The organism is Mesorhizobium sp. L103C131B0 (genome assembly GCF_000502275.1).
Classification (GTDB): Bacteria; Pseudomonadota; Alphaproteobacteria; order Rhizobiales; family Rhizobiaceae; genus Mesorhizobium.
The window spans coordinates 1-110,360 of record NZ_AYXC01000016.1 but is presented as its reverse complement, the minus strand read 5'-3'; the positions used below and the strand labels follow the sequence as shown (position 1 = coordinate 110,360).

The following is a 110,360-nucleotide window of genomic DNA, read 5'->3' as shown; positions in this document are numbered from 1 at the left end:
CATTGTCTTCCTCATCAGTAGGCTCTTCGTCGGCCGCGAAGCTGGCATCATCCCTGCTTCTAACGCGAACATCCCATCCGCCGCCTGTTCGGGCGATATTCGCATCGGGCAGGGCGCCCTTGATCTCTAAACTGAGCTGCATGGCTCGCTCCTGTGGCTATCTGCCAACAGTGAACAAAATCAGAACATTCGAGTCAATCCCTCTTGACGGAGCAGGAATATGTTCCTCATTTTGACGCATGGCGCACGATCCGATCGACACGCTGGGAAAGGCGACCCGGCACAACATGCTTGTGAAGGCAGAGTGCAGCTGCGGCAACGTTCGCTACTGCCGCTCCGCCGACCTGATGATGGTCTTTGGTGGGGGCGTCGATCCGTTCCGGCTGAAGTTCGACTGCAGTCGCTGTAAGCCCCAGATCAAAATCACCTTGCTGGAGGTGCATCCCGAGCATCTGCCGAAGCGCCTGGTAGTTCATAAGCCGATGAAGATCGATGGCAAGGTCGTCTGGCGCACAGAGAGATTTCGAGGATAGGCCATGGCAAGGTCGAAGGGGTCGCAGCAATTATCACAGGCTGAAATTGAGCGCTTTGTGGCGGCAGCGGAAACGCTGCACTTGAGTATCATCAAGCCGTTTTTATCCCCGCATTGCGACCATTACCGGCAGACGCGTGTCCTGCATGAGGTGCTGTTGAAAGCCGTGCGGGAAGTCACCGGCAAGGAAGTGGCCTTTATTCAATGGAACGGGACGGGGCCGTCGAAGGGTCCAAGTCTCTGAAGTTCGCAGCATAGCGCCTGAGGCGCCAGTTGAACGAAACGCCGGCGGAGGCCTGAAACCCTCGCCTCCCAAGAGGAAAGAGCCGTCTTACAGCCTCGTTTCCGTCTCCGGGTACCAAACCACCGGCAAGGACGTTCCCGCCTCCCACGCGCCACCGGAGGTCTGTTTTGAGCCTCTTTGCCAAGAACGATTCCGACGGCTCCGGTTTCGAACCACTCGCCGGTGAGCAGACGCTCTCCGCGCTCTCTATGGCCGTGCATAGGCAGCAGAGGAGCGAACCCATGTCTGATCAAACAGTGCCCTCGTCGCAAGGCGGCGCAATGACAATCGACCAGTTCTGCAAATGGGCCGCGATTGGTCGGACGCTCGCCTACAGAGAGATCAGTGCCGGCCGGCTCCGATCGGTAAAGGTCGGAAAGCGTCGTCTCGTTACCTTCGCCGATGCCGTCTGCTGGTTAGGCGCGCTTCCGTCTTCCCGAGCCGATCTCTGACCTATCGGAGGGATTTTTTCCGCGCTTGTTACCACCGCGCCGAGTGAACCCTATCAACAGTACCTCCCCCGCTTGAGACATACCGAATTGATCACCGATCAGACCATCACGGGATCGAGCCTCAAGAGCCATCTCTCTCTCGCACAATTATCGAACCGGTTTCTCCCCTGAGACACAGGCCGGGCAACCAAGCTACCAAAGGAAAATCCATGGACAACGGAACCGAAACACCCCGAAAGATGAAAGCCCGGCAAGAGCGCGAAAAGGTCCTGTCTTGGGCCTCCACAACTAAGGTAACGTGCTTCGAGCTCAACGATGGCCACCATCTGAAAATAGACGACTTCAACTTCTTCCCATCTAGAGGAACCATCACTCGGGATGGAGGCACAAAGGTAGTCGAGAGGGGCGCAGAGGCATTCATTAAGCTGGTCTCCAGACAAGCCCAAACCTACCCATCGCTGACGGGCCAACGGCGTTTCCGAACCATCGGCTGAGACCCTGTGACAGCTCTTTACCGAACGCAGGCGAAATTATCGTAATCTTTCAGCTGACTACGTGACATACCTCTGCGTTTCCGTTGGCCCTTGTCTGCGTTTTTCAGATTCCAATCGAAATCCGTTCAAAACAGCCGGCCAACGGAGGCCGTACCTGGCCCGCCCATCGACTTGTACCGTTGATAGAACGCGTCGCTCCAGACGTCGGGCATAAGCGACCGCCCTTCGAAGAATGCCTGGTCGTGGATATCTGCTTTCCTCGCTTTACGAGAGATCGACCTAGAGGCGCCAACTCGTTTGCCGTGGATGTCGCCCTGCACCTCCGCTTTCAGTCCGAGGTACTCGGCGAAGCTCCTCGGCGGATTCCCTTCTCCGCCTGGAATAACGAGATCTTGGCGAAGGCCTTTTATCAGATAGCGGAATCGCCACCACTGCCTAACGATGGTTGCGTCCGAACGCATCTCCATATGGGGCTGCGTGTGAAGTAGATGGGCTGCAGCCCGCGCAAGCGAGACAACGGTTGTGCGAGCCCACGCCCTTAACTCTTCATGATGCGCAGCGGGAACGTAGTTTTGCATTTGGACATGTAGGCTAGCGCCAGCCGGCCGTTCCCAACTGTAAACGTAGACAGCCGCAATGTCTCGCTCCAGGCACCAGTTGCGGTATCGGCCTAGCCAGAGGCGGAACGTTTCGAAAATGTCTTCGTGCTTGACGATGCCGAGATAGCCGAAGTTGATCGTGATCTCGACGTTCATGATCCAGCCGTTCGCATTAGCGAAACAGACAGCTTTGTAGAGATCCAGAAACTGATCATAGGTGATGAAATTACGCTGTACTCGGACCCTCTTTCGTTGGCGCTCGCATCTGGCATCGTCGTAAAGCAGCGCGTCGTCTGAATCTCCCCAGATGGCTCGCTGTAACTGACTATGAAAATCGCGGCCATAACTCTCGCCGTAGGCTGAGATGCCAGCTTCACGGTGGCTGCGAGCTCGCTCTTCGCCAGTGAGTTCACTGTCGATTTCTGATGCGTCATTCATTGCAATTCCCGCAATTAGACGTGCGGATGGCCCACACCGATAGATATACCTCCGGCGCGGCTTGGAGATAACCGTGGCCTAACAGATCGGCCGGTGTGGATAAATTCGGGGGTTCCGCGAATCCTTCTCGCCATGTGGCGTGAAGGAGACGAAATGCTCAGCTACCAAAAGCCCGATCTACCCATTCCTCCTCGTGAAGTTCTTGAGCGCTTCGACGTTCAAGAGCCGCTCGATACCCGGTTCCAATCCTGTGCGCGCTTGCTTCAAGCCGTCTGGCGCGGCCGTAAGGGTTTCGCCGTCGGCAACTATTCGCGGGGGAAAGAAAATGTCCGTACCCTCGGGAGCCGTCTCGATTCTTCAGCCGCTCGGGCCGGCGTGAATTATCTGCGCCCCGACATCGCCAAACTCGTGCGGCGAGAATTGGCTTATCGGGAGCGCGGCGCCCTTATTGATGAGGCGAGAGCGTGGGAAAACCTGCTCAGCAGCTCAGCCCTCGTGTTCAATCTCTTTGGGCCGATGAAGCTGGATCTTGTCCTTGCCAAGAAGGTCTTGAAGGCCGCGTTCGGCATCGATGCCAAGCAGGTGGATGCCGTCCACTTCGAGACATCCCCAGGTCGAGGAGATGATGCCTATATCGGCGATCACACGGCTTTGGACGTGCTGATTGCTTACACCGGCAAAGACGCCAAATCGGGTTTTATCGGCATCGAGGTGAAATACTCCGAAAGTCGTCCGGGCACCGCGACACCCGTCCAGGAAAGGCACCTTGAGGTGGCGAGGCGCTCGAAGCTCTTTGTCGACCCGGACGACAATGCTCTGCATCGGGCGCCTCTGAGGCAATTCTTCGCCGAGCACACCCTCTGCTATTCGATGGTGCATGAGCGGCGCCACTTCGATCGTGGCGCCTTCGTGATTGTGTCGCCTACGCTCAATCACGAAATGGCGGCGACGATCGAGACATACCGGCGTTACCTTGATCCGGCAGGCGCCAATTTCCTTCCCTTCGGCGTCGTTAACCTGGAGAGCATCGTGGCCGCCATCAGCGACGCCGGCGAGACCGATCTCGCCCGTAAACTGGATGAGCGGTATCTCGACCTCAGCCCGGTCTACGATCTGATCGACGACTGGGAGCCTGACTTCAACGTCTAAAGTCTCGAATTGGAGTGGCCGGCGACGATGCCGGCTGCTCTGGTTCCAGACTGATGCGAAGTGGGGAACAAAGTGGGGACGCCCATCCGTCCGTCAGGAATATCTTTGAACATCAGATGTTTATCGGAGGAATGTGGCGGAGAGGGAGGGATTCGAACCCCCGATGGGCTTGCACCCATGCCGCATTTCGAGTGCGGTGCATTCGACCACTCTGCCACCTCTCCGCGGTCATGGTCGGCCGTTGCCGGCGCGGCGCACTAGATAACGGCTGGGCGGGCAGGTTACAAGGCCAAATCCGCGGGGAAATTCAGCTTCCTGTGCGGGCTTTGCCGGGAGGGCTGCGCCGCGGCCACGTCGGCAGATAGGCCAACCGGTCTCGACCAGAGGGATCGGGCGCGGCAAGGAGGCCGCATGGCCAAGGAATCCGGCCGTTTGCCTTGACTCGTACCGAACCTTCGGTTAGGGGAAGCGCGCAATCGGCGTGGAGGGTTCTTCCACGCCGCTTGTTTTTCGAACCCGCAGACTGACAAAAAGACGGCCGAACCGCGTGACGCGGCTCATCGAGGCCGACCGAACAGCGAAAGGCAAAAAATGTTCGCAGTCATTAAAACGGGCGGTAAGCAGTATCGCGTTGCCGCCAACGATCTCCTGAAGATCGAAAAGCTAGAAGCCAATGTCGGCGATATCGTCGAAATCGGCAGCGTCCTCGCCCATGGCGAAGGCGAAAATGTCACCTTCGGCGCCCCGTTCGTCGATGGCGCTCTGGTCACGGCGGAAGTCGTCGAGCAGGGCAAGAACCGCACCGTCATCGCTTTCAAGAAGCGCCGCCGGCAGAATTCGCGCCGCAAGATCGGCCACCGCCAGCTTCTGACCACCGTGCGGATCGCCGAGATCCTGCTGGGTGGCGCCAAGCCTTCCAAGAAGGCCTCAGCCAAGGTGGAAGCCAATGAAGTCAAGGCTGACGTAGCGCCCGAGGCGAAGGCTGAGGCCGCGCCGAAGGAAGCCAAGGCGAAGAAGGAAGCCAAAGCCGAGGCTGCTCCGAAGGATGAAGCCAAGACGGAGACCGCCGTCGCCGCGCCGCTGTTCAAGGCGCCGAAGGGCGAGCCGGACGATTTGGCCGTGATCAAGGGCATCGGCCCGGTTGCCGCCGGCCAGCTGCACGAGCAGGGCATCACCACCTTCGCCCAGCTTGCCAAGCTGTCGGACAAGGACGTGGCCAAGATCGACGCGCACATGCCCTTCAGCACCGACCAGATCAACGACTGGCGCGAGCAGGCCAAGGAACTGGCGAAGAAGTAAAACGAACCGGCGACAAGGTTGCCGGATCGGACTTGAAACGGAACGCGAACGCGTTCATAAGACCATTCAAGCGCCCTAGGGCGCATCGGAGTTAGTTAGATGGCACACAAGAAAGCTGGCGGCTCGTCGCGCAACGGTCGCGACTCGCATTCCAAGCGTCTGGGCGTGAAGAAGTTCGGCGGCGAAGCCGTCATCCCGGGCAACATCATCATCCGTCAACGCGGCACCACCTGGCATCCCGGCGTCAATGTCGGCATGGGCACGGACCACACCCTTTTTGCGCTCGAGACCGGCGCAGTCACCTTCAACAAAAAAGCCAACGGCCGAACCTACGTATCGGTCAACCCGATTACAAAAGCCGCGGAGTAGCCGGTTCCGCACTATAAAACCGGCGCCCATCTCGGGAACCGGTGTCTGGCCAAACCAGTGAATGGAGCCAGGAAAAGGATCAGGGGAGATGGGTTTTCCATCTCCCCTTTTTTCTTGCCTGGAGGACGTCGAATGGTTGCCGAAGCGGAAGACACCGAAGACGAAAGTTACGCGATAGACTGCCCGGTGCTGGCCACGGAGCGGCTGGTGATGCGCGCCCCGTGTGAAGCCGACATCGCGCAACTGGTCGAGCTTGCCGACAACCGTCAGGTCGCCGAGATGCTGGCCCGCATGCCGCACCCCTATGGCGAGGCCGAGGCACGCGCCTTCCTGGCCATGACCCGGTCGCGCCGGGCCGGCATCGCCTACGCCCTGACGCTCGCCGGCACCGACATTTTCGTCGGCTGCGCCGGCCTCAACATGACCGATCGCGGGCTGGAACTCGGCTACTGGATCGGCGAGCCCTATTGGAAGCGCGGCTATGCGACGGAGGCCGCGCACGCGTTGGTCGACCTCGCCTTCCAACGGACGTCGATCCAGGTGCTGCAGGCTTCGACGCGGGTGATCAATCCGGCCTCGCGCCGGGTCATCCACAAATGCGGCTTCCAGTATGCCGGCCAGGGCATGCTGAACTCGATCGTCGCCGGCCAGGTGCCGGTCGAGCGGTACCGGCTGGACAGAAAGACCTGGATCAGTCTTCGAAACTGGGTGCATTTCTAGGTGTTTTGATATTCAGGTGAGGCCGGCCTGCAAACGCGGGTTTTATGCGCTTCCGGTGCACGTACTTAAGTACACTCCGCTCCGGTTCTCGAAAACCAGTGTTTTCGGCTCGGCCTGACCTGAATCTCAACACACCTAGGCGCGTGCCTCCAAACGACAGGTTTGGAAACGTTGGTTGTGGATCGGGCTCAACTCAGCCCATCTCGACCCAAATCGGGAGATGGTCCGAACCGACCGCTTGCGGGTCGACCCACAGGCGCTTCAGCGATCCGGCGAGCGAGGCCGAGGCAAAGATGTAGTCGATGCGCTTGTGGCGGCTTGTGTCTTCGGGTCGCGTGGGATCGACCCAGGTGACGACGTCTGGTGTGTTCAGGCGCTGGGCGACGTCGACGGCGAGATCGGCGGTCAAGGGCATGCCGAATTCATGGTCCGGGCGGCCGACGAGTTCGACATATTCGGGCGAGCCGGGCAGCATGTTGAAGTCGCCCATGACGATGAAGGCTTCGGGATAGGGCAGGTCCGGCAGGCCGATCTCGGGAATGCCGGAGAGGCCGCCGCCCTCGAAGGCATAGTTCAACAGGCGCTGGCGCAGGAACCGGACTTGGCTGGCGCGTTCAACCGGACTGCGATGGTCGAGATGCGTGGAATAGAAGCGGATGAAGCCGAGCGGGGTCTCGACCAACGCCTCGAGTGCGCCGCGCTGGAAGTTCATCGCCTCAAGGCTGCGGCTCCGCGGCAAAAGCAGATTGCGCGACAGATGGATCGGCGTCTTCGACAGCACCATGTTGCCGAGCTGGAAAGTGGTGGTGATGGCGCGGCCGGCCTCCAGGCGCGAGCCGACATTGACCTCGAAATTGCTGCCGTAGGCGGCAAAATATTCGGGCAGCGCGTCGCCGATCTCGGCGACCATGTCGCGGTTGCCGTTCCTCGGATTGTTGCGGGTCACTTCCTGCAGCGCGATCACGTCGGCGCCGCGAACCGCCTCGGTGATGCGGCCGAGATCGTAGCGGCCATCCAGACCGATACCGTACTGGATGTTGTAGCTTACAACCTTCATTCCCGCGCCCCTCAAGCTCCGTCCGCGAACACTGCTACCGCGTCCCCGACAAAAGGGCATCCGGCGCTTTAGTCGCAAAACGGCCTCGCCCTTGGCCGCGCCTTGGTTTAGAGCAAGGCGCAAGATCTAGAGCAAAGCCGCAAGGCCAACAGAAACTGCGTAGTCCAATGAAATTTCTCGATCAAGCCAAGGTTTATATCCGCTCCGGCGACGGTGGCGCCGGCTCTGTGTCGTTCCGGCGCGAAAAATTCATCGAGTTCGGCGGCCCGGATGGCGGCGACGGCGGCCGCGGCGGCGATGTCTGGCTGGAAGCGGTCAACGGTCTCAACACGCTGATCGACTATCGCTATCAGCAGCATTTCAAGGCCAAGACTGGTGTCCACGGGATGGGCCGCAACATGACCGGCGCCAAGGGCGCCGATGTGACGCTCAAGGTGCCGGCCGGAACCCAGGTGTTTGCCGAGGACAATGAGACGCTGATCTGCGACCTGACCGTGGTCGGCCAGCGCTTCCTGCTGGCCAAGGGCGGCAATGGCGGTTTCGGCAACCAGCATTTCAAGACCTCGACCAACCAGGCGCCTCGCCGCGCCAATCCCGGCCAGCCCGGCGAAGAGATGAATGTCTGGCTGCGGCTGAAGCTGATTGCCGACGCCGGCCTGGTCGGGCTGCCCAATGCAGGCAAGTCGACTTTTCTGGCAACCGTCACCGCGGCCAAGCCGAAGATCGCAGACTACCCCTTCACCACGCTGCATCCCGGCCTCGGCGTTGCCCGCATCGATGCGCGCGAATTCGTCATCGCCGACATTCCGGGCCTCATCGAGGGCGCGCATGAGGGTGTCGGCATCGGCGACCGCTTCCTCGGCCATGTCGAGCGCACGCGTGTACTTCTGCACCTGGTCTCGGCGCAGGAGGAAAACCCGGGCAAAGCCTACAAGACCGTGCGCGCCGAGCTCGACGCCTATGGCAATGGGCTGATCGAGAAGGTCGAAATCGTCGCGCTCAGCCAGGTGGATATCCTCGACGCCGATGAGCGCAAGAAGAAGGTTGCGTCCCTCAAACGCGCTGCCGGCCGCGCGCCGATGCTGCTGTCGGCGGCCACCGGCGAGGGCGTCGAAGCGGTGCTGCGCGCGCTGATGGCAGTTGTCGGCGAAGCGCGCGACAGGGCTGCCGCTCCCGTCGAGACCCGCTGGGACCGATAGCGATGACGGCGCAGTCGCTGACAAAATACCGGCGCATCACGGTCAAGATCGGTTCGGCCTTGCTGGTCGACCGCACCAGCGGCCTGAAGCGCGACTGGCTGGCTTCGCTTGCCGAGGATATTGCGGTGCTGGCCAATGGCGGCGCCGAGATCCTGGTCGTGTCGTCCGGCGCCATTGCGCTCGGCCGCACCATTCTCGGTCTCGGAAAACGGGCGCTGAAGCTCGAGGAGAGCCAGGCGGCGGCCGCCGTCGGGCAAATTGCGCTCGCCGGCGCATGGTCGGATGCGCTGGGCAAGGGTGCGCTGAAATCGGGCCAGATCCTGCTGACGCTCGGCGACACCGAGGAGCGCCGACGCTATCTGAATGCCCGCGCGACGATCTCGACGCTGCTCAAGATGAAGGCGGTGCCGGTCATCAATGAGAACGACACGGTAGCGACCTCCGAAATCCGCTATGGCGACAATGACCGGCTGGCGGCACGCGTGGCGACGATGATGGGCGCCGACCTGCTGGTGCTGCTCTCCGACATTGACGGGCTCTATACGGCGCCGCCGGCGCGCGATCCCGATGCAAAATTCATTCCGGTGGTCGACCGCATCACGCCCGATATCGAGGCGATGGCGGGGGCGGCCGCTTCCGAACTGTCGCGCGGCGGCATGCGCACCAAGCTCGACGCCGGCAAGATCGCCACCGCCGCCGGCACCGCCATGATCATCACCTCGGGCACCAGGCTGTCGCCACTGATGGCGATCGAGCGTGGCGAGCGCGCCACCTTCTTCAGGCCGAGCGCCAATCCGGTGAAAGGCTACAAGAGCTGGATCGCCGGCCAGCTCGAACCGGCCGGGCGGCTCACCGTCGACGCCGGCGCCATCGGTGCGCTGCTGTCCGGCAAATCGCTGCTGCCGGCGGGCGTCAGGCTGGTCAGCGGCAATTTCTCGCGCGGCGACACGGTGGCGATCCTGTCGCCCGGAGGGCGCGAGATCGCGCGCGGGCTGGTTGCCTATGATGCCGCCGATGCCGTAAGGATCGCAGGCCTGAAGTCCGCCGAGATCGAAACCGTGCTCGGCTACGAGGCGCGCTCGGCGATGATTCACCGCGACGATCTGGTGGTGAGCGATCCGGGTGACCAGATACGGCCTGCCGGCCAGCTATGGGCCGGGGGCGACGTAAGCGGAGGATGAGCCATGCTGAAACTGCATGAACAATCCGGGGATGACACCGTCGCGCTGATGGCTGATATCGGCCGCCGCGCCCGCGCGGCCGCCCGACCGTTGGCCATTGCGACCGCCGCCTGCAAGAATGCCGCGCTTCTCGCCATGGCCGACGCGATCATCGCGCGCCAGCAGGAGATTCTCGACGCCAACGCCATCGATGTCTCTAACGGACACGAATCCGGGCTGTCCGGCTCCTTCATGGACCGGCTGAAGCTCGATCCGGCGCGCATCCGCGCCATGGCGGACGGCATCCGTGAAATCGCCGGGCTAAGGGATCCGGTCGGCGATGTGATCGCGGCCTGGGATCGCCCCAACGGCCTGCAGATCGAGCGCGTGCGCACGCCGCTCGGCGTTGTCGGCGTCATTTATGAAAGCCGGCCGAATGTGACGGCGGATGCCGGCGCGCTCTGCCTCAAGGCCGGCAATCCGGTGATCCTGCGGGGCGGTTCGGACTCGCTCAATTCATCCGCTGCCATCCATGCCTGCCTGGTCGAGGGGCTGAAGGCCGCTGGTTTGCCTGAGGATGCCATCCAGCTGGTGCCGACCACCGATCGCGCCGCCGTCGGTGAGATGCTGAAAGGGCTTTCCGGCAATCTCGACGTCATCATTCCGCGGGGCGGCAAGAGCCTGGTCGGGCGCGTCCAGAGCGAGGCGCGGGTGCCGGTCTTTGCCCATCTTGAAGGCATCTGCCATCTCTACATCGACCGCTCGGCCGATCTCGACATGGCGGTCAGGATCGCCGTCAACGCCAAGATGCGGCGCACCGGTGTCTGTGGCGCTGCAGAGACTTTGCTGGTCGACCGCGCGGTGGCCTCCACGCATCTGGTGCCGATCCTCGACGCGCTGCGCGCCGCCGGCTGCGAGGTCCATGCCGATCAGGAAGTGATGAAGCTGTTCTTCGACGCCAAGCCGGCGACCGATGCCGACTGGGTGACCGAATATCTCGACGCCGTCATCGCGGTAAAACTGGTCGACGGGATTGCCGGCGCCATCGACCATATCGAGACGTTCTCCTCACACCACACAGAGGCGATCATCGCCGAGGATACCAAAGCGGTCGAGCGGTTCTTCAACGAGATCGACTCGGCGATCCTTTTGCACAATGCCTCGACGCAGTTCGCAGATGGCGGCGAATTCGGCATGGGAGCCGAGATCGGCATCGCCACCGGCAAGATGCATGCGCGCGGTCCGGTCGGCGTCGAACAGCTGACCTCGTTCAAATACCGCGTGCGCGGGTCGGGACAGGTGAGGCCTTGAGCGCTGGCCTTACCCTCCCCCTTGTGGGGAGGGTGGCGAGCGCAGCGAGCCGGGTGGGGGTACGACGCTGAATTCTGCAATCCCCCCACCCCGCTCCGCTTCGCGGATCGACCCTCCCCACAAGGGGGAGGGTGGGGCGCCTCTTTCCTCGCACTACCTCCGTATGCCGCATGCCGAGAAAGGCCTCGCCGTCGGTCTGTTCGGCGGATCGTTCAACCCGCCGCATGCCGGCCATGCGCTGGTGGCGGAAATTGCCTTGCGGCGCCTCGCGCTCGACCAATTGTGGTGGATAGTGACGCCTGGCAATCCGCTGAAGAGCACCAGGGAACTGGCGCCGCTGAGCGACCGGCTGCTCCAGTCGGAACAGATCGCCAAGAACCCGAAGATCAAGGTCACCGCCTTCGAGGCGGCGTATCATATTCGCTTCACCGCCGACACGCTGGCGCTGGTCAAGGCACGCAATCCCGGCGTCGACTTCGTCTGGATCATGGGCGCCGACTCACTCCGCGATTTCCACCGTTGGCAGCGCTGGCGCCAGATCGTCATGACCTTCCCCATCGCGGTCATCGACCGCCCGGGCGCGACGCTGTCCTTCCTGTCCTCGGTCGTGGCCAAGACCTTCGACTATGCCCGCGTCGACGAGGGTGACGCGCCCCGGCTCGCCCGCATGAAGGCGCCGGCCTGGACTTTTATTCACGGCCCGCGTTCGTCGCTGTCATCGAGTGCTATTCGCCAGCAAGCCAAGGGGTAACTCCGTAAGACCAGATCGCCGATGTCGCTTTTACGGCGGCCTTTCGCGATTGGCTGGGCGATGCTGCGCCGGATATGGCCACTTCAGTGAACCAGACCGACATCGGCCCCAATCATGGCGCCCCGCCGGCGCCCGTGATCGCCATTGCCAGCGTAATCGTGTCGATGGCGCTGATCGCGGTCGGCAACGGGTTGATGTTCGCCTATATCCCGGTCCGGCTTGGCGTCGAGCGCTTCGATCCGACCTGGGCCGGGCTGATCATCACCGGCCTGTCTGCCGGCGGACTTGCCGGCTGTATCCTGACCGGGCCGCTGGTGCGCCGCGTCGGGCACGCCCGCGCCTTCATGGTGCTGTCGGCGCTGATAGCGCTGTCGAATGCTGCCATTGGCGCCGGCACCTACCCGCTGCTGTGGATCGCGGCGCGCGCGCTTTACGGTTTTGCAATATGCGGCCTGTTCATCGTCGCCCAGAGCTGGCTCAACGATGCCGTCGCAAACGCCATTCGCGGCCGGGTGATGGCGGTGTTTTACGTCGCCTATGTCGCCGGACTTGGCGTCGGCTATGCCCTGCTGGCGGCGGTCGACATCGCGACGGCGCAGGCGCCGCTGATCGGCATTGCCTTCACCGCAGTGTCGATCCTGCCGGTCGGCATGACGCGGTTGGCTCAACCGCCGCCACCTCGCGCAGCCTCCGTGGCGCTTGGCCGCGCCTGGCGGATCTCGCCGGTCGGCGTGGCCGGCATGCTGGCCGTCGGCGGTCTGTCGATGGCGATCGCCGGGTTCGCACCGATCCATGCCACGGCCAAAGGCTATAGCCAGGCCGATGTGGCGCTGCTTTTGTCGGCGATGCCCGTCGGCACGCTGATCCTGCAGATACCGCTCGGCTGGATTTCCGACCGTACCGATCGCCGTTACGTGCTGGCCGGCGCTGCGGCACTGGCCATCGTCGCCGGTATTCTGGCCATCGGCTTCGACGGCGGCGCGCTGATGGTGCTCGTGGTGATCTACATCGTCTGGGACGGCGCCTCGGAATCGATCTATTCGCTGGCCAGCGCGCATGCCGCCGACCGCGCCGGCAAGGACGACATGGTGGCGCTGTCGAGTTCGTTGCTGTTTGCCTGGTCGCTGTCGGGGTTCATCGTGCCGGGTATCGTGACGGCCCTGTCGGCTGTCTATGGCACGCAGGCCTTCATTTATGTGGCCATCGTCATCGCCACTGTCTTCTGCCTGTTCGTGCTGTGGCGAGTGGCCACCACGCGCGCCGTCCCCGCTACGGAGACCAGCAGTTTCGCGCCGATGTCGGCGCAGGCGCCGCTGCCGGTGGAGCTCGCCTACGCCCCGGAAGATAAGCGCTGAACGGTTTCACAGCTCCTACTGCCTGGTGGCGGCAGTTTCCTGTCGAGCCTCCGGCGGAGGTGCGGGAACCGAAATGGCTTCGGCGTCGAACGCCTGCTTGACGCGTTTGGTGAGATCGATCTGGGTGGCGAAGAAATCCGCCGCCGTGGTCCAGTAGCGCAAGGTGATGGCGACGCTGGCATCGCCCACCGTGGCGACGAAGGCGATCGGCGCCGGCTCTCGCTTGACGCGGCGCTCGCCGCCGGCAACGCCCAGCATGGTTTTCTGCGCCAGGTCGATGTCGTTCCAGGAGCCGATGCTCAGCGTGATATCGCCGCGGCGCACACCATTACGGGTAAAATTGCGCACCGGCTGGTTCCATAGCGTCGAATTGGGCGCCAGCACATAGACGCCGTCTGTCGTGCGGAGCTTGGTGGCGAACAGGCCGATTTCCTCGACGGTGCCGGAAATGGCGCCGACCTCGACATATTCGCCGATGCGGAATGGCCTGAGCGCCAGAAGCATGATGCCTGCGGCGATGTTCTGCAGCGTGCCTTGCAGCGCCAGGCCGATTGCCAGCCCGATGGCNGATGGCGCCGATGGCGGCGATGATCGAGGCCGTCTGAACGCCGAACTGGCCGAGCACCATGATGATGACCAGGATCAGGATGGCGTAGCGCACGATCTTCGAGAAGAAATGGCGCAGCGTCGCGTCGAAACCATGGATATGGCCGAGGCCGGCTGAGATCGATCGTTCTGCGAGCCCGGCGACGAGATAGCCGACGACCAGCAGGATGATGGCGCCGATGGCGGAGAAGGAATAGGAAACGATCAGCGTGCTGAGTTGCGCAAGGCCAGCCTGCACGGTGAGCAGCGTGTTCTGGGGGTCGATTGGCATCAGGAAAATCCGTTTGGGGGTGTGTCGATAACCTCTGCCGCGGCCATGGGTTCCGATTTTTCTCAAGGCTCCGGAACCGGAAGTCGTGCACTGCGTTCGCGCTGGCAGGGCCTCCCGTCTTGAAACTGCAAGGGAACTCTGCCTATCTATAGGGTGTCACCTGATTTCGTGGGTGATTTGGTTGTTCTTGCTGCGAAAGGAAATACACTGAGAACAGCATTGCGGAAGAAGGCTGACATCATGCCTTCGCCGGCCAGGATCAGCGTAGATGACGCCGTGTCCCGTGCCATCAAGACAGTCCTTGCCAGTCTGGAAGACTCCAAGGCCGAAAATATTGTCTCAATCGACATTCAGCGGAAATCGAGCCTCGGCGACTATATGGTCATCGCGTCGGGCCGGTCGCACCGTCATGTCTCGGCTGTCGCCGACCACCTCCTCAAGGCGCTCAAGGATGCCGGTCTCGGCACGGCGCGCGTCGAGGGGCTGTCCGGCGCCGACTGGGTCCTGATCGATTCAGGCGACATCATCGTCCATGTCTTCCGCCCAGAAGTCCGCGAATTCTACAATCTTGAAAAGATGTGGCAGGCGCCGGACCTCGAGGAAGAGACCTTGCACTGAGCTCCGTCTCATGTCGTAACCATCCTGGGTGCGACATGGATTGAAAGCTCGCCGAGGCAGGGATGAAGATAGCAGTTCATGCCGTGGGCCGGATGAAGGCCGGCCCCGAGAGAGAACTCGCCGACCGCTATTTCGAGCGTTTCGCCAAGAGCGGCCCGGCGATCGGGTTCGAATTCTCTGGTGTCGCCGAGATCGCCGAGGGACGAGCCCAGAATGCCAATGAGCGCCGCCGCGAGGAAGGCCAGAAGCTGCAGGCACAGCTGCAGCCGGGCACGGCGCTGTTCCTGCTCGACGAACGCGGCAAAAACCTGTCCTCAGACGATTTCGCCAGCCGTATCGGCCAGCTGCGCGATGGCGGACGCAAGGCGTTGGTCATCGCCATTGGCGGCGCCGACGGGCACGACCAGTCGATTCGCGACCAGGCTGAGCTGATGGTCTCGTTCGGCGCGGCGACCTGGCCGCACCAACTGGTGCGTGTCATGCTGGGCGAGCAGCTCTATCGGGCGGCAACGATTCTTTCGGGACATCCCTACCACCGTTCGTAAATCAGTGGGTCGAGGGTCAATCGTCCGGTTTTCCGCCCCAATGCGCGGCTGTTTTGTGCTAGGCTTCGGTTCGATCATGGTTGATGGTTCGTTAACGAAGCCACGCATAGAGTCGGGCTTCAATGGCTGACAACGGGAAATCACGAACGGGCTTCCGGCACGCGCGCTGCGGCATCGCTGCAGCGGTGGTTTTGCTGTCGCTCGGGCTTGCGCGGGCCGAAAATACGCTGGACGTGGCGCCCGACCCCGATCTGAGCCGTGCCGAATATGAGAAGGTGTCGGCCGAGATCACGCTGTCGTCCGAACGGCTGGCCAAGCTCGCCGCCGACATTGCTTCGGTCAAGAAGGACCATGCCTCGATCACCGCGGCGCTTATCCAGTCGGCGATGACCGAGCAGAAGCTCGGCCAGGACATCGAGGATATCGGCGCCAGGCTCGAAGGACTGAAGGGCGAGGAACAGAAGATCCGTGTCTCGCTGGCGGCGCGGCGCGACGTGCTGGCCGAGGTGCTGGGCGCGCTGCAGCGCATGGGGCTCAATCCGCCGCCGGCGATCCTGGTCAAGCCGGAAGACGCGCTGTCGTCGGTGCGCAGCGCCATCCTGCTCGGCGCAGTGGTGCCGGAACTGCGCCAGCAGACCGACAAATTGCTGGCCGACCTCAGGGAACAGACCCGGGTGACGGCCTCGATCGAGGCCGAGCGGACGCGGCTGACGGCGGCGGTCGGCGAGCAGACGGCGGAAAAGAAACGCCTCTCCATGCTGCTCGAAGCCAAGCAGAAGCTCGAGGCGGACACCTGGACGGCGATGGCCGCTGAAAAGCAGCGGTCCCAGGCGCTTGCGGCCAAGGCCGGCAGCCTGAAAGAGCTGATCGCTTCGCTTGAAGCCGACAAGAGCCGCAAGGCGGCGGATGCCGTCAAGGCAGGCGAACAGAAAGCGGCCGACAGCGATAAGCCGGACGCCGATAACGCCGATGCAGGCACAACCGCGTCGACGGAGCTGGCTTCGCTGCCCGTGCCGGAAGGCAACCGCCTCACCGCCGCTGCGCCGTTTTCGGCACTTCAGGGACAAGTCTCGCTGCCGGTCACCGGCAAGATCAAGCTGCGTTTCGGGGCCGATGACGGTAACGGCGCGGTGATGCTTGGCGACATGGTTGCGACACAATCGGGAGCCATCGTCACGGCACCGGCGGACGGAAATGTGCTTTATGCGGGGCCTTTTCGCTCCTATGGTCAACTCTTGATCCTCAATGCGGGAGACGGCTATCATGTCGTCCTGGCGGGGATGAGCAGAATCAGCGTCGCGTCTGGCCAGTCGGTGCTCGCAGGAGAGCCGGTCGGCGCGATGGNAAACTGCGCGACGGCGTCAAGTGGCATGACGGCAAGCCGTTCACCTCGGCCTCGAAGAATGGAAATGCCACGCCGGAACTCTACGTCGAGTTCCGCAAGGATGGAAAACCCGTCGATCCGACCCCATGGTGGGCGGACCGCTTCTCTGGAAGGACGTGAAATGATGCGGAAACTGTCGCTTCTTATTGCCGGTGCGCTGATGGGCGCGTCAGCGATGAGCCTGGTCTATGGCGCGCCCGGCTCGACGGCGAACGCTGCAGGCTCCGAGACCTACAAGCAACTGGCGATCTTCGGCGACATCTTCGAGCGCGTGCGGGCGCAGTATGTGACGCCGCCGGACGACAAGTCGCTGGTCGAAAACGCCATCAACGGCATGCTCACCTCGCTCGACCCGCACTCCTCCTACATGAACGCCGAGCAGGCGCAGGACATGCGCGTGCAGACCAAGGGTGAGTTCGGCGGCCTCGGCATCGAGGTCACCATGGAGAACGACCTGGTCAAGGTGATCACGCCGATCGACGACACCCCGGCTGCCAAGGCAGGCGTGCTGGCCGGCGACTATATCGCCAAGATCGACGGCCAAGAGGTTCGCGGCCTGACGCTCAACGATGCAGTCGAAAAGATGCGCGGCCTGGTCAACACGCCGATCAAGCTGACCATCCTGCGCCAGGGCGCCGACAAGCCGATCGAGCTGACGGTGGTGCGCGATATCATCAAGGTCAAGGCGGTCAAGTTCCGGGTCGAGAACGACATCGGCTACATGAAGATCACCTCCTTCACCGAAAAGACCTATGACGACCTCGAGAATGCCATCGACACCATCAAGAAGCAGGTGCCGAACGACAAGCTCAAGGGCTATGTGCTCGATCTGCGCCTCAACCCGGGCGGCCTGCTCGACCAGGCGGTGAGCGTGTCCGACGCCTTCCTCGACCGTGGCGAGATCGTCTCGACCCGCGGCCGCGACCCGAAGGACGTCACACGCTTCGACGCCAAGGCAGGCGACGACATCGGCGCCAAGCCGCTGATCGTGCTCGTCAATGGCGGTTCGGCCAGCGCCTCCGAGATCGTCGCCGGCGCGCTGCAGGACCTGCGCCGCGCCACAGTGGTCGGCACGCAGTCGTTCGGCAAGGGCTCGGTGCAGACCATCATCCCGCTTGGCGAGAACGGCGCGCTGCGCCTGACGACGGCGCTCTATTACACGCCGTCCGGCAAGTCGATCCAGGGCAAGGGTATCACACCCGATATCAAGGTCGACCAGCCGCTGCCGCCCGAACTGCAGGGCAGGGACCTGACGCGCGGCGAATCGGACCTCAAGGGCCATATCAAGGGCGCCGACGAGAGCGATACCGGCTCGGGCTCGGCTGCCTATGTGCCGCCGGATCCGAAGGACGATCTGCAGCTGATCTATGCCGAACAGCTGCTGCGCGGCCAGAAGACCGATCCGGCATTCCCGCCGAATCCGGAAAAGGCAGTGCTCAACCAGTAAAATCGACTGGTAGCTCTGGCTGCCCAATCGAAGCGATGCAATGCTGCCGGGACCGTGAGGTTCCGGCAGTTTGATTCGGGGGCAGCTGGGCGCTGCGCCTCAAAAGGCGCAGGGGACGCGCCTTCAGTTTTGGATCTGCGCATGGCGAAAAGATTTCGCTGATCACGCGCCCGGGGATGCGGCTTGGCTGACGTCGGCAAGGACATCGAACGCCCGCTCGGACAGACCGTCCGACCGCGTGCTGCGTCGCGCGGGATCAGCGCTGGCGCCGTCGCGGCGACGCTGGTCGTGCTGGCCGCGGTCGGCATCTCCGGCGCGATCGCGCTGCGCGAGAAGCCGTTCCGCAAACCGGAAGCAATCGCGGTCTCGACGCCAAAGGTGACGGCGGCGGCCGAGCCCGCGGCCGCAGCGCCCACTGCTCAAGCGACGGCGGCAGCGCCGAAGGCGGAAACGCCCAAGGCCAGCGGTCCGCAGATCATCCATGTGCAAACCCAGGAGGGTGACGGCCCGCCCAATGCAGCCATTGTCATCCACGACCCGTCGACGATCGGCCAGAACCTGAAGATCGCGCATGTCCCCGACAGGGCGCTGATCGAGGCCAGCGACACCGGCCCACTCCCGGTTCGCGCCGCTGACGGCCGGCGGCCGTTCGATGTCTATGCGCGGCCGTGGTCGGGTTCGCGCGGCGCTCGCGTGGCAATCGTCATCGGCGGGCTTGCCGTGTCGCAGACCGGCACGCAGGCGGCGATCGCCAAGCTGCCGGCCGAAGTGACGCTGGCTTTTGCGCCGCAAGGCAACAGCATTGGCCGGTGGATGCAGGCGGCACGGCAGAGCGGGCATGAGGTGGTCATGCAGGTGCCGCTCGAACCGTTCGACTATCCCAATGTCAATCCCGGCCGCAACACGCTGACAGTGGCGGCAAGCCAGGACGACAATCTGAAGAATCTGCGCTGGGCGCTGTCGCGGACCACCAACTATACCGGCGTCATGAACTATATGGGGGCGCGCTTTTCGGCCGACGCGACAGCGATGGGGCCGTTCATGGCCGAGCTTGGCAAGCGCGGCCTTGCCTATATCGATGACGGCTCGTCCGCACGGAGCTTGGCGTCCGATCTCGCCTTGAAGGACGGTGTGCCGTTCGTCGCCGGCGATACGGCAATCGACGCCGTGCAGGACCGCGGCGCCATCCTGAAAAAGCTCGACGCGCTGGAAGCGACCGCGCGTGCGAAAGGCTCCGCCGTCGGCATCGGCTCGGCTTTCGACCTCACCGTCGACACCGTGGCGTTCTGGGCGGTCGAAGCGAAAAAGCGCGGCATCGAGATCGTGCCGATCTCGGCGGTGGCCATCGACCCGGAAAAGGGCTGACCGGCGCTTGTGGCGATTTTCAACGATGCCGAGAAAAGAGCTCTCTCTGGGCCTGATTGATTGAACCATCATCCCAGTCGACCTCGCGCTTTGATTGCGGGATGTGTCTCCGCCGATATTCGTTGTTGTAGAACAGGGTGCCGTGGATTCCGAGCACATCGCGTTTCAGGATGGGACGACCCCAAAGCGGCGCCAGCACGCGACCTGCCTCGTCTTCACCAAGCCGCTCAAATAAATCTTCGGCCAGTTCCATGTCTCTTCCATCCGGGAAGATGGCGGCGTACTCCTCCTCTGTTGCCTCGAACACGCTGAAGGTTGCGTTCAAGGCGCCGTCGATGATTTGAATATTTTTCATGGAATTACTCTGCCATTCGACCGCAACGGCGGCAACGGGGCCGGGTGGCAGTGACTGGAACGAACCCACGTTTTCCGCTTCCGGGGCAAGCCTACTTTGAGTACGCTCCGCTCCGGTTCTCGAAATCATTCGCCACTGCCTCGCCGGAGCGAATCTCAGAACGGCTTTAAACTCCGATGGCTAAAAAGATCGATCCCGAGACGCTGCCATACCGCCCCTGTGTCGGGCTGATGATCCTCAATGGCGACGGGCTGGTCTGGGTTGGGCACCGCATCGCCGAACCGGACAGCGAATTTGCCGGGACCACGCAGCTCTGGCAGATGCCGCAAGGCGGCATCGACGAGGGCGAGGAGCCGCTGCAGGCGGCCGGGCGCGAGCTCTATGAAGAGACCGGCATGCGCTCGGTCACGCTGCTGGCCGAGGCGCCGCATTGGATCAACTACGACCTGCCGCCCGATCTGGTCGGCATCGCCCTCAAGGGCCGCTATCGCGGCCAGACGCAGAAATGGTTCGCCTACCGCTTTCACGGCGAGACCAGAGAGATCCAGATCAATCCGCCGCCGGGCGGCCACACCGCCGAATTCGATGAATGGGCATGGCGGCCGATGCAGGACCTGCCCGATCTGATAGTGCCGTTCAAACGCAAGGTCTATGAGGATGTGGTGGCGGCGTTCCGTCATCTTGCCTAGCTGGATGTGACGGTTCGCACGGCACCTGATTCGTGCTTTATTGATCGGGACACCCGCAGCCACGAGACCCATATGAACGACGCCGGGCAATGGCCTCTTAGCGCAGCGTCTGGGCTGCCCCTCACCCGCCTGCCGGCTTTCGTCACTCGAAAAGCCAAGCAGTTGGCTTTTCGTCCGCTTTACGCCGACCGCTCCTCAACTCCCCGTATAGGGCCGGGGAGAAATATCCGGCAGGACAATGAGGGGCAGCGCCGACTTCAGCGGGTCTGCGATGCATAAAGCCAAAGATACGATCAGCGAAGCGGCGGCCGGCGCCATTCTCACCATCGATCTCGGCGCTATCCGAGAGAATTACCGGCGGCTCAAGGCAAAGCTCGGCGGCGTGCGTTGCGCCGGCGTCGTCAAGGCCGACGGTTACGGGCTCGGCGCGCGGCAAGTGGCGGCGGCACTGGTTGCCGAAGGCTGCGACAGCTTCTTTGTCGCGCATCTCACCGAGGGTGTCGCGCTGCGCGACGCACTCGGACCGAAGCTGGAAATCCATGTGCTGAACGGGCTGCCGCCGGGCTCGGAACCCGAAGCGGTGGCTGCCGACCTTGTTCCCGTCATCAACAGTGGCGGACAATTGAAGGCGTGGAGCAAAGCCGGCCAGAAGGCCGGCCGCAAGCTCAAGGCCGCCATCCAGGTCGACAGCGGCATGTCGCGGCTGGGCATGGCGCCGGCAGAGGTCGAGGCGCTTACGGCCGATGCTTTCGCCGGCGTCGATGTCGTTCTCGTCATGAGCCATCTGGCCCGTGCGGACGAACCGACCAATGCGGCCAATGACGCGCAACTCAGGGAGTTCGAACGGCTGCGCAAAATGCTGCCCAAGGCGCCGGCGTCGCTGGACAATTCCTCCGGCATCTTTCTTGGGCCGCGCTATCAGTACGACCTCGCGCGTCCGGGCGCTGCGCTCTACGGCATCAATCCGACGCCTGATGAGGCGAACCCGATGCTGCCGGTGGTGCGGCTCGAGGCAAAGATCATCCAGACACGCGGCATCGATAAGGGCGCGGGCGTCGGCTACGGACATGCGTTTCTGGCCAGCGGTCCCTTGCGCGCGGCCACGATCTCGCTCGGCTATGCCGATGGCTGGCACCGGCGCGCGGCTTCGGCTGCCTGGCTCGACGGCGTGCGACTGCCCTTTGTCGGGCGGGTGTCGATGGATTCGATCATACTCGACATCTCGGCCCTGCCGGCCGGCCGGCTGCGCGAGGGCGACCTTGTCGAACTCCTAGGCCCCTCGCAGAGCGTCGATGACGCCGCCGGTCATGCCGGCACGATCGGTTATGAAATCCTGACCAGTCTCGGCCCCCGCTTCCACCGCCGCTATATCAACGAATAGAGCCGCGACACGCCGCCCCTTGGCGGACGCCGCAGAATCCGGCAGACAGGAGGCGGCGGCCCTCTGACGGAAGTCGTCGTGGAGAGTGATGCGATGAAGATCTTCGTGTTGGGCGGCGGCGTTATCGGGGTCACCACTGCCTATTATCTCGCTGAGGCCGGCCACGAGGTGACGGTGTTCGACCGCCAGAAAGGGCCGGCGCTGGAAACCAGCTTCGCCAATGCCGGCGAGATCTCGCCGGGCTATGCTTCGCCCTGGGCCGGCCCCGGCATTCCGCTGAAGGCAATCAAGTGGCTGTTGATGAAGCACGGCCCGCTGGTGGTGCGGCCGGCCTTCGATCCGTATATGTGGACATGGCTCATCAAGATGCTGCGCAATTGCACCGCGGATCGCTATGCCATCAACAAGGCGCGCATGGTGCCGCTCGCCGAATACAGCCGCGACACGCTGAAGGCGCTGCGCGAGGCGACCGGCATCGCTTATGATGAGCGGACCAAGGGCACGCTGCAGCTGTTTCGCACGCAAAAGCAGCTCGACGGCACCGGCGGCGATGTAGAGGTGCTGAAGAAATATGGCGTTCCCTACGAGTTGCTCGATCCCGAAGGCTGCATTGGCGCCGAACCTGCGCTGGCCGGCGTGCGGGAAAAGTTTGTCGGCGGGCTGAGATTGCCCGGCGACGAAACTGGCGACTGCAAGATGTTCACCGATCGGCTGGCCGAGCTCTGCGTGGCGCGCGGCGTCACGTTCGAGTACGGTACGCAGATCCGGCGCTTCTCCAAGAACCGCAATCGCATCGTCAGCGTCGGCACCGACCAGCGCTCGCGCGCGGCCGACGCTTATGTGCTGGCGCTGGGCAGCTATTCGGCGCGCTTCATGCGCCTGCTCAGGCGCCCGATCCCGGTCTATCCGGTCAAGGGCTATTCGATCACCGTTCCGATCAAGGACGCGGCCGCCGCCCCGGTGTCGACGGTAATGGACGAAACCTACAAGGTGGCGATCACCAGGCTCGGCGACCGCATCCGCGTCGGCGGCACGGCGGAGATTTCCGGCTTCGATCTCAGGCTGCATGAATCGCGCCGGCGCACCCTCGAACATTCGGTCGGCGATCTGTTCCCGGATGGCGGCGACCTCAAGGCGGCGTCCTTCTGGTGCGGGCTGCGGCCGATGACGCCGGACGGGCCGCCGCTGGTCGGCCGCACCGAGTTCTCCAACCTCTATCTCAACACCGGGCACGGCACGCTTGGCTGGACCATGGCCTGCGGCTCGGCCAAGGTGCTGTCCGACATCATCTCCAGCAAGGTGCCTGATATCGATGTGCGGGAGCTGGGGCCGGAGCGGTATTTGAGGTAGGGGTGCTTTTTAAAGCTGGCGGCCAGCACCCCTCTGTCCTACCGGACAGAGGGGTGTAAAGGATCGCTACAGAACGGCATTCCTTCAGCCTCGCCAGCCNACCCCTCTGTCCTACCGGACAGAGGGGTGTAAAGGATCGCTACAGAACGGCATTCCTTCAGCCTCGCCAGCCCCTCAAAACGCCTCCTTCACCCAACCCTTCGAGAACAGCCATCGGTAGGCCCACGGTATCGTCACCTTGGTCGATACCGGGTTCGAATGGGCGACATAGTCGTCATAGACCGGCTGCATCCTGGCGTAGAAGGCAGGGTCGAGCACCGTCATGCCGTTCTCCAGATCGTGGAAGAAACTGCGGTTGTTGAGATTGACCGACGAGATCGTCACCAGCCTTTCGTCGATCATCATTATCTTGGAGTGCAGCACGACATCGGGCGCCTTGAATTCGCGGATGTTGATGCGGTCGCCATATTTCTCGACGAACAGCTTGTTGAGCGCGGTCAGCAGCTTGCCGCCAATATCGCCCTTGAGGTCGATGCGGCCGACAATGTCGATCCTGACGCCGCGCGCCAGCGCCCGCTCGATGGCCAGGCTGAGCTTCGGCGTCAGATTAAGGTAGGGATTGACGATCTCGATATGGTGCCGGGCAGTGTCGATCAGCTCGACGAAATAGGTCTCGAGCGCATGGTTGTCCTCGTAGGGCACGGAAATGAAATGGCGCACCGTGCCCGGCGGGCGCCGGCTGTCGGAGCGCACCGGAATGGAGAAGGGTCTTGCGATGTTGGTGTCGGCGTCGCGCAGCCACAATGTCGAGAGATGCGCGGCCAGCGTCTCGACCGTGGCCGGGTCGGCAAACTCGATGTCGAAATCGCTCCAGTTCGAATAGTAGTTGAGCGAGAGGCCGTCGGTCTTGCCGTATTGCTCGAGGTTCGGATAGCGCGACAGGTCGATCGGCTTGTGGAACAGGAAGCCGTCATGAATGTTGCGGCCGCCGATGATGACGCGCGAGCGGGCGGGATCCTCGGCAAGTGTCGCCAGCATCTTGACGTGATGGGTCTTGTGCAGCTGTGACAGTTGCTCGTCGACCGGCGCGCCGTGGTCGGCCCGCCAGCGATATTCCTGCAACTCGACATTGGGATAATCGGCCGCCAGCCGGTGCAGCAGCGCGTCGTCCTTGTCGCGCTCCAGCACGTCTGTGACCATGATGCGCACTTTGGTGCCGAGGCCTGCGTGATGGCGGATCAGCCGCTCGATGACGCGGCCGGAAAAATCGGCCTTGAACTCCAGCGACGACAGATAGACCAGCTTGAGTTTCGGCGCGCGCGAGAAATCGAGCGGCAGTTCGGGGTCGGCCTTGTCGAAGGCGCTGTCGGGTAAAGGCGCGCCGAGCAGCGCTTCGACCTTGGCGTTAAAGCCGTCGCGCGACTTGCGTAACAGGCGCGGTGACCCGAGCGGCAGCGAACAGCTCTGCGACAGCCAGCGGCCGGCGTAAAAGACGCTGGCAAGCTTATCCAGGCGGGATGGATCGGGCACTGGACAACGCTCGTAGCGGCTGTCGAGCGCGGCTATCGCCGGATAGGCAACCTCTTCGCGCAGGATGGTGAGCGGGGCGCCTGCCGGCGCCAGACTGGAGCTGAGCTTGAGGCTGCAACGGTTCAAACCATCGCTGGGGAACAGGCTGGCGGTTTGCCCGGCCGACAGGCGGAGGCGGAAGGCGGCATCGCTCGCCACGCTGCGCGAGCCACCGCCGGCGCGAATCGCCAGCGCCCCGTCGCAGGCGCCAGATATCTCAACCGGCTGCTTTCCCGCCTGGCGCATCACGATCTCGATCGAGCGCGCCTGCAGGCCGGAAAAGCTGAACGTCTTTGGCGCGGAGGGCCGCGCGGCGGCGTTGACATAGAGCGTCTGCCGCGACACGCGCCAACGGCCGTTGAAATGGCCTTCGCCGGTGCCCCTACCTGCCGGCATCTGTTCGGCGCTAACCGGCTTCGCCAGCTGTTCCAGCGTCCGGTAGGTGGCCTGGAAATCGCGGTTGGCGATGGCGTGGCGGTCATGGCCGAACGGACCGGTGCCGTTCGCCCTGTCGATGGCGCCGATCTGGTTGTGGGCGAGCAGCGCCAGGAACTGCCTTTCATAGTCGCTGGCACCGGCATCGCCGAAAAACGCTGCTGCTGCAGTCTGCGGTCCGGGCGTGCCGGCCGATACCGACGGCCGGCCGCAATCCTTCGCATCAGGGAAGAAATCGCAGCTGTGCCGGATCGGGGCGGCGCAACCGACAAGGGCCGCCAGCCCCAGCCCGGCCAGAGCCAGGCAGATGGCGCGGTTCATCCCGTGGCCCCGTTCATCGTCTTCAGCTCAGCCGGGTCGCGCGGCGGCATAAAGCCTTGCGGAAAGACCTTGCAGACGGGAAGTGCGAAAGTGGCGATCAAAAGCTCGGCCTCGCCGCGCACCTTTTTCGGCGCTGTCTTGTCATCACGGATCGCCTTTGCCGAGGCGACGAGCGCGCCGTCGCAGTCGCAATGATTATGGCGCGCGATGTAGCAGGCGTCATGGATTTGGCAGGCGCTGTCGAGGCGATTGACAGGGCGAGCCGAGAGGTCGCCGGTGCGGGTGCCGGGACCGCAGTAATTGCCGAAGACGAAAGGCGACGGGCGGGCCATTGCGATGCGGACCGGCTTGGGCAGTTCGGCTTCCGGAACTGCGGTCCATGGATTGGCGCAGGCGGAAAGCGCGACAAGCGGCAAGATGGCGAGCACCGCTCGCATTTTGATCCGCACCAGCTTTGCAAAAAAGTGTCCCACCCGGCGCAGCCAATCCTTAATGATAGGCGACATCGCGCTTGTTGCCACACTGGCCGATTTTGTGGCGAAGGCAAGGCGGCGCGGCCATCAGACAAACAGCCCGCGCTCTCTCTCGACCGCCTTGGTGATGAAGTTGGCGACGATCTGCACGCGGCGCAGCGGCCGGACCGATTCATGATAGACCAGCCAGTAGGCGCGGCGGATCGGCGTCACGATGTTGACGGGGATCAGCTCCGGCATCGAGCGGGCGACAAAGGTGTGCAAGATGCCGATGCCGGCGCCCGACCGCACCGCTTCGGCCTGGCCCAGCGCTGAGGAGATGGCGAAGCTGGTGCGCCAGTCCGGGCTGAACTCCGCCGCATAGTCGAGCGACGGGCTGACGATCAGGTCTGGGACATAGCCGATCAGCGTATGCTGGCCGAGTTCGGCAGCGGTCTCGGGTAAGCCGTGCGCCTGCGCATAGTCCCGCGAGGCAAACAGGCCGAGGGTGTAGTCGACCAGCTTTCCCGCCACCAGCCTGCCTTCGCTCGGCCGCTCGACGGTGATGGCGATGTCGGCCTCGCGCCGCGACAGCGAGAAGGAACGCGGCACCGGCACCAGCTGGATGGTGAGTTCGCGGTGCAGCGCGGTCAGCGCGCCAAGACGCGTGGCGAGGAATGCGACGCCAAACCCGTCGGGCGCGCCGATGCGCACGGTGCCTGAGATATCGTCGCCTTCGCCCGACACGGCGGAGCGCGCGGCGATCATGTCGGCTTCCATGCGCTCGGCAATGTCGAGAAAGCGCTGGCCGGCCGGCGTCAGCTCGCTGCCGGTGGTAAGCCGGCGAAACAGTTTTGTCCGTAACGCATCCTCAAGCGCTGCGATGCGGCGCGAGACGGTGGCGTGATTGAGTTCCAGCCGCTTGGCGGCGCCAAGGATCTGCCCGGCGCGGGCCACGGCGAGGAAGATGCGGACGTCATCCCAGTTCATGGGGGTGGTCCGGGCTAGCGGCGAACGCGGCGTTCCCGCCCACCCCCCTCTGGCCTGCCGGCCATCTCCCCCGCAAGGAGGGAGATTGGCAGCTCCGCCACCTGCGTCTCTTTTGCTGCGTTGAAGATTTGCGAAGGCGGCGGCCACATCTGATCTCCCCCCTTGCGGGGGAGATGTCCGGCAGGACAGAGGGGGGTGTGACGGAGCGCAACCTTCGGGCCTTTCAGCAATCTGTAATTTGCGGCAATTAATGCACACTCGTCCTTCGTTGTCTATTTCTTGCACAACGGTTGCGTTTCCCCTCGCGTTGCCTTCGCGCCTGCAAAGGCGTTGAATGCTTCATCACAAACTCAGGGAGAGAAACCATGATCGAATACGGTCATTTCATCGGCGGCAAGCATGTCGCCGGGACCAGCGGGCGCAAGCAGGACGTCATGCAGCCCATGGACGGCTCGGTGCGCGGCACGGTGGCGCTGGCGTCGCCGGCGGAACTGCGTGCGGCTGTGCTGAACGCCAAGGAAGCACAGATCAAATGGGCTGCGACCAACCCGCAGCGGCGTGTGCGCGTGCTGATGAAGTTTCTTGAACTGGTTGCTCGCGACTATGACGAACTGGCCGATCTCCTGGCGCGCGAGCACGGCAAGACCATCGCCGACGCCAAGGGCGACATCCAGCGCGGCCTCGAAGTGGTCGAAGTCTGCATCGGTGCGCCTCACATGATGAAGGGCGAGTTCACCGACGGCGCCGGCCCCGGCATCGATGTCTATTCGATGCGCCAGCCGCTTGGCGTCGTTGCCGGCATCACCCCGTTCAATTTCCCGGCGATGATCCCGTTGTGGAAGATTGCCCCGGCGCTGGCCTGCGGCAACGCCTTTATCCTGAAGCCTTCCGAGCGTGACCCTGGCGTGCCGATGCGCATCGCCGAACTGTTCCTCGAGGCTGGCCTGCCGGCTGGCGTTCTCAACATCGTCAATGGCGACAAGGATGTCGTCGACGCCATCCTCGACGATCCTGATATCAAGGCTATCGGCTTTGTCGGCTCGACGCCGATCGCGCATTACATCTACTCGCGCGGCACGGCCGCGGGAAAACGCGTGCAGTGCTTCGGCGGCGCCAAGAACCACATGATCATCATGCCCGATGCCGACATGGACCAGACCGTCGACGCGCTGATCGGCGCGGGCTACGGCTCGGCCGGCGAGCGCTGCATGGCGATCTCGGTTGCCGTTCCCGTCGGCAACGACACCGCCAACCGGCTGATGGAAAAGCTGATCCCGCGTGTCGAAAGCCTCAAGGTCGGCCCGTCGACGGATTCGTCCGCCGATTTCGGCCCGCTGGTGACGGCGCAGGCATTGGAACGCGTCAAGGGTTATGTCGACACCGGCGTCAAGGAAGGCGCCAAGCTGGTCGTCGATGGCCGCGGCTTCTCCATGCAGGGCTACGAGGATGGCTACTATATGGGCGGCTGCCTGTTCGACAATGTGACCGCCGACATGCGCATCTACAAGGAAGAGATTTTTGGCCCGGTGCTGTCGGTGGTGCGTGCGCCGACCTATGAGAGCGCCATCAAGCTAGCCAACGATCATGAGATGGGCAATGGCGTCGCCATCTTCACCCGTGACGGTGATGCTGCTCGTGATTTTGCTTCGCGCGTCCAGGTCGGCATGGTCGGCATCAACGTGCCGATCCCGGTTCCGATCGCTTACTACACGTTCGGCGGCTGGAAGGCGTCGTCCTTCGGCGACCTCAACCAGCACGGCCCGGACGCGTTCCGCTTCTACACCAAGACCAAGACGGTGACCTCGCGCTGGCCCTCCGGCGTCAAGGACGGTGCCGAGTTCGTCATCCCGACGATGAACTGACCGGACGATTTCGAAGATCGGCAAGAAGGCCTGGGTTCAACGTCCTGGGCCTTTCTTTGTACGAAACCGACATTGGCCATCACGTTAAAGCGATGGAACCAAGAGCCTGTCATCTGCCTTAAATTGCATTCCTGCCGTGGTGCAGGCCATCAAAATAGCGCCGGTTGCAGCCGGGGTTCTCGTCTGGCGCAAGGAGGTGTCAGATGACACGACGTCTTGTGGCGGCGATGTTCTTTGCGGTGTTCGCGATGTCCGGCATCGCCCAGGCCAAAGCCGATCAATGCGCGGCGCGGACCGACCTGGTCAAGGCGCTCGGCGAGAAGTTCCACGAAAGCCAAGCCGCACGTGGCCTGGTGAACCCGAATGTGGTGCTTGAGATCTTCGTCTCCGACCAGGGCACCTGGACCATCCTGGCCACCGACACACGCGGCCAAAGCTGCATCATCACGGCTGGCGAAGGCTGGGACGGGGCGGCTATGGCAGCAGTCTTGCCGGGCACCTGATAAAGACCGGTCGGAAGTCTGGAGCAGAGACGGAGTTCAGCGTGTGGCGGCCACTTCGGCATGGCCGCGCAGCAGTGCCATAAGGCGTTTGGCGTCCTTGGCGGCAGCCTCTTCGTCACCGGCCAGGATCGAGCGGATTAGCGCGACGTGGTGTTCGGCCGATTCGGCCAGTCCTGTGTCGGCCTTGTAGCGGAACCAGAAGCGGCGGCTGTGGGTCTGCAGGGGCGCGGCCAGACGGGCCGCAAACGGGTTGTCGGCGGCCATCGCCAAGGCCTCGTCGAGCGCCTTGTCGGCCTGGATGAAGGCCAGCACATTGCCCGAGATGACGGCCTTCTGCATGGCAAGGGCTGCCTCATGAAACAGGTCGGCGGCCTCACGGGTGACGAAGCGGGCGGCCGAGCGCGCCAGCACCACCTCGACACCGCGCCTGGCATCCAGCACGCGCAGCCAGTCGCCGGGATGCAGCGGGGCAATGGCGATGCCGGCGCGTGGCCTGACATCCAGCAGTCCTTCCCAGGCGAGGCGCTGGATCGCTTCGCGCACCGGCGTGCGTCCTAGCGCCAGCTTTTCGATCAGCGCGCCTTCCGTCACGAAGCTCGCCGGCGCCAGTTCCAGCGTCACGATCATATGCTCGAGTACATGGTAGGCCTTGGCGGCGGCCGGCTCGGGGTATGCTGTCTCACTGAATATCAAAGGTGGGCTCCTGATATATCTTCCATATATCACAACGGATTCCGCATTGACAGCCGGTTTTCCAACAGATATACGCCTGATATATCAGATGGAGAGACGATCATGTGGACCGGAGTTTTCCCCGCCGTCACGACCAAATTCACCGAAGACGACCGCCTCGACCATGCCGAAATGGAGCGCTGCTTTGCGTTGCAGATGGAGGCAGGCTGCGACGGTATCATCGTCTGCGGTTCGCTCGGCGAAGGGCCGATGCTGTCGCATGACGAGAAGATCGAGGTGCTGAAGACTGCCCAGAAAGTTGCCGGCAGCAAGCCGGTTCTGCTGACGGTCAACGAGGCAGGCACCCGGGAGGCGGCGAGCATCGCAAAGCGCGCGAGCCGGGAAGGCGCCAACGGGCTGATGGTGGTGCCGAGCCCGATCTATCACACCAACCCGGAAGAGACGGTCGCCGCCTTGCGCGCCGTCGCTCAGGCCGGCGACCTGCCGGTGATGATCTACTCCAACCGCCTCGCCTACCGCGTCGACGTTACCGTCGGCCAGATGGAAGAACTGGCCGCCGACAAGCGCTTCGTCGCCATCAAGGAGTCCTCCGACGACATCCGCCGCTCGACAGAGATCATCAACCGCTTCGGCGACCGCTACGATCTGTTCACCGGCGTCGACAATCTCGCCTTCGAGGCGCTGTCGGTGGGCGCCATCGGCTGGGTGGCGGGTCTGGTCGTCGCCTTCCCGCGCGAGACAGTCGCCATCTACCAGTTGATGAAGCAGGGCCGCCGCGAGGAGGCGCTTTCGATCTATCGCTGGTTCCGGCCGCTGCTCGATCTCGATGTCTCGACCTATCTGGTCCAAAACATCAAGCTTGCCGAAGTGCTCGCGATCGACACAAATGACCGCGTGCGCATGCCGCGCCAGCCGCTGTCGGGCGAGCGCCGCAAAGCGATCGAGAAGATCGTCAAGGACGCGCTGGCGGTACGGCCGAAGCTGCCGCAGTTCTGAAGGCTTTCTTCTCCCCGTGCACGTGCACGGGGAGAAGATGGCGGCAGCCAGATGAGGGGCAGCGCCGACGTGCAAGGAAATTCCAGGGACACAGAGGAGGGCCGCCGCCCCTCATCCGCCCTTAGGGCCCCTTCTCCCCGTGAACGGGGAGAGAGGGTAGATATCGCCATTGTCGGTGGCGGCATTGTCGGCATCTGCGCGGCGGCCATGCTGGCCGAGGCCGGGCGCAGCGTCACGGTCTTCGACCGCACCGGCATCTGCAAGGAGACGAGCTCCGGCAATGCCGCCGCCTTCGCCTTCTCCGACGTGCTGCCGCTGGCGCATAAGGGCATGATGCGGCACTTGCCGAAATGGCTTGCCGATCCGCTCGGGCCACTCAGCATCCCGCCGGCCTACTTGCCGAAGCTGTTGCCTTGGCTGTTGCGCTTCTGGCGCGCTGGCGCACCAGAAAAATATGAGGCGAGCCTTGCTGCTCAGGCAGGCATGATGAAGCTCGCCGAGGCTGAATGGATGGGCCTGCTCGACCGTTCCGGCACGCGGCTGATGCTGCGCGAGGACGGCTCGCTGGAGCTTTATGAAAGCGAGGCCGAATTTCAGGCCGGGCTGCCGGGCTGGGCGGCGCGCGAGCGCTTCGGCATCGGCTTTCGCCATGTCGAAGGCGACGAACTGGCGCGGCTGCAGCCGGGACTGTCGCCGCGCTTCATCAAGGGCACCTTCGTGCCGGGCTGGAAGACCGTCGCCGATCCGAAACTGCTCGGCAAGGGGGTGTGGGCCTATGCCGAAAGGCTGGGCGCGCGTTTCGAAAAGGCGCGCATAGAGCGCGTCGCCGCCAATCCTGATGGCGCGACGCTGACGCTGACGGACGGCACGACCAGGCAGGCAAGACATCTTGTCGTGGCCGCCGGGGCATGGTCGCATCTGCTGACGAAGGCGCTTGGCGACACCATCCCGCTCGAAACCGAGCGCGGCTACAACACGACACTGCCGAAGACCGCTTTCGACGTGCAGCGGATGCTGATCTTTTCCGGCCATGGCTTCGTCATCACGCCACTCGAGACGGGCTTGCGCGTCGGCGGCGCCGTCGAGTTGGGCGGTCTCGACCGGCCGCCGAATTTTGCGCGCTCGAAGGCCATGCTGGAAAAAGCCAGACAGTTCCTTCCGGGGCTGGACGCGTCAGGCGGCCGCGAGTGGATGGGCTATCGCCCGTCGCTGCCGGATTCGCTGCCGGTGATCGGCACGGCGCGAACCGCGCCCAACGTTGTCTACGCCTTCGGCCATGGCCATCTCGGCCTGACCCAGGCGGCGGCCACCGGCCGCTTGATCCGCAATCTTGTTCTCGGGCAAACTTCGCCGATCGATCTTGCTCCCTTCAGCCCGCAACGGTTTTGAGTTCGAGGAAATCATGGCCAAAAAATCCTTCTTTTGCATCGACGGCCATACCTGCGGCAATCCGGTGCGGCTGGTCGCCGGCGGCGGCCCTTTGCTTCAGGGGTCGACGATGATGGAGCGGCGGGCGCATTTCCTGGCGGAGTATGACTGGATCCGCACCGGGCTGATGTTCGAGCCGCGCGGCCACGATGTCATGTCGGGCTCGATCCTCTATCCGCCGACGCGCGAGGATTGCGACATAGCCATCCTGTTCATCGAGACGTCGGGCTGCCTGCCGATGTGCGGCCACGGCACGATCGGCACGGTGACGATGGCCATCGAACATGGGCTGATCAAGCCGAAGACACCCGGCGTGCTCCGGCTCGACACACCGGCCGGGCTGGTTATCGCCGAATACAAACAAGTCGGCGACTATGTCGAGGAGGTGCGCATCACGAATGTGCCGTCCTTCCTTTATGCCGAGGGACTGACGGTCGACTGCCCGCAGCTTGGCGAGATCACTGTCGATGTCGCCTATGGCGGCAATTTCTACGCAATCGTCGAGCCGCAGGCGAATTTTCGCGACATCGCTGATTATTCCGCCAGCGATTTCATCGCCTGGAGCCCCGTGGTGCGGCAGCGGCTCAACGAGAAGTACTCGTTCGTGCATCCGGAAAACCCCGGCATCAACCGGCTGTCCCACATGCAGTGGACGGGCAAGCCGACGGTAGCGGGCGCGGATGCGCGCAACGCCGTCTTCTATGGCGACAAGGCCATCGACCGTTCACCTTGCGGCACCGGCACCTCGGCGCGCATGGCGCAGCTTCATGCCAAGGGAAAGCTCAAGGCCGGCGACAGCTTCGTCCATGAATCGATCATCGGTTCGCTGTTCGAGGGCAAGGTCGAAAAGGACGTCACCGTCGCCGGCAAGCCGGCCATCATTCCCTCGATCGGCGGCTGGGCGCGGATGACCGGCCTGAACACCATCTTCATCGACGACCGCGATCCGTTCGCGCACGGTTTTGTGGTTAAGTGATACGGTAGGCTGCCGATCATCCACCGAGACCCAAGACTTGGACCCAGAGCGGGACCTCTTGGCGAAACCAGTCAGCGAAAGGTTAGCGCGTTGGGCGAGGCATCCACCGCCATAGTCGGGAAGTAACCCATGTTGCAGCTGGTCAGTACGGAATGTGGCTAAAAAACGAAGCCCGCCAACAACGCAAAGATTCGTCTCATCACCTAATTTTGACCGGGATTTCTTCGAAATGAGGTCGCTGGTCCAGCTGAATCGTCAAAGACATTGCGTTATGCCAATGATAGGGTCCGCGATAGTCCAGGGGTCGGGAGCAAAAAAACGGGCAATCGGAAGGCGTGCCGGCAAAACACGCTCGACGTTTGAAAAATCACGTTGCAATCCGGGCTCGAAACTTTACGACTAGGGGAAATACGAAAAGGAATGCGTCTGCATGGGCGACATTCCAGGGGAGCCATGTACACATGCAGTACTTTGTCCAGCAGCTTATCAATGGGCTGACGCTGGGATCGATCTATGGGCTGATCGCAATCGGCTACACGATGGTCTACGGCATCATCGGCATGATCAACTTCGCCCACGGCGACATTTTCATGGTCGGGGCATTCGCCGCCCTCGTCGTCTTCCTCATCCTCGGCTCCTTGTTCTATTCGGTGCCGGTCGTCCTGGCGCTGCTGATCATGATGATCGTGGCGATGCTGCTCACCAGCCTCTACAACTGGACGATCGAGAAGGTGGCGTACCGGCCGCTGCGCGGTTCGTTCCGGCTGGCGCCGCTGATCACCGCCATAGGCATGTCGATCGCGCTGTCGAACTTCATCCAGGTGACGCAGGGCCCGCGCAACAAGCCGATCCCGCCGATGGTCAGCCAGGTCTACAACATCAACGGCATCAGCGTGTCGCTGAAGCAGATCATCATCGTCGTCGTCACCGCCCTGCTGCTGGCGCTGTTCTGGTACCTGGTCAACAGGACTTCCCTCGGCCGGGCGCAAAGGGCGTGCGAGCAGGACCGCAAGATGGCGGCGCTGCTCGGTGTCGATGTCGACCGTACGATCTCGATCACCTTTATCATGGGTGCAGCGCTTGCGGCCGTCGCGGGCACGTTGTTCCTGATGTATTACGGCGTCATCGCCTTTTCCGACGGCTTTGTGCCGGGGGTCAAGGCCTTCACCGCGGCCGTTCTCGGCGGCATCGGGTCTCTGCCGGGCGCGGTGCTTGGCGGGCTTTTGATCGGCTTCATCGAGAGCATGTGGTCGGCGTATTTCTCGATCGACTACAAGGACGTCGCGGCGTTCTCGATCCTGGCGATCGTGCTGATCTTCCTGCCTTCCGGCATTTTGGGCCGGCCAGAAGTCGAAAAGGTCTGAGACAATGGCGGTTTCCGTATCCTCGGAGCGCGACACCGTCGCGTCCCCCGTGCAGCGTGCATTGCGCGAAGCGTTCTATGCCGGCGCCATCTCGCTGGGGTTGTTCATTCTCTTCATCGGCCTGAAGACCGACCAGAACATCAGCAACCAGTTGATCCTGGTGCAGCGCTGGTTGCTGCTCATCACCGTGGTCGTGCTGACCATGCTTGGCCGCTTCTTCTACATTGCCTATGGCCTGCCGTTCATGGCCAATCAGAAGATCACCAATGTCGCCACCGGCCTGTTGCCGGCGAGCGTCGCGTCGCGCTTCTTCCTGCTTCCGGCCTTCATCGTCGCCGTGGTGTTGGCGGTTGTCCTAGTTGCGTTCGGCAGCGCCCTGCCGGCGTTGGTGGGACCCGATCTGGCCGGCTACCTTCAGTTCCTGCGCGCATTGGCCGTCATTTACGCGCTCGCTTGCGTGATCTTCTATTTCCGCTCCTTCATCCACGCCAATTTCACCAAGCTCGGCATTGCGGCGCTGGTGCTATACCCGATCCTCGTCGTCGTTGTGCTGTCGATCTACGCGTGGTCGATAACCGGCGGCCTGCAGGGCTCGTTGAAGTGGGTCGACAATTTCGGCATCCAGATCCTGATCTATGTGATGCTGGCCTGGGGGCTGAACATCGTCGTCGGCCTCGCCGGCCTGCTCGATCTCGGCTACGTCGCCTTTTACGCGGTCGGCGCCTATGCCTATGCGTTGCTGGGCTCGCAATACGGCCTGTCGTTCTGGATCCTGCTGCCGGCCGCCGGCGCCATGGCCGCCTTCTGGGGCGTTATGCTCGGCTTTCCGGTGCTCAGGCTTCGTGGCGATTACCTGGCGATCGTGACCCTGGCCTTCGGCGAGATCATCCGCCTGGTGCTGATCAACTGGCGTGAAGTCACCAACGGCTCGGCCGGCATCTCCGGCATCCCGAAGGTCACCTTCTTCGGCCTGATGACGTTCAATTCGACGGACCCGAACTACATCGGCAAGGTGCTGCACATTGCCCAGTCGAGCGCCTACTACAAGATCTTCCTCTACTATCTGATTCTCGGGCTGGCGCTGCTGACCGCCTTCGTCACCATCAGGCTCAGGCGCATGCCTGTCGGCCGCGCCTGGGAGGCGCTGCGCGAGGACGAGATTGCCTGCCGCTCGCTTGGCATCAACACCACCACCACCAAGCTCACCGCCTTTGCCACCGGCGCCATGTTCGGCGGTTTTGCCGGCGCCTTCTTCGCCGCACGGCAAGGCTTCGTCAGCCCTGAATCCTTCGTCTTCCTGGAATCGGCGATCATCCTGGCCATCGTGGTGCTCGGCGGCATGGGCTCGCTGGTCGGCATCGCGGTCGCCGCGCTGGTGATGATCGGCGGCACCGAGGCGCTGCGCGAACTCGATTTCCTGAAAAGTGTCTTCGGAAAAGATTTCACCCCGGAGCTTTACCGCATGCTTTTGTTCGGCATGGCGATGGTCATCGTCATGCTGTGGAAGCCGCGCGGCTTTGTCGGCAGCCGTGAACCGACGGCCTTCCTCAGTGAACGAAAAGCGGTCTCCTCCTCCTTCACCAAGGAAGGGCACGGCTGATGAGCGCGACCTCCATTCAGAAGACCAATCCGGGTATGAAAGACGCCATCCTCCAGGTCGAGCATCTTTCGATGAAGTTCGGCGGCCTGATCGCCATCGGCGACCTGTCGTTCCAGGCCAAGCGCGGCGAGATCACCGCGCTGATCGGACCCAATGGCGCCGGCAAGACCACCGTCTTCAATTGCATCACCGGCTTCTACAAGCCGTCGGAAGGCATGATTACGCTCAACCGGGCCGACGGCTCGAGCTTCCTGCTCGAACGGCTGCCCAATCATGAGATCCCGGCGCGCGCCAAGGTGGCGCGCACCTTCCAGAACATCCGCCTGTTCTCGGGCATGACGCTGCTGGAGAATCTGCTGGTTGCGCAGCACAACAAGCTGATGAAGGCATCCGGCTATACGATCCTGGGCCTATTCGGGATCGGCGGCTACCGCAGGGCCTCGGCTGAATCGGTGGAGCTTGCCAAGCACTGGCTGGAGAAGGCCGACCTTGTCGATCGCGCCGACGATCCGGCCGGCGACCTGCCCTATGGCGCGCAGCGGCGCCTCGAGATTGCGCGCGCCATGTGCACAGGGCCCGAACTTCTGTGCCTCGACGAGCCTGCGGCCGGTCTCAATCCGAAGGAGTCGGCTGCGCTGAATTCGCTGCTGATGGACATCAAGAGCAGTACCTCGATCCTGCTGATCGAACATGACATGTCGGTGGTCATGCAGATTTCCGACCATGTCGTGGTGCTTGAATATGGCCGCAAGATTTCCGACGGCAGCCCGCAATCGGTGCGTACCGACCCGCGCGTCATCGCCGCTTATCTCGGCGTCGACGACGAGGAGGTCGAGACGGTGCTGACCGAGGTCGGCGATGAAGACGTCATCGAGCAGCTGGACATCGGGCCGGATTCGGCTCACGGACCAGGCACATCGTCTTCCTATCTCGCCGGCCCGGTAAGCGACACGATCGGCCACAGCCAGGGCGAGCGGGTCACAGTGTCGAAGGGAGCTTCAAAAGCCACCCAATACGATACAAGAGCCAACTCCGCGCCAAGAGCACCGTCCGAGCGTCTGACAGCCAAGTCCAAGCCGGCGGCCACCAAATCCCCGACAGGCAAGCCGCGCGGAGGGCGTAAGTGATGGCCGAGACAACGCTGCTCGACATCAAGGGCGTCGAGACCTACTACGGCAACATCAAGGCGCTGAACGGCGTCGATGTCCACGTCAACCAGGGCGAGATCGTCGCGCTGATCGGTGCGAACGGTGCCGGCAAGTCGACGCTGATGATGACCATCTTCGGTGCGCCGCGCGCTCGTGCCGGCTCAATCACTTTCGCCGGCACCGACATCACCCAGATGCCGACGCACGAGATCGCCCGCATGCGCATTGCGCAGTCGCCGGAAGGCAGGCGCATTTTCCCGCGCATGACGGTGATGGAAAACCTGCAGATGGGCGCCGGTCTCGACAATCTCAAGCACTATGACGAAGATGCCGAGAAGGTGTTCGCGCTGTTCCCGCGCCTCAAGGAGCGCATTGCCCAGCGCGGCGGCACGCTGTCGGGCGGTGAGCAGCAGATGCTGTCGATCGGACGTGCGCTGATGGCGCGGCCGAAGCTGCTGTTGCTCGACGAGCCGTCGCTGGGTCTGGCGCCGCTGATCGTCAAGCAGATCTTCGATGCCATCCGCGAGCTGAACCGCACGCAAGGGCTGACCGTGTTCCTGGTCGAGCAGAACGCCTTCGGTGCGCTCAAGCTCGCCACGCGCGGCTATGTCATGGTCAACGGCAACGTGACCATGAGCGGCACAGGCAAGGAATTGCTCGCCAATCCGGAAGTGCGGGCGGCCTATCTCGAAGGCGGCCATCACTGATTTTGGAGCGGAATGTATGCATACGGTATTCCGCTCCAACTTGTTTGTTTGTCGCATGACCTTTGTCCGAAAAGTCTGCAACTTTTCGGGATCATGCTAGGGAGTCTTCATCATGCAAGGCATTCTTCACGAGGAACCTTCCATCTGGCAGTTCTTCTTCGTCACCTGTCTGCTCGGCGGCTGGGCGGCATGGATGACCGGCAAGGCCAGCGCCCAGACATGGCGCAGCCTGCCGGCGCTGTTCGCCTATCTGCTGGGTCTCGGCATCGGCATCAGGTTCATCCATCATGCCTTGTTCGGCGGCACGATGTTTTCGCTGCAATACTATGTCGTGGACACAATCGTGCTCATGATATTGGGGTTTGTCGGCTATCAATACACGCGTACGAACCAGATGGTGACGCAGTATAATTGGCTTTACGAACGGGCTTCGATCTTAAGCTGGAAACCGAAAGGTTGACGTTCATCATTAACGCCGTTCCGGGGATGAATCGGCGTGACAAGGGCCTGAAAATCGGCAAAGTACGCTTTCTGCGATAAGGGTGGGCATCGCATGAAAGTTTCATCCACGCCCACCTCGTAAATGGGAGCGTTTAAATGAAGAAATCACTTTTGTCCGCCGTTGCCCTGACCGCGCTTGTCGCGTTCGGTGGCAATGCATGGGCTGACGTTATCGTCGGCGTCGCAGGTCCGATCACCGGTCCGAATGCGGCCTTCGGTGCGCAGCTGCAGAAGGGTGCGGAAGCGGCCGTTGCCGACATCAACGCAGCAGGCGGCATGAACGGCGAGCAGATCAAGCTCGAAGTCGGCGACGACGTCTCGGATCCGAAGCAGGGCATTTCGGTCGGCAACAAGTTCGTCGGCGACGGCGTGAAATTCGTGATCGGCCACTTCAACTCGGGCGTCTCGATCCCGGTTTCGCAGGAAGTCTACGTCGACAACAACATCGTCGAAGTGACGCCTGCGGCGACCAACCCGAAATTCACCGAGCGCGGCCTGTGGAACGTGTTCCGCACCTGCGGACGCGATGACCAGCAGGGCGGCATCGCCGGCGGCTATATCGCGACCAACTTCAAGGACGCCAAGGTTGCCGTCATCCACGACAAGACCCCCTATGGTCAGGGCCTTGCCGACGAGACCAAGAAGGCGATGAACGCAGCCGGCCTGACGGAAGTCATGTACGAAGGCGTCAATGTCGGCGACAAGGACTTCTCGGCGCTGATTGCCAAGATGAAGGACGCCGGTGTTACCCTGATCTATTGGGGCGGCCTGCATACCGAAGCCGGCCTGATCATCCGCCAGTCGGCGGACCAGGGCCTCAAGGCTACCCTGATGTCGGGCGACGGCATCGTCACCGACGAGCTGGCTGCGATCGCCGGCGATGCGGTTATCGGCACGCTCAACACCTTCGGTCCCGATCCGCGCCTGATCCCCGAGAACAAGGCACTGGTCGAGAAGTTCCGCGCTCAGGGCTTCGAGCCGGAAGCCTACACTCTCTACTCCTACGCCGCCATGCAGGTGATCGCCGAGGCTGCTGCCGTGGCCAAGTCGAACGACCCCGTGGAAGTGGCCAAGGCGCTGCACGAGAAGGGCCCGTTCAAGACCGTTCTGGGCGATCTCGCCTATGACGCGAAGGGCGATCCGAAGCTCCCGGGCTACATCATGTACGAATGGAAGAAGGGTCCGGACGGCAAGATCTCCTGGTTCCCGAAGTCGTAATTCGAAACGCAGCTCTATGGAATGCCCGGCGCTCGCGCCGGGCATTTTTGTTGGTGACAGGGCGGCAGCGAGGGTGGCTGGACAAGCCGTTAGCCGGGGTCGAATTTGTGCGGGCACGACAATTAGCGTCACCTCGCGGCGCCAATCGCACGCAGCTTTTCGAGCCGTGGTGCTAGAATCGCATTTAAATCGGTTTAATCTCTCCTCGATTTTGGTTGCACTGCAGCATTTTCGCGTTAATCATGCCTCCGCCCCATCCCTCCCTGTCCGGAGCCTCCTTCCTTGGCCATCACGAAGATCCTCGTCGCCAACAGGTCCGAAATTGCCATCCGCGTCTTTCGCGCGGCAAACGAGCTCGGCCTCAAAACCGTGGCGATCTGGGCCGAGGAGGACAAATATTCACTTCATCGGTTCAAGGCCGATGAAAGCTACCAGGTCGGGCGCGGGCCGCATCTGGCCAGGGACATGGGGCCGATCGAAAGCTATCTGTCGATCGAGGAAGTGATCCGGGTCGCCAGGCTGTCCGGCGCCGACGCCATCCACCCGGGCTATGGCCTCCTGTCGGAAAGCCCTGAATTCGCAGATGCCTGCGCCGAGGCCGGCATCACCTTCATCGGACCGAAGCCCGACACGATGCGCCGGCTCGGCAACAAGGTCGCCGCGCGCAATCTGGCCATCGAGGTTGGCGTGCCGGTGGTGCCGGCAACCGAACCGCTGCCGGACGACATGGAAGCAGTCAAGCAGCTCGCCAAGACAGTCGGCTATCCGGTGATGCTCAAGGCATCATGGGGCGGCGGCGGGCGCGGCATGCGCGCCATCCGCGCGGAAGCCGACCTCGCCCGCGAGGTGATGGAAGGCAAGCGCGAGGCCAAGGCCGCCTTCGGCAAGGACGAGGTCTATCTCGAAAAGCTGATCGAGCGCGCTCGCCATGTCGAGGTCCAGGTGCTCGGCGACACGCATGGCAACGCTGTACATCTGTTCGAGCGCGACTGCTCGATCCAGCGCCGCAACCAGAAGGTCGTCGAACGGGCGCCGGCGCCCTATCTCAGCGAGGCATTGCGCCAGGAGCTTTGCGGCTATGCGCTCAAGATCGCGCGCGAGACCAGCTATATCGGCGCCGGTACGGTGGAATTCCTGCAGGACGCCGACACCGGCAAATTCTACTTCATCGAGGTCAATCCGCGCATCCAGGTCGAGCACACCGTCACCGAGCAGGTGACCGGCATCGACATCGTCAAGGCGCAGATCCACATACTGGACGGCTTTGCCATCGGCACGAAAGAGTCGGGCGTGCCGGCGCAGGCCGATATCAGGTTGAACGGTCACGCGCTGCAGTGCCGCATAACGACCGAGGATCCGGAGCATAGTTTCATTCCGGACTACGGCCGCATCACCGCTTATCGCGAAGCCGCCGGTTTCGGCATCCGCCTCGACGGCGGCACCGCCTATTCGGGCGCGGTCATCACCCGCTTCTACGATCCGCTGCTGGAGAAGGTGACTGCCTGGGCCCCGACACCGGCCGAGGCGATCGCCCGCATGAACCGGGCCTTGCGCGAGTTCCGCATCCGCGGCGTGGCGACCAACCTCACCTTCCTCGAGGCAATCATCAACCACCCGCGCTTCGCCGACAATTCCTACACGACCAGGTTCATCGACACGACGCCGGAGCTGTTCGCGCAGGTGAAGCGGCAGGATCGAGCCACCAAGCTGCTCAACTATCTGGCCGACGTCAGCGTCAACGGCCATCCCGAAACCCGCGGCCGTCCGATGCCCAAGGCCGATGCGGCAGCGCCCGTCGTGCCCTATCTCAACGGCAATGTGCCTGATGGCAGCAAGCAGAAGCTCGACACGCTGGGGCCGGAGAAATTCGCTGCCTGGATGCGTGAGCAAAAAGAGGTGCTGGTCACCGACACGACGATGCGCGACGGCCACCAGTCGCTGCTCGCCACCCGCATGCGTACGCATGACATTGCCGGCATTGCCGGCACCTATGCGCGGGCGCTGCCGCGGCTGCTGTCGCTGGAATGCTGGGGCGGCGCCACTTTCGACGTCGCCATGCGCTTCCTGACCGAGGATCCGTGGGAGCGGCTGAGCAAAGTGCGCGAAGCGGCCCCCAACCTTTTGCTGCAGATGCTTCTGCGCGGCGCCAACGGCGTCGGCTACACCAACTATCCCGACAATGTGGTGCAACATTTCGTCAGCCAGGCGGCGGCCGGCGGCGTCGACCTGTTCCGCGTCTTCGACTGCCTGAACTGGGTCGAGAACATGCGTGTCGCCATGGACGCGGTGGGCGCCGAGGGCAAGCTGGTCGAAGCGGCGATCTGCTACACCGGCGACATCCTCGATCCGGCGCGCGCCAAATACGACCTTAAGTACTATGTCGGGCTGGCGAAGGAATTGCAGGCCGCCGGCGCCCATATCATCGCCGTCAAGGACATGGCCGGGCTTTTGAAGCCGGCTGCCGCCCGCGTGCTGTTCAAGGCGCTGCGCGAGGCGACCGACCTGCCGATCCATTTCCACACCCACGACACGTCAGGCCTGTCGGCGGCGACGGTGCTGGCCGGCGTGGAAAGTGGCGTCGACGCCATCGACGCGGCGATGGATTCCTTCTCCGGCAACACCTCGCAGCCTTGCCTGGGCTCGATCGTCGAGGCGCTGAAGGGAACCGAGCGCGATCCCGGCCTCGATCCGCAATGGATCCGCAACATCTCCTTCTACTGGGAAGCGGTGCGCAACCAGTATGCGGCCTTCGAAAGCGATCTCAAGGGGCCAGCCTCGGAAGTCTATCTGCACGAAATGCCGGGCGGCCAGTTCACCAACCTCAAGGAGCAGGCGCGTTCGCTCGGGCTGGAAACGCGTTGGCACGAGGTGGCACAAGCCTATCACGACGTCAATTTGATGTTCGGTGACATCGTCAAGGTGACGCCGTCGTCCAAGGTGGTCGGCGACATGGCGCTGATGATGGTGAGCCAGGATCTGACCGTTGCCGACGTCGAAAACCCGGCCAAGGACATCGCCTTCCCGGACTCGGTCGTCTCGATGCTGCGCGGCGATCTCGGCCAGTCGCCCGGCGGCTGGCCTGCGAAGCTGCAGAAGAAGGCACTGAAGGAAAGCAAGCCGATCACCGTGCGGCCGGGCTCGCTGCTCAAGCCAGCCGACCTCAAGGCCAGCCGCAAGGAGATCGAGCAGAAGCTGGAGCGCAAGCTCTCGGAGTACGAATTCGCCTCCTGGCTGATGTATCCGAAAGTGTTTACCGACTTCGCCGCCGCGCAGGAAACCTACGGGCCGGTCAGTGTGCTGCCAACGCCGACCTATTTCTACGGCATGAAGTCCGAAGACGAGATCTTCCTGGACATCGAAAAAGGCAAGACGCTTGTGGTGCGCTGCCTTGCGATCGGCGACGTCGATGAGAAGGGCATGGTCACCGTGTTCTTCGAGCTCAACGGCCAGCCGCGCCGTGTCCGGGTGCCGGACAGGGCGCATGGCGCCTCGGCGGCCAAGGCTCGGCGCAAGGCCGAGCCCGGCAACGAGGCGCATGTCGGCGCGCCGATGCCGGGCGTGGTCTCCGCCCTTTCGGTTGCCGCCGGCCAAGCGGTCAAGGCCGGCGACGTGCTGTTGTCGATCGAAGCCATGAAGATGGAGACGGCCCTGCATGCCGAGCGCGACGGCACAGTGGCCGAAGTGCTGGTCAAGGCCGGCGATCAGATCGATGCGAAGGATCTGTTGATCGCGTTTGGCTGACGCGCGGATCCATCACACTGGGGACGGCTGGCAGCAGCCGTTCACGAAGCGCCGATAATGGCTTGACCCGCCGCGCCTGCTCGGGCATCGAACCCGCTCCCAATTTACCGCGCCAGAATCGCGGTGGTTAAAAAGTAGCGGAGAAAAAACATGGCCGACGACATCACAGATACCAGCCAGACTGTTGCCGCCGGCCAGTTGCGCGCCTTCATCGAGCGCATCGAGCGGCTCGAGGAAGAAAAGAAGACCATCGCCGACGACATCAAGGAAGTGTTCGCCGAGGCCAAGGGCACCGGCTTCGACACCAAGGCGATGCGGTCGATCATCCGGCTGCGCAAGAAGGACCAGGCCGAGCGCCAGGAAGAGGAAACCATCCTCGATCTCTACAAGGCCGCGCTCGGCATGGTGTAAGGCTGTGTGGAAATTCTACTCCGGTTGATATCGCCGGAGCGAATTTCGAAACAGTCTCGGGCCAAGGAATGATGCTGGAACGGGCATCGAACCATGAGCGAATTCGACTTCGGCGCCCGCCGCGCCTCTGAATTCCGCCAACGCAGCTTCTGGGCGCTGTTCGCCGAACGGCATCCGGAGGAACGCGCTTCCATGGCGCGGCGCGGACCCTGGTTCTGGCAGCGCGGGCTGCCCGACTTCGCTCTGGTCCTGTCCATGTATGTCGCGCCGGCGCAAAGCCAAGTTGGCGTCTTTTTCGGCCGTAACGAGAAGTTCGGCGCGACCGGGGTCTGGTCGCGGCTGAAGCCGTTCCAACCGGCAATCGAAGACAGGCTGAAGCTCAGGCCGGAGCAGAGCTGCGAGGCCCTCGGCATCAATTCGATGTGGCGGGTGAACTGCTATGCCGAGGACAACTGGCCGGCCATGGCCGACTGGCTGGTGACGGAATGCTCGCGCTTCGAGCGCGCCGTCACCGACGTGCTGAGAGAGGGATAGCTATTAGGTGTTGGTGCAAAGCATCGGATCCTTCTTCGGCTCGCGCTGGCAAGGCGCGGTTCCGGTCGAGCGGTTGTTCTGGCGCGATCTAGTCCTTGTCGGCACGGCGATCAACATCACCTCGTCGGTGGCCGCGCTCATTCTGCTCGGCTTGAAGCTGCCGCTCGCCGTCGTCCTGGCGGTGCATTTCGCGCCCGTGCCCTACAACATCTTTCTGACCTTTGCCGTCTGGCGAACCACGGAAAAATCCAGTGGCGCCAAGGCTTCGTTGATGACGCTCGGGGCTACGCTTTGGCTGATCCTGGTGGTGGTTGTCTGAGAAGATTGACACGAAAAAGGGCGGCCGAAGCCGCCCTTTGAAGATGGTGGTCAAGCCGCGGTTTAAGCCGTCGGCTCGAATTTCAGCGCCACGCCGTTGATGCAATAGCGCAGGCCGGTCGGCGGCGGGCCGTCCTCGAAGACATGGCCGAGATGGCTGCCGCAGCGGGCGCAGTGGCATTCGGTGCGGACCATGCCGTAGCTGCGGTCGACGGTGTTTTCGACCGAACCGGGCACCGGATCATTGAAGCTCGGCCAGCCGGTGCCGCTCTCGAACTTGAGCTTGGATTCGAACAGCGGCTGGTCGCAGCCGACGCAGGAAAAGGTGCCGGCGCGCTTTTCGTAGAGCAGGGCGCAGCTTCCGGGCCGTTCGGTGCCATGGCCGCGCATGACCGCATATTGCTCGGGCGTCAGGCGGGCGCGCCATTCGGCGTCGGTGCGGGTGACAGGGTAGGTGTGGGTGTCCATTTGATCTCCTCAGCCTTGGCGGCTTGTTGTTGGTTGCAAGCTATATTCGCTTAGAGATAGGCGTTTGTTACGTGTTTTGCTCGCATTTTCAGCCGAGCTCCTACCCAATCGCCTGAAGATAGCGGGCGATCGACGCATGAAATGCCGTTCCTGCGCCGCCGATGATGTTCTGCTGCCACCACGCGCCGTAGATGTCGTCGAATTCGAAAGGCTCAAGCGCCGCCGCGATGCGTCGCACGGCCGGCGCATTGAGCGGAATGTAGTTCGGATAGCTGTACATGAAGCTGACATGGCGACGCGTCGGCGTCACCTGCAATATGTCGCCGGACAGCAGGGCGTTACCGTCATCGCGTTTCCAATGCAGCACCTGGCCGCCGGCAAAATGGCCACCGCAACGCACGAGTGTCAGCGACGGGTTTATGGCCAGCGTCTCGCCCGCCCAGCTGACGATGGCGTTGTGCGGCCGCATGATCCACTGGCGGTCGTCGGCATGGAGATAGATCGGCACGCCGCCAAACGCCTCGCTCCACTCGACCATCACCGAATAATAGTGGCAGTGCGAAATGGCGATCGCGGCCAGGCCGCCGCGACGGTTGATTTCGGCTACCGCCTCGTCGCTCACCATCGAGATGCAATCCCACAGCACATTGCCGTGCGGCGTCTGCGCCAGCAGCGCCCGCTGGCCGATAGCAAAGCGCGGCTCGATGCCGAAAGCGAGAACGCCGGCATCGTCCTTCATCACAAGCCTATGCCCGGCAGAGAGTTCTTCCCCAGTGGTCCAGGCCTGGCCTTCCCAGCGCACATATTGCCGCTCGTCCTCGCAGATCGGGCAATTTTCTGGAGGGGTCTGCGTTGCCGCGAACTGGACGCCGCATTGCGGGCAAAGAAAGCAGGTCATCGGTTTTCCTCTCATATCAACGCTTGCGTGAGAGCTGCTTCGTCGCGGCTTCCAACCCGGCCAGCGTCAGTGGGAACATGCGGCCGCCGAAGAGATCGCGGATCATCGCGATCGAATGGGTGAAGCCCCAGTTTTTCTGATTTTCGGGGTTCAGCCAGACCGCATTCGGCCATTGCTGGATGAGGCGGTCAAGCCAGACACTGCCGGCTTCCGGGTTCCAATGCTCGACCGAACCGCCGGGATGCGCGATCTCGTAAGGGCTCATCGAGGCATCGCCGACGACGATCACCTTGTAGTCGGGGCCGTATTTGTGAAGCAGATCGAAGGTCGGGATGGTCTCGGCATGCCTGCGCCGGTTGTCCTTCCAGACGCCCTCGTAAAGGCAGTTGTGGAAGTAAAAATATTCGAGCTGGCGGAATTCGGCGCGGGCGGCCGAAAACAGCTCCTCGACGCTTTTGATGTGGTCGTCCATCGAGCCGCCGACATCGAAGAACATCAAGAGCTTCACGGCGTTGCGCCGTTCGGGGCGCGTCTGCACATCGAGATAGCCGTGCTCGGCGGTGGCATGGATGGTGCCGGGCAGGTCGAACTCTTCCTCCGCACCCTCGCGCACCCAGCGACGCAGGCGCTTCAGCGCCACCTTGATGTTGCGGGTGCCGAGCTCGACGGCGTCGTCGAAGTTTTTGAACTCGCGCTTGTCCCAGACTTTCACCGCACGGCGATTGCGGCTTTCATGCTGGCCGATGCGCACGCCTTCGGGATTGTAGCCATAGGCGCCGAAAGGCGAAGTGCCGCCGGTGCCGATCCATTTCGAGCCGCCCTGGTGGCGGCCTTTCTGCTCCTCCAGCCGCTGCTTCAGTGTCTCCATCAGCTTGTCGAAACCGCCGAGCGCCTCGATCAGTTTCTTCTCTTCCTCGGTCAGGTGCTTTTCGGCGAGCCGGCGCAGCCATTCCTCAGGGATGTTGGCGACACCGACGGCATCGGGGCCGGTGAGCGCCTCGATCCCCTTGAAGACATGCGCAAACACCTGGTCGAAGCGGTCGATATGGCGCTCGTCCTTCACAAGCGCGGCGCGGGCGAGGTAGTAAAAACCCTGGACGTCATAGTCGACCAGCCCGGCTTCCAGACCTTCCAGCAGCGACAGATATTCCCTGAGCGAAACGGGAATCCGCGCGGCCTTCAGTTCGAGGAAGAAGGGGAGGAACATGGTTGGCCGTTATCTATGCCGAACGGTCACGGCGGAGTCGCCACGGGCACTGTCGATTTCGCCGGATTGCAGAAGATTTGCCACAGTACGTGGGTTGGGCATGGGCAAGTGCTTTGCGATGCGGGCTTCCGCCCATTCCCGCATAGCCGACGCGGCATCGGCTATCGCTTCAGCCGGGTTTGCGCCGGCCCCGTGGCAGCCGGCGAGATCGGGCATCCGCACTCCCCAAACGCCGTCACTGCCATCCAGGATTCCGACATAGCGGATCATTCGGCTCCTTCCGCGTTATTTCGATCGCGCTCGCATCATAGCAGATCATACTCGATAAACCCTGTCCGCCGCGCGACATGGTCGTAGAGCTTGCGCGCTGTGGCGTTGGTTTCGTGGGTCATCCAATAGACGTTCTTGACGCCGATCTTGCCGGCTTCCTGCTTGACCGCTTCAATGAGGGCCGCACCGATGCCCTTGCCGCGCACATCAGGGTCGGCGAACAGGTCCTGCAGGTAGCAGTTGTTTTTCTCCGACCAGCCGGAGCGGTGATAGAGATAATGGGTCAGGCCGACCGCCTTGCCGTCGAGCGTGGCGATAAACCCCTTCGGTTCGAATTCACCTTCCGTGAACAGTCGTTCCCAGGTGATGTCGTAGACCTCGTCCGGCAGCTTGGTCTCGTAGAAGGTGAGGTAGGCAGTCCACAGCCGCCGCCAGTCGGCATGGTCGGCCAGCGCCAGCGGGCGGACGGTGATCTCGGTCATTTCGGTTCCTCCAAAGCCTTATCGGATTCCGGCGGAATCAGATCGGAAACACCATCGCCTAATCCACCGGCGAATTGTACTCGCGAAATGCGGTCGCCAGCATCTGCAGCGCGTCACGCGCGCGCGGCGCCAGATTGTGCGAATGCAGCACCACTTCGGAAGGGTCAAGCGATGGAAGACCAAGTTTGCGGCCAACCTCGATCAGGCCGGGCGGAGCGACGCAGTGAGCCAGCGCCGAAACGGCAAAGCCAGCCGATATCGCAATGTTGACGGCCGCGCCGCCGCCGCCGACGAAGGCCTCCTCCCAGGCGATGCCTGCTTTGTCCAGCGCCTCGACCGCCCGCACACGATCCGGACAGTTGCACACGGTGCTTAAGAGCGCGAGGCGCAACGGCGTTCCGCGCTGCCACTCGAAGGAAGGTGCTGCGAACCAGCCATAGTGGTTGCGCGACAAGGTCCGGCCAGGACGGCTGTCGCCTTCGCGGTGCACGATGACTGCATCGAGCTCGCCGTGATCGAAAGCTTCCTTGAGCACCGTGCTGGTATCGATCCTCAAACTGAGCGTCAGCGATGGATCGTGCGCATGGAGCTGGGCAATCAGAATGGACAGCGCCGGACCGGCGGCATGATCGACAAAGCCGAGCGCAAGCCGGCACGGTGCTGACGCAAACTCCGCCATGGCGCGCTCGTGCGCGGCAAGGAAGTCGCGCGCGGCGGGGAGGAAGACGGCGCCTCGTGCCGACAGGCTGACGCGGCGCGGCGTTCTTTCAATCAATCGCGCGCCGAGCTTTTCCTCAAGACGGCGCAGCTTGACGCTGATTGTCGCCTGGGTGCTGCCCAGCGCCGTGGCCGCCTGGGTGAAGCTCTGCAGATCGGCCACCATCACAAAGGTTCGTACGGCGTCCACATCAAGACTGGTCATCGCAGCACTCCATTGGGCCAATCATTCCGTTTTGTCATTTCTGATATAGCCGAGCATAGCCTTTTTTCATGGTCGAGTCTCCTCTATCTCAAACCGGTCGCGGTTTGAAGAGCGCCTCATGCTCGGATGAAAAGAGATCGATATGCCAATTCAACGAAACACCATAGCGCTCACCGGCGTGTGCCTGGCGTCGCTGCTGTTCGGGCTCGAAATCTCCAGCGTGCCGGTGATCCTGCCGAAACTGGAAAGCGTGCTCGCCGCCAATTTCAGGGATTTGCAATGGATCATGAACGCCTACACCATTGCCTGCACCACGGTGCTGATGGCGACAGGGACATTGGCCGACCGTTTCGGCCGCAAGAGCGTGATGGTGATCACCACCGTCGCCTTCGGCCTCGCCTCGCTGCTGTGCGGCCTGGCGCCGAGTGCGGCGCTGCTGATCGCCGCCCGCTTCCTGCAAGGTCTCGCCGGCGGCGCGATGCTGACCTGCAGCGTCGCCGTGCTGTCGCATCAGTTCCAGGATGGCCGTGAACGCGGCAAGGCTTTTGTTGCCTGGAGCGTCGTCTCAGGCATCGGGCTTGGTTTCGGTCCCGCCATTGGCGGCCTGATCGTGGCGCTGTCGAACTGGCAGTGGGTGTTCCTCATCCACGTGCCGCTGGCGCTCCTGGCGCTCGCCTTTATCGGCGCCGGTGTCACGCAATCGCGCGATCACAACGCCCAGAAGCTCGACTGGGCCGGCATGCTGACGCTGTCGGCGGCGGTGTTCGGCTTCTCCTATCTGATTACGCAGGGTGCGGATCTCGGGACCAGCGCCCGCATCGGCGTGATATCAGCCTCCGTGGCTGCGTTCATCGCTTTCCTTGTCGCCGAGAGGGTCAATCCCTATCCGATGTTCGATTTCTCCGTGTTCCGCATCCGCCAGTTTTCCGGCGCGATCATGGGCGCCATCGGCATGAATTTCAGCTACTGGCCGTTCATCATCTATCTGCCGATCTATTATTCCGGCGTTCTCGGCTACGACAGCACGACGACCGGCCTGCTATTGCTCGTCTACACGCTGCCCTTCATGGTGATGCCGCCGATCGCCGAGCGCATTCGCGCGCGCTATCAGGCACGAATTGCCATCCCGCTCGGTCTGCTGACGCTAGGGATCGGTTTCATCGCCATGTGGATCGGCTCCAGGCTCGAGGGCGCCACCTGGCTGACCATGCTGCCGGGCACGCTGATTGCCGGCATTGGCATCGGTCTCACCAATTCGCCGACCACCAATACCACGACCGGCGCGGTATCGCCGGATCGTGCCGGCATGGCGTCCGGCATCGACATCAGCGCACGCCTGATCACGCTCGCTATCAACATCGCGGTGCTCGGCCTGCTGCTGACGCAAGGTATCGTTTCCCACCTGCGGGCCACACTCGGCGCGGCTTTGGAGCCGGATGAGTTGCGGGCACTGGCGGAAAGGGTCGCCACCGGCAATCTGGAGGGCCTTGCGCAGGGGACGCCGAAGCTCGCAGCCCTCGACCCATCCGGCGCCATCGTGCATGCCGCCCTGGTCAACGGTTTCGGCTGGGTCATGCTCTATTGCGGGATCGGCGTTCTCGCCCTGTCGGTCATCGGCTTCGCCATCTTCGGGCCGAAGCGCGTCGCGCCGCAGGAGAGAGGGTTTGCTCCCGCGGAGTAAGCGGCCAAAGCCGCCCGTAGCTGTCAGCCAACCCTCGATCCTCACCCCTGCCGCCTGGCCATGAAAGCAAGGCGCTCAAACAGATGCACGTCCTGCTCGTTCTTGAGCAGCGCGCCGTGCAGTTTCGGCAGCGCGTTCTTGGGGTCGGCGCGCAGATCCTCGGGTGCGATGTCGTCGGCGACCAGCAGGCGGATCCAGTCGAGCGCCTCGGAGGTCGACGGCTTCTTCTTCAACCCCTGCACATCGCGGATCTCGTAGAACTGGGTCAGGGCAGCACGCACCAAATTCTGCTTTATGCCGGGATAGTGCACGTCGACGATTTTGTGCAGCGTGTCGACATCGGGAAAGCGGATGTAGTGGAAGAAGCACCGGCGCAGGAAGGCGTCGGGCAGTTCCTTCTCATTGTTGGAAGTGATGATGACGATGGGGCGCACAGCGGCGCGGATCGTTTCGCCGGTTTCGTAGACGAAGAACTCCATCCGATCGAGTTCCTGCAGCAGGTCGTTGGGGAATTCGATGTCGGCCTTGTCGATCTCGTCGATCAACAGCACGACCTTCTTACCGGCCGCGAAGGCGTGCCAGAGCTTGCCGCGCTTGATGTAGTTTTTGATGTCGTTGAACCTGGCATCGCCGAGCTGGCTGTCGCGCAGCCGCGAGACGGCATCATATTCATACAGTCCCTGCTGCGCACGGGTGGTCGACTTGACGTGCCATTCGATCAGGTCGAGGCCGAGCGCCGATGCCACCTGGCGGGCAAGCTCGGTCTTGCCGGTGCCCGGCTCGCCCTTGACCAGCAATGGCCGCTCCAGCGCGATCGCGGCGTTCACCGCCACCATCAGATCCTTGTCGGCGACATAGGCCGCCGTGCCTTCGAAACGCATACTTGCTCCTCGGTTGGTCAGCGCGAGCGTAAGGACGCTGCTTGACCTGTGCAAGGGCGAGCCGGCTGCGACCAAAGCGTGTGAGATCGAAATGGAAACATCGGCTCATGTCACTAGCGCTTGACCGACCAGCCGCCTATATTGGGCTTGGCGGTCTGCGCTTCCCGGCAGGAGAACATTTTCCCCGGGGCCTTAACGATCCTTAGGGAGCTGTCCCTGGGAAGACCCGTGGGTTTTCTCATACGGCGCCCACCTACTTTGTAGGTTCCCGGGATCGCTCTCTCCACCGGTTGTGTGGATCGTCACTTACCTGTATCCGCCCAGTTTGGCGGATGATGTGGTAGAAAACGTCGCTCATGAAACGTCACCCAGATCCGACCTTTTCTATCGTCCGCGGATGACATCTCCCAAAGCCCTGAAAAAGCAGCTGCGCCTCGAGGCACTCGGCCGCCGCGATGCGCTCGATCCGCTGTGGCGGGTGGAGATCGCGCTTGAGATGGCCGAGACGGCGCGCGACCACCTCGCCATCGAGCCGGGTCAGATCGTTTCAGCTTTCTGGCCGATGCGATCGGAGGTCGACATCAGGCCACTGATGTTCGCCTTGCGCGAGAAGGGGGCCAGGCTTTGCCTGCCGGCCATCCTCGACAAGACCACCATCGTCTTTCGCGAACTGGTGCGCGGCGCGCCGATGGTCGAGATGGGTTTTGGCACGGTCGGTCCGCATGCGGAGGCCGAGGTTCTCGATCCCGCGGTGATGCTGGTGCCGCTCGCGGCCTTCGACAGCCGCGGTCATCGCATCGGGTATGGCGCCGGCTATTACGACCGCGCCATCGCCAGGCTGATCGACAAGGGCCAGCCGCCACGACTGATCGGCATTGCTTTCAATTGCCAGGAGGTGGGTCTGGTGCCGGATGAGGCGCACGACGTCATCATCCCGGAAATACTGACCGAGAGCGGTTTGCGCCGCTTCGATATCGCTTAAAAGACCGCGATCCCGCTTAACGCGTTTCCAAGACGTGCCGGATAGTATTCCGGCAACACAGTCCGAGCCGATGGCGGCCATCATGTTTGTCTTCGCACGCTTCCTGCTGATGCCGTTCGTCCTCATAGCGGTGACGCTGTTCGCGATGGCATTGCACATTTCCGGAACGGCCCTGCACCACCAGTTCGCCTGGCATCAGACGGTTGCCACAGTGACGGATGTCAGTTCCTACAGCGAAGCCCAGGGTAATGGCCTCACCACGAAAGGCATCAACGTCGCTGTCACCTATGTCGCGAACGATGCACCGATGACGTGGTCCGGCAAGGGAAAGGACATCGGCCTCTACACGGCGTCCAAAGGCGACGCGGTGAAGTTGTATTACAACCCTGCCAATCCATCGATCCTCGATACCGCGGCGATGAAGGGCTGGCGCGGCGGACTGTTGCTCCTGGCCGCTACTGGTGGGTTCACTGTTTTTTACGTGTGGTTCTTCTGGCTGCGCGGACGCACCGCACCGCCGGCGTCACCGATGATGCCTTCGGCAGTTCGCGTTGCGGGCGCGAGCGCCAAGCCGCCTCAACAGCAGACTTTCGGCCGGCGTTAGCGCCAATCGCCCGGGTAGCGCTTGCCTAGCGTCCGTGCCTCTGGATAGAAGTGGGCATGAGACTTCTCTTCCTCGGCGACATGGTGGGCAAATCGGGACGTACGGCGGTGTGGGAACAACTGCCCGGCCTGATCTCGGATTTCAAACTCGACTTCGTCATCGTCAATGGCGAGAACGCCGCCGGCGGCTTCGGCATCACCGAAGACATTTTTCGCGACACCATCGCCGCCGGTGCCGATGTCGTCACCACCGGCAACCATGTCTGGGACCAGCGCGACGCACTGATCTTCGCGCCGCGCGAGGAGCGCTTTTTGCGCCCGTCCAACTTCCCCAAGGGAACGCCGGGGCGCGGTTCCGGCGTCTATATCGCCAAAAACGGCGCGCGCGTGCTGGTCGCCAACATCATGGGCCGGGTGTTCATGCATCCCGAGCTCGACGATCCGTTCCAGGCTGGGGAGCGCGAGCTGGCCGCCTGTCCGCTGGGCGAGCAGGCCGATGCCGTGGTCATCGACTTCCATGCCGAAGCGACCTCGGAGAAAATGTGCTTCGCGCATTTCGTCGACGGCCGCGCCAGCCTCGTCATCGGCACCCATACGCACCAGCCGACGGCCGACCACCAGATCCTCAACGGCGGCACCGGCTACATGTCCGATGCCGGCATGTGCGGCGACTATGATTCCTCGCTCGGCATGGACAAGGAAGAGCCGCTCAACCGCTTCCTGTCGAAAGTGCCGAAAGGCCGCTTCGAGGCGGCGACCGGACCGGCGACATTGTGCGGCGTCGGCGTCGACATTTCCGACCGGACGGGCCTGGCCGAAAAGATCGCGCCGTTTCGCCGCGGGCCTCGGCTTGAAGAAACCGCGCCATCCTTCTGGTCGTGACATTGATATGGTGGAATATAGTACCTAACTGGCGACGAAACTGCTCTAGATCGTAGAGGGGACGACCTCCATGCAGCTCGTTGACTTCCTGGCGCCGCATTTTCAATTCGTTTCCGATCCAACCGCGTGGGTCGCGTTGCTGACGCTGATCGTGCTCGAGGTCGTGCTCGGCATCGATAATCTGATCTTCATCTCGATCCTGACCAACAAATTGCCGGAAGCGCAGCGCGCCCGCGCCCGGCGTCTCGGCATCTCGGCGGCGCTGATCATGCGGCTGGTGCTGCTCGCAACCATCTCCATCATCGTGCAGCTGACGACGCCGGTGTTCACAGCGTTCGGCCATGGCTTTTCCTGGCGCGACCTGATCCTGATTGCCGGCGGCCTGTTCCTGGTCTGGAAGGCGACCAAGGAAATCCACCACACCGTCGATCCCGACGACCACAAGGATACGATGATGGGCGAGACGCTGCAGATCTCGCTTGCCGGCGCCATCTTCCAGATCCTGCTGCTCGATCTCGTCTTTTCGATCGATTCGATCATCACCGCCGTCGGCATGACCGACGAGATTGCCATCATGTACATCGCCGTGATCGTGGCGGTGAGCGTGATGATGCTGGCGGCCGGGCCGCTGGCCAACTTCATCGCCAAGAACCCGAGCATCGTCATGCTGGCGCTGGGCTTCCTGCTGATGATCGGCATGACGCTGATCGCCGACGGCATGGGCTATCATGTGCCGAAGGGCTACATCTACGCCGCGATGGGCTTTTCCGCCCTGGTCGAGGGCCTCAACATGCTGGCGCGGCGAAGGAAGAAATCCAGCGGTGGGCATTGAGGCTGGGCGATCGGGGCGATCCTAGCGCCCCGGCACGCCCTTCGGATAACGGTCGCCGATCAGGCCAAGCGACAGGCCCTGTTCAGCCATGCTTTGGCACCAGCCAACACCAGTGCGAAGCCGTCGGTCGAGCCGATCGCTTGCTTGACCTGCTCGTCGGCGGTGCCGGCGAAGCCGAAATTGCTGACCTCAAGAAAGGTCGCACCGTCAGGCGTTTCGGCGCCGGGCATCTCCGTGAATGTCCAGACCACAGTGGTCGGTGGATCGCTCCATTGCATGACGATCTTCTTGTTCTCGACGATCTCGCTGACATTGACCATCGCCGAGGCGCCGTACATGCGCCACTCCCAGCGAACCTCTTTGCCGCTATCCAGCCGGCCGCTACTGTGGGTAAACAAGAATTTCGTGGTGATGGCCGGGTTGACGATCGCCTCGAAGACCTCGTCGACCGGCCGCTTAATCAGCATGCCGGCTTCGGCAGTCGGCGTTTTGTGAATTTCCATCGATGCTCCTTCTTGTCCGGTTTGCGCTCACCAGGCGTCAGGCTCGCGCACCATGTGAACGATGCTGGTCGGGTTGGCGATCCAGAAGCCGCGAAAGCCTTCGCCCAGGGGCTCGACCGCGTCGCAACGGACGACGCCGGCCTTGGCGAGATGATCCGCAATGGCTGCAGAATCGTCGGTGAAAAGCTCAAGCCAGACTTCGGCCTGGCTCAGCATCGGCGCCTCGTCGATCCACAGACGGTTTGGGCCAAGCTCGAAGCCGATGGCTGGCGTCTTGGCGGTGAATGGCTTCAAGCCGACGACATCACGATAGAAGGCGATCGTCGCCTCGTACTGGTGCGGCGGCACCTTCATGGCGATGTTGATGCCACCGGTGATCTTCGCGGTCATTGCGGGCTCCGTTGCGCGGTTCATCTGTTTGTCTCGTTGGCCGGCTCGCCCCTCATCTCGCCGCGGTAGTAGCCGTCGCGCAGGTTGATGCCGTATTCGACATAGGCCTTCATGCAAGCCAGCATCTGCGACCAGCCCTCGCAATTGAGGTAGGATTTCTGCAGGCCGACCACGCCTTCCGGCCAGCCGGATTCAGCAATGGTCACAAGGGTGCCGCCATCGTCCAGCGGCTCGAAGTTCATCTCGATGCGTGTCTTGTAGGCCGGCCTGTCGTCGGCATCTGTGGCATCCCAGCGCAGCACGATGCGGCTGTCCTTGACCACTTCATCGACCTCGACCGGCACTTTTCCCCACCAGACGACACCGATGCCGGCTTCCAGCGGGGCGCTGGCGCCGCCGATGGTGGTGAAATAGCCACTCAGCTTTTTGGGATTGACGACGGCGTCGAAGACTTCGGCGACCGGTTTGCCGATGCGCCCGGAAACTCTGAATCCAAGAGACATATCCACAGCTCCTTCCTTGATTGGCTCGACGATATGTTATAGAAACATAACATGTCAAGCCAAACCGCAGACGATCACGTTTTCAAGGCGTTGGCGCATCCGCGCCGTCGCGAATTGCTGGATCGGCTGAAGGATGCGCCGCAGACGACCGGCATGTTGTGCGAGGCGTTTCCCGACATCGATCGCTGCACCGTCATGCTGCATCTCAAGGTGCTGGAAGAAGCCGAACTGGTGGTGGCAAAGCGCGAAGGGCGCGAGCGCTGGAACCATCTCAACGCGATGCCGATCAAGCACATCCACGACCGCTGGATCAGCCAGTATGCCGGCCATGCGCTCAGCATTATCGACCGGCTGAAATCCGGTCTGGAGGGCTGAACCGGCGCGGCTGGACGAATTGAGCCGATTTATCTATAAGCCGGCCATTCCGACAGAGAACGCCGTGCATCCATCGCGTTGCACCTTGGACGGCTCTGAAAATTTGAATTCGAGTATCCGGGAGACGAGGTGAGACCACCTCGCTTCGGGATGCTCTAGCCGAAGACGACAGGGGTGCCATGGCTGGCCATTCACAGTTCAAGAACATCATGCACCGCAAGGGCCGCCAGGACGCGGTGCGGTCGAAAATGTTTTCCAAGCTGGCGCGCGAAATCACCGTCGCCGCCAAGAGCGGGACGCCCGACCCATCGATGAACCCGCGCCTGCGCCTGGCCATCCAGAACGCCAAGGCGGTGTCTATGCCGAAGGACAACATCCAGCGCGCCATCAACAAGGCTTCGATGGGCGATGCCGAAAGCTACGAAGCGGTGCGCTATGAGGGTTACGGCCCGGGCGGCGTGGCGCTGATCGTCGAGGCGCTGACCGACAACCGCAACCGCTCGGCCTCGAATGTGCGCGCCGCCTTCACCAAAGCCGGCGGTGCGCTTGGTGAAACCGGCTCGGTGTCGTTCATGTGGAACCGCGCCGGCGAGATTTACTATCCGGCCTCCGCCGGCAGCGCCGACAAGGTGATGGACGCGGCGATCGAGGCCGGCGCCGATGACGTCGAGTCCGACGAGGAAGGCCACACCATCTACTGTGCGTTCGAGAGTATGGGCGAAGTGTCTAAGGCGCTGGAAGCCTCGCTTGGCGAGGCCGAATCGGTGAAGCCGATCTGGCAGCCGCAGAACAATGTCCCGGTCGACGAAGAGCGGGCGCAATCGCTGATGAAACTGGTGGCAACGCTCGAGGACGATGACGACGTGCAGAGCGTCTACGCCAATTTCGAGGTCGACGACGAGACCATGGCCAAGCTCAGCGCGGCATGAGTTTCTGACCGTCACACGGAAGTGTAGGCGAAGGCCGTAGCCAAGGACTCCCCACCCAACGTATAGATCAGTCAGTGATCGACGGGAGGGGAGATGACCGGCGAAGGGATTCCACTTGCCGGTGCGATGGCTTGGCCTCGCCGCGGTGGCTTCTGGCGTCGGTTCCTTGCTTCGTTTATCGACTACCTTGTCGTGCTGATACCTCTCTATTTTCTGGTGGCTGGCTTGTTCGCGCTGACCGACGGTGCGGTGAAAGGTCACTTCTGGCTCTTCCTAAGAATATGCAGCTCGGCCAAGGTGCACGGCGGTCCGTCGCTTGGACGGTACGATTGGCAGGTGTGCAAGTCGTCTCTCTTCGGCTTTCCAGTAGCCGATTGGGCAGTTGGCACTGCGAAGGAAACCCAGTCTGCGAAGCCCGAGACGGTTTCAATCGATCTTAATTCGAAGGGGAATTTTCGACCTACGGCGTTGGATCTGAGTTTCCCTCCAAGTACCCGCTCTGGCGATCTATCTTCTTCTTATGGAGATGGCCTCGGGCCGATCAGTCGGTAAGCGGGCTTTGGTGCTCGTCGTTTATGACGAGAATGAATGGCAGAGAAGAGGCTTGCCCTTGCGAAAGGCGTTTCGTCGACAGGTGATCAAGTTTCTCGGCACTTTCCCCGTCGTACTGACAGGGGCATGGTTTGCCTTTCAGACCTGGGGGAGCTTTCCGCGACCTGCGCCGAGCAATGCCTGGTTGGAATTCGTGCCCGCCTTGGTCGCGATCGGCTTGTCTTTGGTCTGGAAGGTCTGGATCGGAATAACGATAGCGTTGGGCAATGAGCCGATCCATGATCGGGTTGCCGGCACAACCGTTCGCACCCGCGAGACACATGAATGAGCCTCCCTGATAAACCTCGGATCGTCATCACCTATTGCACGCAGTGCCAGTGGCTGCTGCGGGCCGGCTGGATGGCGCAGGAACTGCTATCCACCTTCGGCACGGATCTCGGTGAAGTGACGCTGGTGCCGGGCACAGGCGGCATCTTCACCGTTTCCTGCAACGATGTGCTGGTCTGGGACCGCAAGCGCGACGGCGGCTTTCCCGATGCAGCCAAGCTCAAGCAGCTGGTGCGCGACGTCATCGATCCGGACCGCGATCTAGGCCATTCCGACCGCAAGGGTCACACGCAAAACGACCCCTCTTGAGGCGAGGTCCTTGCGTTTGCGAAGTGCCATTTTTCATAGCAATGCGAAGATGAAACAGGCCATCGACACGATGGCGGTGATGGTGCGGACGTGGTTCCACATCACCCATTGGTTCAGATGGTTCTCCCACACGGCTGCGCCATTGGCGCTGGCCGGGTCGACGGCGGCGAGCGCATCGTTGAGCGGCACATTGAAGACCATGGTCACGATCGGGTTGCCGATCAAATAGATCACGGCGCCGGCAAGCAGCCAGTATGAGCCGGACTGGCTCCACCCCATGAGAACGGCGGCGATAAGCACCAGACAGAGCAGGCCGGTGCCGAACAGCGCCGTCATGAAGGTGGGCGTGATCACCGTGATGTTGATCGAATTCATCGCTGCGATGCCTTGGGGGACCGGCAGCCGGGCAAGCGCCGCCATGATAAAGTTGGAAAAGGCGAAGAACACGCCGCCGACGACGCCCGAGCCGATGGCGGCGATGATGGTGAGGGTGGGAAGAAGCTTGATCATCTCAGTTGCTCCAGATGCCGGTTGCAGCGGTTTCATTTGCGTAGGCGGAAAAGTCTTTCGGCGCGCGGCCGAGCACACGCTGGACGCCGTCGGTCAGCGTCTCGTTGCTGCCGTCAAGCACTTCGGTGAACAGCTCGTTGAGCAGCCAGGCGATTTCGGGCGGCAGTTCGTATGCCGCCGTCGCGGCGGTGAATTCGTCATGCGAGATCTTGATATAGCGGATGTCGCGGCCGGTCGCCTTGGCGATCTCGGCAACCGCGTCGGCGAAGCTTAGCAGCCGCGGCCCGGTCAACTCATAGAGCTGGCCGACATGACCCGGTTCGGTCAGCGCAACGAAGGCAGCATCGGCGATGTCGTCGGCATCGACGAAGGGCTCGCCAACAGGGCCGACAGGCAAGGCCACTTCGCCTTGCAGCAGGGACTCGACGAGAAAACCTTCGCTGAAATTCTGCGAAAACCAGGCGCAACGCAGGATCGTCCAGTCAGCGCCCGAGGCTTTGACCATCTCTTCGGCGCGCTGGGCTTCGGTCTCGCCGCGGCCGGAGAGCAGCACCCATGCGGGTGACGCCATTTGCCACCGCAAGCCTGGCGAAGGCGCCGACGGTCTCGGCGGCGCCCGGCACGGCGATGTCGGGATAGTAACTGATGTAGACGGCGCCCACGCCCTGCATGGCAGGCTCCCAGGTCTCCGGAACCTCCCAGTCGAAGCGGGGGCTGCCGGAACGCGAGCCGATGCGCACGGGAATGCCCTGTGAGGTCAGCCGCTCGGCGAGGCGACGGCCGGTCTTGCCAGTGCCACCGAGGATCAGGACTGGTTTGGTGTCGGTCATGGTGGTTTTCCTCTGTTCATAAACATGAGTAGTCCTCACATTTGCAAAACGTGATAAACCCTCGTATTTTGGGAGTCAAGCCGTCTGTTGGCAGATTTTGTCGAGACCGGAGGCCGTCATGGAAGACACAGCAACGCCCGCATCTGCCCAGGAGCAGGTCGCATCGCCGCGACGGGCGCCCACCCAGCAGCGCAGCCGCGAGCGGGTCGAGCGCATGCTGGCCGCAGCCTCGGCGCTGATTGCCGAGCAAGGCAGCGACGCCATGCGCATGGGCGAGGTGGCGGAACGGGCCGCGGTGTCGATCGGCTCGCTCTACCAGTTCTTTCCCGACAAGCGGGCGATCGTCTGGGCGCTGGCCGAGCGCTACACCGCCGAAAGCCAGGCCTGCATCTCCTCGGCGCTCAAGGATGTCGTCGACGCCGAGGGCCTGCGGCAGGCGTTTTCGGAGCTGGTGGATATCTACTATCAGCTGTTTCTGGCCGAGCCGGTGATGCGCGACATCTGGTCGGGCACCCAGGCCGACAAGGCGCTGCGCCAGCTCGAACTTGCCGACAGCCGGGCGAATGCCGAATTCCTGACCACGGTGCTGAAGCGGCTGCATCCCGGCGCCGATCCGGTGGCGCTGGAGACAACGGCCTTCCTCGTCTGGCAGATGGGCGAGGCTGCCGTGCGGCTGGCGATCTCGGTCGATCGGCAGGAGGGCGACAGGCTGGTCGCCGCCTACAAGCGCATGGCGCTGCGGGAATTGGTGGACGGGTAGGCTCGCACCACTCTGGGAAGGGTAGCTTCGAAGCAGCAGGGTGGAGGCGTCGGACCGCACCCGACCCTTGGGCCGACCTCCCCACAAGCGGGAGGTCGGCGCGTTAGCTTGAAGCGACTGACTTTGACGGCAACAAAAAACCCGCCACAAAGGCGGGTTCTTTATTCAGCGATACAGGTAAACTTTAGAGGCCGAACCCTTCGAAGCGCTTCTTGAACTTCGACAGGCGGCCGCCGCGGTCGAGCAGGGTTTGCTGGCCGCCGGTCCAGGCCGGGTGCGTGGTCGGGTCGATATCGAGGTTCATCGTATCGCCTTCCTTGCCCCAGGTCGAACGGGTCGAGTATTCTGTGCCATCGGTCATGACGACCTTGATGGTGTGGTAGTCGGGATGGATATCGGCCTTCATTGTCGTGCTTCCTGGCTTGTGGCGCTACAGACGGGCCCGTGGCCTGCGTCGATGCGCCCCTTTTTAAAACTCGAAGCCGCAGCTATTGAAAAGCCACGGCTTCTAAAACGGTCGGCGAGCCTATACATCAGCCGGAATTGAATCACAAGGCCACGGCAGGCGCATATTGAACGCGCCCACCTGGAAGCGGCCAGAGGAAACGGTCATGGCGGACATCAGCGGCGAGCAAGACGGGCGCAGGCGCTCGCTCGGGCCGCTCAGGCGCCTGTATCCCTATATATTCCGCTACCGCAAACTGGTCATAGGCGCCCTCATTTCGCTCGCCATCGCCGCGGCGACGACGCTGGCGCTGCCGCTGGCCGTGCGGCGCATGATCGACCACGGTTTCAGTGCTTCCGGCACCGTCTTCATCGCCGAATATTTCGCCGCTTTGGTTGCGATGGCAGCCATTCTGGCGGCGGCGTCGGCCGGACGCTACTACTTCGTCATCACGCTCGGCGAGCGGGTCGTCGCCGACATCCGCAGCGACGTGTTTTCGCATGTCACGACGCTTTCGCCGTCCTTCTTCGACACCGCGCAATCGGGCGAGATCGTCTCGCGGCTTGCCGCCGACACCACGCAGGTGAAATCCGCCGTCGGCGCCACCGCCTCGGTGGCGCTGCGCAACGTCATCCTCGGCCTTGGCGCGGTGGCGATGATGGTCGTCACCAGCCCGAAACTGTCGGGCCTGGTGATCGCGGCCATTCCGCTCATCGTGCTGCCGCTGGTCGCGTTCGGCCGTTCGGTGAGGCGCCGGTCACGGCAGGCGCAGGACACGCTGGCGCAAGCGACCGCCTATGCCAGCGAGCAGATCGGCGCGGTGCGTACGTTGCAGGCGTTCACCAACGAGACGCTGGTCACCGGGCGGTTCTCGGCCGCGGTGGAAGCCGCCTTCCAGGCGGCGCGCTCGTCGATCTTCTCCCGCTCGCTGCTCACCTTCTTTGCCATCTTCATGATCTTTTCCTCGGTCGTGGCGGTGTTGTGGTTCGGCTCGCGTGACGTGCTTGCCGGCACGATGTCGCCCGGCACGCTCGGCCAGTTCCTGCTTTACTCCGTGTTTGCCGCAGGCGCGCTGGGCGCACTGTCGGAAGTCTGGGGCGAGCTTGCCCAGGCGGCGGGTGCGGCCGAAAGGCTGACCGAGATACTCGACGAGACGCCGGCGATTCAACCGCCGGCCAATCCGCTGCCGCTGCCCGCCAAGGCGACAGGCGCGATCAGTTTCGACGACGTCTCCTTCTCCTACCCGGCAAGGCCGGACCGTGCCGCCGTCCACGGCTTGAGTTTTCAGGTCAAGCCCGGCGAGACGGTGGCGATCGTCGGCCCGTCGGGCGCCGGAAAGAGCACCGTCTTTTCGCTGATCCTGCGCTTCTACGATCCCGAAACTGGCCGCATCGCCATTGACGGCGTCGACGTGCGCGAAGCCGATCCGGCTGAAGTGCGGGAGCGCATTGCGATCGTGCCGCAGGATGTCACCATCTTTGCGGCAAGCGCGCGCGACAATATCGGCTTTGGCCGGCCGGGCGCGACGAATGCCGAGATCGAGGCCGCCGCCAGGGACGCGCTGGCCGACGAGTTCATCCTCAGGCTCGACAAGGGCTACGACAGCCAGGTCGGCGAGCGCGGTGTGACCTTGTCCGGCGGCCAGCGCCAGCGCGTGGCGATCGCCCGCGCCATCCTGCGCGACGCGCCGATCCTGCTGCTCGACGAGGCCACGTCGGCGCTCGACGCCGAAAGCGAAACGCTGGTGCAGACGGCGCTGGAACGGCTGATGCAGGGCCGCACCACCATCGTCATCGCCCACCGGCTGGCGACCGTGCTGAAGGCCGACCGCATCCTGGTCATGGATGGCGGCCGCATCGTCGAGGAAGGCACGCACCAGAGCCTGGTCGCCAAGGGCGGAATCTATGCAAGGCTGGCCAAGCTGCAGTTCGAAACCGGAGCAAGCGCCTTCAGGGGTGCCGCGGAGTAGCAACCCGCAATCAGGCGGGACCATACCGCTTGCGGAGATGCTCGGTGAAATACGCGGCGTTGAGCTTTTCCCCGGTGGCGCGCTCAAGCAGTTCGGGCGTCGACCAGCGGGATCCCTGCGACCAGATATTGTCGCGGCGCCAGTCATTGATGGCGGCGAAATTGCCCTTGGCGAGGTCGCTGTCGGCTGAAGGATGGTCGCGCGTCAGCGCAGCCCATTGCTGCGCCGCCATCATAGCGCCCAGCGTATAGGACGGGAAATAGCCGAAGGCGGCGCCTGGCCAATGCACGTCCTGCATCGGTCCGTCGGCTGGGTTGTCGATGGTCGAAAGGCCAAGATACTCCCGCATCTTGGCGTCCCAGGCTTCGGGCAGGTCGGCCGCCTGCAGCCGCCCCGAGACCACCTCCTGCTCCAACTCGTAGCGCAGGATGACATGCAGCGGGTAGGTGACCTCGTCGGCGTCGACTCGGATCAGGCCGCGCTCGACCCGGTGCACATGCGGCAGGATGTCGTCGAGCGACCAGGCTTCGCCGAGATGCTTTTCGACCACGGGCAGCGCCCAGCGCCAGAATTCGGGGTTGCGGCCGACCTGTTTCTCGACGAACAGACTCTGGCTTTCATGCACCGCCATGCCGCGCGCCTTGCCGAGCGGCCAGTGCGCCCAGGCCTTCGGCAGGTTCTGCTCGTAGAGCGCGTGGCCGGTCTCGTGCAGCACGCCCATCAAAGCCGACAGGAAATCGGACGTTTTGTAGCGGGTGGTGATGCGAACGTCGCTCGGCACCCCGCCGCAGAAGGGATGGTGCGATACCGACAGAGAACCATGGGTGAGGTCGAAGCCGACCGAAGCCATCATGGCGAGACCAAGCTCGCGCTGTTTGTCGATCGCATAGCTGCCGGAGAGCGGCTTCAGCGGGCGCTTGGCCAGTCGCGCTTCCTGTACGGCCAGCGCTTCCGGCACGAAGCCCTTCAGGAATGTCTTCAGCTCGGTGAAGACCGGCGTGATGTCGGCGGCGCGGTTGCCAGGATCGTATTGCTCCATCAGTGCGTCGTAGGGATCGAGGCCGAGCGCGTCGGCGCGCAGGGCGGCTTCCTCGCGCACCAGCGCGATGACACCTTCGAGCGCCGGCAGGAATCCGGCCCAGTCATTCTTGCCGCGCAGGTCGCGCCAGAGCTGCTCGGAGCGCATACGCGCCACCGTCTGGCGCTCGACGAATTCGACCGGCAGGCAGGTCAGGTTGGTGTATTGCCGGCGCAACTCCCGGACCGCGGCTTGCTGCTCCTCGTTGAGCGCTTCAGCTTCTGCAGCGGCGAGCCAGTCGGCGATCTCCGGCGCCGTTGCCCTGATATGCAGCATGCCGGCAAGGGAAGCCATCGCTTCGGCGCGCTTCTCGCCGCCGCCGACGGCCATGTGGGTCGCCTCGTCGGCGCCGAGGATAGCGAGCGCATGTTCCAGCGCTTCGAGCTTGTGGCCGAGATCATCGAGCTTCTGAAAAGACATGGCAGGTTCCGCGTTTTGGACCGCGGGAAAAGATACCAACGCGCCAGGATTGGCAACCCTCAAAGGTGGCTATGCAGCTTGCGCCGATGAGCTTGTGCGTGGAATGCTGGCTGGCGGTGGAACACCGCCATGCAGGGGAGACTAAGATGATCGGCAATATCCTGGTCGGGCTGGTGGCCCTGATCCACCTCTACATCGTCTATCTGGAGATGGTGGCGTGGGACACACCGCGCGGGCACAGGGCGTTCAACCTCAAGCCGGACTTCGCCAGCGCATCGAAGGTGCTCGCCGCCAATCAGGGGCTCTACAACGCCTTCCTTGCCGCCGGGCTGATCTGGGGCCTCTATCTCGGCGCGGCGGGATTCCAGATCAAGGTGTTCTTCCTGCTTTGCATCGCCGTCGCCGGGCTCTATGGCGCGGCGACTGCCAGCCGGAAGATCCTGTATGTTCAGACCGTGCCGGCGGTGCTGGCCCTCGCTGCGCTGTGGCTGGGCTGGTGACAAAAAAGACGCCCTCGGAACCAGATCCCGCGGGCGTCAGACAGTCCCTTCCTCATTCCTGGAGATATCAGAACGGACCTCAGCCGTTCGGATAATTCCCGCCGTCGGAGCCATCACCGATCATGAAGCCGCTGCCGGTGTCGGACATCAGCCTCTGATCGACATTGTCGAGGCGGCGCAGCAGATCGTGATATTGCGCGGCCGGGATCCGGCCATGGTCCGAAGCGGCGACCCCTTCGGCGGCCTGGCCGATATGCGCCGCACGCAGATGCAGCCACTGCGCTTCCGAGGTCGAGATGCCCTTCGTCTCGCGCGCATCCGTGATGCCCTGTTCGACGCCCCGCACCTGCTCGATCAGGCCGGTCACACGCGGACCGGTCATGTCGGTCGGGTCGCTGGCGTCGAGGGCGCCCTTGTGATGTCCGGCGGCATAGGCGCCGGCGAGTGGAACAGTGATCAGAAGTGTCGTGAGGGTTGCGGTCCTGAGAGTCTTCAAAGAGCGCATGATGTGCGTCTCCTCCTGCTATGGAAGGGGCAAGCGCTTTCGCTCCGCCTTCCGGAAGCGGGCCGTCCGGTTCCGTCGCGTCGCGATGGGAGGCATCGCCGGCGGTTCTCGGCCCTGCGCGTCAAAGTAGGAGCCCGGAAACGCGAAGTGTAATTAAAGAAAGATAATGTTTTCAGGCCTTGCCGACCTGGCGTTGCGCCCTAGAGTTGAGCCGGCAAACAATTTCGCGGGACTGAAAATCACCGTTCGGTGAGCTTCAGTTCAATGCGTCGGTTCTTGTTGCGGGCGTCTTCGGTGTCGGCGGGGTCGAGCGGCTGGAATTCGCCGAAGCCGGCCGCAACCAGCCGGTTGGCGGGCACGCCGTTCTCGATCAGGAACTTGACCACCGAGGTCGAACGCGCCGTCGACAATTCCCAATTGTCGCGATAGCGGCCGGCGCCGGACAGCGGCTTGTTGTCGGTGTGGCCGTCGACGCGCAGCACCCAGTTGATCTCGGGCGGGATTTCCTTTTGCAACTCGATGATGGCATCGGCGAGCTTCTTCATCTCGACTTTGCCGGCATCGTTGATCACTTCCGACCCGGTCGGGAACAGAACTTCCGACTGGAAGACGAAGCGGTCGCCGACGATGCGGATGTTCTCGCGGTCGGCGAGGATTTCGCGCAGGCGGCCGAAGAAGTCGGAGCGATAGCGGTTCAGCTCCTGCACGCGCTGCGCCAGCGCGACGTTGAGCCGACGGCCGAGATCGGCGATCTTGGTGTTGGAATCGCGGTCGCGCGTTTCAGAGACGTTGAGGGCATCCTCGAGCGCGCCGATCTGCTTGCGCAGCGCCGCGATCTGCTGGTTGAGGATCTCGACCTGGCTCAGCGCCTGCTGGCTGATCTGGCGCTGGCTGTCGAGTTCGCCGCCGAGTTCCGCGGCGCGCTGGGTGGCGGCGTCGCCGGCGCCGGCACCTTGCGCCAGCAGCTGCTCGAGCCGGCTCTTCTCAGCTTCGGCGGCCGAAAGCGACGCCTGCAGATTGGCCAGCGAATCGTCCTTGTCCTGCGCGCTCGAGCGCTCCAGCGCCAGCAACTGCGTCAGTTCGTTGATCTGCGAGTTGAGGCGCGTGAGCGCCGTATCCTTGCCGGAGAGTTCGCGTCCGAGCAGGAACTGCGCCAGCACGAAAACGGTGAGCAGGAACATGATGGCGAGCAGCAGCGTCGACAGCGCGTCGACGAAGCCCGGCCAATAGTCGATCCGGCGATCGGTGCGCCGGCCCCTGGCGAGAGCCATGCTAGTGGACCCCGGGTTTCTTCAGCGCGTCGGCGATCTTTTCCAGCGTGTTGCGCATCGCCTTCTGCTCGTCCGACTGGGCCTCGACCCAGTCGCGCATGATCTGCTGCTCGGAGCGCATGTTCTTGACCAGGCCGGAAATGCCGTCGGCGAGATTGGCCATGGCGGTGGCGACGCGCGGATTGGAGCCGCCGCCGCTTTCCTGCATGCTGCGCAGCCGTTCCGACAGGACCCGGATCTCGTCGGAGGATTCAGTCTTGGCCGGGTCGGCGACGGCGATGTCGGAGGAGAGATCGGTGACCGAGGACAGCCAGTTTTCAAGCTCGGTATAGAAGCGGGTCTGGGCGCGGCCGGCCTGCAGGTCGAGGAAGCCTAGCACCAGCGACCCGGAAAGGCCGAACAGCGAGGACGAAAAGGCCGTACCCATGCCGGCCAGCGGCGCCGACAGCCCCTGCTTCAGCGAATCGAGCACGGCGGCGGCGTCGCCGGTGCCGGGATCGAGCGATTCGATGGTTTCGCGGATCGAGCCGATGGTGTTGAGCAGGCCCCAGAAGGTGCCGAGCAAACCGAGGAACACCAGCAGGCCGACAAGATAGCGCGACGTGTCGCGGCTTTCGTCGAGGCGGGTGGCGATCGAATCCAGCATGGTGCGCATCGAAGACGTCGAGAAGGCCACCGTCGAGGAGCGGCCGATCATCGCCTTCATCGGCGCCAGCAGCACCGGCTCGGTGGTTTCGGAACCGGCGCGGAAGGAATTGACCCAGCGCACTTCGCGAAACAGTCGTCCGACCTGGGCGAAGGCGAGCAGGATGCCGACCACAAGGACGCCGACGATCAGGCCGTTGAGGCCGGGATTGCTCCCGAAAGCGGTCGAGATCTGGCGGGTGAGGATGGCGGCGATGAAGGCGACGATGACCAGGAAGATGACCATGGTCAGGAGGAAGACCTGCGGGCTCGATAGTTTGTGCGGATCGTACATCAGGACATCAGAACGCCTGCCCACGCCGAAGGATCTGAGAAAAGCCATCCGTGCCCCGTTTCCGATGCTCTATTTGCCTTGACGCAATTCCGAACGGGAAGCCGCTCATACTTCCCTGGAACTGCTCCAGTGCCGCCGATCACGTAATTCGCGACTCTAAACGGAATTGTGACCAAATTGAATGGCGCTTGGCAATATTGCCCGACTGTCGGGCCGCACCACGCCGTTCAGAGGCGGTTGACGACCAGGCAGTCGACCATGGCGGCAAGATGCAGCCCGGCGCCGGTGACGACAAAGCCGTGCCAGAGGGCATTGTGAAAGCGCAGGCGTTTCCAGGCGAAGAAGATGACGCCGCAGGAGTACACGATGCCGCCGGCGACAATCAGCGCGATCGAGGTCGTCGGCAACGTCGCCACCAGCGGCTTGACCAGGACGACGCCGCTCCAGCCGGTGGCGAGATAGAAGACAATGGCCAGACGATCGAAGCGGCCGGGCAGGAACACTTTCATGGCAATGCCGGTCAAAGCAGCGGTCCAGACAAGGACAATCATCGGCAGCGCCAGCGGCGAGCCGTCGAGCTGGGCCAGAAAGGGCGTGTAGGTCGCGGCGATCAGGAGATAGATCGCCGCATGATCGAAGCGCCGCAAGATCCACTTCGCCGGCGACGTCACCGGCCACAGATTGTAGGTCAGCGAAATCGACAGCACAGTCAGCAGCGACACCACGAAGAAGGCGGCGGCGATGTATTCGCCGGGACCGGCATGGAAGGCGGCCAGCGCCAGCAACGCCGAGCCGGCGGCTATCGCCAGCACGATGCCGACCGCGTGGACGATGCCATCGGCGATCATCTCCGCACGCGAATAGTGCCAACGCCCGACAAAAGGGATTTCAATTGGCTGGTCTGGCTGCGCTTCTCGCGAGGATAGTGAAGGTATGCTCGTCATAAAAGATCCTGCGTCACCCTTATCTGGGCGGCCGCCGGGCAGTATTTCAAGCTTTGATTGCGGTTTTGCGACTGCGGCGCTTCAGCGCGCCGCGCCGGCATGCCAAGTGATCAGCGCGCCGAAAGCGGCTTCTTCACCGCCTTGAGCAGCGCGCGCTGGATGACCTCGTTGCCAGCGACGAGCGAACCCGCCTCGAGCATATCCTGGCCGCCATCCATGTCGGAGACGAAGCCACCGGCCTCGCGGATCAGCAGCAGGCCGGCGGCAATGTCCCAGGCCGACAGGCCGGTTTCCCAAAAGCCGTCCATGCGGCCTGCGGCGACATAAGCGAGATCGAGCGCGGCGGAACCCAGGCGGCGCACGCCCGAGACCTCGGCCATCACATTGCGCAACTCGACGAGGAAATTGCCGTGCTGGCCGCGGCCGAGATGCGGCACGCCGCAGCCGATGACGCAGTCGGTGAGCTTGCTGCGGCCGGCAACGCGCAGCCGGCGATCGTTCATGAAGGCGCCGCCGCCGCGCTCGGCGGTGTAGAGCTCATCCATTGCCGGATTGTAGATGACGGCGGCGACCAACTGGCCCTGTCGCTCCAGCGCGATCGAGATGGAAAAGATCGGAATGCCGTGCAGGAAATTGGTGGTGCCGTCGAGCGGGTCGACGATCCAACGGTGCTGGTCGTCGTCCCCTGCGATCATGCCGCGCTCTTCCATAAGGAAGGCATAGCCCGGCCGTGCCTTCGACAGTTCGGCAAACAGGATGTCCTCGGCCTTGCGGTCGGCTTGGCTGACATAGTCGCCCGGTCCCTTCATCGACACCTGCAGGTTCTGCACCTCGCCGAAATCGCGCGACAGCGAGCGGCCGGCCTTCATGGCGGCCTGGACCATGACATTGAGAAGTGCGGAGCGTGCCATCGTATCTGTTCCTGCCTACGCGTCAGTCTGCGCGGCGCATGTAGGTGAGTTCGTTGGTGTCGACGACGATGCGTTCGCCGGCGCCGATGAATGGCGGCACCAGCACGCGGATGCCGTTTTCCAGCACCGCCGGCTTGTACGAGGACGCGGCCGTCTGGCCCTTCACCACCGGGTCGGCCTCGGTGATGGTCAGCGTCACCTGGTCGGGCAGCGAAATGCCGATCGGCCTGTCCTCATAGAGCTGGACCGTCACCATCATGCCGTCCTGCAGGAAGGCGGCGCGGTCGCCGACGAAATCCTTCGCCAGCTCGAGCTGCTCGTAGCTCTGCGTGTCCATGAACACCAGCGCGTCGTCCTGGGCGTAGAGGAAGGAAAAATCCTTCAGATCGAGCCGGATCTGCTCGACGGTCTCGGCCGAGCGGAAGCGCTCGTTGAGCTTGGTGCCGTTGATCAGGTTCTTCAGTTCGACCTGGTTGTAGGCACCGCCCTTGCCGGGCTTGACGGTGTTGGTCCTGACCGCCACCCAAAGGCCGCCATCGTGCTCGATGACATAGCCGGGACGGATTTCGTTGCCATTGATCTTGGCCATGATGAGATTGATCCGGGATGCTACCAACGGCTTGGCCGTTGGTATGGGGATGGTCGCTGGACAAGCGATTTCGGGCCCCCAAGACCACAAATCGGCAGGAGAGGCAAGGGATGCCAGATCGCCCGACAGCGGCTGGTAGCCTCAAACCTGGGCTGCAATGACTTTGCCGACGGCCTCGACTATGGCATCCGCAGCCTCAGTCAGCCGGTTGAGATGAGGCGAACGAAGTGCGGCGACCTGCAAGGAAAGGTCGACATCTTCCGTGTTGACCAGCATGAGGCCGTCGGGAAGTCCGCGCCTTGCAAGACGCAACGGCACTAGCCCAAGGCCGTGCCCCCGACGGACCCATTCCATCTGCAAGGCCGGATCCTGTATCTCCGCCGCGATCTCGAAATAACGCCTTCCGCCGACCAGAACGGACATGAGTTTCTGGCGCGCGTCGCAAGGGGCCGGACTAAGCACCCACGGCATGGGTGTCCGGCCACCGTCTTCCGGATCGGGGACGGTGGACGCAGCTATGACGCCAAGACGTTCAGTGCCAAGCGCTTCCGGACCTGGCTTATCCGACGATCGCAGAACAATCGTCACATCGAGCTCGCCGCGTTCGAATTGATCGATCAGTTCGGCGCTCCAGCCGGTCTTGAGCCGTAGCGACACTTTCGGGAACGCCGCCGCGGCGTTGGCGATGGCCCCGGCGATGTCGCGGTCCGAGAGGCCATGGGCGAGACCCAGGCGGAACAGTCCTTCCGGCTCGGTCTTTCCGGCGAAGGATTTCAGCGCTTCTACGGAAGCGATGATATCGCGGCCGCGCGCCAGCACTTCCAGCCCCGTCGGCGTCAGTCGCGGCGGCTTTTGCCGGCGGTCGAGCAGCGTCGTGCCAAGCATGTCCTCCAGCCGCTGGATTTGCCGGGTCACAGCCGGCTGGGTCAGCGGCAGGCGCCGGGCGACCTTCTGGATCGAGCCCTCCTCGGCAAACAGGGCGAGCGTGCGCAATTCCTCAAGCATAGCCAGAACCATGTCTCGTAGGCATAATCATTGTAAACATTATGAATTTGAAATCCATCGCCTGGCAAGCAATTTTCCTTTCAAACGAAAGGAGGACGACAATGAAGGCAATCGAACTGCAGAGCCCAGGCGGCATCGACAATCTCAAGATGGTCGAACGGCCAATGCCGGAACCCGGCCGCCAGGAGATGATCGTCAAGGTCAGGGCCACGGCGCTCAACTACCGCGATGTCGAGATCGCGCGCGGCAGCTATCACACGACATTCCCCTTGCCGCTGGTGCCGCTTTCCGACGGCGTCGGCGAGGTCGTTGCGCTTGGCTCCGAGGTCAGCCGCTTCAAGGTCGGCGACCGGGTCTGCGGCACGTTCTGGCAGCGATGGGTCGGCGGCAGCTTCGCCATGGCCGAACCCTCATACCAGCGCGGTGGCCCCATCGATGGGCTGCTAAGCGAATTCGCCCGGCTGGACGAACAGGCGGCGGTCATCGCCCCGGCGCAGCTCAGCGATGTCGAGGCGGCGACGTTGCCTTGCGCCGCGGTCACTGCCTGGCATGCGTTGTTCACCGAGGGCAAGCTCAAGCCAGGCGAAACCGTGCTCAGCCTCGGCACCGGCGGCGTGTCGCTGTTTGCCGTGCAGTTGGCAAGGGCGGCCGGCGCGCGCGTCATTGTTACGTCGAGCAGCGATGAGAAGCTTGCCCGGGCGAAGGGGCTTGGCGCGCATGATGGCGTCAACTACCGCGACAATCCGGATTGGTCGTCGGCCGTGCTGGCGCTGACCGATGGCCGCGGCGCGGACCACATCATCGAAGTCGGTGGTCCCCAAAGTTTCGCGCAGTCGCTCAAGGCGTCGGCGCGCGGCGCCCAGATCAACGTCATCGGCTATCTCGGCGGCAGCGAAGGGGTGATTAATCCGCTCGACATCTTCCGCCGCCAGGTGAAAGCACGCGGCATACCGGTCGGCTCGCGCGAGTCCTTCGAAGCGATGAACCGGGCGCTCGCCGTCAATCGGCTGCGGCCGGTGATCGACCGGGTCTTCCCATGGGCAGAGGCAGCGCAGGCCTTTCGCCATCTCGAACACGGCTCTCCCTTCGGCAAGGTCGTGCTGGATCATACACAGTGACGTTGCGTGTCAGGGCAGGCGGTTGGCCTTCTGCAAGGCTTGCTTTGTCTGATCGTCGGTCAGCCCTTGCAGGAAATCGTCCATCTCCGGATCGATAAGGCCGGCGCGGCGGGCGACCACATACCATGCCCCGGCCAGGATCAGGTCGGGGTCGGTTCCGATGCCGCCCATATAGAGCTTTGCCAACCGGTTCTGGGCAGCGACATTGCCGCCTTCAGCTGCCTGCTTCATCCAGTTGAAGCCGGATTTCAGGTCGCGAACACCGCCCCGGCCCTCGATCATCCAGGCGGCAAGATCGATCTGCGCGGTGTCGTAGTTCTGCCTGGCAGCCTGTGCCAGCAAGCTGCGGGCCTTTGCATCGTCGCGGGTCTTGCCGCCGACGCCATTGGCATAGACCTGCGCCATCGCATACTGGGCGTCGGCAAGCCCTGTCGCCGCGGCACGCTCATAATAAGGCACAGCCCTGGCGATGCCGGCATCGCCCGGATCCTGCTGCACGAGCAATTGCGCGAAGTTGAACTGCGCCAGCCGGTTGCCGGCCTCGGCGGCGGCCTGCATCAGCGCATAAGCTCCCTTCTCGTCCTTCTTGACGTAGCGGCCGTCGAGCAGCATCAGCGCATACTGGAACTGCGATTCAGGAATCCCCTGCTCGGCGGCCTGCGCATACCATTTGGCGGCTTCCGCTGGGTTGAGCGGCACGCCCAACCCGCGCGACAGGATCTCGGCCACCAGCGTTTGCGCCGCCGGGTCGCCATTCTGAGCCCGCACCAACGCCAGATTGTAGGCCGTCTTGTAAAGGCCGCGCTGGAAAGCGCCATAGGCGGGGTCCGCCGGCTTGGCGCCGAAACGTTCGGGGTTGATCGCGTCGGCCGACGGCAGCGGCGCGGTTGTCGCCGGCTGCGGCAGCGGGGTGTCGATCGGCTTGTCGATATGGACGCCGGAATCCGTGGCACCGGCTTTTGGGGCACCCGCATCGGGGGCGACCGCATCCGGCACGCTGAGGGCGGGTGCGCTGGTGTCCGGCCTCGGCTGCGGCAGCGGAACGGTCTCCGCCGCGATCGCTGCCCCGCTCATCAACGCCGCAACGAGAACCGCGAGAGGAAGTCCATGTCGGCGCACGTCAGCCCTCGAAGCGCGGCGCGGTTTGGTCGAGCAGCGCATTGGCGGCGGCAATCGCCGCCTTCGGATCGGCGCCTTCGGCAAAGACGGCGCTGGACAGCGCCACGAACTCGGCGCCAGTGGCGGCCACCGCTTCTACCGAGGCGATGGCGGAACCGGCCATGACAATGCAAGGGATCTCAATCACGTCCGCCCACCATTGCCCGAGCGACAGGTTGCGCGGATGCGGTTCCGGCTTGTTGTCGTAGCCGAAGCGGCCGAAGAAGATGTAGTCGGGTCTGGTTTCGCCGAGTTCCAGCGCGTCGTCGCGCGTCTTGGCGCCACCGGCGCCGACCATCATCTTGCCCTGGAAGTGTTCGATGGTCTCGGCGAGCGCGTCCTTGGAAACCTCGACATGAATGCCGTCGGCCTGGACACGGCCGGCAATGCGGGTATCGCCGGCGATGATGACGGCGATGCCGGCCGCTTGCGCCGCCGGTACGATCTGTTCTGCAAAGGCCTGGAAGGCAGCCTCGTCCATGCCGTTCTCAGGCAGGATCAGCGAAGCGATATCACCGCCGTCGAAGGCAGCCGCAATGCGCTGCGCCGGAGCGTCCTTGGGTGCGATCAGCACGATGCGGCAGCGGTTGGGGGGTGTTGCGTCGTTCATTGGCTTTCGATCCCGGGTTTCGCCTATGCCGGGCGAAGATGGTTGCATTGCGGCATAGAACAAAGCGCCCGCCTTGAACAGGCGGGCGGGGATCGATGCGCTGGCTTTGGTTTACGATCGCCGGCGAGCCGACGCTCTGCGGCTCATTTGACGGCTTGCGGGCTTTCGGCCGGCGATTTGGCCCTCCACAAAGTCCAGCCGAGATTCATGCCGGCGGCGGCGATCAGGATGGCGGCTGCGCCGACGAGCTGGGCCGGATGCAGCCGGTGGCCGAAGGCCATGACATCGACCAGGATCGCAACGACAGGATAGATGAAGGACAGCGACCCCTGCAGATGCGTCGGCAGTTTTTGGATGGCGGCGTACATCAATATGTACACCAGGCCGGTGTGAACGACGCCAAGCGTGGCCAGCATGGCCCAGCTCCAGGCATCGGGGGGCAAATGCGAGAGGTTGGCGAAGGGCGCCAGCATGACGACGCCGACGCAGACCTGGATCAGCGCGATCAGATGCGGCGGGGTGCCCTTGAGCTTCTTGGCGACGATTGCCGCGACAGCCCAGAAGAAGGCCGCTCCGAGCGCCATGACGATGCCGACGACATAATCTGTGCCGGTTATGCCGGAACCGACACCCGCATCGGGCCCTGTCTGCACGATCAGCAGCATGCCGGCGAAGGCGATGCCGAGCCAGGTCAGCTTGGCCAGGGTCAGCCGCTCGCCGAAGAACAGCGCGCCGAAGCCGACCAGCATGAAGGGCTGCGTGTTGTAGACCGCCGTGGCAATCGAGATCGAGGCGCGGGAGAAGGCGCTGAACAGCAACAGCCAGTTGATGACAATGGCCGCGCCGCCAAGAGCGGCGATGGCAACAATGCGCAGCGTCAGCCTGCCGCGCAGCAGCCCGAGTGCCGCGCAGGTGATCAGCAGCGCCACCGCGCCGAAGGCGCAGCGCCAGAACACCACGTCCATGACGGGCTGGCCCGACATGACGACAAACCAGCCGATCGTGCCGACGATCGTCATCGCCGCCGTCATCTCGATCGTGCCGCGTACCGTGTTGTCCATGACAATACCTCTATCTGTTGAGGCCATAATCTCATGCCGCCTTGAGGGTTTATATGCCCTATGAAAGGTGATAAGGGTACAACACCTTATTTAATAAGGCGCGCGCTGCCCTTTTGCGAGGAGATGAAAATGCTGGACGAGTTGGACAGAAAGCTTCTCGACATCCTGATCCTGGATTCGCGGACTTCGTTGAAGGATCTGGCGCAGCAGGTCGGGCTGTCGTCGCCGAGCGTCTCGGAACGGCTGCGGCGGCTCGAGGAACGCGGCGTCATCCGCGCCTTCACCATCGAGATCGACCCGGAGGCGCTGGGGTTTCCGCTGCAGGCGATCGTGCGGGTGCGGCCACTGCCGGGCAAGCTGCATATTGTCCAGAAGCTGATCGAGGAGATCCCGGAATTCGGCGAATGCGACAAGGTCACCGGCGACGACTGTTTCGTGGCCCGGCTCTACGTACGCTCCATCGGCGAGCTCGACAAGCTTCTCGACCGCATCGCCGACAAGGCGGAGACCAGCACCGCCATCATCAAGGCGCAGCCGATCCGGCGCCGTCCGCCGCCACTGAATTAAGCTCCAGCTTGTAGCCGATGTGGCTGGCCTTGAAGCCGAGCCGGTCATAGAAGCGATGCGCGTCCTGGCGGCTCTTGTTGGTGGTCAGCTGGACAATCTTGCAGCCGCGTTCGCGGCACTGTTCGACCGCCCATTCCAGCAAACGCTGCCCCAGCCTTTCGCCGCGCCGGTCCGCGGCGACGCGCACAGCCTCGATCTGGCCGCGCAAGGCGCCCTGCAGCGACAGCCCGGCGAGATAGCTGATCTGCAACGTGCCGATGACGCGGCCGCTATCCGTCATCACGGCAAGAAACTGGTTGGGGTCGGCGTCGATGGCGGCAAAGGCGTCGCGATAGGCCTTGGCGAGTGGTTCGGTCGCATCCTCGCGGCTGCGGCCAAGCGGATCGTCGGCGAGCATGACTACGATGGCAGACAGGTCGGCCGCTTCGGCGCGGCGGATGTGGGGTTCGCTCATTGTCAAAAACCTGGGGGTCAAAAACCTGGGGCCAAAACCTGATGCAGCGGGGACGGCGCCCTTATGCATCGGCGATGATCTTGCCGCAAATCCGGAACCGTCGCTTTACGCACAGTTGATCGACACGGCCGGCATTTTCCCGGTCGCGGCGCAAGGGTTTCTGGGCTATTGCAGGGCAATCGTCTTCCCTCCAGCATTTCCAGCTCATGTCAGGTCTGCTCGCCGATCCGTGGTTTTATGCCGCCGCCATTCCGGCGGTGATACTTGTCGGGCTGTCGAAAGGCGGCTTCGGCGGCGCTGTCGGCTTCGTTGGCGTGCCTTTGATGGCGGTGGCCATGCCGCCGGTGCAGGCGGCGGCTATCCTGCTGCCGATCCTGTGCCTGATGGACATCGTTTCGGTGTGGACGTGGTGGGGTGTGTATGACAGAAAGATGCTGGTCGACATGATGCCGGGCGCGATGATCGGCATTGGGCTCGGCTGGCTGACGGCAGCGCTCGTAACCGAAGAGATGGTGCGGCTGATCGTCGGCGCTGTCGCGCTGATCTTCGTGCTGCGCTGGCTCTATCTCCAGTTCCGCCACGGTTCCGACCATGCGGCGGCGGCCAACCGCATCGCCGCCGCCTTTTGGGGCACCGTCGCCGGCTTCACCAGCTTCGTCGCCCATGTCGGCGGGCCCCCCTTCCAGGTCTATGCGCTGCCGATCCGGCTCGATCCGAAGGTGCTGTCGGGGACATCGGCGATCTTCTTTGCCGCCACCAACGCGCTGAAGCTGATCCCCTACTTCGCGCTTGGCCAGTTCGACACCGCCAACCTGACGGCGTCGGCCGTGCTGATGCCGCTGGCGCCGCTGGCCACCATCGCCGGCGCCTGGCTGGTGCGGCGCATGCGGCCGGAGATTTTTTATCCCTTCACCTACGCGACCGTGGCCGTGGTCGCGGTCAAGCTGCTTTGGGACGGGATCGCCGGCCTGCTCTAAATCCCGCTCAGGCCGCTGCCGGTTTGGTTCGCGGGGCGCTCGCAAAGGTCAGCGATGCACCACCCATGACCACGACCGCCATTGCGCCGAGAGTGGCGATGTCGTGCGCGGTCGGCTTCAGCACCATGTCGGCGACGACGACGATCATGATGACGAAATCGAACTTGACGATCCGTATCATGCGGCGCCCAAACGATATGGCAGCCGGGGTCATGCCGTCCGCGGCAAGCATTGTGGCAAGCTTTTCGAACGAAGGCTTCAGCACGAGGATACCGGTCAGAAACGCGGCGGCGTAGCCGCAAAGGCCGATGACGACCCAAAGGTCGGAGAAGCCGGTCCATAGCGAAGTCAGCACCAGACCAGAAGCCAGGGTCGCGATAGACGCCGGCACGAACAGACGCAAGCCGAGTTTGTCCGTCGTTCTCAGCATGACCATCAGCGTCTCGTCGTCGCCGGCGCGATCGGCGAGTATCGAAACCAGCAGCATGGCGAAACCGCCGCCGAGCCAGAGGATCGCTGCCATGACATGCAGGAATTTGAAGAGAGAATACCAGTCCATTGCCGCTCCTTGTGCATCGTTCCGGGGGTAAACGCTGCTTTCGCGCGTCTGCTTCCGAAGGAGGGCGGATTATCTCCGTACATGTATCCAGAAGATGCCGCGTGGGTGCCGGCTTGTTGCGGTGGCGCCGTCGCCGGATTTTACCGCCAGCCCGCACAATACCCGGCATTTGCCGGATAGACGCCGTGTCGGCATTGGCTGGTTCGCGGCATGATCCTGAAACCTGCGGGGACTAAGACCGACGCTCCATTTTGGCCGCGCGCGGTCGGACCAAGTCTGCAGCAACCAACGAGGGTATCCCATGCAAGGCGTAGCACGAAATTTCTTCACCCCTGGCCGTCATCTATTCCCTGTGCGGCATGGCGCTCGGCCTGCATATGGCGATCTCCAATGACCATGGGCAGATGCCGACCCACGCGCACACCATGGTGGCGGGCTGGCTGATGTCGGCGGTGTTTGCTTTCTTCTACCACCTGTTTCCAGCGGTCGGGCAAAAGACGATTGCGGTCGTGCATTTCTGGCTGACGGCAATCTGCGGCATCGCACTGATGATCGGGCTTTACCTTGAACTTGCCGGCCATCCGGAGATCGAGCCGGTGCTGGCTTCCTCCTCGATGGGCTTTTATGCGGCAATGCTGCTGTTCGCCTTCATTTCCTTGCCGGCTGTGTGGAAGAAGGCATGAACAAGCCGACGATCAGGCTTAGGGGGCCGTTGTGCTGATACGGCACAGAAGGGCAGCGGTCGATCAAGAAATGTCCGCGCCGTTAAGGGTTCATTAAGCTTTACAGGTGTTTACTATGTCCATCCAGTGATCTGGATTCTTACCGAGTGGTTGGAGCCACTTCGTTTGACGCCTCCCTGTTAAACTCCTGAGAGCCGCCTTATCCGCGGCTCTTTTTTTGTCTGCTTCTGGTCCGCTTGGCGCCCCTGCGCAGGCGTTAACCGTTTGTTAAACATGTGCTTGCCTTCACCGGCGGCGAAGCGCATTTTCAAGCTTCAGTCATCTAGGGTGCCGGCGTTACGGCGATGAAGCCGAATCAGCCGACGGGGCAGTGCAGGGGCGTATCGATGAACGAGCCTTCGAAGGGCAGCGCGAAAACCATCAAGCTGGCGGAACGCCGGGTTTTCTCCCAATCCTTCAAACCGCTCTACCAGGAAGGAATGGGCCTGGTTGAGCAAGCAGCGGAATATCTCGACGGCAAGGGCCGGGCCGAGGCCAAGAAGCTGTCCAGACTGGCGGCGACGCTCTATGCGGCCGAATCGATGCGGCTGACCACAAGGCTGATGCAGGTCGCCTCCTGGCTGCTTTTGCAGCGGGCGGCAAACTCCGGCGAGATGACCCGCGACCAGGTCGCTTCGGAAAAATCCAAGGTGCGTCTCGACACCGCCTCGGCGCATGACGAAGCGGTCGGCTGGGGCGAACTGCCGAAGGATTTCCTCGACCTCGTCACCCGCTCGCTGCGCCTGCAGGCGCTGGTGCGCCGCATGGACGAAGAGATCTATGGCGGCGCGTTTGCCGAGACGCCGGTAACAAGCCGCCGCGCCAATCCGGTTTCCGACCAGATCACGCTGCTGAATACGGCTTTCGCTCGAGGTTAAACGCTTCCCGTTTCCGGTTTGTTCACATTTCCCTGACATCGCTGTGCGCCGGAGGTAGACTTCGCGCATGAGGGAAGCGATTCGCATCATCGGTATCGATCCGGGGCTGAGGCGCACCGGATGGGGCATCGTCGAGAGCCTCGGCAACTCGCTGCGCTTTATCAGCTCCGGCACTGTACGCTCCGACGACAAGGCGGCGCTGGCGACACGGCTCTGCCAATTGCATGACGGGCTGGCCGAGATCCTGCACGCGGCCATGCCGCAGGAGGCGGCCGTCGAGCAAACCTTCGTCAACAAGGATGCGGTGGCGACACTGAAGCTCGGCCAGGCGCGCGGCATAGCCATGCTGGTGCCGGCGCGCGCCGGCCTTGTCGTCGCCGAATATGCCCCCAATGCCGTCAAGAAGGCGGTGACCGGCGTTGGCCATGGCGACAAGAAGCAGATCCACATGATGGTAAAGGTGCTGTTGCCGAAAGCCGTTTTCGACACCGAACATGCCGCAGACGCGTTGGCTATTGCCATCTGCCACGCGCATCACCGGCAAAGCGTCGCCTACAGGATGGCGCTGGCCGGTTAGGCGTGTTCTTGACTTGTTCACGGTAAGGCAGTAAGTAATACCTGAGAGGTATTACCATGCGTGTCACCACCAAAGGGCAGGTCACGATACCCAAGCAGATAAGGGACCATCTGGGCATCGGGCCTGGTTCCGAGGTGGAATTTGTCGCCACCGACGATGGCGCCCGTCTTGTGGCCGTCACCGAAAATCTGTCTGAAGAGGAGGCAGCCCGCAGGTTCAGCGAGGTGCTTGACCGGATGGAGGGATCCCTGGATCTGGGTGGCATGACTGCCGACGAATATATGGAATGGTTGAGGGGGCCGCGTGAAGATCTCGACGTTGATTGACACCAATGTCCTCATCGACGTCTGGGGCCCGGCCGGACCCAATACAAAATGGTCGGCGTCGGCGATTGTTTCCTGCCGCCGCGACGGCGCATTGGTGGTCAACACGATTGTCTGGTCCGAACTGGCACCGCTGATCGCGACGGAGACGGCGCTTCGAAAGGCAGTCGAAACGCTCGAGATCGGTCGCGAGCCTCTGCCTTGGGACGCGGCTTTTCTTGCCGGTGTTACGCATTCGCGCTACCGCCGGGCGGGCGGCGTGCGGGAGCGTACCTTGCCCGATTTCTTCATTGGCGCCCATGCGACCGTTGCCGGGCACCGCCTCTTGACCCGCGACGCTGCTCGCTACCGCAGCTATTTCCCGGAGCTCGACATCATCTCTCCGGAAACACACCCATGAAAGCCCCTTCTTCCATGAAAGATCTGGCATGATCGGCAAATTGAAAGGCACGCTGGACGAGATCGACGAGGATTTCTGCCTCGTCGATGTGCACGGCGTCGGTTATGTCGCCTATTGCTCGGCGCGCACGCTGGCCGCGCTGCCTTCGCCCGGCGAGGCGGTGGTGCTGTTCATCGAGACCTATGTGCGCGAGGACATGATCCGGCTCTACGGTTTCCAGTCGGTGCTTGAGCGCGAATGGTTCCGGCTGTTGATGAGCAATGTGCAAGGCGTCGGCGCCAAGGTGGCGCTGGCCATCCTGTCGACGCTGGCGCCGGCAGACCTCGCCAATGCGATCGCGCTGCGCGACATCGCCATGGTCAGCCGCGCGCCCGGCGTCGGCAAGAAGGTGGCCGAGCGCATCGTCACCGAGTTGAAGAACAAGGCGCCGGCCTATGCCGGAACCGCCTCCGGCACCATCGGCCTTAAGCAGGAGCTCGGCGAAGGCGTGGCGCCGGCGCCGATTACCGACGCCGTCTCGGCGCTGGTCAATCTCGGCTATTCGCGCGACACAGCAGCCAATGCTGTCGCGGCGGCGCTGAAGACGGCCGGCGAGGACGCCGATGCCTCGAAGCTCATTCGTTTCGGGCTGAAGGAACTGGCGCGGTGAGTGATTGCTTGTCCGGTCCTTTGCCCTGTGCGAGGAAGGCCGCATGAGCCTTTCACCCCGCCTCATTGCCCCGGAAAAGCGCGGCGAGGATGCTGAGCAGACCTTGCGGCCGCAGACGCTCGCCGATTTCGTCGGCCAGGCCGCAGTGCGGGCCAATCTCAAAGTCTTCATCGAGGCCGCCAAGGGCCGCAGCGAGGCGCTTGACCATGTGCTGTTCGTCGGGCCGCCGGGGCTTGGCAAGACAACGCTGGCGCAGATCATGGCGCGCGAGCTCGGCGTCAATTTCCGCTCGACCTCCGGCCCGGTGATCGCCAAGGCCGGCGATCTCGCCGCACTTCTCACCAATCTCGAAGACCGCGATGTGCTGTTCATCGACGAGATCCACCGGCTCAATCCGGCGGTCGAGGAAATCCTCTATCCGGCGATGGAGGATTTCCAGCTCGACCTGATCATCGGCGAAGGTCCGGCGGCACGCTCGGTCAAGATCGATCTTGCCCGCTTCACGCTCGTCGCCGCCACCACCAGGCTCGGCCTTTTGACCAACCCGCTGCGCGACCGTTTCGGCATTCCGGTGCGGCTCAATTTCTATTCTGTCGAGGAACTGGAGCAGATCGTGCGGCGCGGCGCCCGCATCCTGCAAATGCCGCTTGGCGACGATGGCGCGCTGGAGATCGCACGTCGCGCCCGCGGCACGCCGCGCATCGCCGGCCGGCTGCTGCGCCGGGTGCGCGACTTCGCCTCCGTTGCCGGCGACGGTCACGTCGACAAGCAGGTTGCCGACGAAGCCCTGACGCGGCTGGAGGTCGACGCGCTCGGCCTCGACGCGCTCGACCGCCGCTATCTCTCGATGATCGCGCGCAATTTCGGTGGTGGGCCGGTCGGCATCGAAACCATCGCCGCCGGCCTGTCCGAGCCGCGCGACGCCATCGAGGACATTATCGAGCCCTATCTGATCCAGCAGGGTTTCATCCAACGCACGCCACGCGGCCGCGTGCTGACCGCCAATGCCTGGCGCCATCTCGGCCTCGACGCACCGAAGGATCTGGCGCAGCAGCAGATCAACCTGTTCCAGGAAGAGTAACGGAGATTTGTCCTCCGGAACGGGCTGTCTGCGCAGAATTTCCTCAAGCCTGCCAGCGTGAAGGCGCATTCCTGGATGCTATCGGGCGTCGTAGTGTCGGCGCGAACTGCTCCGATCAAGGTCGGAGCCAGAAAAGTGATCACCAGACGCGGGTTCCTGAAATTCGCCGGAGGTTCGTTCCTCTCGCTGGCTTCGCTCAGTGCCTATGCGGTCGGCATCGAGCCGATGCTGTTGACGCATGTGAAGCGCTACCGGCTGACGCCGCCGCATTGGCCTGCAGATCTCAAGCTGCGCGTCGTAGCACTTGCCGATATTCACGCCTGCCGTCCCTGGATGACGCCTGAGCGGATCGCTTCGCTCGTCGAGGATGCAAACGCGCTGCAGCCCGACCTGATCGTACTGCTCGGCGACTACATCTCAGGCATGTCCCTGCTGATGCACCGGATGGAAGCCCATGAATGGGCGACGGCCTTGTCCGGACTGAAGGCGCCACTCGGCGTCCTGTCGATCCTCGGCAATCACGACTGGTGGCACGATCCTTTCGCGCAGCAGGCCGGAGCGGGGACTGTGGCGCGCAAGGCATTGGAGGAATCCGGCATCTCGGTTCTGGAGAACGACGCCGTGCGCCTGCAAAAGGATGGATACGGCTTCTGGATCGCCGGGCTCGCCGACCAGCTGGCACTGTTACCGAACAAGGCCGCAGGCCGCGACAAATTTGAAGGCCTGGACGATCTCGGCGGCACGCTGGCCAAGATCACCGACCAGGCACCGATCATCCTGCTTGCGCATGAGCCTGACATTTTCCCGAAAGTGCCGTGGCGGGTTTCGCTGACGCTGTCGGGCCACACACATGGCGGGCAGGTCAGGCTGTTCGGCTATTCACCGGTGGTGCCGTCCCGCTTCGGCAACCGCTTTGCCTATGGCCATGTCGTCGAGAATGACCGCAATTTGATCGTGTCAGGCGGACTCGGCTTCAGCATCGCGCCGGTGCGCTTTGGCATGCGGCCGGAGATCCTGCAGATCGACCTCGGTTAGGGCATGCCGGTATTCAGGTGATGCCGGCCTGCAAATGAGGTGTTCCTGCGCTTCCGGTAGTCACGGACCAAAGTCCGCTCCGTTCCGGTTTTCGGACCCCTCATTTTCGACTCGGCCTGACCTGAATCTCGACATGCCCTAGGGCTAATGGAGCGAGCGGATCGCATCCATCACGGCGGGTTCGGCCTTTTCGCCGTTGAAAGCGTCGACGATGCCGAAGGCGCCGCCAAAACTCCACACCGACCATGAGAAGCCATGCGCCTCGGCGCGCGCGATCATGTCCTTGACATAGGCCGCGCGGTATTTGGGCGGCATCACATAGGGATTGCCATATTCCTGGCGGATCATGCCGAACTCGCCCAGCGTGATGTTTTCCGGCTTGATGGCGTTGGCCTTCGCCCAGGCCTCGACCTTTTCGAACGGCGCATCCATGACGCCGAGCAGCTTTTCGTCCGTGTCCATGCTGGCGACTTGTTCATCGAGATAGGCGAGCAGGCCGTTCCGTCTGGTCCGTGGCGCCTCGGCTTTTATCTTGGCGCGGATCGCATCCAGCGTCGCATCGAGCTCGGCGCGCGGCACCGCGGTCAGCGGATAGGGCAGGCCGGTAACATAGAGAATGAAATCGCCGGCCCAGGTCGCGCCCTGATGCGTCAGCAGGAACGGGTCGTAGGAGTGGAAGGTCCAGATGATGTTGTCGTCGGGGATCGACTTTGGGTCGATCCTGACCAGCGAAGCCGCACTGGAATAACAGGCGCCGGTCAGGATCAGCGTCAGCCTGGTGGCCGAGGCGCGCGCGGCCGCCAACAGCTTTTGCTGACGCTCCGGCCACAGGCTGGCGCCATCGCTGTCGCAGTCGACGATCGGCTCGTTCATCGGCTCGAAGGCGACCTGCGCCGGGTCCTCGGAGGCCAGCGTGCGCGCCATTTTGCGGACGACCTCGACATAGGCGTCGAAGGTTGCGGGATCGTCCATCACCTGGCCCATGCCGATCTCGCGGCCGCCGCCGGCGGGAATCAGGTGCATGTCGACGATCACTTTCAGACCGGCCCGGTTGATCATGCGCGCCGAGTCTCGCACGCTGGCATAGAGGTCGTCGCGCAGCGCCAGCGTCTGGTCCGACATAAACGGCGAGGGGTCGACCGGCATGCGCAGAAAGTCGAAACCGGCGGCCTTCAGCGCCTTGAGGTCACCCTCGTCGAGGAACTTGCGCCATTCCGGATAGGGCAGGATGGCTTGTCGGTCGTTCCATTTGTCTTCCCCGACCCAGGTCGTCCACTGGTCGAGGTTGAGGCCGCGCTTCATCGAAAAGGTCGCGGCCTGACCGGGAAGCGCAGACGCCGCCAGCACCAGCAGCGCTGCCATCAAGGTCTTGATCATCGCCGTCAACAGTGCCATCCGGTTTGCTGCGCTGGTGATTTTGGCAAGACAGGTGCCCCGCCGGGGGCAAAAAGGAAAGCGCGATGGACGATCATGGTGAATCGGCGGCGCTTGCTGCCGGGCTTTCCGGAGCCTTGACGGAATTCGGCCATCGGCTGATGGCGCGAGTCTATTATGCCGACACCGATTTTTCCGGCGTCGTCTACCATGCGCGCTATCTCGAATTCTTCGAGCGCGGGCGCTCGGACTATCTCAGGCTGGCGGGCGTCCACCACACAGAACTTCACGAAGGCAAGCACGGCGAACGGATCGTCTGGGTGGTGCGGCGCATGGAGATCGACTTCCGCTCGCCTGCCCGCATGGACGACATCCTGACCATCGACACATCAACGCAGGATATTTCCGGCGCCCGCATCGTCATGGCGCAGCAATTGAAACGCGGGACAGAGGTTCTGGTCGAAGCAAAGGTCGAGGCGGCGATCATTGGCGAGAACGGCCGGCCGAAGCGCTTTCCGAAAGAATGGATCGCGGCCTTTCTACCAGGAGCAAGCTGATATCCAGGCCTGCCGGCCGGCAACGGGCGGCCAATCGGCAGCGCATTCGATTGTGGATGGATGGTCCGCGTCGTCCCTTGGCGCGGCAATGCGCCGCGCCATATTTCCTAACCCATCCTTAACCATAACGGTTCATGAAGAGATCGGTGAAGATTGGAAGAATCCGCGCGCCTTCCTTTCACCAATATTTGCCCTGAAAAGGCCGCCAACGGTGCATTTTGGGGTTGATCCGGAAGCCAAGCGCGAACGGACCACAAGGGATGCCCATGGGCCAGCCGCCAGCGATGCCCGGAAAATCTTAAGGACTGAAGCATGGAAACTACCGCACTCGCCGATCCGGCAGCGCAATTGTCGATTTGGGCGCTGTTCACACAGGCCAGCTGGGTGGTCAAGCTGGTCATGATCGGTCTGCTCTGCGCCTCGGTCTGGACCTGGGCGATCATCGTCGACAAGCTGGTCAGCTATGCCCGCATGCGTCTGTCGCTCAATCGCTTCGAACAGGTGTTCTGGTCGGGGCAGTCGCTGGAAGAGCTCTATCGCACGCTTGCCGACCGCAAGACCACGGGCATGGGTGCGATCTTCGTCGCCGCCATGCGCGAATGGAAGAAGAGCTTCGAGAAGGGGGCCAAATCGCCGCTCGGCCTGCAGACCCGCATCGACAAGGCGATGGACCTGGCGTTGACGCGCGAGATGGAGAAGCTGGAGGGCCGTCTCGGCTTTCTCGCCACCACTGGTTCGGCCGCACCCTTCATCGGCCTGTTCGGCACCGTCATCGGCATCATGACCTCGTTCCAGGCGATTGCCGGTTCGAAGAACACCAGTCTCGCGGTTGTTGCACCCGGCATTGCCGAAGCGCTGCTGGCGACGGCCATCGGTCTTCTCGCCGCCATACCGGCGGTTATCGCCTACAACAAGCTGTCATCCGACGCGAACAAGATCGCCGTGCGGATGGAAGGGTTCTCGGACGAGTTCTCCGCCATACTCTCGCGCCAAATCGATGAAAAAGTAGCGCCTAAGGGCTGAGGTAAGAAGATGGGTATGTCGGTTGGCATGGCAGGACGCGGCGGACGCGGACACAGGCGGCGCGGCCGCCACCATGCATTGATGTCGGAAATCAACGTCACGCCGATGGTCGACGTGATGCTGGTGCTATTGATCATCTTCATGGTCGCCGCACCTATGTTGACGGTCGGCGTGCCGGTCGACCTGCCGGAGACTAAGGCCAAGGCTATGAACGCCGACACCCAGCCGATCACCGTTTCGATCGACGCGGCCGGCAAGATTTTCCTGCAGGAGACCGAAATCCCAAGGGAAGAGCTGGTCGCCAAACTGCAGGCGATTTCCAAGACCGGCTACGAAGAGCGCATCTTCATCCGCGGCGACAAGGCGACCAACTATGGCGCCGCGATGGAGGTCATGGCCCTCATCCAGGCCGCCGGCTACAAGAATATCGGCCTGATTTCACTGCAGCAACAGGATCAGTAGACGCACGATGAAGACCGGCCTCACCACATCGGTGATACTGCATACGGTGGCACTGGCTTTCGGCCTGTTCACCCTGTCGGCGCCGGCCGCGCTGCCGTCCACGGATGTCGAGTCGATAGCGGTCGACATCGTTCCCATGGAAGCCATTGCGCAGACGCTGCAGGGCGACAAGAAGGCGGTGATGCATGAAAAGCCGGCGCCGATGCCGACCAAGCGTCCCGACATCGTGCCAGATGCACAGAAGATCGGCGAGAACAGCGTTGATACCGACAAGCCGGTGACGGACGAGCCCAAGCCGAAGCCGGTGGAGAAAACAGCGACGGCTGCTCCGGCGCCGACGCCGACCGAAAAGCCGAAGACCGAGGACACGCCGAAGCCGAAGGAAGCGCCGAAGCCGACACCTGCGACGGAGGTGGCGCCGGAGCCGCAGCCGAAGGAAGAGGTCAAGCCCGAGCCGGTGAAGCAGGTTGAACCGAAGCCGACCCCGGTGAAGGAGCCTGCACCAACACCGCAGCCGGACACGACCGCCGCCATAGAGCCGAAGCCACGCGTGAAGCCCGATGCGGTCGCCGAAGCCATATCGGATCAGCAGCCTCTGGAAGAAGCGCAGCTTCCGACTTCCGCTCCTGCTCCCGAAGCACGGCCGAAGCCGCAGCCGGCGCAGGCCGAAAGCGCGAAGGCTCCGGACCGCAAGGACACCGACAAGCCGGTCAAGGAAGCGTCGTCGAAGCCGAAGTCGGATGACAAGCAGTTCAATGAGGCTGACATCAAGGCTTTGCTCGACAAGCAGAAGCCATCCGGCGGCGGCGCCAAGCGCTCGACCCAGCAGGCATCGCTAGGCGGCGACAAGGATCAAGGCCAGAAGCTGTCGAAGTCCGAGCAAGGGGCATTGGAAGAACAGCTCGGTGGCTGCTGGACCCTCCCGGTTGGGCTTGAGGGTTCTGAGGATTTCACCGTGGTGATCCGTTTCAGCCTGGATGCCTCCGGCAAGCTGGAGGGCCGTCCGACCGTCGAGAAGTCCAGCGGCAACCCCCAATTCGACAGCAGCGCGGTTCGCGCTGTGCAGAAATGCGATGTCGCCGGCCTGCAGGTGCCCGCCGGAAAGCATGACATTTGGTCCGACGTTCGCGTCAACTTCGATCCCAGAGCGATGCTTGGCCTGTAGCCTGAGCACCCAGAAATCAGCAAGAGAAGCGAGAAGACATGAAATCCATCCTCAAGCCGCTCCTGATGGTCGCCGCGATGGCGATGGGCATGAACGCCGTCGTCACCTTGCCTGCTCGAGCAACCCTCGAGCTCAACGTCAACAAAGGCAATGTCGAACCGATGCCGATCGCCATCCCAGATTTCCAGGGAGGGCTCGGCGCGCAGATTTCCGAGATCGTCACCGCCGACCTGAAGCGCTCCGGTCTCTTCGCACCGATAGACAAGAACGCCTTCATCGAGAAGATCGCCAATCCGGATGCGCAGCCCCGTTTCGACGACTGGAAGGTGATCAATGCGCAGGCGCTGGTCACCGGCAGCGTGAGCAAGGAGGCGGACGGCCGAATCCGCGCCCAGTACCGACTATGGGATATTTTTGGCAACCAGCAGATAGCCGGGGAGCAGTTTTTCGCCAACGACGCAAATCAACGCCGTGTCGCCCACATCATCGCCGATGCGATCTATGAGAAGCTCACCGGCGAGAAGGGCTATTTCGACACACGCGTCGTCTTCATCGACGAATCCGGCGCCAAGAATGCGCGTAAGAAGCGGCTCGCCATCATGGACCAGGACGGCGCCAATGTGCGCTATCTCTCCGATGGCCGCTCGATCGTGCTGACGCCGCGTTTCTCGCCGAATCGGCAGGAAATCACTTACATGTCGTATGAAAGCGGCCAGCCGCGGGTCTATCTGCTGCAGATCGAGACCGGACAGCGCGAACTGGTCGGCAACTTTCCCGGCATGACCTTTGCGCCGCGCTTCTCGCCCGACGGCCAGAAGGTGATCATGAGCCTGCTGCGCGATGACGGCAATTCCAACATCTTCGCCATGGACCTGCGAAGCCGCTCGACCACCCGGCTGACCAACTCGACCGCCATCGACACCTCGCCCTCTTATTCGCCCGACGGCAGCAAGGTGGTATTCACTTCCGATCGTGGCGGCCGTGCGCAGATTTATGTGATGGGCGCCGACGGCTCGGGCCAGACCCGCATTTCGTTCGGCGACGGCGTCTATTCGACGCCGGTATGGTCGCCGCGCGGCGACCTCGTCGCCTTCACCAAGCAGACCGGCGGCGAATTCCAGATCGGCGTCATGAAGACCGACGGTTCGGGCGAGCGCATCCTTTCCTCGGGCTTCCAGCAGGAGGGACCGACCTGGGCGCCCAACGGCCGCGTGCTGATGTTCTTCCGCGACTCCGCCGGCGGCCCAAAACTGGTTTCCGTCGATCTCACCGGCCGCAACGAACAGTCGATCCCGACCGCGAATTTCGCGTCGGATCCCGCCTGGTCGCCGCTGCTGGAGTAGGTTCGGCCGAATTGCCACACCTGCTAAAAAGGGGCCCGTTTGGCCCCTTTTCCATTCATTAGTCGCGTTTCGGCCGCATTTCCGCCTAGGGTCCGCGCCAACTGTGACCGTGGATTTGAAGGTCGTGGACGGACGATCGAAACCAAACATTAACCGTATTTCTTGAATGCCGGTTAACCCAAACGTGGTTACTGGGTGATCAACGAAATCACTCGAAATACGATCACTCGAATACGAAGGAGAGGCGGCATGGGCCGTATCGCAGCACTTACCAGAAACCCGGCGATGATCGCCCTGATCGCAATGCTCGCCATCACCGGTTGCGCCTCGAAGAAAACCCCGAACAGCGCTGAAGAGCTCGGCCTCAACGGCGCGGGTGCGGCAACGCCCGGCTCGGCGAAGGACTTCACCGTCAACATTGGCGACCGCATCTTCTTCGACACGGACTCGACCGCGATCCGCGCCGATGCGCAGACGACGCTGTCGCGCCAGGCGCAGTGGCTCAACCAGTACAAGCAGTACGCCATCGTCGTCGAAGGCCATGCCGACGAACGCGGCACGCGTGAATACAATCTGGCTCTCGGCGCCCGCCGCGCCGCCGCCACCCGCGACTTCCTGGTCGCCAGGGGCGTTTCGGCGAGCCGCCTGAAGACCATTTCCTACGGCAAGGAACGTCCGGTCGCGGTCTGCGACGACATCTCCTGCTGGTCGCAGAATCGCCGCGCCGTCACCACGCTCTCCGGCGCCGGCTCCTGATGAGTAAGACGGCGGCCTTAGTCGCATAATTGCAACACTTCCATGCGAAAGGCGGCCTTGTGGCCGCCTTTTTCAGTTTCGGTCCCGGAAACAAACCCGGAAACAAAATTTGGCCGAAGTCTCGCCTCCTGCTAAGAGCCGAGGGCGTCGTGCCGGTCCCACTGTGATCGGAAGGCGCGAACAGGCTCACGATATTCACGGCGAGAGGCACATGCATTTCAGATCGGTCTTGAGCGGCACGCTTGCGCTGCTGCTCGTATCAGGCTTCGCGGCTTCCGCGAGCGGCACCGGACAACCCGCGGATAGCGGCTTTTCCTTCCATCTGCCGACGCTCGGCATTTTCGGCAAGAAGGAGAAGCCGGAGCAGCAACAGATCGCGCAGCAGCAGGACGGCACCGCCGCCGCGGGGCTGGAAGATCAGCTCCGGCAGATGAACGGCAAGCTCGAGGAACTCAACTTCCAGATCCTGCAGATGCAGGAGCAGATGCGCAAGCAGCAGGAAGACAACGAGTTCCGCTTCCAGCAGTTGGAAGGCGGCTCCAGCGGGCAGCCGCCGGCCCAGAAGAAATCGGAGGCCGCGCCGCAGGACGGTGGCGCGGGCACCGGCGTCGCCGAGGCCCCGGCAGACCAGGCGCCGGCCGATGCCGGCGCGCAGCCGGATGGCGGCCAGAGCGTCGGCGAGGTCATCGTCGAATCGCAGACCGGCGATCCCGGCAAGGTGATCAACGGCACGCCGCCCAAGACCTTCGGCACCATTACCGTCGACAAGAACGGCAATGTAATCGACGCCGGCGGCAACACGCAGGCAGCGGCGCCGGCGGAAGGTGCGGCTCCCGCCGCCGAGGCGCCGGCTGCCGGGGCTAAGACCGGCAAGTCGGACGGCACGGTGGTGGCGGCGCTGCCTGCCACCAACAACCCGGAAGAGATCTACCGCAACTCCTACCAGTTCATCCTGTCGGGCGACTACAGCACCGCCGAGCAGGGTTTTCGCGACCACATCGCCCGCTTCCCGAAGGACGCCAAGGCGGCGGACGCGCATTACTGGCTTGGCGAATCGCTGCTTGGCCAGCAGAAGTATCATGACGCTGCCGAGGTTTTCCTCTCCGCCAGCAAGGACTATCCGAAGGCCAAGAAGGCGCCTGACATGCTCCTGAAGCTTGGCGTGTCGCTGGTCGGCCTCAAGCAGAAGGATGTCGCCTGCGCCACCTTCGGCGAGATCGGCAAGCGCTATCCCGATATTTCGGCCGCGCTCAAGGAACGCGTCAAGCAGGAGAGGGCGCTGGCGGCGTGCTAGTCTTTGCCGTGTTGTCCCAGAACCGGGACCACTTTTGCGCGACATGCATTGATGCTCGATACCGAGCCTGACCTTTCGAATTTTTCGCAGATCGACTTTACCAACGGCGCGCTTGCGGCCGTGTCCGGCGGCAGCGACTCGACCGCCCTCCTTCTTCTCCTCAAGGCTCACCTCGACCGCAGCGCCCCGACAGCCCGGCTGCTGGCGGTGACGATCGACCACGGCCTGCGTCCGGAAGCAGCAGTCGAAGCGCGCAGCGTGGCAAAGCTTTGTGCCGAGCGCGGCATCGCGCACCGGACGCTCAACTGGTCCGGCGCCAAGCCGTCGGCCGGCCTGCCCGCGGCGGCGCGCGAGGCGCGCTACCGGTTGCTGGCCGAGGCAGCGCAGGCGCAAGGCATCGGTGTGATCGTGACCGGCCACACCGCCGACGACCAGGCCGAGACCGTCCTGATGCGAGTCGCGCGGAATGACGGGCGAGAGCTTGCAGGCCGAGGTCTCGCCGGCATGGCGCCGGCCACCCTCTATGACTGGCGGATCTGGATCGCGCGGCCGCTGCTCGGCGTACGGCGCGCGGCGTTGCGCGCCTTCCTGCAGCGCGAACATGTCGGCTGGGCGGAGGATCCGACCAACATCGACACGAATTTCGAACGCCCGCGCATCCGGGCCGTGCTCGGCGAAGACCGGAGCGGGCAGCGTTTTGCCGAGGCAATCGGCCTGGCTGGGCGGGCTGCCGGCGATCGCGAGGAACTCGGTCGCCGCGCCGCCGCCCTGATCGGTGAATTTGCCAGCCGGCCGGCGAGGGGTCTCATCCGTCTCGATCTCGGTTTGGCGGAAGCGGATGACACGCAAGCCGCGGTCTATGCGCTGCGTGTTCTGCTGGCGGTGACGGGCGGCACCGCCTTGTTGCCGGACCAGGCGCGCAGCGAAGCGCTGTTCGAGCAAATGCGGGCCGGTCGGCTTTGCGCCACATTGTCGCGGGCGGTCGTCGATATCAGGCGAAACGGCATCTTCCTGCGCCGTGAATCGCGCGACCTGCCGCGTCCCGCGCCGGTAGCTGGCACTCTGCTTTGGGACGGTCGCCGGCGGATCACGCCACACATCGAAGCCGGGGCGATCACATTGGACGACAGTCCGGGTGCATGGTTGATCGCGCCGCTTGGCGCCGCTGCCGCCGCCAAAACGCCGATTGCCGGGGATGGCGCGCCGCCAAGCCTTGTGCGCGCCGCCCTGGCTGCGGAACCGGCGCTGTGGCGCGGCGGCGAATGCCGTGGTTTTGCAGGGGATGTAGCGGCGGCGGCGGCAATCGCGGTCAGCCCCGCCGCTGCCCCCTTTGCCCGTTTCCTGCCTTGCTTCGATCTGGTGTTGGCGCAGCCCGTCGCCGAGTTGATCGGCGCACCGCCTGTTCCGGCTTGCCCTTTGGCCGCCACAGTGCCGGTTGATCATGGCGCGAAAGCTTAACCCAGACGTGCTGTTATGCTTGGCAAGGGGGGGCGCTCTCCCTATGTTAGGCGCAAGTTTCCTCTCATGACGCGTGTCCCAGCGGGCACCAACGGGACAATTGATGAATCCGAATTATCGCAATCTCGCGCTCTGGGCGATCATAGCGGTCCTGCTCATTGCTCTCTTCAATCTGTTCCAGACGCCGCAGACTCGCGGGGCCTCGACCGACGTTCCCTATTCGCAGTTCCTGCAAGAGGTCGCGGCCGGCCGGGTCAAGACGGTGGTCATCGCCGGCGCCCGCATCACGGGCACCTACGCCGACAACGCCAATGGCTTCCAGACCTATTCGCCTGGCGATCCGCAGCTGGTCTCGCGGCTGCAGGACAAGAACGTCACCATCAATGCGCGGCCTGAGTCGGACGGTTCCAACTCGCTGTTCAGCTATCTGATCTCCTACCTGCCGATGATCCTGATCCTTGGCGTGTGGATATTCTTCATGCGCCAGATGCAGTCCGGCTCCGGCCGCGCCATGGGTTTCGGCAAGTCGAAGGCCAAGCTTCTCACTGAGGCGCATGGCCGCGTCACCTTCCAGGATGTCGCCGGCGTCGACGAGGCCAAGGAAGATCTGGAAGAGATCGTCGAGTTCCTGCGCGATCCGCAGAAGTTCCAGCGCCTCGGCGGCAAGATCCCGCGCGGCGTGCTTCTGGTCGGACCTCCCGGCACCGGCAAGACGCTGCTCGCCCGCTCCGTCGCCGGCGAGGCCAATGTGCCGTTCTTTACCATTTCGGGTTCCGACTTCGTCGAGATGTTCGTCGGCGTCGGCGCAAGCCGTGTCCGCGACATGTTCGACCAGGCCAAGAAGAATGCTCCCTGCATCATCTTCATCGACGAAATCGACGCTGTCGGCCGCCATCGCGGCGCCGGCCTCGGCGGTGGCAATGATGAGCGCGAACAGACGCTGAACCAGCTGCTGGTCGAGATGGACGGCTTCGAGTCCAACGAGAGCATCATCCTGATCGCCGCCACCAACCGGCCCGACGTGCTCGACCCGGCGCTGCTGCGTCCGGGCCGTTTCGACCGCCAGGTGGTGGTGCCGAACCCCGACATCGTCGGCCGCGAGAAGATCCTCAAGGTGCATGTGCGCAACGTGCCGCTGGCGCCGAATGTCGACCTCAAGGTGATCGCACGCGGCACGCCGGGCTTCTCGGGCGCCGACCTGATGAACCTGGTCAATGAATCCGCTCTGATGGCGGCGCGCCGCAACAAGCGACTTGTCACCATGGCCGAGTTCGAGGACGCCAAAGACAAGATCATGATGGGCGCCGAGCGCCGCTCGTCGGCCATGACCCAGGCCGAAAAGGAACTCACGGCCTATCACGAGGCCGGCCACGCCATCCTGGCGCTCAACGTGCCGTCGGCCGATCCGCTGCACAAGGCGACCATCATCCCGCGCGGTCGCGCGCTCGGCATGGTCATGCAGCTGCCGGAAGGCGATCGCTATTCGATGAGCTACAAATACATGATCTCGCGGCTTGCCATCATGATGGGCGGCCGCGTCGCAGAGGAGTTCAAGTTCGGCAAGGAGAACATCACCTCCGGCGCCTCTTCGGACATCGAGCAGGCGACAAAGCTGGCGCGCGCCATGGTCACGCGCTGGGGCTTCTCCGACAAGCTCGGCCATGTCGCCTATGGCGACAACCAGGAAGAGGTTTTCCTCGGCCATTCGGTGGCGCGCACGCAGAACGTCTCGGAAGAGACCGCGCAGATCATCGACGCCGAAGTGCGCCGGCTGATCGACGAGGCCTATGTCACGGCCAAGTCCATTCTGACCAAGAAGAAGAAGGAATGGATCGCTCTGGCGCAGGGCCTGCTCGAATACGAGACGCTTTCGGGCGAAGAGATCAAGCAGCTGATCGCCGGGCAGAAGCCCGCGCGAGATTTGGGGGATGACACCCCCACAAGCCGCGGCTCGGCTGTGCCGAAGTCCGGCCGCCGCAAGAAGGGTCCCGAGCCCGAAGGCGGCATGGAGCCTCAGCCGTCGAGCTGAGCTGACATCACTTGATGCAAGAAAACGCCGCGGCTCAATCCGCGGCGTTTTGCTATTCAGGGTCTCTCAAATAGCATGCGGGACGGATGCATTTGCTTTGCCGGGGCGCACACCGTCAGTCCGGCCAGCATGTTGCTTGCCCCATCTGGCCAGCGGGATCAGGGCATTGTCCAGCTCGATGCCGAATTCGGTAATCGAGTATTCGACCCTCGGCGGCACCTCGGGAAAGATTTCGCGATGGACGATGCCGTCGGCCTCCATTTCGCGCAGCTGTTGGATCAGCATCTTTTCGCTGATGTCAGGCACCAGCCGCTTCAGCTCACCGAATCGTGCCGGCGCCTTGTGAATCTGCCAGAGCAGTAGCGCCTTCCATTTGCCGCTGATGACCTCCAGCGCCGGCCCCAATCCGCAACTATCTGGCTGTTTCTTTCCCATGTTTCATCCAATTCTGAGCAATCGGTGGGTAGCTTACATTTTTGTCGGTACTTGAGAAAAACCAAGCCGGTCCATAGCTTCAAACCAGCTCGCCGGCATCGGCGAACACCACAACATCATATCGGTACCTCGCTTCGACCTGCAAAGGCCGTCGGCGGCCGGATTTTGTCAAAAAGGGATGGATCATGACACGATACGCAAACAAGAAGGCCGTTGTCATCGGCGGGACGCACGGCATGGGGCTCGCCGTTGCCGAAGCCCTGATCGAAAGCGGCGCCGAGGTCCTGGTCACCGGCCGCGACCAGCGCAACATCGAGGCCGCGCGAGTCAAGCTGTTTTCGCGAGCTCATGTCGTGCGGTCCGATATCTCAGACATGGCCGATATCGTCACGCTCGGTGCCGAAGTGGGGCAGAAGCTTGGCCAGATCGACTTCCTTCACGTCAATGCCGGGGTGGCCAATCTCGAACCCGTCGAGCGGGTCACCGAGGACAGTTACGATCGCACCTTCGACATCAACACCAAAGGCGCTTTCTTCACCGCGCAGCGCCTGCTGCCCCTCATCAGGGATGGTGGCGCCATAGTCTTCACCTCGTCGATCGCCGACGAATCCGGCACTGGCGGCATGAGCGTCTATTCCGGATCGAAGGCGGCACTGCGCGCCTTCGCCAAGGTCCTGGCCGCCGAGCTTCTGCCGCGCCGGATCCGCGTGAATGTGGTCAGCCCTGGTTTCATCGATACGCCGACGATGGGTGTGGCCGACGCGTCGGCCGAGGAGCGGGCCGCCTTCATGGCGATCGGCGACGCGGTCACGCCGATGAGGCGCCACGGCACGATGGAGGAGGTGGCGCGCGCAGTGCTGTTCCTGGCGTTCGACGCGACCTTCACCACGGGCGCGCGGCTGACCGTGGACGGTGGCCTTGGCCAGGACCTGAGCCCGACACCGGCGTAACCGCGCAACCAAACCAAGGAGAAGCAGAATGAGCGACATAACAGTGATCGGTCTCGGCGCCATGGGCACGGCGCTTGCCGAAGCCTTTCTGAACCAGGGACATGCGGTGACGGTGTGGAACCGTTCTCCGGCAAGGGCTGAGGCTTTGGCAGCCAAGGGCGCCATTGTGGCCAAGAGTGTCGAGGAAGCCGTCAGATCGAGTCCACTGATCGTGGCGTGCCTGCTTGTCTATGACACCGTTCGTGAGGTGCTCGGCCCAAGCCGAGAGGCGCTGTCGGGCCGCACATTGGTCAATCTCACCAACGGCACGCCCGAGCAGGCGCGGGCGATGTCGGGCTGGGCGGTGAGCCAAGGCGCCAGCTATATCGACGGCGGCATCATGGCGGTGCCGCCGATGATCGGCGGGCCGCACGCACTGATTCTCTACAGCGGTTCGCGCCAGGCGTTCGATGCCTGTTCGGGGCAGCTCGGAGCGCTCGGCACCAGCAAATTCCTCGGTGAGGATGCTGGCCTCGCGCCGCTCTATGATATCTCGCTTCTGACCGGCATGTACGGCATGTTCGCGGGCGTTCTGCAGGCGTTGGCATTGACGGGCGCAGCAGGAATCCCGGCCGGCGAGTTCATGCCGCTGCTGGCCTCCTGGCTTCAGTCGATGCAAGGCCTGCTGCCGAAGTGGGCCGAACAGATCGACAGTGGCGATCACACCAGCAATGTCGTTTCCAATCTGGGCATGCAGGCTGATGCCTACGTCAATCTCATCGATGCCAGCAGGTCGGCTGATGTCAGCACCGAACTCGTCCTGCCGATGCAAAGCCTGATGAAGCGCGGGGTGGCTGCCGGCCAGGCCAATGCCGATCTTACAAGCCTGGTCGCACTGCTCCAGCTCTCGAAACAAGGCGCTTGACGGGGCAAGACCCGAGAGAAGGCCCGCCAACCTTGCGGTTGGGGGCCTTCGATCTTCAAACGCTGCTGGTCGATCAGCTCTTCAGCTTGGCGTTGCAGAGGCTGTAATAGCCGCCGCCCTTCTGGATCCAGCGAAGGCCGTTCAACGTACCCGCGTCCTTGTTGCCGTGGTAGCCCTGCAGGCAGGTCTTCATCCGCGCCTTCGAGGGCTTCTCGGTCTTGAATTCGGCGGCGAGGGTGGTCGGGAATGTCACGCCCGTCGGTGCTACAGCGGGGGCGATCCCCGCGCTGGCTTCCTTCTCCGGCTGCGGCTGGGTTTTGACCGCATCCGTACTGGCACTCTCCGCAGCTGACGTCGCGCATTTCTCGGTGCGGAAAGCGGTCCAATCCATGCCGTTCAGAGTGCCGCCTTCCTTGGCTGTGCGATAGGCCTCGCCGCATTCCTTCATCGTCAGTGCGCTTGCAGGGGCGACGCTCCAAGCAATCCATACCGTCACAGCGAATGCCGCCAATTTCAATCTGGACATAAGACCCTCCTGGTTGACAAAAGTTCGATGTCTTTTTGTATACCATTTGTTCTACATATGTTCAATTGGAATCTTGCGAACCACCGATATGTCTGGCGGTGGGCAGTGTGGGCGATAGATGATGCCGACAGCTTCCGCGGTATGTAGACGCGAGCAACTCCGGGTGTGTTCGAGCGCAACAAAAAGGCCCGCGCATGCTGCGATGCGCGGGCCTCTGTCTGGAGAATATGGCTACGCGATCAGCTCTTCAGCTTGGCATTGCAGAGGCTGTAGAAGCCGCCGCCCTTCTGGATCCAGCGCAGGCCATTCAGCGTGTTGGCATCCTTATTGGCGTAGTAGAGTTCGAGGCAGGTGTGCATGCGGCCCTTGGCCGGCGTCTCGCCGGCGTATTTCTTCGAGATCGCGGCCGGGAACTTCACGCCCTTGGGAGCGGTGACCGAGGGCTTCTCGGGCTCGCTGGTATAGGTCGCCTCGCTCGGAGCGGGCACGGTGTCGTCGTCATCTGCGCCTGCGCCGCATTCGGCCTTGCGGAAGTCGTTCCACTTCTTGCCGCCCAGAGTATTGGCAGACTTGGCAGCCTGGTACTTGGCGCTGCAATCGGCCATGCTCAGGCCCTTGCCGCTGCTGTCGGCAGCTGCCTTGGTGGTTGCCTTGGCGGGTGCTGCCGCGGCCGAGGCCCCGGCGGCGCATTCGGTCTTGCGGAAGTCGTTCCACTTTGCGCCATTGAGCGTACCGGCGGCCTTTGCCGCCTGGTACTTGGTGCTGCATTCCTTGGCCGTCAGGCCCTTGGCGCCATCGTCGGTTGTGGCTGCGGCCTTGGTCGTGGCCTTGGCGGGTTCTGCCGCGGCGGATGCGCCGGCGGCGCATTCGGTCTTGCGGAAGTCGTTCCACTTTGCGCCATTGAGCGTACCGGCGGCCTTGGCAGCCTGGTATTTAGCGCTGCATTCCTTGGCCGTCAGACCCTTGGCGCCGTCATCAGCAGCGGCGGCGGCCTTGGTCGTGTCCGTCTTGGCCGCAGCGGCCTTCTTGGCCGCCGGCTTTGCGGTCTCGGTGGTGGCCGCCGCGTCGGTGCCGCACTCGGCCTTCCGATACTGATTCCAGGTCTGCCCGTTCAGCGTGCCGGCGTCCTTGGCGGCATTATACTTGGTACTACACTGGGCCATGGTCAGCGCGCTGGCGGGCGCCGCCATGAACAAGGTTGCGACGGCAAGACCCGTCAAAGTTGCAAGTCGGTGGATGAGCATGGCGTTCTCCCGTTGCTGCGCCCATAGGTTGTACCTGTGTCAATCAATAGCTCTCAACGCTAGGCTGCGCCAGATGCTAAACGGCGTTCTCCCGATAAGGTGATGGACCCTTGCGATCTGCCGCTCCAACAGTCCGGCTTACCGGCCCAATCTGCGCAGTGTGGCCCAGTGTGAATGCTATATTGCGGCAACACCGTGTCATGATACGCTGCCAACGCTCCGAACAGCCTGCTACAATGATTTTCTAAGAATTGGTAATATACAATCACACAATGTGATAGTCGGGCTCGGACCAATTGTGGCATTACGAGCCGGCTGAAAACCGACGGGGATTCTGGCAAGCATGGCAGGACGTTATTTTGGCACCGACGGCATTCGCGGGCGCGCCAACAAGTTTCCGATGACGGCTGAGATTGCGATGCGGGTCGGCATGGCCGCCGGCCTGTCGTTCCAGCGCGGCAGCCATCGCCACCGCGTCGTGCTCGGCAAGGACACCAGGCTGTCCGGCTACATGATCGAAAACGCCATGGTGTCCGGCCTGTGCGCGGCCGGCATGGATGTGTTCCTGCTCGGCCCGATCCCGACACCGGCGGTCGCCATGCTGGTGCGCTCGCTGCGCGCCGATATCGGCGTCATGATCTCGGCCTCGCACAACCCTTATTACGACAACGGCATCAAGCTGTTCGGTCCCGATGGCTACAAGCTCTCCGACGAGATCGAGGAGCGCATCGAGAGCATGCTCGACAAGGATATCGAACTGGCGCTCGCCGATTCCGACGGGCTCGGCCGCGCCAAGCGCGTCGACGGCGTGCATGACCGCTACATCGAATTCGCCAAGCGCACGCTGCCGCGCTCGATGTCGCTGTCGGGTCTCAGGATCGTCGTCGATTGCGCCAATGGCGCAGCCTACAAGGTGGCGCCTGCCGCACTTTGGGAACTGGGCGCCGAGGTCATTGCAATCAATGTCGATCCGAACGGTTTTAACATCAACAAGGAATGCGGCTCGACCCATCCGGCCGGCCTGCAGAAGAAGGTGCATGAAGTGCGCGCCGATATCGGCATCGCACTCGACGGCGATGCCGACCGTGTCGTCATCGTCGACGAGAACGGCACCATCGTCGACGGTGACCAGATCATGGCGCTGATCGCCGAGTCCTGGCACCAGAGCGGGCGACTGGCCGGCGGCGGCGTCGTCTCGACGGTGATGTCCAATCTCGGCCTCGAACGCTTCCTTGGCGACATGAAGCTGCAGCTGCATCGCACCAAGGTCGGCGACCGCTATGTCGTTGAGCATATGCGCGCGCATGGGTTGAATGTCGGCGGCGAGCAGTCGGGCCACATTGTGCTGTCCGATTTCTCGACCACTGGCGACGGGCTGGTCTCGGCGCTGCAGGTGCTGGCCTGCATCAAGCGGCAGAACCGGCCGGTCAGCGAATTGTCGAAGAAATTCGAGCCGGTGCCGCAGCTGTTGAAGAATGTCCGCATCGCCGGCGGCAAGCCGCTTGAAGAAGCCTTGGTCAAGGCGGCGATCGAAGATGCGCGCAACCGTCTTGGCAAGGCCGGCCGCCTGGTCATCCGGCCCTCCGGCACCGAGCCGCTGATCCGCGTCATGGCCGAGGGCGACGACCCGCAGCTGGTCGAGGCCGTGGTCAACGACATCGTCGACATCATCTCGGAAACGCGCAGCGCCGCCTGATTGCGCTGCCTCCAACGGCAGGGGCGAACTGCCGGCTCAAGACTTCAAGCCCGCCTGCAGGCGGGCTTTTTGTTTCGGCCAGGGTTGGTCCCAGCGTCATGCCGGCGGAGGCCGTTCGCTAAAATGTCGAGAATTCGTGGTTAATCGACAGGGTTAAACGCGTTTTAACTTTTGCAATCCATTATCCACAACTGAGGTCAAACACATTCGAGCGGATTCAAAGTTCCGACGGGTTCTCAGGGGTGACAAACATGTTCAATGCAGCAAAAATGGCTTTCCTTGCCGCGCTGTTCGCAGGCGTGGCCGGGCCAGTATTCGCCGCCGATCTGGCGGAGCCGCCAGTGGTCGAAGAGGCGCCGGCGCCGATCGCCTACGAGCAGCCGGCCGATTTCGGCGGCTGGTACATCCGCGGCGACATCGACTATCACTGGTCGAAGTTCCGCGGTGGTGACTACACCACCTACAGCCCGGCACCGCCCCAACTCCCCGGTTCGTTCGCCTCCGGCAAGTTGAAGAGTTCCTTTTCGGCCGGCGCCGGTGTCGGTTACCAGGTCAACCGGTACTTCCGCACCGATCTGACCTTCGACTGGATGGGCAAGTCCAATTTCCGCGGCTCGACCAATGGTTTCTGCGGCGGCGGCATAGCTTGTACCTCCGTCGACACATCGTCCTATTCGGCGATGCTGCTCCTGGCCAATGCCTATGTCGATATCGGTACCTGGCACGGCGTGACGCCCTATGTCGGCGCCGGCATCGGTGGTGCCTGGGTCAAGTGGGATACGCTGCACAATACCGATCTCGATGGCTCCTTCGAGCACAGCGGCGGCAAGGGCTGGCGCTTTGCCTATGCCCTCATGGCCGGCGCCTCCTACTGCCTGACCGACCGGGTCAAGCTCGATCTCGGCTATCGCTACAGCCACATCAATGGTGGCAAGATGTTCAACTACGCCTCCGACAGCGATGTCGGCCCGGGCTTCGATCGCGGCATCAACGTGCACGAAGTGCGCGGCGGCCTGCGCTACCAGTTCGGCCGGTCGGACTGCGCCCCGCCGCCGGAGCCCTACGTTCCCGAACCGGAGCCGGTCTACACCAAGTAGTCGCTTCGAAATCCAGGAATTTGCGAACCGCCCGGCCATGCCGGGCGGTTTTTGTTTGCCGATTGCGGTGCACTTCCAGGCCGCGGCGTGCGGAGGAGAAAGCCTATCGAAATCAAGTCGGTAACGTCGCGTTATCCTTAACCCGCACTTAACCACTATGGTTAACAATGCCCACTGAAACGGCGCTTGCGATCAAAATGAAGAGCGCCAATTTCAGGAGCCGGGGACCCATGAATTTCAAATTGCTGACAGCGCCGGCACTTGCCGCACTCGCGCTAGCGCTGCTGACGCCGGCGCAAGCCGCGGACTACGACCCGCCGATCTATGTCGATCAGGCGCCGGACTATCAACCGGTCGAGGTCGGCTCGGGCTGGTATCTGCGGGGGGATGTCGGCTACGCGTTCAGCCATCCCTTCGAGCATGAGGAAGCGACAACCGGCCCGCTTAACAGCTTTACCGATGAGAGCAGCCTTTTCACAGGCAGTTTCGGTATGGGGTATCATGTCAACGACTATCTTCGGGTCGAGCTGAACGGCGGGATTCTTCCGACCGACAAATTCGGGGAACACGCCAAGTTGGCAGCCACTTGCGACGGCCATACGCTTGTGGACGACGGTTTTGGCACCATCAATTCCGTCGCGGCTACGCAGGCATGCGATCTTTCCGACAATGCTTCCAACAAAGGCTACAGCATCATGGCCAATGGCTATGTCGATCTCGGCACCTATGTTGGAATCACTCCATATCTTGGCGGAGGGGTCGGTGTCGCATACAATAAATATTACAGGAGCATTGGGGCGAAGGATTGCGTGGAAGTGGCCCCCAATTCGTCCGGCACGGGCGGGTTCTCTTGTGATGATCCGGCCGGCTACGAGGGTGCAACGGATAAAGAGGGCAAATTCAACCTTGCTTATTCGATCGGGGGCGGTCTTTCCTATCAGGTGGCCAAGAACGTGTCGGTTGACCTTGGCTACGAATATTTCTCGGTGCCGGGCGCCAAATACGTCGCTTATGACAGCGGCGCCTTCAACATCCACAAGGGCATCAATTATCAGACGGTCAAGCTCGGGCTGCGCTACGACCTCTGGTAGGCTGGCTGCAGATACGAAACCCGACGGCGGATCTCTTCGATCCGCCGTTTGCGTTTGGGCTCACGACATCCTGATCCCGGACTTCTTCTATCTTGTCAGCGACAAAAACTTTCCTCTTGACGCCTGAGGGCTGAACGCATATCGCCGTCCGTGGGCCACCCCTCCCCAACGAGGGGCCACTATCTGGAAGGATAGACCACGATGACGACGCATACGAAGCCCGGACTCCGTCCGGCAAACCCCAATTTCTCCTCAGGTCCCTGCGCAAAACGCCCCGGCTGGTCGGTCGAGGCGCTGAAGAATGCCGCGCTCGGCCGTTCCCACCGCGCCAAGATCGGCAAGACCAAGCTCGAACAGGCGATCGAGCTGACGCGCGAAATTCTCCAGGTTCCGGCGGATTACCGTATCGGCATCGTGCCGGCGTCGGACACGGGTGCTGTCGAGATGGCGCTGTGGTCGCTGCTCGGTGAACGCGGTGTCGACATGGTGGCATGGGAAAGCTTTGGCTCGGGCTGGGTGACCGATGTCGTCAAGCAGCTGAAGCTCGCCGATATCAGAAAGATCGAGGCAGGCTATGGCGAACTGCCGGATCTCACCAAGATCGATTTCGACCGCGATGTGGTCTTCACCTGGAACGGCACGACCTCAGGCGTGCGCGCGCCAAATGGCGATTTCATTCCAGCCGACCGCAAAGGTCTGACCATCTGCGACGCGACCTCGGCCGCATTCGCGCAGAGGCTCGATTTTCAGAAGCTCGATGTCGTCACCTTCTCCTGGCAGAAAGTGCTGGGCGGCGAGGGCGCACACGGCATGCTGATCCTGTCGCCTCGCGCCGTCGAGCGACTGGAAACCTACAAGCCGGCGTGGCCGCTGCCGAAAATCTTCCGCCTGACCTCGGGCGGCAAGCTGATCGAAGGCATCTTCAACGGCGAGACCATCAATACGCCGTCGATGCTGTGCGTCGAGGACTATCTCGATGCGCTTCATTGGGCGAAGTCGATCGGCGGTCTCGATGCGTTGATTGCCAGAGCCGATGCCAATGCCGCCGTGCTCGATGGCTTTGTCGACAAGTCGTCCTGGCTCGGCCATCTCGCGTTCGATGCGGCGACACGGTCCAACACGTCCGTATGTCTGTCCTTCACCGACGCCGATGTCGCGGCGCTCGACGCCGACGGGCAGGCGGCTTTCGCCAAGGCGATCGTCTCTGTGCTCGACAAGGAAGGCGTCGCGTACGACATCGGCTCCTATCGTGACGCACCTCCCGGTCTGCGCATCTGGTGCGGCGCCACCGTCGAGACCTCCGATCTCGAAGCGCTGCTGCCTTGGCTCGACTGGGCCTTCGCCACGCAGAAGGCTTCGCTGAAGGCCGCAGCCTGAGATTTCGTGGTGGCCTGCGGGCCGCCCTTTCCCGACAATCCAGTTCAAGGAGGCCGCCATGGCGCCCCGCGTTCTCGTCTCTGACAAACTCTCCACCACCGCCGTCCAGATATTCAAGGACCGCGGTATCGAGGTCGACTATTTGCCCGATCTCGGCAAGGACAAGGAAAAGCTGCTCGAAGTCATCGGCCAGTATGATGGCCTTGCCATCCGCTCGGCGACCAAGGTCACGGAAAAACTGATCAACGCAGCGACAAGACTCAAGGTCGTCGGCCGCGCCGGCATCGGTGTCGACAATGTCGACATCCCCGCGGCGAGCCGCAAGGGCATCATCGTGATGAACACGCCCTTCGGCAATTCGATCACCACGGCCGAACATGCGGTGGCGATGATCTTTGCACTCGCCCGGCAGATCCCGGAGGCCAATGCCTCGACCCATGCCGGCAAATGGGAAAAGAACCGCTTCATGGGCGTCGAGATCACCGGCAAGACGCTGGGCGTCATCGGCTGCGGCAATATCGGCTCGATCGTTGCCACGCGCGGCGTCGGCCTGAAGATGCATGTCGTCGCCTTCGATCCGTTCCTGTCGGACAAGCGCGCCGAGGAACTCGGCGTCGACAAGGTCGAGCTGGACGAGCTTTTCGCCCGCGCCGATTTCATCACGCTGCACACGCCGCTGACCGACAAGACGCGCAACATCATCGACGCGGCGGCGATCGCCAAAATGAAGAACGGCGTGCGCATCATCAATTGCGCGCGTGGCGGGCTCATCGTCGAAGCCGACCTGGTCGCGGCGCTGAAGAGCGGCAAGGTGGCGGGCGCCGGCGTCGATGTGTTCGAGGTCGAACCGGCGGAGAACAACGCGCTGTTCGGCATGGAGAATGTGGTGGCAACGCCGCATCTCGGCGCCTCGACAGCGGAAGCACAGGAAAATGTTGCGCTGCAAGTAGCCGAGCAGATGGCCGACTATCTGATCAAGGGTGCGGTTTCGAATGCCATCAACATGCCCTCGATCACGGCCGAGGAAGCACCGCGGCTAAAACCGTTCGTCAAGCTCGCCGAAGTGCTCGGCGCCTTTGTCGGCCAGGTCACCGAGGACCCGATCAACGAGGTCGAGATCCTGTTCGACGGCTCGACCGCGACGATGAACACGCGTGCCTTGATCAGTGCCACGCTTGCCGGACTGATCCGGCCGCAGGTCGCCGACGTCAATATGGTGTCGGCGCCGATCATGGTGAAGGAGCGCGGCATCATCGTCGCCGAGGTCAAGCGCGACAAGTCGGGCGTGTTCGACGGCTACATCAAGCTGACGGTGAAGACCGAGCACATGACGCGCTCGATCGCCGGCACCTGCTTCTCCGACGGCAAGCCGCGCTTCATCCAGATCAAGGGCATCAATCTCGACGCCGAGGTCGGCCAGCACATGCTCTACACAACCAATGCCGATGCGCCCGGCATTATCGGCCTGCTCGGCACGGTGTGCGGCGAGAACGGCGTCAACATCGCCAACTTCCAGCTCGGCCGCAACCGGCCGGGCGGCGACGCGATCGCGCTGCTCTATCTCGACGCGCCGTTCCCGGAGAAAGTGCTGGAACAGGTCAAGGCGCACAAGTCCATCGACTCGGCCAAGCGGCTGCAGTTCGACGTCAACGCAATGTAGTTGACGGCGTGGCGGATGCGGCGGTCCTCCCCCCATCATTGGGCGGCCGTCGCAGAGGCCGGTTCAGGTCAATTCGTCTGAGCCGTCGGAGACGCCCACGCGATGCCGATAGACCAGTTCCCAGCCCTTCCACCCTGTAAACAGCAGGATCAGAACCACGATCAGCGACAAGATAAAGCCGGTCGGGATCACAGCCGCCGCTCCACCGACATAACGAGAGTACCAGTTATAAAGCTCGATCAGCACGACGAGCACGTTGCCGCCGGCATGGAGCCATGCCGTCGTGAGATTGCGGATCTGAACATCGCCGAGAACATCCGTCAGGCCGGTAAGAGCGGCCAAGGCGCCCATGATCAGGCCGGCGCCGAGAAGCCAAAGCGATCCGGTGACCCACCCTGGATCGGCTGTTTGCCAGAAAATCAGATCGCAAACGAAGGTGCCGACAAAGAAGGCGATCGGAAACGGAATCAGCATTGGATGAATGGGGTGACCGGCAATGCTTGCTGTGCTGCGAGGGTTGTGGCTCATCTTGTTGCCTCCCTCCCCAGCAAACTCCGCCAGAGGTAAAATGTTCCAGGTCGGCGCGCGGCAGCAGTTATCCCGACGGCGGCGCAGCGCGGCAGCGGCCAAATGTTATCCGCAGCGGTTCGGTGCCGACATCTTGCGCCCGCTGTATTCGGCGAGCGAAATGCCGCCCAGCACCAGGGCAAGCGCCAGCGCCTGGTAGAGCTGGAATGTCTCGCCGACGATCAGCACTGACAGCAGCGTGCCGAAGATCGGCACCAGATTGATGAACAGCCCGGCACGGTTGGCGCCGATCAGTTCGTTGCCCCTGATGTAAGTGATCTGCGAAATGACCGAAGCGCCGATCGCGGTATAGACGATGACCAGCCAGCCGCTGATATCGGGGACGATAACCTTGCCGGCGGCGACCTCCCACAGGAAGAACGGCAGCGAGGTGATGAGGGCAGCGATCGCCAGGGACAACATCAGGCTCTGCCAGCGCATCACCGGCTTCAGCCGCAGCCCGACCGAATAACCGCTGTAGAGGACGACCGCGACCAGCATGATGGCGTCGCCGAAATTGAGTTCCAATGTGAGCAGCCGGCGCGGATCGCCGTGGCAGGCAGTCAAGATGACACCGAAGATGGTCAGCACCACGCCCGCAATCTGCGCCCAGCTCACGCGCAGGCGGAAGAAGAAGAAATTGGCAATGATGATCAAGACCGGCATCGCCGCCTGTTCGATCGAGACATTGATCGCGGTCGTGTAGTTGAGCGCGGTGTAAAAAATGGTGTTGAACAGAGTGAAGCCGCTGGCGCCAAGTGCAGCCAGCACGAACCAGTGTTTGCGCACCACCTGCCAGTCCTCCCTGATCGTGCGCCAGCCGATCGGCAGCAGGATCGCGACGGCCAGCACCCAGCGCAGGAAGACCAGCGTCATCGGCGAGACGTGATCGACCGCCAGCTTGCCGGCGACGGAATTGCCGCCCCACAGCAGGGTGGTCAGCAGCAGGAAAAGGTAGGCGCGTCGATGCATGCGGGATTCCGGCCGCCTGGGAAGTTGTGTTTGCCGGCCTATTGCCCCCGCCGACGCAAGTAAATGATGTCAAAGCCGAAAATTGTTGTGCCTCAGGGCATTTTCGACGGCAAAGAAAGGTCGCGCTTGCGAGGTCTTGACGCTATAGAGGCCTGTCGTTTCGAACCATATCCAGGCCGCCAGGGCGGCATCTCAAGGGAAAAGAAACATGGCCAATGTGGTGGTCGTCGGCTCGCAATGGGGCGACGAAGGCAAGGGCAAGATCGTCGACTGGTTGTCGGAGCGCGCCGACGTGGTCGTGCGCTTCCAGGGCGGCCACAATGCCGGCCATACGCTGGTCGTCGATGGCAAGGTCTACAAACTGTCGCTGCTGCCGTCGGGCGTGGTGCGGCAAGGCAAGCTGTCGATCATCGGCAATGGCGTCGTCTTCGACCCGCACGCCTTTGTCGCCGAAGTGGCAAAACTCAAGGCGCAAGGCGTCGAGGTCACGCCGGACCGCCTGAAAATAGCCGAAAACACCGCGCTTATCCTGTCGCTGCACCGGGAGCTGGACGGATTCCGCGAGGACGCCGCCTCCAATTCCGGGACGAAAATTGGCACGACGCGTCGTGGCATCGGCCCAGCCTATGAAGACAAGGTGGGCCGGCGCGCGGTTCGGGTGATGGATCTGGCGGATTTGGAAACGCTGCCCCTCAAGGTCGACAGGCTGCTGACGCATCACAATGCGCTGCGTCGCGGGCTTGGCCATGGCGAAGTCACGCATGAGGCGATCATGACCGAGCTGACCTCGGTCGCCGATGAGATCCTGCCCTATATGGACCGCGTCTGGAAAATCCTCGACGACAAGCGCCGCGCCGGCGAACGCATCCTGTTCGAGGGCGCGCAAGGCACGCTGCTCGACATCGACCACGGCACATATCCGTTCGTTACCTCGTCCAACACCGTTGCCGGCCAGGCAGCCGCCGGCTCGGGGGTGGGCCCCGGCGCCATCGGCTATGTCCTGGGCATCACCAAGGCCTATACGACGCGTGTCGGCGAAGGCCCGTTCCCGACCGAGCAGAAGAACGAGATCGGCGAATTTCTCGGTACGCGTGGCCACGAATTCGGCGTCGTCACCGGGCGCAAACGCCGTTGCGGCTGGTTCGACGCCGTGCTGGTGCGCCAGGCCGTCGCCGTCAACGGCATCAAGGGCATCGCGTTGACCAAGCTCGACGTGCTCGACGGGCTGGATGAGATCAAGGTCTGCACCGGCTACCGTCTCGACGGCGAAACGATCGACTATCTGCCGGCCAGCCAGGGCGCGCAGGCGCGTGTCGAGCCGGTCTACGAGACGCTCGAAGGCTGGAAAGGCACCACCGCCGGCGCGCGCAGCTGGAACGACCTTCCGGCGCAGGCCGNCTACGAGACGCTCGAAGGCTGGAAAGGCACCACCGCCGGCGCGCGCAGCTGGAACGACCTTCCGGCGCAGGCCGTCAAATACGTCCGTTACATCGAGGAGCTGATCGGCGCACCCGTCGCGCTCCTTTCCACCAGCCCGGAACGGGACGACACGATACTTGTGACCGATCCGTTTCAAGACTAGTTTTCTGAAGCCTTTCCGGGCATCGCGGCCGATTTGCGGGGGCCGGCGCGGAAACAAATACAGGTCGACTGAAGCATGGCAGATTTCGTTGCTATTCTGAAAAAGGCGCTCGACAAGCACGGCGACGAAACGCCCGAAAAGCGTACGCGGATCTATGAAAGCGTTCGTACCATGCTGGCGAAGAAGCTTGCGGAGTATTCGCCGCCGCTGGCCGCCGAAGCCATAAGCACGCAGAAGCGATCCCTGGAAGATGCCATCTCGAGCGTCGAGCGCGACTATGCCAGGGCGGTGCCGGCATCCGATCCGCTGGCGGAGCTGGAGCACATCTTCTCCTCCATAGACCGCAACAAGAACCAGTCCAGTCATGTAAAGCCTTCCGCCACGCCTGCGCCGGCCTGGCAGCCGGCGAAACCCGTGCAGCCGGCGCCGACCGCCAGGACAGAGCCGAGCTGGCAGAGGCCCGCGCCGACACCGCCGTCGCCTGCGGCGCGTGCAGAAACCATCGACAAGCAAGCCGTGGAGCTGGACGCCGACGACGATAGCGCCGATGTCTTTGCCAATGACGAGCAGCCGGCGGCGGACACGTTCCAGCGCCTGCGCCCAGCCGAGCGCAGGCGCAGCTATGGCGGGTTGATCGCGGCTGTCGTCGCGCTTCTGGTGGTCGCCGGCGGCGGCTATGGCATCTGGCTGAACAAGGATGCCTTTGGCTCGATGCTGGGCCTCGGCGGCGACACCAAGACGGTCTCGACCGAACCGCTGGTAAAGCCGGCGCCGGCCAAGCCCGCGGCCGATGCACCGGCACCGGCCGCTGCCGGCGAGGGAACGAAGTTCACCCAGCGCCTGTCGCCCGAAGGCGGTGAAACCGACCCCGGTCCCGCGGCCGGTCAAAGCGGCATCGGCGAGGGCGAGTCCGTCGCCGCGCTGACCACACCGCCACCCCCGGCTCCAGCGCCACCTGCGGCTCCAGCGCC

The 110,360-nt window shown here is 62.9% G+C and carries 112 protein-coding genes, 1 tRNA gene, 1 other RNA gene and 7 pseudogenes (1 of these 121 running past the window's edge); 78 read left to right on the top strand and 43 right to left on the bottom strand.

Annotated features, from left to right (window positions below):
* Positions 1-142, bottom strand: the 5' portion of a protein-coding gene (locus X730_RS142325; protein ID WP_023827046.1) for a hypothetical protein. The gene continues 110 nt to the left of window position 1, outside the view; only the first 142 of its 252 coding nucleotides appear in the window; it begins with the start codon at positions 140-142; its stop codon lies beyond the left edge, outside the window.
* A 97-nt stretch (positions 143-239) separates the two neighbouring features.
* On the opposite strand from X730_RS142325, the gene X730_RS142330 reads away from it, so the two are divergent.
* The 3 genes from X730_RS142330 to X730_RS1000000168230 all read left to right on the top strand — a co-directional run bounded on the left by X730_RS142330 (position 240) and on the right by X730_RS1000000168230 (position 1,267).
* Complete coding sequence (locus tag X730_RS142330; protein ID WP_023827045.1) at positions 240-533, top strand: hypothetical protein; 294 nt, start codon at positions 240-242, stop codon at positions 531-533.
* 3 nt (positions 534-536) lie between these two features.
* The gene (locus X730_RS142335; protein ID WP_023827044.1) at positions 537-776 is read left to right on the top strand and encodes a hypothetical protein; all 240 of its coding nucleotides are present in this window, start codon (positions 537-539) and stop codon (positions 774-776) included.
* 167 nt (positions 777-943) lie between these two features.
* A complete protein-coding gene (locus X730_RS1000000168230) occupies positions 944-1,267 on the top strand; it encodes a hypothetical protein (protein WP_023827043.1) in 324 nt (107 codons plus the stop codon).
* 619 nt (positions 1,268-1,886) lie between these two features.
* Here the strand turns inward: X730_RS1000000168230 and X730_RS142345 are convergent.
* Positions 1,887-2,798, bottom strand: coding sequence for a hypothetical protein (locus X730_RS142345; RefSeq protein ID WP_023827041.1), 912 nt, complete (start codon positions 2,796-2,798; stop codon positions 1,887-1,889).
* A gap of 153 nt (positions 2,799-2,951) precedes the next feature.
* Here X730_RS142345 and X730_RS0134250 point away from each other — a divergent pair, with 153 nt between their 5' ends.
* Positions 2,952-3,947, top strand: coding sequence for a hypothetical protein (locus X730_RS0134250; RefSeq protein WP_155922485.1), 996 nt, complete (start codon positions 2,952-2,954; stop codon positions 3,945-3,947).
* Positions 3,948-4,081: 134 nt separating this feature from the next.
* Here X730_RS0134250 and X730_RS142350 read toward each other — a convergent pair.
* Positions 4,082-4,171 (bottom strand) — tRNA-Ser (locus X730_RS142350).
* 367 nt (positions 4,172-4,538) lie between these two features.
* Between X730_RS142350 and X730_RS142355 the strand changes: the two genes are divergently transcribed.
* From X730_RS142355 to X730_RS142365, 3 genes are all read left to right on the top strand, one after another.
* A complete protein-coding gene (locus X730_RS142355; RefSeq protein ID WP_023688900.1) occupies positions 4,539-5,246 on the top strand; it encodes a 50S ribosomal protein L21 in 708 nt (235 codons plus the stop codon).
* A gap of 99 nt (positions 5,247-5,345) precedes the next feature.
* Positions 5,346-5,615, top strand: coding sequence for a 50S ribosomal protein L27 (rpmA, locus tag X730_RS142360; protein ID WP_015315190.1), 270 nt, complete (start codon positions 5,346-5,348; stop codon positions 5,613-5,615).
* A gap of 132 nt (positions 5,616-5,747) precedes the next feature.
* The gene (locus X730_RS142365) at positions 5,748-6,335 is read left to right on the top strand and encodes a GNAT family N-acetyltransferase (RefSeq protein WP_023827039.1); all 588 of its coding nucleotides are present in this window, start codon (positions 5,748-5,750) and stop codon (positions 6,333-6,335) included.
* Positions 6,336-6,528: 193 nt separating this feature from the next.
* On the opposite strand, the gene X730_RS142370 is transcribed toward X730_RS142365, so the two are convergent.
* Positions 6,529-7,392: an endonuclease/exonuclease/phosphatase family protein gene (locus X730_RS142370; RefSeq protein ID WP_023827038.1), complete on the bottom strand. Its 864-nt coding sequence runs from the start codon at positions 7,390-7,392 to the stop codon at positions 6,529-6,531.
* Between the two features lie 167 nt (positions 7,393-7,559).
* Here X730_RS142370 and obgE point away from each other — a divergent pair, with 167 nt between their 5' ends.
* The 5 genes from obgE (at position 7,560) to X730_RS142395 (ending at position 13,168) form a co-directional block, all read left to right on the top strand.
* Positions 7,560-8,591: a GTPase ObgE gene (gene obgE / locus X730_RS142375; RefSeq protein ID WP_023668691.1), complete on the top strand. Its 1,032-nt coding sequence runs from the start codon at positions 7,560-7,562 to the stop codon at positions 8,589-8,591.
* A gap of 2 nt (positions 8,592-8,593) precedes the next feature.
* A complete protein-coding gene (gene proB, locus X730_RS142380; protein WP_023827037.1) occupies positions 8,594-9,772 on the top strand; it encodes a glutamate 5-kinase in 1,179 nt (392 codons plus the stop codon).
* A gap of 3 nt (positions 9,773-9,775) precedes the next feature.
* Positions 9,776-11,062, top strand: a complete 1,287-nt coding sequence (locus X730_RS142385) for a glutamate-5-semialdehyde dehydrogenase (RefSeq protein ID WP_023827036.1) — start codon at positions 9,776-9,778, stop codon at positions 11,060-11,062.
* A 163-nt stretch (positions 11,063-11,225) separates the two neighbouring features.
* A complete protein-coding gene (locus X730_RS142390; RefSeq protein ID WP_023827035.1) occupies positions 11,226-11,813 on the top strand; it encodes a nicotinate-nucleotide adenylyltransferase in 588 nt (195 codons plus the stop codon).
* A 74-nt stretch (positions 11,814-11,887) separates the two neighbouring features.
* Positions 11,888-13,168, top strand: a complete 1,281-nt coding sequence (locus X730_RS142395) for an MFS transporter (protein WP_023742222.1) — start codon at positions 11,888-11,890, stop codon at positions 13,166-13,168.
* Between the two features lie 15 nt (positions 13,169-13,183).
* Here the strand turns inward: X730_RS142395 and X730_RS1000000168740 are convergent, their stop codons facing one another.
* Both X730_RS1000000168740 and X730_RS1000000169245 read right to left on the bottom strand, forming a co-directional pair.
* Positions 13,184-13,672: a mechanosensitive ion channel family protein gene (locus X730_RS1000000168740; protein ID WP_245263581.1), complete on the bottom strand. Its 489-nt coding sequence runs from the start codon at positions 13,670-13,672 to the stop codon at positions 13,184-13,186.
* A 265-nt stretch (positions 13,673-13,937) separates the two neighbouring features.
* Positions 13,938-14,045: pseudogene (locus tag X730_RS1000000169245) on the bottom strand (mechanosensitive ion channel family protein); the annotation flags it as partial.
* 240 nt (positions 14,046-14,285) lie between these two features.
* Between X730_RS1000000169245 and rsfS the strand changes: the two are divergent.
* The 5 genes and pseudogenes from rsfS to X730_RS142415 all read left to right on the top strand — a co-directional run bounded on the left by rsfS (position 14,286) and on the right by X730_RS142415 (position 19,404).
* A complete protein-coding gene (rsfS, locus tag X730_RS142400) occupies positions 14,286-14,663 on the top strand; it encodes a ribosome silencing factor (protein ID WP_023668698.1) in 378 nt (125 codons plus the stop codon).
* A gap of 62 nt (positions 14,664-14,725) precedes the next feature.
* Complete coding sequence (rlmH, locus tag X730_RS142405; protein ID WP_023668699.1) at positions 14,726-15,208, top strand: 23S rRNA (pseudouridine(1915)-N(3))-methyltransferase RlmH; 483 nt, start codon at positions 14,726-14,728, stop codon at positions 15,206-15,208.
* A gap of 122 nt (positions 15,209-15,330) precedes the next feature.
* Positions 15,331-16,712, top strand: a pseudogene (locus X730_RS1000000166535) (murein hydrolase activator EnvC).
* A 1-nt stretch (position 16,713) separates the two neighbouring features.
* Complete coding sequence (locus X730_RS142410; protein ID WP_023668701.1) at positions 16,714-18,039, top strand: S41 family peptidase; 1,326 nt, start codon at positions 16,714-16,716, stop codon at positions 18,037-18,039.
* 183 nt (positions 18,040-18,222) lie between these two features.
* Entirely contained in the window at positions 18,223-19,404 is a 1,182-nt protein-coding gene (locus X730_RS142415; protein ID WP_023815252.1) for a divergent polysaccharide deacetylase family protein, read from the top strand.
* Between the two features lie 19 nt (positions 19,405-19,423).
* On the opposite strand, the gene X730_RS142420 is transcribed toward X730_RS142415, so the two are convergent.
* Complete coding sequence (locus X730_RS142420; RefSeq protein ID WP_245261401.1) at positions 19,424-19,888, bottom strand: hypothetical protein; 465 nt, start codon at positions 19,886-19,888, stop codon at positions 19,424-19,426.
* 47 nt (positions 19,889-19,935) lie between these two features.
* Between X730_RS142420 and X730_RS142425 the strand changes: the two genes are divergently transcribed.
* The 3 genes from X730_RS142425 (at position 19,936) to X730_RS142435 (ending at position 23,179) form a co-directional block, all read left to right on the top strand.
* Positions 19,936-20,448 carry an RNA pyrophosphohydrolase gene (locus X730_RS142425; RefSeq protein ID WP_023693158.1) on the top strand — a complete coding sequence of 171 codons (513 nt, stop codon included), beginning with the start codon at positions 19,936-19,938 and terminating at the stop codon, positions 20,446-20,448.
* 271 nt (positions 20,449-20,719) lie between these two features.
* A complete protein-coding gene (alr, locus tag X730_RS142430) occupies positions 20,720-21,829 on the top strand; it encodes an alanine racemase (protein WP_031197166.1) in 1,110 nt (369 codons plus the stop codon).
* Between the two features lie 93 nt (positions 21,830-21,922).
* Entirely contained in the window at positions 21,923-23,179 is a 1,257-nt protein-coding gene (locus X730_RS142435) for a D-amino acid dehydrogenase (RefSeq protein ID WP_023688912.1), read from the top strand.
* A gap of 174 nt (positions 23,180-23,353) precedes the next feature.
* On the opposite strand, the gene X730_RS142440 is transcribed toward X730_RS142435, so the two are convergent.
* The 3 genes from X730_RS142440 to X730_RS142450 all read right to left on the bottom strand — a co-directional run bounded on the left by X730_RS142440 (position 23,354) and on the right by X730_RS142450 (position 26,946).
* The gene (locus X730_RS142440) at positions 23,354-25,504 is read right to left on the bottom strand and encodes a phosphatidylserine/phosphatidylglycerophosphate/cardiolipin synthase family protein (protein ID WP_023827034.1); all 2,151 of its coding nucleotides are present in this window, start codon (positions 25,502-25,504) and stop codon (positions 23,354-23,356) included.
* Positions 25,501-25,941 carry a hypothetical protein gene (locus tag X730_RS142445; protein ID WP_023693154.1) on the bottom strand — a complete coding sequence of 147 codons (441 nt, stop codon included), beginning with the start codon at positions 25,939-25,941 and terminating at the stop codon, positions 25,501-25,503. Before X730_RS142445 ends, X730_RS142440 begins: the two co-directional genes overlap by 4 nt.
* 123 nt (positions 25,942-26,064) lie before the next feature.
* Positions 26,065-26,946, bottom strand: coding sequence for a LysR family transcriptional regulator (locus X730_RS142450; RefSeq protein ID WP_023668708.1), 882 nt, complete (start codon positions 26,944-26,946; stop codon positions 26,065-26,067).
* Positions 26,947-27,311: 365 nt separating this feature from the next.
* Between X730_RS142450 and X730_RS142455 the strand changes: the two genes are divergently transcribed.
* Together X730_RS142455 and X730_RS142460 are read left to right on the top strand one after the other, a co-directional pair.
* The gene (locus tag X730_RS142455) at positions 27,312-28,808 is read left to right on the top strand and encodes a CoA-acylating methylmalonate-semialdehyde dehydrogenase (RefSeq protein WP_023827033.1); all 1,497 of its coding nucleotides are present in this window, start codon (positions 27,312-27,314) and stop codon (positions 28,806-28,808) included.
* A 203-nt stretch (positions 28,809-29,011) separates the two neighbouring features.
* On the top strand, positions 29,012-29,311 hold the full coding sequence (locus tag X730_RS142460; RefSeq protein ID WP_023728657.1) for a hypothetical protein: 300 nt from the start codon (positions 29,012-29,014) through the stop codon (positions 29,309-29,311).
* Positions 29,312-29,347: 36 nt separating this feature from the next.
* Here the strand turns inward: X730_RS142460 and X730_RS142465 are convergent, their stop codons facing one another.
* Complete coding sequence (locus X730_RS142465) at positions 29,348-30,001, bottom strand: GntR family transcriptional regulator (RefSeq protein ID WP_155922498.1); 654 nt, start codon at positions 29,999-30,001, stop codon at positions 29,348-29,350.
* 105 nt (positions 30,002-30,106) lie between these two features.
* Here X730_RS142465 and X730_RS142470 point away from each other — a divergent pair, with 105 nt between their 5' ends.
* The 13 genes and pseudogenes from X730_RS142470 (at position 30,107) to X730_RS142530 (ending at position 44,947) form a co-directional block, all read left to right on the top strand.
* A complete protein-coding gene (locus X730_RS142470) occupies positions 30,107-31,000 on the top strand; it encodes a dihydrodipicolinate synthase family protein (protein WP_023698414.1) in 894 nt (297 codons plus the stop codon).
* Between the two features lie 51 nt (positions 31,001-31,051).
* Positions 31,052-32,389, top strand: coding sequence for an FAD-binding oxidoreductase (locus X730_RS142475; RefSeq protein WP_031197165.1), 1,338 nt, complete (start codon positions 31,052-31,054; stop codon positions 32,387-32,389).
* A gap of 13 nt (positions 32,390-32,402) precedes the next feature.
* Complete coding sequence (locus tag X730_RS142480) at positions 32,403-33,404, top strand: 4-hydroxyproline epimerase (RefSeq protein ID WP_023827032.1); 1,002 nt, start codon at positions 32,403-32,405, stop codon at positions 33,402-33,404.
* A gap of 461 nt (positions 33,405-33,865) precedes the next feature.
* Complete coding sequence (locus X730_RS142485; protein WP_023668715.1) at positions 33,866-34,768, top strand: branched-chain amino acid ABC transporter permease; 903 nt, start codon at positions 33,866-33,868, stop codon at positions 34,766-34,768.
* A gap of 4 nt (positions 34,769-34,772) precedes the next feature.
* On the top strand, positions 34,773-36,368 hold the full coding sequence (gene livM, locus X730_RS142490) for a high-affinity branched-chain amino acid ABC transporter permease LivM (protein ID WP_023827031.1): 1,596 nt from the start codon (positions 34,773-34,775) through the stop codon (positions 36,366-36,368).
* Positions 36,368-37,375 (top strand): annotated as a pseudogene (locus tag X730_RS142495) (ABC transporter ATP-binding protein); the annotation flags it as partial. The gene livM and the pseudogene X730_RS142495, both read left to right, overlap by 1 nt.
* Before the next feature lie 119 nt (positions 37,376-37,494).
* On the top strand, positions 37,495-38,223 hold the full coding sequence (locus X730_RS142500) for an ABC transporter ATP-binding protein (RefSeq protein WP_023668718.1): 729 nt from the start codon (positions 37,495-37,497) through the stop codon (positions 38,221-38,223).
* A 112-nt stretch (positions 38,224-38,335) separates the two neighbouring features.
* Positions 38,336-38,683 (top strand): DUF6867 family protein, encoded by a 348-nt coding sequence (locus X730_RS142505; protein WP_023668719.1) that lies wholly within the window; start codon positions 38,336-38,338, stop codon positions 38,681-38,683.
* A 137-nt stretch (positions 38,684-38,820) separates the two neighbouring features.
* A complete protein-coding gene (locus tag X730_RS142510) occupies positions 38,821-39,942 on the top strand; it encodes a branched-chain amino acid ABC transporter substrate-binding protein (protein WP_023668720.1) in 1,122 nt (373 codons plus the stop codon).
* A 282-nt stretch (positions 39,943-40,224) separates the two neighbouring features.
* Positions 40,225-43,683 carry a pyruvate carboxylase gene (pyc, locus tag X730_RS142515; protein ID WP_023827030.1) on the top strand — a complete coding sequence of 1,153 codons (3,459 nt, stop codon included), beginning with the start codon at positions 40,225-40,227 and terminating at the stop codon, positions 43,681-43,683.
* Between the two features lie 150 nt (positions 43,684-43,833).
* On the top strand, positions 43,834-44,094 hold the full coding sequence (locus tag X730_RS142520; protein ID WP_023668722.1) for a DUF2312 domain-containing protein: 261 nt from the start codon (positions 43,834-43,836) through the stop codon (positions 44,092-44,094).
* A gap of 93 nt (positions 44,095-44,187) precedes the next feature.
* Entirely contained in the window at positions 44,188-44,628 is a 441-nt protein-coding gene (locus X730_RS142525) for a hypothetical protein (protein ID WP_023694568.1), read from the top strand.
* Positions 44,629-44,635: 7 nt separating this feature from the next.
* Positions 44,636-44,947, top strand: a complete 312-nt coding sequence (locus tag X730_RS142530) for a hypothetical protein (protein ID WP_031196451.1) — start codon at positions 44,636-44,638, stop codon at positions 44,945-44,947.
* A 62-nt stretch (positions 44,948-45,009) separates the two neighbouring features.
* Here X730_RS142530 and msrB read toward each other — a convergent pair whose 3' ends face one another.
* The 6 genes from msrB to X730_RS142555 all read right to left on the bottom strand — a co-directional run bounded on the left by msrB (position 45,010) and on the right by X730_RS142555 (position 49,193).
* Entirely contained in the window at positions 45,010-45,414 is a 405-nt protein-coding gene (gene msrB, locus X730_RS142535) for a peptide-methionine (R)-S-oxide reductase MsrB (protein ID WP_023688927.1), read from the bottom strand.
* Positions 45,415-45,514: 100 nt separating this feature from the next.
* Positions 45,515-46,312 (bottom strand): hypothetical protein, encoded by a 798-nt coding sequence (locus tag X730_RS142540; RefSeq protein WP_023726160.1) that lies wholly within the window; start codon positions 46,310-46,312, stop codon positions 45,515-45,517.
* A gap of 16 nt (positions 46,313-46,328) precedes the next feature.
* Complete coding sequence (locus X730_RS142545) at positions 46,329-47,519, bottom strand: VWA domain-containing protein (protein WP_023822444.1); 1,191 nt, start codon at positions 47,517-47,519, stop codon at positions 46,329-46,331.
* A 9-nt stretch (positions 47,520-47,528) separates the two neighbouring features.
* Complete coding sequence (locus X730_RS0134240) at positions 47,529-47,789, bottom strand: type II toxin-antitoxin system HicB family antitoxin (RefSeq protein WP_050485875.1); 261 nt, start codon at positions 47,787-47,789, stop codon at positions 47,529-47,531.
* 35 nt (positions 47,790-47,824) lie between these two features.
* Positions 47,825-48,271 (bottom strand): GNAT family N-acetyltransferase, encoded by a 447-nt coding sequence (locus tag X730_RS142550; RefSeq protein WP_023726162.1) that lies wholly within the window; start codon positions 48,269-48,271, stop codon positions 47,825-47,827.
* A 58-nt stretch (positions 48,272-48,329) separates the two neighbouring features.
* Positions 48,330-49,193, bottom strand: a complete 864-nt coding sequence (locus tag X730_RS142555) for a LysR family transcriptional regulator (RefSeq protein ID WP_023737887.1) — start codon at positions 49,191-49,193, stop codon at positions 48,330-48,332.
* 142 nt (positions 49,194-49,335) lie between these two features.
* Between X730_RS142555 and X730_RS142560 the strand changes: the two genes are divergently transcribed.
* Entirely contained in the window at positions 49,336-50,874 is a 1,539-nt protein-coding gene (locus X730_RS142560) for an MFS transporter (RefSeq protein WP_023822445.1), read from the top strand.
* A gap of 41 nt (positions 50,875-50,915) precedes the next feature.
* Here X730_RS142560 and X730_RS142565 read toward each other — a convergent pair whose 3' ends face one another.
* Complete coding sequence (locus X730_RS142565; RefSeq protein ID WP_023684147.1) at positions 50,916-51,755, bottom strand: MoxR family ATPase; 840 nt, start codon at positions 51,753-51,755, stop codon at positions 50,916-50,918.
* Positions 51,756-51,904: 149 nt separating this feature from the next.
* On the opposite strand from X730_RS142565, the gene ssrS reads away from it, so the two are divergent.
* The 5 genes from ssrS to X730_RS142585 all read left to right on the top strand — a co-directional run bounded on the left by ssrS (position 51,905) and on the right by X730_RS142585 (position 55,054).
* Positions 51,905-52,060: non-coding RNA, 6S RNA (ssrS, locus tag X730_RS1000000166525), on the top strand.
* A 92-nt stretch (positions 52,061-52,152) separates the two neighbouring features.
* The gene (locus tag X730_RS142570) at positions 52,153-52,737 is read left to right on the top strand and encodes a 5-formyltetrahydrofolate cyclo-ligase (protein ID WP_023684148.1); all 585 of its coding nucleotides are present in this window, start codon (positions 52,153-52,155) and stop codon (positions 52,735-52,737) included.
* An 82-nt stretch (positions 52,738-52,819) separates the two neighbouring features.
* Positions 52,820-53,341: a DUF3592 domain-containing protein gene (locus X730_RS142575; protein ID WP_196814838.1), complete on the top strand. Its 522-nt coding sequence runs from the start codon at positions 52,820-52,822 to the stop codon at positions 53,339-53,341.
* A 56-nt stretch (positions 53,342-53,397) separates the two neighbouring features.
* The gene (locus X730_RS142580; protein WP_023827028.1) at positions 53,398-54,222 is read left to right on the top strand and encodes a YmdB family metallophosphoesterase; all 825 of its coding nucleotides are present in this window, start codon (positions 53,398-53,400) and stop codon (positions 54,220-54,222) included.
* 70 nt (positions 54,223-54,292) lie between these two features.
* Positions 54,293-55,054 carry a TerC family protein gene (locus tag X730_RS142585; protein WP_023827027.1) on the top strand — a complete coding sequence of 254 codons (762 nt, stop codon included), beginning with the start codon at positions 54,293-54,295 and terminating at the stop codon, positions 55,052-55,054.
* 21 nt (positions 55,055-55,075) lie between these two features.
* On the opposite strand, the pseudogene X730_RS01000000164685 reads toward X730_RS142585, so the two are convergent.
* The 3 genes and pseudogenes from X730_RS01000000164685 to X730_RS142595 form a co-directional block, all read right to left on the bottom strand.
* Positions 55,076-55,557, bottom strand: a pseudogene (locus X730_RS01000000164685) (SRPBCC family protein).
* 27 nt (positions 55,558-55,584) lie between these two features.
* A complete protein-coding gene (locus X730_RS142590; protein WP_023827026.1) occupies positions 55,585-55,947 on the bottom strand; it encodes a glyoxalase/bleomycin resistance/dioxygenase family protein in 363 nt (120 codons plus the stop codon).
* A gap of 20 nt (positions 55,948-55,967) precedes the next feature.
* Entirely contained in the window at positions 55,968-56,450 is a 483-nt protein-coding gene (locus X730_RS142595; RefSeq protein WP_023827025.1) for an SRPBCC domain-containing protein, read from the bottom strand.
* A gap of 51 nt (positions 56,451-56,501) precedes the next feature.
* Between X730_RS142595 and X730_RS142600 the strand changes: the two genes are divergently transcribed.
* The 5 genes from X730_RS142600 (at position 56,502) to X730_RS142615 (ending at position 58,942) form a co-directional block, all read left to right on the top strand.
* On the top strand, positions 56,502-56,825 hold the full coding sequence (locus X730_RS142600) for a helix-turn-helix domain-containing protein (RefSeq protein WP_023827024.1): 324 nt from the start codon (positions 56,502-56,504) through the stop codon (positions 56,823-56,825).
* 179 nt (positions 56,826-57,004) lie between these two features.
* Positions 57,005-57,754: a YebC/PmpR family DNA-binding transcriptional regulator gene (locus tag X730_RS142605; protein WP_023728639.1), complete on the top strand. Its 750-nt coding sequence runs from the start codon at positions 57,005-57,007 to the stop codon at positions 57,752-57,754.
* Between the two features lie 93 nt (positions 57,755-57,847).
* Positions 57,848-58,306 carry a hypothetical protein gene (locus X730_RS1000000167640; protein ID WP_155922484.1) on the top strand — a complete coding sequence of 153 codons (459 nt, stop codon included), beginning with the start codon at positions 57,848-57,850 and terminating at the stop codon, positions 58,304-58,306.
* A 10-nt stretch (positions 58,307-58,316) separates the two neighbouring features.
* A complete protein-coding gene (locus tag X730_RS142610) occupies positions 58,317-58,634 on the top strand; it encodes a hypothetical protein (protein WP_348528093.1) in 318 nt (105 codons plus the stop codon).
* The gene (locus X730_RS142615; RefSeq protein ID WP_023755551.1) at positions 58,631-58,942 is read left to right on the top strand and encodes a SelT/SelW/SelH family protein; all 312 of its coding nucleotides are present in this window, start codon (positions 58,631-58,633) and stop codon (positions 58,940-58,942) included. Before X730_RS142610 ends, X730_RS142615 begins: the two co-directional genes overlap by 4 nt.
* 33 nt (positions 58,943-58,975) lie before the next feature.
* Here X730_RS142615 and X730_RS142620 read toward each other — a convergent pair whose 3' ends face one another.
* Both X730_RS142620 and X730_RS01000000164680 read right to left on the bottom strand, forming a co-directional pair.
* Positions 58,976-59,452, bottom strand: a complete 477-nt coding sequence (locus X730_RS142620; protein ID WP_023827023.1) for a DUF1772 domain-containing protein — start codon at positions 59,450-59,452, stop codon at positions 58,976-58,978.
* Between the two features lies 1 nt (position 59,453).
* Positions 59,454-60,282, bottom strand: a pseudogene (locus X730_RS01000000164680) (NAD(P)H-binding protein).
* A 118-nt stretch (positions 60,283-60,400) separates the two neighbouring features.
* Between X730_RS01000000164680 and X730_RS142625 the strand changes: the two are divergent.
* Entirely contained in the window at positions 60,401-61,042 is a 642-nt protein-coding gene (locus X730_RS142625; RefSeq protein ID WP_023700270.1) for a TetR/AcrR family transcriptional regulator, read from the top strand.
* A 184-nt stretch (positions 61,043-61,226) separates the two neighbouring features.
* On the opposite strand, the gene rpmE is transcribed toward X730_RS142625, so the two are convergent.
* The gene (gene rpmE / locus X730_RS142630) at positions 61,227-61,448 is read right to left on the bottom strand and encodes a 50S ribosomal protein L31 (protein ID WP_023668748.1); all 222 of its coding nucleotides are present in this window, start codon (positions 61,446-61,448) and stop codon (positions 61,227-61,229) included.
* A gap of 205 nt (positions 61,449-61,653) precedes the next feature.
* On the opposite strand from rpmE, the gene X730_RS142635 reads away from it, so the two are divergent.
* The gene (locus tag X730_RS142635) at positions 61,654-63,456 is read left to right on the top strand and encodes an ABC transporter transmembrane domain-containing protein (protein ID WP_023668749.1); all 1,803 of its coding nucleotides are present in this window, start codon (positions 61,654-61,656) and stop codon (positions 63,454-63,456) included.
* Positions 63,457-63,466: 10 nt separating this feature from the next.
* Here the strand turns inward: X730_RS142635 and X730_RS142640 are convergent, their stop codons facing one another.
* Positions 63,467-64,954 (bottom strand): carboxypeptidase M32, encoded by a 1,488-nt coding sequence (locus X730_RS142640; RefSeq protein ID WP_023827022.1) that lies wholly within the window; start codon positions 64,952-64,954, stop codon positions 63,467-63,469.
* A gap of 146 nt (positions 64,955-65,100) precedes the next feature.
* Here X730_RS142640 and X730_RS142645 point away from each other — a divergent pair, with 146 nt between their 5' ends.
* The gene (locus tag X730_RS142645) at positions 65,101-65,454 is read left to right on the top strand and encodes a DUF1304 domain-containing protein (RefSeq protein ID WP_023711988.1); all 354 of its coding nucleotides are present in this window, start codon (positions 65,101-65,103) and stop codon (positions 65,452-65,454) included.
* A 79-nt stretch (positions 65,455-65,533) separates the two neighbouring features.
* Here X730_RS142645 and X730_RS142650 read toward each other — a convergent pair whose 3' ends face one another.
* From X730_RS142650 to X730_RS1000000165420, 7 genes are all read right to left on the bottom strand, one after another.
* Positions 65,534-65,959: a hypothetical protein gene (locus X730_RS142650; protein ID WP_023827021.1), complete on the bottom strand. Its 426-nt coding sequence runs from the start codon at positions 65,957-65,959 to the stop codon at positions 65,534-65,536.
* Between the two features lie 239 nt (positions 65,960-66,198).
* Positions 66,199-67,230 (bottom strand): peptidoglycan -binding protein, encoded by a 1,032-nt coding sequence (locus X730_RS142655; RefSeq protein WP_023684164.1) that lies wholly within the window; start codon positions 67,228-67,230, stop codon positions 66,199-66,201.
* 1 nt (position 67,231) lies between these two features.
* The gene (locus tag X730_RS142660) at positions 67,232-68,257 is read right to left on the bottom strand and encodes a MotA/TolQ/ExbB proton channel family protein (protein ID WP_023668754.1); all 1,026 of its coding nucleotides are present in this window, start codon (positions 68,255-68,257) and stop codon (positions 67,232-67,234) included.
* A 179-nt stretch (positions 68,258-68,436) separates the two neighbouring features.
* The gene (locus tag X730_RS142665) at positions 68,437-69,057 is read right to left on the bottom strand and encodes a hemolysin III family protein (RefSeq protein WP_245261107.1); all 621 of its coding nucleotides are present in this window, start codon (positions 69,055-69,057) and stop codon (positions 68,437-68,439) included.
* A gap of 206 nt (positions 69,058-69,263) precedes the next feature.
* Complete coding sequence (locus X730_RS142670; RefSeq protein ID WP_023684166.1) at positions 69,264-70,064, bottom strand: inositol monophosphatase family protein; 801 nt, start codon at positions 70,062-70,064, stop codon at positions 69,264-69,266.
* 22 nt (positions 70,065-70,086) lie between these two features.
* Entirely contained in the window at positions 70,087-70,653 is a 567-nt protein-coding gene (gene efp / locus X730_RS142675) for an elongation factor P (RefSeq protein ID WP_023668757.1), read from the bottom strand.
* 141 nt (positions 70,654-70,794) lie between these two features.
* Positions 70,795-71,670: a LysR family transcriptional regulator gene (locus X730_RS1000000165420; protein ID WP_023724301.1), complete on the bottom strand. Its 876-nt coding sequence runs from the start codon at positions 71,668-71,670 to the stop codon at positions 70,795-70,797.
* A gap of 89 nt (positions 71,671-71,759) precedes the next feature.
* On the opposite strand from X730_RS1000000165420, the gene X730_RS142680 reads away from it, so the two are divergent.
* Positions 71,760-72,776, top strand: a complete 1,017-nt coding sequence (locus X730_RS142680; RefSeq protein ID WP_023704896.1) for an NAD(P)-dependent alcohol dehydrogenase — start codon at positions 71,760-71,762, stop codon at positions 72,774-72,776.
* Positions 72,777-72,785: 9 nt separating this feature from the next.
* Here the strand turns inward: X730_RS142680 and X730_RS142685 are convergent, their stop codons facing one another.
* The 3 genes from X730_RS142685 to X730_RS142695 all read right to left on the bottom strand — a co-directional run bounded on the left by X730_RS142685 (position 72,786) and on the right by X730_RS142695 (position 75,605).
* Positions 72,786-73,850 carry a tetratricopeptide repeat protein gene (locus tag X730_RS142685; protein WP_196814837.1) on the bottom strand — a complete coding sequence of 355 codons (1,065 nt, stop codon included), beginning with the start codon at positions 73,848-73,850 and terminating at the stop codon, positions 72,786-72,788.
* Between the two features lie 46 nt (positions 73,851-73,896).
* The gene (locus X730_RS142690; RefSeq protein WP_023668761.1) at positions 73,897-74,544 is read right to left on the bottom strand and encodes a thiamine phosphate synthase; all 648 of its coding nucleotides are present in this window, start codon (positions 74,542-74,544) and stop codon (positions 73,897-73,899) included.
* 143 nt (positions 74,545-74,687) lie between these two features.
* A complete protein-coding gene (locus X730_RS142695; protein WP_023827020.1) occupies positions 74,688-75,605 on the bottom strand; it encodes a DMT family transporter in 918 nt (305 codons plus the stop codon).
* Between the two features lie 129 nt (positions 75,606-75,734).
* Here X730_RS142695 and X730_RS0134220 point away from each other — a divergent pair, with 129 nt between their 5' ends.
* A complete protein-coding gene (locus tag X730_RS0134220) occupies positions 75,735-76,172 on the top strand; it encodes an Lrp/AsnC family transcriptional regulator (protein ID WP_023704892.1) in 438 nt (145 codons plus the stop codon).
* On the opposite strand, the gene X730_RS142700 is transcribed toward X730_RS0134220, so the two are convergent.
* Complete coding sequence (locus X730_RS142700) at positions 76,129-76,626, bottom strand: GNAT family N-acetyltransferase (protein ID WP_023827019.1); 498 nt, start codon at positions 76,624-76,626, stop codon at positions 76,129-76,131. The genes X730_RS0134220 and X730_RS142700 overlap by 44 nt on opposite strands.
* Before the next feature lie 206 nt (positions 76,627-76,832).
* On the opposite strand from X730_RS142700, the gene X730_RS142705 reads away from it, so the two are divergent.
* A complete protein-coding gene (locus X730_RS142705; protein ID WP_023827017.1) occupies positions 76,833-77,603 on the top strand; it encodes a sulfite exporter TauE/SafE family protein in 771 nt (256 codons plus the stop codon).
* A 7-nt stretch (positions 77,604-77,610) separates the two neighbouring features.
* Here X730_RS142705 and X730_RS142710 read toward each other — a convergent pair whose 3' ends face one another.
* Positions 77,611-78,162, bottom strand: a complete 552-nt coding sequence (locus tag X730_RS142710) for a DUF2269 family protein (RefSeq protein WP_023827016.1) — start codon at positions 78,160-78,162, stop codon at positions 77,611-77,613.
* 301 nt (positions 78,163-78,463) lie between these two features.
* Here X730_RS142710 and X730_RS01000000164675 point away from each other — a divergent pair.
* From X730_RS01000000164675 to X730_RS142745, 8 genes and pseudogenes are all read left to right on the top strand, one after another.
* Positions 78,464-78,845: pseudogene (locus X730_RS01000000164675) on the top strand (hypothetical protein).
* Between the two features lie 386 nt (positions 78,846-79,231).
* Positions 79,232-79,762, top strand: a complete 531-nt coding sequence (locus tag X730_RS142715) for a DUF1465 family protein (RefSeq protein ID WP_023827015.1) — start codon at positions 79,232-79,234, stop codon at positions 79,760-79,762.
* 67 nt (positions 79,763-79,829) lie between these two features.
* The gene (gene ruvC, locus X730_RS142720) at positions 79,830-80,339 is read left to right on the top strand and encodes a crossover junction endodeoxyribonuclease RuvC (protein ID WP_023827014.1); all 510 of its coding nucleotides are present in this window, start codon (positions 79,830-79,832) and stop codon (positions 80,337-80,339) included.
* Positions 80,340-80,395: 56 nt separating this feature from the next.
* The gene (locus tag X730_RS142725) at positions 80,396-80,665 is read left to right on the top strand and encodes an AbrB/MazE/SpoVT family DNA-binding domain-containing protein (protein ID WP_023737866.1); all 270 of its coding nucleotides are present in this window, start codon (positions 80,396-80,398) and stop codon (positions 80,663-80,665) included.
* Positions 80,643-81,062, top strand: coding sequence for a type II toxin-antitoxin system VapC family toxin (locus X730_RS142730; RefSeq protein ID WP_023827013.1), 420 nt, complete (start codon positions 80,643-80,645; stop codon positions 81,060-81,062). Before X730_RS142725 ends, X730_RS142730 begins: the two co-directional genes overlap by 23 nt.
* Before the next feature lie 28 nt (positions 81,063-81,090).
* On the top strand, positions 81,091-81,711 hold the full coding sequence (ruvA, locus tag X730_RS142735; RefSeq protein WP_023737864.1) for a Holliday junction branch migration protein RuvA: 621 nt from the start codon (positions 81,091-81,093) through the stop codon (positions 81,709-81,711).
* 43 nt (positions 81,712-81,754) lie between these two features.
* A complete protein-coding gene (gene ruvB / locus X730_RS142740) occupies positions 81,755-82,792 on the top strand; it encodes a Holliday junction branch migration DNA helicase RuvB (protein WP_023688958.1) in 1,038 nt (345 codons plus the stop codon).
* Positions 82,793-82,927: 135 nt separating this feature from the next.
* Complete coding sequence (locus X730_RS142745) at positions 82,928-83,827, top strand: metallophosphoesterase (protein ID WP_023827012.1); 900 nt, start codon at positions 82,928-82,930, stop codon at positions 83,825-83,827.
* A 144-nt stretch (positions 83,828-83,971) separates the two neighbouring features.
* Here the strand turns inward: X730_RS142745 and X730_RS142750 are convergent, their stop codons facing one another.
* Positions 83,972-85,222 carry a cellulase family glycosylhydrolase gene (locus X730_RS142750; protein ID WP_023827011.1) on the bottom strand — a complete coding sequence of 417 codons (1,251 nt, stop codon included), beginning with the start codon at positions 85,220-85,222 and terminating at the stop codon, positions 83,972-83,974.
* Between the two features lie 65 nt (positions 85,223-85,287).
* Here X730_RS142750 and ybgC point away from each other — a divergent pair, with 65 nt between their 5' ends.
* From ybgC to ftsH, 9 genes are all read left to right on the top strand, one after another.
* Entirely contained in the window at positions 85,288-85,758 is a 471-nt protein-coding gene (ybgC, locus tag X730_RS142755; protein WP_023700290.1) for a tol-pal system-associated acyl-CoA thioesterase, read from the top strand.
* A gap of 312 nt (positions 85,759-86,070) precedes the next feature.
* Complete coding sequence (tolQ, locus tag X730_RS142760; RefSeq protein ID WP_023673844.1) at positions 86,071-86,781, top strand: protein TolQ; 711 nt, start codon at positions 86,071-86,073, stop codon at positions 86,779-86,781.
* A gap of 9 nt (positions 86,782-86,790) precedes the next feature.
* Positions 86,791-87,243 carry a protein TolR gene (gene tolR / locus X730_RS142765; protein ID WP_023673843.1) on the top strand — a complete coding sequence of 151 codons (453 nt, stop codon included), beginning with the start codon at positions 86,791-86,793 and terminating at the stop codon, positions 87,241-87,243.
* Between the two features lie 7 nt (positions 87,244-87,250).
* Positions 87,251-88,408 carry an energy transducer TonB gene (locus X730_RS142770; RefSeq protein ID WP_023673842.1) on the top strand — a complete coding sequence of 386 codons (1,158 nt, stop codon included), beginning with the start codon at positions 87,251-87,253 and terminating at the stop codon, positions 88,406-88,408.
* Positions 88,409-88,446: 38 nt separating this feature from the next.
* Positions 88,447-89,751 (top strand): Tol-Pal system beta propeller repeat protein TolB, encoded by a 1,305-nt coding sequence (gene tolB / locus X730_RS142775; RefSeq protein ID WP_023673841.1) that lies wholly within the window; start codon positions 88,447-88,449, stop codon positions 89,749-89,751.
* 249 nt (positions 89,752-90,000) lie between these two features.
* The gene (pal, locus tag X730_RS142780; protein WP_027050585.1) at positions 90,001-90,507 is read left to right on the top strand and encodes a peptidoglycan-associated lipoprotein Pal; all 507 of its coding nucleotides are present in this window, start codon (positions 90,001-90,003) and stop codon (positions 90,505-90,507) included.
* Positions 90,508-90,718: 211 nt separating this feature from the next.
* On the top strand, positions 90,719-91,801 hold the full coding sequence (ybgF, locus tag X730_RS142785; RefSeq protein ID WP_023694601.1) for a tol-pal system protein YbgF: 1,083 nt from the start codon (positions 90,719-90,721) through the stop codon (positions 91,799-91,801).
* A gap of 51 nt (positions 91,802-91,852) precedes the next feature.
* Complete coding sequence (gene tilS / locus X730_RS142790; protein WP_023824258.1) at positions 91,853-93,259, top strand: tRNA lysidine(34) synthetase TilS; 1,407 nt, start codon at positions 91,853-91,855, stop codon at positions 93,257-93,259.
* Between the two features lie 103 nt (positions 93,260-93,362).
* Complete coding sequence (gene ftsH, locus X730_RS142795) at positions 93,363-95,288, top strand: ATP-dependent zinc metalloprotease FtsH (RefSeq protein WP_023673598.1); 1,926 nt, start codon at positions 93,363-93,365, stop codon at positions 95,286-95,288.
* A gap of 66 nt (positions 95,289-95,354) precedes the next feature.
* On the opposite strand, the gene X730_RS142800 is transcribed toward ftsH, so the two are convergent.
* Complete coding sequence (locus X730_RS142800; protein WP_023703179.1) at positions 95,355-95,693, bottom strand: helix-turn-helix domain-containing protein; 339 nt, start codon at positions 95,691-95,693, stop codon at positions 95,355-95,357.
* A gap of 215 nt (positions 95,694-95,908) precedes the next feature.
* On the opposite strand from X730_RS142800, the gene X730_RS142805 reads away from it, so the two are divergent.
* Together X730_RS142805 and X730_RS142810 are read left to right on the top strand one after the other, a co-directional pair.
* Positions 95,909-96,673, top strand: coding sequence for an SDR family oxidoreductase (locus tag X730_RS142805; protein ID WP_023726186.1), 765 nt, complete (start codon positions 95,909-95,911; stop codon positions 96,671-96,673).
* A gap of 28 nt (positions 96,674-96,701) precedes the next feature.
* On the top strand, positions 96,702-97,577 hold the full coding sequence (locus X730_RS142810) for an NAD(P)-binding domain-containing protein (protein WP_023726187.1): 876 nt from the start codon (positions 96,702-96,704) through the stop codon (positions 97,575-97,577).
* Positions 97,578-97,650: 73 nt separating this feature from the next.
* Here the strand turns inward: X730_RS142810 and X730_RS142815 are convergent, their stop codons facing one another.
* Both X730_RS142815 and X730_RS142820 read right to left on the bottom strand, forming a co-directional pair.
* Positions 97,651-98,103 (bottom strand): hypothetical protein, encoded by a 453-nt coding sequence (locus X730_RS142815; RefSeq protein ID WP_023726188.1) that lies wholly within the window; start codon positions 98,101-98,103, stop codon positions 97,651-97,653.
* 239 nt (positions 98,104-98,342) lie between these two features.
* Positions 98,343-99,347, bottom strand: coding sequence for a hypothetical protein (locus tag X730_RS142820; protein WP_023755560.1), 1,005 nt, complete (start codon positions 99,345-99,347; stop codon positions 98,343-98,345).
* A 343-nt stretch (positions 99,348-99,690) separates the two neighbouring features.
* Here X730_RS142820 and glmM point away from each other — a divergent pair, with 343 nt between their 5' ends.
* From glmM to serA, 5 genes are all read left to right on the top strand, one after another.
* The gene (gene glmM / locus X730_RS142825; protein WP_023704880.1) at positions 99,691-101,043 is read left to right on the top strand and encodes a phosphoglucosamine mutase; all 1,353 of its coding nucleotides are present in this window, start codon (positions 99,691-99,693) and stop codon (positions 101,041-101,043) included.
* A gap of 251 nt (positions 101,044-101,294) precedes the next feature.
* Positions 101,295-102,140, top strand: a complete 846-nt coding sequence (locus X730_RS142830) for an outer membrane protein (RefSeq protein WP_023673590.1) — start codon at positions 101,295-101,297, stop codon at positions 102,138-102,140.
* 230 nt (positions 102,141-102,370) lie between these two features.
* On the top strand, positions 102,371-103,231 hold the full coding sequence (locus X730_RS142835) for an outer membrane beta-barrel protein (RefSeq protein ID WP_023694608.1): 861 nt from the start codon (positions 102,371-102,373) through the stop codon (positions 103,229-103,231).
* Positions 103,232-103,432: 201 nt separating this feature from the next.
* Complete coding sequence (locus tag X730_RS142840) at positions 103,433-104,608, top strand: phosphoserine transaminase (RefSeq protein WP_023827010.1); 1,176 nt, start codon at positions 103,433-103,435, stop codon at positions 104,606-104,608.
* A gap of 58 nt (positions 104,609-104,666) precedes the next feature.
* The gene (serA, locus tag X730_RS142845; protein WP_023673587.1) at positions 104,667-106,268 is read left to right on the top strand and encodes a phosphoglycerate dehydrogenase; all 1,602 of its coding nucleotides are present in this window, start codon (positions 104,667-104,669) and stop codon (positions 106,266-106,268) included.
* 63 nt (positions 106,269-106,331) lie between these two features.
* Here serA and X730_RS142850 read toward each other — a convergent pair whose 3' ends face one another.
* Positions 106,332-106,796 carry a DUF2231 domain-containing protein gene (locus X730_RS142850; RefSeq protein WP_023755561.1) on the bottom strand — a complete coding sequence of 155 codons (465 nt, stop codon included), beginning with the start codon at positions 106,794-106,796 and terminating at the stop codon, positions 106,332-106,334.
* Positions 106,797-106,901: 105 nt separating this feature from the next.
* Complete coding sequence (locus X730_RS142855) at positions 106,902-107,807, bottom strand: DMT family transporter (RefSeq protein ID WP_023827009.1); 906 nt, start codon at positions 107,805-107,807, stop codon at positions 106,902-106,904.
* Positions 107,808-108,015: 208 nt separating this feature from the next.
* Here X730_RS142855 and X730_RS142860 point away from each other — a divergent pair, with 208 nt between their 5' ends.
* On the top strand, positions 108,016-109,389 hold the full coding sequence (locus tag X730_RS142860; RefSeq protein WP_023827008.1) for an adenylosuccinate synthase: 1,374 nt from the start codon (positions 108,016-108,018) through the stop codon (positions 109,387-109,389).
* 75 nt (positions 109,390-109,464) lie between these two features.
* Positions 109,465-110,360, top strand: a pseudogene (locus X730_RS142865) (hypothetical protein); the annotation flags it as partial.

What these genes read in the sequence shown, in the direction of transcription:
- alr (WP_031197166.1), top strand. Translation starts at nt 20,720, where the DNA reads ATGCATAAAGCCAAAGATACGATCAGCGAAGCGGCGGCCGGCGCCATT.
- X730_RS142435 (WP_023688912.1), top strand. Translation starts at nt 21,923, where the DNA reads ATGAAGATCTTCGTGTTGGGCGGCGGCGTTATCGGGGTCACCACTGCC.
- X730_RS0134240 (WP_050485875.1), bottom strand. Translation starts at nt 47,789, where the DNA reads ATGATCCGCTATGTCGGAATCCTGGATGGCAGTGACGGCGTTTGGGGA.
- X730_RS142520 (WP_023668722.1), top strand. Translation starts at nt 43,834, where the DNA reads ATGGCCGACGACATCACAGATACCAGCCAGACTGTTGCCGCCGGCCAG.
- X730_RS142665 (WP_245261107.1), bottom strand. Translation starts at nt 69,057, where the DNA reads ATGATCGCCGATGGCATCGTCCACGCGGTCGGCATCGTGCTGGCGATA.
- X730_RS142440 (WP_023827034.1), bottom strand. Translation starts at nt 25,504, where the DNA reads ATGAACCGCGCCATCTGCCTGGCTCTGGCCGGGCTGGGGCTGGCGGCC.
- X730_RS142645 (WP_023711988.1), top strand. Translation starts at nt 65,101, where the DNA reads ATGATCGGCAATATCCTGGTCGGGCTGGTGGCCCTGATCCACCTCTAC.
- X730_RS142655 (WP_023684164.1), bottom strand. Translation starts at nt 67,230, where the DNA reads ATGGCTCTCGCCAGGGGCCGGCGCACCGATCGCCGGATCGACTATTGG.
- ybgC (WP_023700290.1), top strand. Translation starts at nt 85,288, where the DNA reads ATGGACGATCATGGTGAATCGGCGGCGCTTGCTGCCGGGCTTTCCGGA.
- X730_RS142525 (WP_023694568.1), top strand. Translation starts at nt 44,188, where the DNA reads ATGAGCGAATTCGACTTCGGCGCCCGCCGCGCCTCTGAATTCCGCCAA.
- efp (WP_023668757.1), bottom strand. Translation starts at nt 70,653, where the DNA reads ATGGCCAAGATCAATGGCAACGAAATCCGTCCCGGCTATGTCATCGAG.
- tilS (WP_023824258.1), top strand. Translation starts at nt 91,853, where the DNA reads ATGCTCGATACCGAGCCTGACCTTTCGAATTTTTCGCAGATCGACTTT.
- X730_RS142475 (WP_031197165.1), top strand. Translation starts at nt 31,052, where the DNA reads ATGAGGGGCAGCGCCGACGTGCAAGGAAATTCCAGGGACACAGAGGAG.
- X730_RS142455 (WP_023827033.1), top strand. Translation starts at nt 27,312, where the DNA reads ATGATCGAATACGGTCATTTCATCGGCGGCAAGCATGTCGCCGGGACC.
- X730_RS142815 (WP_023726188.1), bottom strand. Translation starts at nt 98,103, where the DNA reads ATGTCCAGATTGAAATTGGCGGCATTCGCTGTGACGGTATGGATTGCT.
- X730_RS142600 (WP_023827024.1), top strand. Translation starts at nt 56,502, where the DNA reads ATGTCAAGCCAAACCGCAGACGATCACGTTTTCAAGGCGTTGGCGCAT.
- X730_RS142540 (WP_023726160.1), bottom strand. Translation starts at nt 46,312, where the DNA reads ATGACCTGCTTTCTTTGCCCGCAATGCGGCGTCCAGTTCGCGGCAACG.
- X730_RS142575 (WP_196814838.1), top strand. Translation starts at nt 52,820, where the DNA reads ATGTTTGTCTTCGCACGCTTCCTGCTGATGCCGTTCGTCCTCATAGCG.
- rpmE (WP_023668748.1), bottom strand. Translation starts at nt 61,448, where the DNA reads ATGAAGGCCGATATCCATCCCGACTACCACACCATCAAGGTCGTCATG.
- X730_RS142505 (WP_023668719.1), top strand. Translation starts at nt 38,336, where the DNA reads ATGCAAGGCATTCTTCACGAGGAACCTTCCATCTGGCAGTTCTTCTTC.
- X730_RS142625 (WP_023700270.1), top strand. Translation starts at nt 60,401, where the DNA reads ATGGAAGACACAGCAACGCCCGCATCTGCCCAGGAGCAGGTCGCATCG.
- tolB (WP_023673841.1), top strand. Translation starts at nt 88,447, where the DNA reads ATGAAATCCATCCTCAAGCCGCTCCTGATGGTCGCCGCGATGGCGATG.
- ruvB (WP_023688958.1), top strand. Translation starts at nt 81,755, where the DNA reads ATGAGCCTTTCACCCCGCCTCATTGCCCCGGAAAAGCGCGGCGAGGAT.
- X730_RS142330 (WP_023827045.1), top strand. Translation starts at nt 240, where the DNA reads ATGGCGCACGATCCGATCGACACGCTGGGAAAGGCGACCCGGCACAAC.
- X730_RS142855 (WP_023827009.1), bottom strand. Translation starts at nt 107,807, where the DNA reads ATGCATCGACGCGCCTACCTTTTCCTGCTGCTGACCACCCTGCTGTGG.
- X730_RS142470 (WP_023698414.1), top strand. Translation starts at nt 30,107, where the DNA reads ATGTGGACCGGAGTTTTCCCCGCCGTCACGACCAAATTCACCGAAGAC.
- ruvA (WP_023737864.1), top strand. Translation starts at nt 81,091, where the DNA reads ATGATCGGCAAATTGAAAGGCACGCTGGACGAGATCGACGAGGATTTC.
- X730_RS142700 (WP_023827019.1), bottom strand. Translation starts at nt 76,626, where the DNA reads ATGAGCGAACCCCACATCCGCCGCGCCGAAGCGGCCGACCTGTCTGCC.
- X730_RS0134220 (WP_023704892.1), top strand. Translation starts at nt 75,735, where the DNA reads ATGCTGGACGAGTTGGACAGAAAGCTTCTCGACATCCTGATCCTGGAT.
- X730_RS142580 (WP_023827028.1), top strand. Translation starts at nt 53,398, where the DNA reads ATGAGACTTCTCTTCCTCGGCGACATGGTGGGCAAATCGGGACGTACG.
- X730_RS142820 (WP_023755560.1), bottom strand. Translation starts at nt 99,347, where the DNA reads ATGCTCATCCACCGACTTGCAACTTTGACGGGTCTTGCCGTCGCAACC.
- X730_RS142725 (WP_023737866.1), top strand. Translation starts at nt 80,396, where the DNA reads ATGCGTGTCACCACCAAAGGGCAGGTCACGATACCCAAGCAGATAAGG.
- tolR (WP_023673843.1), top strand. Translation starts at nt 86,791, where the DNA reads ATGGGTATGTCGGTTGGCATGGCAGGACGCGGCGGACGCGGACACAGG.
- X730_RS142605 (WP_023728639.1), top strand. Translation starts at nt 57,005, where the DNA reads ATGGCTGGCCATTCACAGTTCAAGAACATCATGCACCGCAAGGGCCGC.
- rpmA (WP_015315190.1), top strand. Translation starts at nt 5,346, where the DNA reads ATGGCACACAAGAAAGCTGGCGGCTCGTCGCGCAACGGTCGCGACTCG.
- X730_RS142850 (WP_023755561.1), bottom strand. Translation starts at nt 106,796, where the DNA reads ATGAGCCACAACCCTCGCAGCACAGCAAGCATTGCCGGTCACCCCATT.
- X730_RS142345 (WP_023827041.1), bottom strand. Translation starts at nt 2,798, where the DNA reads ATGAATGACGCATCAGAAATCGACAGTGAACTCACTGGCGAAGAGCGA.
- X730_RS142690 (WP_023668761.1), bottom strand. Translation starts at nt 74,544, where the DNA reads ATGAACGACGCAACACCCCCCAACCGCTGCCGCATCGTGCTGATCGCA.
- X730_RS142445 (WP_023693154.1), bottom strand. Translation starts at nt 25,941, where the DNA reads ATGCGAGCGGTGCTCGCCATCTTGCCGCTTGTCGCGCTTTCCGCCTGC.
- X730_RS142500 (WP_023668718.1), top strand. Translation starts at nt 37,495, where the DNA reads ATGGCCGAGACAACGCTGCTCGACATCAAGGGCGTCGAGACCTACTAC.
- X730_RS142545 (WP_023822444.1), bottom strand. Translation starts at nt 47,519, where the DNA reads ATGTTCCTCCCCTTCTTCCTCGAACTGAAGGCCGCGCGGATTCCCGTT.
- pal (WP_027050585.1), top strand. Translation starts at nt 90,001, where the DNA reads ATGGGCCGTATCGCAGCACTTACCAGAAACCCGGCGATGATCGCCCTG.
- serA (WP_023673587.1), top strand. Translation starts at nt 104,667, where the DNA reads ATGGCGCCCCGCGTTCTCGTCTCTGACAAACTCTCCACCACCGCCGTC.
- X730_RS142805 (WP_023726186.1), top strand. Translation starts at nt 95,909, where the DNA reads ATGACACGATACGCAAACAAGAAGGCCGTTGTCATCGGCGGGACGCAC.
- X730_RS142335 (WP_023827044.1), top strand. Translation starts at nt 537, where the DNA reads ATGGCAAGGTCGAAGGGGTCGCAGCAATTATCACAGGCTGAAATTGAG.
- X730_RS1000000168740 (WP_245263581.1), bottom strand. Translation starts at nt 13,672, where the DNA reads ATGCTTCTGGCGCTCAGGCCATTCCGCATCGGCGAATATGTCGAGGTC.
- X730_RS142425 (WP_023693158.1), top strand. Translation starts at nt 19,936, where the DNA reads ATGGCTAAAAAGATCGATCCCGAGACGCTGCCATACCGCCCCTGTGTC.
- X730_RS142550 (WP_023726162.1), bottom strand. Translation starts at nt 48,271, where the DNA reads ATGACCGAGATCACCGTCCGCCCGCTGGCGCTGGCCGACCATGCCGAC.
- X730_RS142480 (WP_023827032.1), top strand. Translation starts at nt 32,403, where the DNA reads ATGGCCAAAAAATCCTTCTTTTGCATCGACGGCCATACCTGCGGCAAT.
- X730_RS142385 (WP_023827036.1), top strand. Translation starts at nt 9,776, where the DNA reads ATGCTGAAACTGCATGAACAATCCGGGGATGACACCGTCGCGCTGATG.
- X730_RS142365 (WP_023827039.1), top strand. Translation starts at nt 5,748, where the DNA reads ATGGTTGCCGAAGCGGAAGACACCGAAGACGAAAGTTACGCGATAGAC.
- rlmH (WP_023668699.1), top strand. Translation starts at nt 14,726, where the DNA reads ATGAAGATAGCAGTTCATGCCGTGGGCCGGATGAAGGCCGGCCCCGAG.
- glmM (WP_023704880.1), top strand. Translation starts at nt 99,691, where the DNA reads ATGGCAGGACGTTATTTTGGCACCGACGGCATTCGCGGGCGCGCCAAC.
- X730_RS142670 (WP_023684166.1), bottom strand. Translation starts at nt 70,064, where the DNA reads ATGGCACGCTCCGCACTTCTCAATGTCATGGTCCAGGCCGCCATGAAG.
- X730_RS142750 (WP_023827011.1), bottom strand. Translation starts at nt 85,222, where the DNA reads ATGGCACTGTTGACGGCGATGATCAAGACCTTGATGGCAGCGCTGCTG.
- X730_RS142710 (WP_023827016.1), bottom strand. Translation starts at nt 78,162, where the DNA reads ATGGACTGGTATTCTCTCTTCAAATTCCTGCATGTCATGGCAGCGATC.
- X730_RS142685 (WP_196814837.1), bottom strand. Translation starts at nt 73,850, where the DNA reads ATGAGCGGGGCAGCGATCGCGGCGGAGACCGTTCCGCTGCCGCAGCCG.
- obgE (WP_023668691.1), top strand. Translation starts at nt 7,560, where the DNA reads ATGAAATTTCTCGATCAAGCCAAGGTTTATATCCGCTCCGGCGACGGT.
- rsfS (WP_023668698.1), top strand. Translation starts at nt 14,286, where the DNA reads ATGCCTTCGCCGGCCAGGATCAGCGTAGATGACGCCGTGTCCCGTGCC.
- X730_RS142840 (WP_023827010.1), top strand. Translation starts at nt 103,433, where the DNA reads ATGACGACGCATACGAAGCCCGGACTCCGTCCGGCAAACCCCAATTTC.
- X730_RS142460 (WP_023728657.1), top strand. Translation starts at nt 29,012, where the DNA reads ATGACACGACGTCTTGTGGCGGCGATGTTCTTTGCGGTGTTCGCGATG.
- X730_RS142770 (WP_023673842.1), top strand. Translation starts at nt 87,251, where the DNA reads ATGAAGACCGGCCTCACCACATCGGTGATACTGCATACGGTGGCACTG.
- X730_RS142635 (WP_023668749.1), top strand. Translation starts at nt 61,654, where the DNA reads ATGGCGGACATCAGCGGCGAGCAAGACGGGCGCAGGCGCTCGCTCGGG.
- X730_RS142810 (WP_023726187.1), top strand. Translation starts at nt 96,702, where the DNA reads ATGAGCGACATAACAGTGATCGGTCTCGGCGCCATGGGCACGGCGCTT.
- X730_RS142410 (WP_023668701.1), top strand. Translation starts at nt 16,714, where the DNA reads ATGATGCGGAAACTGTCGCTTCTTATTGCCGGTGCGCTGATGGGCGCG.
- X730_RS142680 (WP_023704896.1), top strand. Translation starts at nt 71,760, where the DNA reads ATGAAGGCAATCGAACTGCAGAGCCCAGGCGGCATCGACAATCTCAAG.
- X730_RS142565 (WP_023684147.1), bottom strand. Translation starts at nt 51,755, where the DNA reads ATGCGTTTCGAAGGCACGGCGGCCTATGTCGCCGACAAGGATCTGATG.
- X730_RS142695 (WP_023827020.1), bottom strand. Translation starts at nt 75,605, where the DNA reads ATGGACAACACGGTACGCGGCACGATCGAGATGACGGCGGCGATGACG.
- X730_RS142835 (WP_023694608.1), top strand. Translation starts at nt 102,371, where the DNA reads ATGAATTTCAAATTGCTGACAGCGCCGGCACTTGCCGCACTCGCGCTA.
- X730_RS142595 (WP_023827025.1), bottom strand. Translation starts at nt 56,450, where the DNA reads ATGTCTCTTGGATTCAGAGTTTCCGGGCGCATCGGCAAACCGGTCGCC.
- ruvC (WP_023827014.1), top strand. Translation starts at nt 79,830, where the DNA reads ATGAGGGAAGCGATTCGCATCATCGGTATCGATCCGGGGCTGAGGCGC.
- X730_RS142450 (WP_023668708.1), bottom strand. Translation starts at nt 26,946, where the DNA reads ATGAACTGGGATGACGTCCGCATCTTCCTCGCCGTGGCCCGCGCCGGG.
- X730_RS142705 (WP_023827017.1), top strand. Translation starts at nt 76,833, where the DNA reads ATGTCAGGTCTGCTCGCCGATCCGTGGTTTTATGCCGCCGCCATTCCG.
- X730_RS142555 (WP_023737887.1), bottom strand. Translation starts at nt 49,193, where the DNA reads ATGACCAGTCTTGATGTGGACGCCGTACGAACCTTTGTGATGGTGGCC.
- X730_RS142830 (WP_023673590.1), top strand. Translation starts at nt 101,295, where the DNA reads ATGTTCAATGCAGCAAAAATGGCTTTCCTTGCCGCGCTGTTCGCAGGC.
- X730_RS142485 (WP_023668715.1), top strand. Translation starts at nt 33,866, where the DNA reads ATGCAGTACTTTGTCCAGCAGCTTATCAATGGGCTGACGCTGGGATCG.
- X730_RS142620 (WP_023827023.1), bottom strand. Translation starts at nt 59,452, where the DNA reads ATGATCAAGCTTCTTCCCACCCTCACCATCATCGCCGCCATCGGCTCG.
- X730_RS142510 (WP_023668720.1), top strand. Translation starts at nt 38,821, where the DNA reads ATGAAGAAATCACTTTTGTCCGCCGTTGCCCTGACCGCGCTTGTCGCG.
- ftsH (WP_023673598.1), top strand. Translation starts at nt 93,363, where the DNA reads ATGAATCCGAATTATCGCAATCTCGCGCTCTGGGCGATCATAGCGGTC.
- X730_RS142615 (WP_023755551.1), top strand. Translation starts at nt 58,631, where the DNA reads ATGAGCCTCCCTGATAAACCTCGGATCGTCATCACCTATTGCACGCAG.
- X730_RS142420 (WP_245261401.1), bottom strand. Translation starts at nt 19,888, where the DNA reads ATGATTTCGAGAACCGGAGCGGAGCGTACTCAAAGTAGGCTTGCCCCG.
- X730_RS142640 (WP_023827022.1), bottom strand. Translation starts at nt 64,954, where the DNA reads ATGTCTTTTCAGAAGCTCGATGATCTCGGCCACAAGCTCGAAGCGCTG.
- X730_RS142560 (WP_023822445.1), top strand. Translation starts at nt 49,336, where the DNA reads ATGCCAATTCAACGAAACACCATAGCGCTCACCGGCGTGTGCCTGGCG.
- X730_RS142390 (WP_023827035.1), top strand. Translation starts at nt 11,226, where the DNA reads ATGCCGCATGCCGAGAAAGGCCTCGCCGTCGGTCTGTTCGGCGGATCG.
- msrB (WP_023688927.1), bottom strand. Translation starts at nt 45,414, where the DNA reads ATGGACACCCACACCTACCCTGTCACCCGCACCGACGCCGAATGGCGC.
- livM (WP_023827031.1), top strand. Translation starts at nt 34,773, where the DNA reads ATGGCGGTTTCCGTATCCTCGGAGCGCGACACCGTCGCGTCCCCCGTG.
- X730_RS1000000167640 (WP_155922484.1), top strand. Translation starts at nt 57,848, where the DNA reads ATGACCGGCGAAGGGATTCCACTTGCCGGTGCGATGGCTTGGCCTCGC.
- X730_RS142585 (WP_023827027.1), top strand. Translation starts at nt 54,293, where the DNA reads ATGCAGCTCGTTGACTTCCTGGCGCCGCATTTTCAATTCGTTTCCGAT.
- tolQ (WP_023673844.1), top strand. Translation starts at nt 86,071, where the DNA reads ATGGAAACTACCGCACTCGCCGATCCGGCAGCGCAATTGTCGATTTGG.
- ybgF (WP_023694601.1), top strand. Translation starts at nt 90,719, where the DNA reads ATGCATTTCAGATCGGTCTTGAGCGGCACGCTTGCGCTGCTGCTCGTA.
- X730_RS142355 (WP_023688900.1), top strand. Translation starts at nt 4,539, where the DNA reads ATGTTCGCAGTCATTAAAACGGGCGGTAAGCAGTATCGCGTTGCCGCC.
- X730_RS1000000165420 (WP_023724301.1), bottom strand. Translation starts at nt 71,670, where the DNA reads ATGGTTCTGGCTATGCTTGAGGAATTGCGCACGCTCGCCCTGTTTGCC.
- proB (WP_023827037.1), top strand. Translation starts at nt 8,594, where the DNA reads ATGACGGCGCAGTCGCTGACAAAATACCGGCGCATCACGGTCAAGATC.
- X730_RS0134250 (WP_155922485.1), top strand. Translation starts at nt 2,952, where the DNA reads ATGCTCAGCTACCAAAAGCCCGATCTACCCATTCCTCCTCGTGAAGTT.
- X730_RS142370 (WP_023827038.1), bottom strand. Translation starts at nt 7,392, where the DNA reads ATGAAGGTTGTAAGCTACAACATCCAGTACGGTATCGGTCTGGATGGC.
- X730_RS142570 (WP_023684148.1), top strand. Translation starts at nt 52,153, where the DNA reads ATGACATCTCCCAAAGCCCTGAAAAAGCAGCTGCGCCTCGAGGCACTC.
- X730_RS142715 (WP_023827015.1), top strand. Translation starts at nt 79,232, where the DNA reads ATGAACGAGCCTTCGAAGGGCAGCGCGAAAACCATCAAGCTGGCGGAA.
- X730_RS142395 (WP_023742222.1), top strand. Translation starts at nt 11,888, where the DNA reads ATGGCCACTTCAGTGAACCAGACCGACATCGGCCCCAATCATGGCGCC.
- X730_RS142650 (WP_023827021.1), bottom strand. Translation starts at nt 65,959, where the DNA reads ATGCGCTCTTTGAAGACTCTCAGGACCGCAACCCTCACGACACTTCTG.
- X730_RS142590 (WP_023827026.1), bottom strand. Translation starts at nt 55,947, where the DNA reads ATGACCGCGAAGATCACCGGTGGCATCAACATCGCCATGAAGGTGCCG.
- X730_RS142660 (WP_023668754.1), bottom strand. Translation starts at nt 68,257, where the DNA reads ATGGCTTTTCTCAGATCCTTCGGCGTGGGCAGGCGTTCTGATGTCCTG.